Source organism: Cupriavidus sp. BIS7 (assembly GCF_000292345.1).
GTDB lineage: Bacteria > Pseudomonadota > Gammaproteobacteria > Burkholderiales > Burkholderiaceae > Cupriavidus.
Genome location: NZ_ALOU01000035.1, coordinates 1 through 84,376, shown reverse-complemented (window position 1 = coordinate 84,376; position 84,376 = coordinate 1). Strand labels below are relative to the sequence as shown.

At 64.8% G+C, this 84,376-nt stretch carries 81 protein-coding genes; 50 read left to right on the top strand and 31 right to left on the bottom strand.

All coding sequences use genetic code 11. From position 1 onward, the window contains the following. Positions 1-147: SDR family oxidoreductase (locus B552_RS27480; protein ID WP_035879793.1), on the top strand; the 147-nt coding region annotated here is incomplete at its 5' end. Between the two features lie 9 nt (positions 148-156). Here B552_RS27480 and B552_RS0113030 read toward each other — a convergent pair. The 5 genes from B552_RS0113030 to B552_RS0113010 form a co-directional block, all read right to left on the bottom strand. Continuing rightward, positions 157-1,527: a Fic family protein gene (locus B552_RS0113030; RefSeq protein WP_026035612.1), complete on the bottom strand. Its 1,371-nt coding sequence runs from the start codon at positions 1,525-1,527 to the stop codon at positions 157-159. Positions 1,528-1,868: 341 nt separating this feature from the next. After that, positions 1,869-2,306, bottom strand: a complete 438-nt coding sequence (locus tag B552_RS0113025) for a universal stress protein (protein WP_019449465.1) — start codon at positions 2,304-2,306, stop codon at positions 1,869-1,871. A gap of 39 nt (positions 2,307-2,345) precedes the next feature. Then, positions 2,346-2,537 (bottom strand): hypothetical protein, encoded by a 192-nt coding sequence (locus B552_RS29185; RefSeq protein WP_019449464.1) that lies wholly within the window; start codon positions 2,535-2,537, stop codon positions 2,346-2,348. 59 nt (positions 2,538-2,596) lie between these two features. Then, positions 2,597-3,499 carry an NAD-dependent epimerase/dehydratase family protein gene (locus B552_RS0113015; protein WP_019449463.1) on the bottom strand — a complete coding sequence of 301 codons (903 nt, stop codon included), beginning with the start codon at positions 3,497-3,499 and terminating at the stop codon, positions 2,597-2,599. 39 nt (positions 3,500-3,538) lie between these two features. Next, a complete protein-coding gene (locus B552_RS0113010) occupies positions 3,539-4,369 on the bottom strand; it encodes an SDR family NAD(P)-dependent oxidoreductase (protein WP_019449462.1) in 831 nt (276 codons plus the stop codon). Positions 4,370-4,629: 260 nt separating this feature from the next. Between B552_RS0113010 and B552_RS0113005 the strand changes: the two genes are divergently transcribed. From B552_RS0113005 to B552_RS0112875, 27 genes are all read left to right on the top strand, one after another. Further along, positions 4,630-5,817 (top strand): helix-turn-helix transcriptional regulator, encoded by a 1,188-nt coding sequence (locus B552_RS0113005; RefSeq protein WP_019449461.1) that lies wholly within the window; start codon positions 4,630-4,632, stop codon positions 5,815-5,817. 206 nt (positions 5,818-6,023) lie between these two features. Further along, positions 6,024-7,229: a DUF6402 family protein gene (locus B552_RS0113000; protein ID WP_237718203.1), complete on the top strand. Its 1,206-nt coding sequence runs from the start codon at positions 6,024-6,026 to the stop codon at positions 7,227-7,229. Positions 7,230-7,549: 320 nt separating this feature from the next. After that, on the top strand, positions 7,550-8,041 hold the full coding sequence (locus B552_RS0112995; protein ID WP_157160246.1) for a hypothetical protein: 492 nt from the start codon (positions 7,550-7,552) through the stop codon (positions 8,039-8,041). 171 nt (positions 8,042-8,212) lie between these two features. Continuing rightward, positions 8,213-8,929 (top strand): EthD domain-containing protein, encoded by a 717-nt coding sequence (locus tag B552_RS0112990; protein ID WP_019449459.1) that lies wholly within the window; start codon positions 8,213-8,215, stop codon positions 8,927-8,929. 183 nt (positions 8,930-9,112) lie between these two features. After that, positions 9,113-10,009, top strand: a complete 897-nt coding sequence (locus B552_RS0112985; protein WP_019449458.1) for a VOC family protein — start codon at positions 9,113-9,115, stop codon at positions 10,007-10,009. A 3-nt stretch (positions 10,010-10,012) separates the two neighbouring features. Next, entirely contained in the window at positions 10,013-10,903 is an 891-nt protein-coding gene (locus B552_RS0112980; protein WP_019449457.1) for a CoA-transferase, read from the top strand. A gap of 23 nt (positions 10,904-10,926) precedes the next feature. Continuing rightward, positions 10,927-11,727 (top strand): acyl CoA--acetate/3-ketoacid CoA transferase subunit beta, encoded by an 801-nt coding sequence (locus B552_RS0112975; RefSeq protein ID WP_019449456.1) that lies wholly within the window; start codon positions 10,927-10,929, stop codon positions 11,725-11,727. A gap of 7 nt (positions 11,728-11,734) precedes the next feature. Next, on the top strand, positions 11,735-12,637 hold the full coding sequence (locus B552_RS0112970) for an enoyl-CoA hydratase (protein WP_019449455.1): 903 nt from the start codon (positions 11,735-11,737) through the stop codon (positions 12,635-12,637). Next, positions 12,634-13,740 carry a nitronate monooxygenase gene (locus tag B552_RS0112965; RefSeq protein WP_019449454.1) on the top strand — a complete coding sequence of 369 codons (1,107 nt, stop codon included), beginning with the start codon at positions 12,634-12,636 and terminating at the stop codon, positions 13,738-13,740. The genes B552_RS0112970 and B552_RS0112965 overlap by 4 nt, the downstream gene beginning before the upstream one ends. A gap of 49 nt (positions 13,741-13,789) precedes the next feature. After that, on the top strand, positions 13,790-14,554 hold the full coding sequence (locus B552_RS0112960; RefSeq protein WP_019449453.1) for an enoyl-CoA hydratase family protein: 765 nt from the start codon (positions 13,790-13,792) through the stop codon (positions 14,552-14,554). 14 nt (positions 14,555-14,568) lie between these two features. After that, entirely contained in the window at positions 14,569-15,735 is a 1,167-nt protein-coding gene (locus tag B552_RS0112955) for an acyl-CoA dehydrogenase family protein (RefSeq protein WP_019449452.1), read from the top strand. A gap of 19 nt (positions 15,736-15,754) precedes the next feature. Then, positions 15,755-16,828, top strand: coding sequence for an acyl-CoA dehydrogenase family protein (locus B552_RS0112950; RefSeq protein ID WP_019449451.1), 1,074 nt, complete (start codon positions 15,755-15,757; stop codon positions 16,826-16,828). A gap of 20 nt (positions 16,829-16,848) precedes the next feature. Then, positions 16,849-18,000 carry an acetyl-CoA C-acetyltransferase gene (locus B552_RS0112945; RefSeq protein WP_019449450.1) on the top strand — a complete coding sequence of 384 codons (1,152 nt, stop codon included), beginning with the start codon at positions 16,849-16,851 and terminating at the stop codon, positions 17,998-18,000. A 10-nt stretch (positions 18,001-18,010) separates the two neighbouring features. After that, positions 18,011-18,886, top strand: a complete 876-nt coding sequence (locus B552_RS0112940; RefSeq protein ID WP_019449449.1) for an SDR family oxidoreductase — start codon at positions 18,011-18,013, stop codon at positions 18,884-18,886. 17 nt (positions 18,887-18,903) lie between these two features. Then, positions 18,904-20,085, top strand: coding sequence for an acyl-CoA dehydrogenase family protein (locus B552_RS0112935; protein ID WP_019449448.1), 1,182 nt, complete (start codon positions 18,904-18,906; stop codon positions 20,083-20,085). After that, complete coding sequence (locus B552_RS0112930; protein ID WP_019449447.1) at positions 20,072-21,274, top strand: acyl-CoA dehydrogenase family protein; 1,203 nt, start codon at positions 20,072-20,074, stop codon at positions 21,272-21,274. The genes B552_RS0112935 and B552_RS0112930 overlap by 14 nt, the downstream gene beginning before the upstream one ends. Further along, positions 21,271-22,083, top strand: a complete 813-nt coding sequence (locus tag B552_RS0112925) for an SDR family oxidoreductase (RefSeq protein WP_019449446.1) — start codon at positions 21,271-21,273, stop codon at positions 22,081-22,083. Before B552_RS0112930 ends, B552_RS0112925 begins: the two co-directional genes overlap by 4 nt. Positions 22,084-22,137: 54 nt before the next feature. Beyond that, positions 22,138-22,593 carry a MaoC family dehydratase gene (locus B552_RS0112920; RefSeq protein ID WP_019449445.1) on the top strand — a complete coding sequence of 152 codons (456 nt, stop codon included), beginning with the start codon at positions 22,138-22,140 and terminating at the stop codon, positions 22,591-22,593. Between the two features lie 13 nt (positions 22,594-22,606). Next, positions 22,607-23,809, top strand: a complete 1,203-nt coding sequence (locus B552_RS0112915; protein ID WP_019449444.1) for an acetyl-CoA C-acyltransferase — start codon at positions 22,607-22,609, stop codon at positions 23,807-23,809. 72 nt (positions 23,810-23,881) lie between these two features. Then, positions 23,882-24,844, top strand: a complete 963-nt coding sequence (locus B552_RS0112910) for a YCF48-related protein (protein WP_019449443.1) — start codon at positions 23,882-23,884, stop codon at positions 24,842-24,844. A gap of 38 nt (positions 24,845-24,882) precedes the next feature. Then, positions 24,883-27,351, top strand: a complete 2,469-nt coding sequence (locus B552_RS0112905) for an efflux RND transporter permease subunit (protein ID WP_026035609.1) — start codon at positions 24,883-24,885, stop codon at positions 27,349-27,351. A gap of 7 nt (positions 27,352-27,358) precedes the next feature. Further along, complete coding sequence (locus tag B552_RS0112900) at positions 27,359-28,594, top strand: NADH:flavin oxidoreductase (protein ID WP_026035608.1); 1,236 nt, start codon at positions 27,359-27,361, stop codon at positions 28,592-28,594. A gap of 90 nt (positions 28,595-28,684) precedes the next feature. After that, positions 28,685-29,761 carry a Rieske 2Fe-2S domain-containing protein gene (locus B552_RS0112895; protein ID WP_019449440.1) on the top strand — a complete coding sequence of 359 codons (1,077 nt, stop codon included), beginning with the start codon at positions 28,685-28,687 and terminating at the stop codon, positions 29,759-29,761. A gap of 332 nt (positions 29,762-30,093) precedes the next feature. After that, on the top strand, positions 30,094-31,392 hold the full coding sequence (locus tag B552_RS0112890; protein WP_019449439.1) for a TAXI family TRAP transporter solute-binding subunit: 1,299 nt from the start codon (positions 30,094-30,096) through the stop codon (positions 31,390-31,392). Positions 31,393-31,531: 139 nt separating this feature from the next. After that, positions 31,532-32,842 carry an MFS transporter gene (locus B552_RS0112885; RefSeq protein WP_019449438.1) on the top strand — a complete coding sequence of 437 codons (1,311 nt, stop codon included), beginning with the start codon at positions 31,532-31,534 and terminating at the stop codon, positions 32,840-32,842. A 109-nt stretch (positions 32,843-32,951) separates the two neighbouring features. After that, positions 32,952-33,356 (top strand): SRPBCC family protein, encoded by a 405-nt coding sequence (locus B552_RS0112880; RefSeq protein ID WP_019449437.1) that lies wholly within the window; start codon positions 32,952-32,954, stop codon positions 33,354-33,356. A 233-nt stretch (positions 33,357-33,589) separates the two neighbouring features. Beyond that, positions 33,590-35,326, top strand: coding sequence for a SulP family inorganic anion transporter (locus tag B552_RS0112875; protein WP_157160245.1), 1,737 nt, complete (start codon positions 33,590-33,592; stop codon positions 35,324-35,326). A gap of 22 nt (positions 35,327-35,348) precedes the next feature. On the opposite strand, the gene B552_RS0112870 is transcribed toward B552_RS0112875, so the two are convergent. Further along, positions 35,349-35,963, bottom strand: a complete 615-nt coding sequence (locus B552_RS0112870; protein ID WP_085958777.1) for a LysE family transporter — start codon at positions 35,961-35,963, stop codon at positions 35,349-35,351. Between the two features lie 300 nt (positions 35,964-36,263). Between B552_RS0112870 and B552_RS0112865 the strand changes: the two genes are divergently transcribed. From B552_RS0112865 to B552_RS28435, 3 genes are all read left to right on the top strand, one after another. Beyond that, positions 36,264-37,718, top strand: coding sequence for a DUF2252 domain-containing protein (locus B552_RS0112865; RefSeq protein ID WP_019449434.1), 1,455 nt, complete (start codon positions 36,264-36,266; stop codon positions 37,716-37,718). Positions 37,719-37,794: 76 nt separating this feature from the next. Then, the gene (locus B552_RS0112860; RefSeq protein WP_019449433.1) at positions 37,795-38,100 is read left to right on the top strand and encodes a hypothetical protein; all 306 of its coding nucleotides are present in this window, start codon (positions 37,795-37,797) and stop codon (positions 38,098-38,100) included. A 113-nt stretch (positions 38,101-38,213) separates the two neighbouring features. After that, the gene (locus B552_RS28435; protein ID WP_026035607.1) at positions 38,214-38,645 is read left to right on the top strand and encodes a hypothetical protein; all 432 of its coding nucleotides are present in this window, start codon (positions 38,214-38,216) and stop codon (positions 38,643-38,645) included. A gap of 43 nt (positions 38,646-38,688) precedes the next feature. On the opposite strand, the gene B552_RS0112850 is transcribed toward B552_RS28435, so the two are convergent. Then, on the bottom strand, positions 38,689-38,958 hold the full coding sequence (locus B552_RS0112850; RefSeq protein WP_019449431.1) for a hypothetical protein: 270 nt from the start codon (positions 38,956-38,958) through the stop codon (positions 38,689-38,691). A 257-nt stretch (positions 38,959-39,215) separates the two neighbouring features. On the opposite strand from B552_RS0112850, the gene B552_RS0112845 reads away from it, so the two are divergent. Continuing rightward, positions 39,216-40,319 carry an alpha/beta fold hydrolase gene (locus B552_RS0112845; RefSeq protein WP_019449430.1) on the top strand — a complete coding sequence of 368 codons (1,104 nt, stop codon included), beginning with the start codon at positions 39,216-39,218 and terminating at the stop codon, positions 40,317-40,319. Positions 40,320-40,347: 28 nt separating this feature from the next. On the opposite strand, the gene B552_RS0112840 is transcribed toward B552_RS0112845, so the two are convergent. The 3 genes from B552_RS0112840 to B552_RS27475 all read right to left on the bottom strand — a co-directional run bounded on the left by B552_RS0112840 (position 40,348) and on the right by B552_RS27475 (position 42,012). Beyond that, on the bottom strand, positions 40,348-40,587 hold the full coding sequence (locus B552_RS0112840) for a DUF2789 domain-containing protein (RefSeq protein WP_019449429.1): 240 nt from the start codon (positions 40,585-40,587) through the stop codon (positions 40,348-40,350). Between the two features lie 101 nt (positions 40,588-40,688). Next, the gene (locus B552_RS0112835; RefSeq protein ID WP_019449428.1) at positions 40,689-41,165 is read right to left on the bottom strand and encodes a cupin domain-containing protein; all 477 of its coding nucleotides are present in this window, start codon (positions 41,163-41,165) and stop codon (positions 40,689-40,691) included. Positions 41,166-41,334: 169 nt separating this feature from the next. Next, a complete protein-coding gene (locus tag B552_RS27475) occupies positions 41,335-42,012 on the bottom strand; it encodes a TetR/AcrR family transcriptional regulator (RefSeq protein ID WP_019449427.1) in 678 nt (225 codons plus the stop codon). A gap of 271 nt (positions 42,013-42,283) precedes the next feature. Between B552_RS27475 and B552_RS0112825 the strand changes: the two genes are divergently transcribed. The 4 genes from B552_RS0112825 to B552_RS0112810 all read left to right on the top strand — a co-directional run bounded on the left by B552_RS0112825 (position 42,284) and on the right by B552_RS0112810 (position 46,573). Next, entirely contained in the window at positions 42,284-44,581 is a 2,298-nt protein-coding gene (locus tag B552_RS0112825; protein WP_019449426.1) for a xanthine dehydrogenase family protein molybdopterin-binding subunit, read from the top strand. Positions 44,582-44,606: 25 nt separating this feature from the next. Beyond that, the gene (locus B552_RS0112820) at positions 44,607-45,059 is read left to right on the top strand and encodes a (2Fe-2S)-binding protein (RefSeq protein WP_019449425.1); all 453 of its coding nucleotides are present in this window, start codon (positions 44,607-44,609) and stop codon (positions 45,057-45,059) included. A gap of 205 nt (positions 45,060-45,264) precedes the next feature. Next, complete coding sequence (locus tag B552_RS0112815) at positions 45,265-45,654, top strand: hypothetical protein (RefSeq protein ID WP_026035606.1); 390 nt, start codon at positions 45,265-45,267, stop codon at positions 45,652-45,654. A gap of 28 nt (positions 45,655-45,682) precedes the next feature. Next, positions 45,683-46,573 carry a phosphorylase gene (locus B552_RS0112810; protein ID WP_019449423.1) on the top strand — a complete coding sequence of 297 codons (891 nt, stop codon included), beginning with the start codon at positions 45,683-45,685 and terminating at the stop codon, positions 46,571-46,573. 187 nt (positions 46,574-46,760) lie between these two features. Here B552_RS0112810 and B552_RS0112805 read toward each other — a convergent pair whose 3' ends face one another. Further along, a complete protein-coding gene (locus B552_RS0112805) occupies positions 46,761-47,012 on the bottom strand; it encodes a hypothetical protein (RefSeq protein WP_019449422.1) in 252 nt (83 codons plus the stop codon). Between the two features lie 372 nt (positions 47,013-47,384). On the opposite strand from B552_RS0112805, the gene B552_RS0112800 reads away from it, so the two are divergent. The 5 genes from B552_RS0112800 (at position 47,385) to B552_RS0112780 (ending at position 52,162) form a co-directional block, all read left to right on the top strand. Next, the gene (locus B552_RS0112800; RefSeq protein ID WP_026035605.1) at positions 47,385-49,055 is read left to right on the top strand and encodes an MASE1 domain-containing protein; all 1,671 of its coding nucleotides are present in this window, start codon (positions 47,385-47,387) and stop codon (positions 49,053-49,055) included. Further along, positions 49,036-49,701 (top strand): response regulator transcription factor, encoded by a 666-nt coding sequence (locus B552_RS0112795; protein ID WP_019449420.1) that lies wholly within the window; start codon positions 49,036-49,038, stop codon positions 49,699-49,701. The genes B552_RS0112800 and B552_RS0112795 overlap by 20 nt, the downstream gene beginning before the upstream one ends. A 205-nt stretch (positions 49,702-49,906) precedes the next feature. Continuing rightward, the gene (locus tag B552_RS0112790) at positions 49,907-50,950 is read left to right on the top strand and encodes a hypothetical protein (RefSeq protein WP_019449419.1); all 1,044 of its coding nucleotides are present in this window, start codon (positions 49,907-49,909) and stop codon (positions 50,948-50,950) included. Continuing rightward, positions 50,940-51,479, top strand: coding sequence for a TlpA disulfide reductase family protein (locus B552_RS0112785; protein WP_026035604.1), 540 nt, complete (start codon positions 50,940-50,942; stop codon positions 51,477-51,479). The genes B552_RS0112790 and B552_RS0112785 overlap by 11 nt, the downstream gene beginning before the upstream one ends. Positions 51,480-51,667: 188 nt before the next feature. Further along, positions 51,668-52,162 (top strand): VOC family protein, encoded by a 495-nt coding sequence (locus B552_RS0112780; protein WP_019449417.1) that lies wholly within the window; start codon positions 51,668-51,670, stop codon positions 52,160-52,162. Between the two features lie 2 nt (positions 52,163-52,164). On the opposite strand, the gene B552_RS0112775 is transcribed toward B552_RS0112780, so the two are convergent. Next, complete coding sequence (locus tag B552_RS0112775) at positions 52,165-52,608, bottom strand: thioesterase family protein (protein ID WP_019449416.1); 444 nt, start codon at positions 52,606-52,608, stop codon at positions 52,165-52,167. 94 nt (positions 52,609-52,702) lie between these two features. Then, positions 52,703-52,855, bottom strand: coding sequence for a hypothetical protein (locus B552_RS29070; protein WP_193352184.1), 153 nt, complete (start codon positions 52,853-52,855; stop codon positions 52,703-52,705). Between the two features lie 181 nt (positions 52,856-53,036). Here B552_RS29070 and B552_RS0112770 point away from each other — a divergent pair, with 181 nt between their 5' ends. Further along, complete coding sequence (locus B552_RS0112770) at positions 53,037-53,507, top strand: carboxymuconolactone decarboxylase family protein (RefSeq protein ID WP_019449415.1); 471 nt, start codon at positions 53,037-53,039, stop codon at positions 53,505-53,507. Continuing rightward, entirely contained in the window at positions 53,507-54,364 is an 858-nt protein-coding gene (locus B552_RS0112765) for a sigma-70 family RNA polymerase sigma factor (protein WP_019449414.1), read from the top strand. Before B552_RS0112770 ends, B552_RS0112765 begins: the two co-directional genes overlap by 1 nt. A 109-nt stretch (positions 54,365-54,473) precedes the next feature. Here the strand turns inward: B552_RS0112765 and B552_RS0112760 are convergent, their stop codons facing one another. After that, positions 54,474-56,672 (bottom strand): c-type cytochrome, encoded by a 2,199-nt coding sequence (locus B552_RS0112760; RefSeq protein WP_035879789.1) that lies wholly within the window; start codon positions 56,670-56,672, stop codon positions 54,474-54,476. A 307-nt stretch (positions 56,673-56,979) separates the two neighbouring features. Here B552_RS0112760 and B552_RS0112755 point away from each other — a divergent pair, with 307 nt between their 5' ends. Continuing rightward, on the top strand, positions 56,980-58,491 hold the full coding sequence (locus tag B552_RS0112755; RefSeq protein ID WP_019449412.1) for an MFS transporter: 1,512 nt from the start codon (positions 56,980-56,982) through the stop codon (positions 58,489-58,491). Positions 58,492-58,761: 270 nt separating this feature from the next. Further along, entirely contained in the window at positions 58,762-59,943 is a 1,182-nt protein-coding gene (locus B552_RS0112750; RefSeq protein ID WP_026035601.1) for a porin, read from the top strand. Here the strand turns inward: B552_RS0112750 and rrtA are convergent. Together rrtA and B552_RS0112740 are read right to left on the bottom strand one after the other, a co-directional pair. Then, entirely contained in the window at positions 59,902-60,585 is a 684-nt protein-coding gene (gene rrtA, locus B552_RS0112745; protein WP_019449410.1) for a rhombosortase, read from the bottom strand. The genes B552_RS0112750 and rrtA overlap by 42 nt on opposite strands. Beyond that, entirely contained in the window at positions 60,582-63,095 is a 2,514-nt protein-coding gene (locus tag B552_RS0112740; protein WP_019449409.1) for an ExeM/NucH family extracellular endonuclease, read from the bottom strand. Before B552_RS0112740 ends, rrtA begins: the two co-directional genes overlap by 4 nt. A 416-nt stretch (positions 63,096-63,511) precedes the next feature. Between B552_RS0112740 and B552_RS0112735 the strand changes: the two genes are divergently transcribed. After that, entirely contained in the window at positions 63,512-64,825 is a 1,314-nt protein-coding gene (locus B552_RS0112735; protein ID WP_019449408.1) for a cation:proton antiporter, read from the top strand. A 13-nt stretch (positions 64,826-64,838) separates the two neighbouring features. Here the strand turns inward: B552_RS0112735 and B552_RS0112730 are convergent, their stop codons facing one another. Beyond that, the gene (locus B552_RS0112730; RefSeq protein ID WP_019449407.1) at positions 64,839-65,744 is read right to left on the bottom strand and encodes a DMT family transporter; all 906 of its coding nucleotides are present in this window, start codon (positions 65,742-65,744) and stop codon (positions 64,839-64,841) included. A 121-nt stretch (positions 65,745-65,865) separates the two neighbouring features. Here B552_RS0112730 and B552_RS0112725 point away from each other — a divergent pair, with 121 nt between their 5' ends. Continuing rightward, on the top strand, positions 65,866-66,303 hold the full coding sequence (locus B552_RS0112725) for an Lrp/AsnC family transcriptional regulator (RefSeq protein WP_019449406.1): 438 nt from the start codon (positions 65,866-65,868) through the stop codon (positions 66,301-66,303). A gap of 174 nt (positions 66,304-66,477) precedes the next feature. Here B552_RS0112725 and fetB read toward each other — a convergent pair whose 3' ends face one another. From fetB to B552_RS0112685, 8 genes are all read right to left on the bottom strand, one after another. Continuing rightward, positions 66,478-67,275: an iron export ABC transporter permease subunit FetB gene (gene fetB / locus B552_RS0112720; RefSeq protein WP_019449405.1), complete on the bottom strand. Its 798-nt coding sequence runs from the start codon at positions 67,273-67,275 to the stop codon at positions 66,478-66,480. Next, positions 67,272-67,949 carry an ABC transporter ATP-binding protein gene (locus B552_RS0112715; RefSeq protein WP_019449404.1) on the bottom strand — a complete coding sequence of 226 codons (678 nt, stop codon included), beginning with the start codon at positions 67,947-67,949 and terminating at the stop codon, positions 67,272-67,274. The genes fetB and B552_RS0112715 overlap by 4 nt, the downstream gene beginning before the upstream one ends. A 5-nt stretch (positions 67,950-67,954) precedes the next feature. Then, a complete protein-coding gene (locus B552_RS0112710; protein WP_019449403.1) occupies positions 67,955-68,707 on the bottom strand; it encodes an SDR family NAD(P)-dependent oxidoreductase in 753 nt (250 codons plus the stop codon). A 122-nt stretch (positions 68,708-68,829) separates the two neighbouring features. Then, entirely contained in the window at positions 68,830-70,281 is a 1,452-nt protein-coding gene (locus B552_RS0112705) for an FAD-binding oxidoreductase (protein ID WP_019449402.1), read from the bottom strand. 8 nt (positions 70,282-70,289) lie between these two features. Further along, on the bottom strand, positions 70,290-71,093 hold the full coding sequence (gene hpaI, locus B552_RS0112700; RefSeq protein WP_019449401.1) for a 4-hydroxy-2-oxoheptanedioate aldolase: 804 nt from the start codon (positions 71,091-71,093) through the stop codon (positions 70,290-70,292). Positions 71,094-71,165: 72 nt separating this feature from the next. Then, positions 71,166-72,635 (bottom strand): NAD-dependent succinate-semialdehyde dehydrogenase, encoded by a 1,470-nt coding sequence (locus tag B552_RS0112695; RefSeq protein ID WP_019449400.1) that lies wholly within the window; start codon positions 72,633-72,635, stop codon positions 71,166-71,168. Positions 72,636-72,818: 183 nt separating this feature from the next. Continuing rightward, entirely contained in the window at positions 72,819-74,345 is a 1,527-nt protein-coding gene (locus B552_RS0112690) for an altronate dehydratase family protein (protein WP_019449399.1), read from the bottom strand. A gap of 15 nt (positions 74,346-74,360) precedes the next feature. After that, positions 74,361-75,386: a tripartite tricarboxylate transporter substrate binding protein gene (locus B552_RS0112685; protein ID WP_019449398.1), complete on the bottom strand. Its 1,026-nt coding sequence runs from the start codon at positions 75,384-75,386 to the stop codon at positions 74,361-74,363. A 137-nt stretch (positions 75,387-75,523) separates the two neighbouring features. Between B552_RS0112685 and B552_RS0112680 the strand changes: the two genes are divergently transcribed. The 3 genes from B552_RS0112680 (at position 75,524) to B552_RS0112670 (ending at position 78,438) form a co-directional block, all read left to right on the top strand. Then, the gene (locus B552_RS0112680; protein ID WP_019449397.1) at positions 75,524-76,537 is read left to right on the top strand and encodes a LysR substrate-binding domain-containing protein; all 1,014 of its coding nucleotides are present in this window, start codon (positions 75,524-75,526) and stop codon (positions 76,535-76,537) included. Beyond that, positions 76,537-77,808 (top strand): FAD-dependent oxidoreductase, encoded by a 1,272-nt coding sequence (locus B552_RS0112675; RefSeq protein ID WP_035879788.1) that lies wholly within the window; start codon positions 76,537-76,539, stop codon positions 77,806-77,808. The genes B552_RS0112680 and B552_RS0112675 overlap by 1 nt, the downstream gene beginning before the upstream one ends. Before the next feature lie 279 nt (positions 77,809-78,087). Next, positions 78,088-78,438 (top strand): hypothetical protein, encoded by a 351-nt coding sequence (locus B552_RS0112670; RefSeq protein ID WP_157160247.1) that lies wholly within the window; start codon positions 78,088-78,090, stop codon positions 78,436-78,438. Between the two features lie 44 nt (positions 78,439-78,482). Here B552_RS0112670 and B552_RS0112665 read toward each other — a convergent pair whose 3' ends face one another. The 6 genes from B552_RS0112665 to B552_RS0112640 all read right to left on the bottom strand — a co-directional run bounded on the left by B552_RS0112665 (position 78,483) and on the right by B552_RS0112640 (position 84,035). Beyond that, positions 78,483-79,625 carry a 3-deoxy-7-phosphoheptulonate synthase gene (locus B552_RS0112665; RefSeq protein WP_019449394.1) on the bottom strand — a complete coding sequence of 381 codons (1,143 nt, stop codon included), beginning with the start codon at positions 79,623-79,625 and terminating at the stop codon, positions 78,483-78,485. Beyond that, positions 79,618-80,379, bottom strand: coding sequence for a hypothetical protein (locus tag B552_RS27470; protein ID WP_019449393.1), 762 nt, complete (start codon positions 80,377-80,379; stop codon positions 79,618-79,620). Before B552_RS27470 ends, B552_RS0112665 begins: the two co-directional genes overlap by 8 nt. 75 nt (positions 80,380-80,454) lie before the next feature. Beyond that, positions 80,455-80,733 (bottom strand): high-potential iron-sulfur protein, encoded by a 279-nt coding sequence (locus B552_RS0112655; protein WP_237718204.1) that lies wholly within the window; start codon positions 80,731-80,733, stop codon positions 80,455-80,457. A 264-nt stretch (positions 80,734-80,997) separates the two neighbouring features. Further along, positions 80,998-81,858 carry a citryl-CoA lyase gene (locus B552_RS0112650; RefSeq protein WP_019449391.1) on the bottom strand — a complete coding sequence of 287 codons (861 nt, stop codon included), beginning with the start codon at positions 81,856-81,858 and terminating at the stop codon, positions 80,998-81,000. Next, positions 81,855-83,054, bottom strand: a complete 1,200-nt coding sequence (locus B552_RS0112645) for a CaiB/BaiF CoA-transferase family protein (protein ID WP_019449390.1) — start codon at positions 83,052-83,054, stop codon at positions 81,855-81,857. The genes B552_RS0112650 and B552_RS0112645 overlap by 4 nt, the downstream gene beginning before the upstream one ends. A gap of 18 nt (positions 83,055-83,072) precedes the next feature. Beyond that, on the bottom strand, positions 83,073-84,035 hold the full coding sequence (locus B552_RS0112640; RefSeq protein WP_051003559.1) for a tripartite tricarboxylate transporter substrate binding protein: 963 nt from the start codon (positions 84,033-84,035) through the stop codon (positions 83,073-83,075). Positions 84,036-84,376: the final 341 nt, after the last annotated feature.

Below are 84,376 nucleotides of genomic sequence, written 5' to 3'. Positions count from 1 at the left end.
CTTGGCATCGGTTCCGACCCGATGGCACGCATGTGTGATCCCGAGGACGTGGCCAACCTTGTACTGTTCCTGGCGTCCGACGAGTCGCGCTTCATCAACGGGGCGGAGCTGCGCATCGATAACGCGCAGCTTGTTTCGGCCCTGTAAGAAAAGCGATCAGTTGGCTGGCCCCGCCACTTGGGATACCTTCCAGGCTGTGAGTTCCGAGGGGCGCAAGCCGTATCGGGCCAGTACGCCCTCGTGCAGGCGCCGGAGCTCTTCTACGATCAGCCCTTGCACGTTGTCACGATCCGCTTCTTGTACTTTTGCCATGACGGCATGCCGAATCACGGATAGCGCATCCTGATCCGGTTGCAGCACGACGTCACGGATCGTTTGTTTGATCACATCACGCCAGGCAAGGCGTAGCGGATCGGGTTCTGCCAGATCCTGCTTGATGGCCAGGTACTCCTGCGTTGAGCGCTCGTAGGCCCAAACGTAGAGATCGCGCAGCAATTCGACGCGGGTCATCTCATACGTGCCAAGGATGGCGCGACTATAAGCTTGCTCCGGTACATCCAGGAACGTGAGCGGACAAAGGTTTGTACGGAACAGTGGCAAATTGGCCACCAGGCGCGAGGTGCGTTTGTTGACGTCCGCGAATGGCTGCAGGTATGGCAGGTGTACCAGCACGAAGAATGACTGTTCGAAGGGATCGGCAATCTGATTCACTTTCTCGATCAGGACATCTAGTGCCTCCTCAATTTGCTGTGGTGCTGGCAGGGGGCGGTAGACGCTCTTGCCAATGTCCACGGCGTGCTGACGAATCCGGCCTTCATCGGCAGGGTTGGGCAACAGGTTCTCCGACAAGGCGCTATGCAGGTTCATCAAGGTATAGCGGTCGAAACCCACCGTCCCGATGTTCTCCACCAGCAGTTCGATGGCAGTCTTGTGGTTGAGGATCATCTGTGTTTCGATGGCCGCCTTGCCCTGTGCCGCCTTCCCGTGCTCGATCAGTTCACGGGTGTCCAGGCGGGAATAGGTGTTGCCCTCCAAATGACTCGATGCCCATGACAGGTCGATCAGCAGCCGGTTCAGAATTGCCCGGCTATAGGTTCCAGCAGGGGCATCAGCCTGCGCGGTCTTGCCCATCTTGTGTAGCTGACGCCGAAGCGATTCCGACAGATATCGTGTGACATTGGGTCGATAGGCATCAAGGAAGTCGCGTTGGTACCCCACGGGCTTGCGCGCCTCTGGGGGCTGATCGATGTACGCCACGATGTCGCGGCTGTCGGCGGAAAGCGGAATGTAACCCGGGAACTGATCTTGCTCTGGGGGGATCGCCACAACCTCTGTCGCGTTCACCACGAAATAACGACGGGCGCGCCCTTCGCCGATCGCCGTGATCTGTCCGTCATCGATCCATTGGCTGATCCAGCGTTGTGCTGTTCGCCGCGCAACTTCGGGATGCTGTGCCAGCAACTCGGCGAGCATCAATCCCCTGGAGGCTTTCCGAATGCTTTCCAGCAGGGCGTGGGCAGTGGACATGTGGGTCGTGGCGCAGTTTGCTTGAGAGGTGGCGCAATTGTGGCGCAGTTTTTCAAACTGCGCCAAAAATCGAAGCAAATTTGGCGCAGTATGAGAATTATCGCGCCATAAGTGATGCATGATTTGCTTGACGGCCCGTTGCATGCCGCGAAGGCTCATGAGCAGGCGCGAATCCTGCCTGCGATGGCAAGGACGTCAACCTCGACCATTTCCTACATGTGTTGGACGGACCGAGTTTGACGACGTTGGTCGTTCGTTGGTCGTTCTCAGGACGCATGTATCTTGGCTCGAACAGGCTGCGGCCCATCCGACCTAAGACGTGAGTTGGCAGTGGAAATCCACTAGTGGTAGACCAGCACCGGAATCCTGGTGTGCGTCAGCACCCTCTGCGTCTCGCTGCCGATCAGCAGCGCCTGCAACCCGCGCCGCCCGTGCGATGCCATCACGATCAAATCGCATTGCCTCGCCTCGGCCTCGTCCAGGATGGCCTGGAAGATATGGTCGCCGGTGACACAAGCGGTATCGCAGGTGACGCCTGCCGCGGCGGCGGCCTTCTCGATTGTCGCCAGGTACTCCTCGGCCTGCCGGTACGCTTCCTGCATGTAGCGCTCCCGGGTTTCCTGCAGCATGGCGGTCTGCAGGCGCATCACGTCATAGTGCGCGACGACCTGCATGGCTGTGATGCTGGCCAGCAGCGGCCGGGCCAGTTCGATGGCGTTGCAATAGGCCCTATCGGACAAGCTTGAGCCGTCTACGGCCACGAGCATATGCTTGAACATGATGGTCTCCTTGCGGCGGAGCCCGAGCGCTTCCGCGTGTCAGGCCTCGAGAAACAGCGGGCCGACTTCAGGGGCATTCCGTTCGACTAGCATGATGGTCTTGCCGTCCTCTTGCTGCAACTGGCGCAGTACGTGCACGTACTGGTCCAGGCCAAACGCCCACCAGAACCGCGGCAGACCCGGCGTCAATTTGGCACGTCGGCCGACGCGCACCTTCCAGTGGTCGGACATGTTCAAAGCAAAACGCGGCAGCGGCCCGGGGGCAGCTGCCGCGCCTGCGTCATTTCCCGTTAGCCGCCGTATTGCGCGACGATCTCGCGGACGGTGCGCGCGATGTCCTGGCGGCGATAGCCAAGCAGCGCGGTCTCGGCCGCATCGGGTTCGTAGTACAGCGTATTGCCACGGCCAAAGCAGATGGCGGCGTCTGGCATCAGCGGGTGTTCCTGGTCGATGGCGGGAGGCACCGGGCGTCCGGCCTCGCGGAAGAACGCGCCGAAGTAGTCCTGGAACGTCAGGTTCTCGTCACCCACGAGGTAGGCCTTGCCATTTTCGCCGCGCAGCAGCGCGCCCTCGATGGCCTCCGACAGCGATGCGGCGGAAATGAAGTTGACTCCGCCCGGCGGCGCAAAGTCGGGCAGCGGCCCAAGGTGGCCTTTCGCATAGGCGGTGTAGGCCTTGAACATCGGCACCTCCAGGCCCGGCACGGTGCCAACCACAAACGGTGCATTGACGCTCACCACGTGGAAGTCCGGGCCGGCAAGCGCGCGTACGCCTTCGTCGGCCAGCTTGCGCGAGCGGATATACGCGTTCTGTTCAACCAGTCCCGGCATGGCCTGCGGATAGAAGCTGCCGACATGCACGGCGTGGCGGATGCCCGCATCGCGCGCCGCGCGGAAGAAGCGCGGCACCCCCTGGATGTTTGCGCGTTCCCAGTGCGCCGCTTCGTCGCCACCGGACGGCAGGTGGCGCACGTCGTTGCCGGCGGCAAAGACCAGTGCATCGAACTGGCCAAGCTGGTCGGCGGGCAAGTCGTTGGCGATGTAGTCGCAGCGCAGGTAGTCCAGTTCACCCAGCGGTGTGCCCGCTGCGGGGCGGTTGCGTCCGGCGATGGTGACTGCGTGCCCCAGGCTGCGCAGGTGCAGGGCGGCGTGTCCGCCAATCATGCCGGCGCCGCCGACGATCAGTATTTTCATGCGTGTCTCCTTGGTCAGGTGGATGGCTGCGTGCAGCCGTCAGAGGTTCATGCCATTGCCGGACATCACCGGCATGTTGGTCCAGGTGCCCTTCGGGTCGCGGTACCAGCCGGACGCAGCCAGTGCGCCGCCGTTCACGTGCAGCGCTGTGCCCGTGATCCATGCGGCGCGCGGGCTTGCCAGAAACACGATGCCGTCGGCGATATCGCGCGGTGTGCCGAAGCGGCCCAGCGGAATCCAGTGCGGCATCTGGTGCCGGTGTTCCTCGGCCACGACCAGCGACACTGGCACCTGCGATGTCTCGGTGGTCTCCGGGGCGATCAGGTTGACGCGGATGCCCGCAGGCCCCAGTTCCAGCGACAGACTCTGGGTGAAGCCGGTCAGGGCCGCCTTGAACGCGCTATAGACGCTGCAATTCGGGATGCCGCGAAAGCCTTCGATCGACGACACGTTGACGATGCTGGCCGCCTGGCCACGGCGCAGCAGCGGCAGCATCGCGCGCGTAACCGTGAAAACCTGGCCCAGGTTGACGGCGTAGAGGCTGTCGATGTCGGCATCGTTGTACTGCTCGAACGGCTTGGCGATGCGCAGGAAGTCGCCAACGTTGTTGACCAGTACGTCCAGCGAGCCAAAGCGTTCGCCGATCTGCGCGGCGAGTGCGTTCACGGTGGCGGCATAGGTGACATCGCCTTGCACTACCAGCGCATCCTTGCCGCCGGCGCCAAGCAGCGTGGCGGCCTCGTCGGCGCGCCGCCCGTCGATCTCGATCACGGCCACGCGGGCGCCCTGTTCCTGGAATGCCTGCGCGGCGGCCAGGCCAATACCGGCGCCGCCGCCGGTGACCAATACGGTCCTGCCTTGGAAATCCATCTGTCTGAAGCTCCTTTGGGGTGGCGAAAGGGGAGTAACGGCGGCGACTGGATGTGCGCGCAGCGGGCGGGGACAGTGGCGCGGCCGTCACGGGACTCTGGCCCCATGCGGCGTCGGGAACATCGTCCGATTGCATGGCAGGGAAAACACCGACGTATCGGGGCGGGGCGCGGGCGCGCTGCGTTCTTATAATCGCCGCTGGCCCAGGTGCCGGCAGAGCGCCGGGCAATACACACCGCACAGGTGGAGGAGACAAAAGCATGTTGATGGCTACGGAGACAGCGCCGGAAGTGGCGTCGTCCCTGATCGACCAGTCCGGGCTTGACCTGGTGCGTTTTGGCGAGTTGCTGGCCGCCATCTACGAGGGCCCGATGGAAATGGTGCCGTGGGGCCACGCGCTTGAAATGCTGCGAAAGCTGGTGGACGCCAGCTACGTGAGCCTGATCCTGCGCTCGCCGGCCAGTGACCGCAGCGGCCTGGCCGTGCATGCGTCGGAGCACGGCACCTCGCTGGAGGCCGAAGCGTCATACAACAGCTACTACTACGCGATCGATCCGTTCATCAAGCTGCCGACCGATCGCGCCGTCACGGTGGATGAGGCAACCGGCACCTCCAACTGGTGCCGCAGCGAGATCTACCGCCAGTTTCTGCAGCCGCTCGATATCCGCTACCTGCTGGGGGCCGATATCCGCACCGATGACGGCGTGGAGTGCCGGCTGCGCATCTGCCGCCCGCATGCGGCGAAGGACTTCAGCGCCACGGACAAGGCAGCGTGCGCCATGCTGCTGCCGCACCTGAAGCGCGCGGTGCGCCTGCATTCGCGGCTTGACGTGGTGGAGTCCGAGCGCACGCTCTACGCCGGCACCATCGACCGCATGCTGGTTGGCATGGTGATACTGGACGAGTCCGGCGCCATCCTGAAGAAGAACCCGGCGGCCGACGAGATCCTTGCCGAGAACGACGGCATCCGCCTGAACGGCGGCAGCTTCGAGATTGCCTACGCGCAGGAAAGCCGCAAGTTCCAGTACCTGCTGCGGCGCGCGCATCTTGGCCACCATGGCGGCGGCCCGGCCATTGCGGAAGCCATGTCGATCACGCGCCCGTCTGGGCGCGGCAAGCTTGGCGTGCTGGTCCGCACCGTGCCGCTCAGCGAGTGGGCGGAAGACAACCGGCACCGGCCGGCCTGTGCGGTCTTTATCCGCGACCCCGAGCGCAAGTCCCGTGCATCGCATGACGTGGTGCGCAAGCTGTTCGACTTCACGCCAGCGGAAACCGCGCTAGCCCAGGTGCTTGCAGACGGCCTCACGCTGGACGAGGCCGCCACCGAACTGGGCATCAGCAAGAACACGGCGCGCGCGCACCTGCGCTCGATCTTCTCCAAGACCGGCGTCACGCGCCAGGCCACGCTGGTGCGCATGCTGTTGAGCAGCGTCGTGGCGCTGGGCTAGAGATTTGCCACTGGCACGGTTAGCTGCCACCTTCCGCTTCCCTCGGACGCCCATTCACCTCGCGAGGGCTGCGGCGTTCTTTGCGCGATGCAGATCTGTTTGCAAAAACTTTCATTCGCAAAAGGCAAAGAATAAGATTTCTACGATGTTTTTCTTCAAACGCTCCCGCTAAACAGGAAGGCTTGTTAACGTGGGGTTGAGTCTTGATGGAAAACGCAGATCAGTTTCCGTATCTGAGGAAAAGCCTTCTTGGGCCGTGGTGGAAAGAGGCAGACAACAAGTGCACGATCGAGAGCGCAGATGAATTCGAACTCTCGATGAACAAACCGGCGCCGCCGCTCCGGGATCAACCTCCTCCGCCTCTTCCACCGAAAGCGCCACCGAAGCCGAAAGATCCGCCGACCTCAGTGATTGAGGGGCTGGTGGATGCCGTCATCAAAGTACGTGAGTGGGCAAACAGTCCACCCGCGCCGAAGCCTGCGCCTGCTGCTGCGCCAGCGATTCATAAACCGCGTGTTAAGCCCTTTGATCTGCAGGATATACCGGGTGCGATGAGAAAAATTGGTTGGCTAAAGTCGGCGGAAGTCATGGGCAAATGGTTTGCGGGGCCGCTGAACTACGCGAACACGGATGAAGGTGCAGTAAGAGGTATCAATCATGAAGGAAAGCCATTCCCGCCGGCTGCTGTTGATACTAAGACGTTCGATTTGAAGTGGATTCTTCAGTTCCCGCGCGCAAAGAAAAAATTCGATGAGCTAGTCAATTTGAAGTTGTTCAATCCCGCCGCCAATGCGGCGCTGCGTCTGAAGTTTTCCAGGCGCCAGCCGTCGCCGTATTACGTTGATACGTGGAATATTCTCGAGAATGATATTCAGCGATGGCATCGTGATTTTCAGTATCAGAGAGTTGATGTCGATGATGATGAACTGACAAAATTGGAAATGTTCGCGAGGGGGCTTTTCAGGCCGAATGGGCTATGGATGGATGATTTGTACGGATCCCTTGGCGCTTTTTCGTTTTACGCTGCTGTTAGTGGGTTTTCATATCGTCGCGTGGCGCATACTAGAACCAGTTTAAGAATTCATGAGGTGTGCATCTACATGCGTGATGTGTTCACATTTCATGATCGGTCGAACCAGCGCGGTACGCAATACCTTGGGCACTGGAATAAGACGGGATTTATTGTTGTACCAATCTCAACGATTTTTGGTGAGCTTACGAAGGCCGATTGGCCAAACTATCCTGTTGCGCGAAACGGTGTTATTTCGGAGAATAGTGTCTATTATCCGGTGCGTAACATGGACTATAGGAGGTGGCAATTAAGGTATGGGCAGGGTAGTGACCTCGTCCTGTATTCAAATGTGCACAGAGTCCCATTTTATCCTCCGAAGATTATTGAGTTCGATTTGTAGGAGGCTGATATGAAATGGAAGGGGTTGGTATTCGCAATATTGTCGTTCATTGTCATTGGAGTTCCGTATCTGGATGGGGTTGATAAACGTAATGGGGCGCACGACTGCAGGCGCCAGAATGAGGGTGGTTTGTATATTGGAGAGATTTGTTTTCTCCCTTATGCAAATGGAACATTATTTCGGTTATACGATTCGGAAACCGGGGAATTACTGGCAGAAAGAACATACAGCGATCTTGATCCGAGCGTAGTGTTTGGCGAGGATCGCGTCTATTACAATATGGGAGCCACATCAGAGGGGTACGTGATGCTGCCACCGACATGGCTGGACCGGTTCCGAGCGAAGCTACCTTAGGTTTTGGTGCGGTCACTAAACAATATGAAAATAATAGCAATAATGAATGCAATGCTTGTGCATCGACGTATGGATCGGTCCATCGAGTTAAATCTATGAGACGCCGATATCTTGTTTGGGCGTTGCTGATTGCGGTTGTTGTCGGATTCCCGTACGCCTACGGTGCATGGGAGCGATCGAAGGTAGGCGAATGCACGCGTCAGATTCAACCGGCCTTTGCACGGCCGGCCAATAGCTCCCCCGCGTATGTCGGCGAAATTTGCTTCCTTGGCAGCAGCGAATTCGGCCTGCTGTTTCGGCTTTACGATGCGCGTGGTGGAGAATTGATTGCGGAGCGGTTGTATTACGACACCGATGTAGACATGGTATGGGGTAGCAATAAAGTCTGGTACTCACCCCATGAGCACGTGAGCCTGCCGCCAACCATGTGGGATCGGTTCCGGGCGAAGCTACCTTAGCTCGAGCGCCATTTCTCCCAATTTGATGGCTTCCCCTTAGTCCAATTGAGGGATGAACGCTCCCGGTCCCACTCCTAGCATCCTCGCGACACCCTGAATGCCGGCTGTATCGGCGTTCTCAACAGACCGTCCGGCACGTGGCCGGCGGTCGCATCGCTAGGAGTCGGGAATATGGAAAAAGTCGTCTACGTGGTCTGGCGCGATGCGCGCACGGAGCCGGAGGCATTCGCGCGCCGTTTGCGCACGGAACTGGCGCAGGAGCTGCTCGCGCTCGGTGCACGCGGCGTGCAGGTCAATGTGGTGGATGCGGCGGTAGCGCCCGCAGCGGGGCTGCGCCAGGCAAACACGCTGCCGCACATGGACGGGCTGGTTTCGGTCTGGGTGGACAGTGCGATTGCCAGCCTGCGCCGTCCGTTCGACGACGTCGTGCAGGCCGCCACTGGCCGCATGGCCGGCTACCTTGTCACCGAATCGCGGCCGATCCCCAATACGCGCCATCCGGCCCGCCTTGGCGAGCGCACGACAGGCTTTTCGCAACTGGCCTTCCTGCGGCGGCCACCGCGCCTGACGCACGAGGCCTGGCTTGATACCTGGCACAACCACCACACGCAGGTGGCGATCGATACCCAGGACACGTTCCTCTATGTGCAGAACGTGGTGGTGCGCGCGCTGACGTATTCGGCGCCGCCGTTCGACGCGATTGTCGAGGAGGGCTTCCCGGAGGCGGCGATGACCGATCCGCAGGCGTTCTTCGATGCCCGGGGCGACGAGGCGAAGTTCCAGCGCAACCTCGCTGCCATGATGGAAAGCTGCAACCGCTTTATCGACTTCGACAAGATCGACGTGGTGCCGAGCAGCGAGTACGTCATCCTGGCGCCGGCCGCCTGACGGCGCCTTATTGGCGTTTATCGGCGCCAGACGGCGCCAGCAGGCCTGACCCGGCTAGTCCACGAGGACGATGTGCCGGGCGGCCGCAAGCGAAAGAATGGTCTCCATCGGCGGGTTGCCACGGCAGCCCGCCTCGATACCGGACAAGACACCGGGAACGATATCGAACCAGAGGAGACCGGCATGTTGGACATTCGTGCGCTTGGCTACATCGTGGTCGAGTCCACCGACCTGGGGCAATGGCGCCACTACGCCGAGCAGGTGCTTGGCATGGCCTGTGCGGGCGCACCGGGCGGCGCGCTGTACGTGAAGATGGACCAGCGTGATTACCGCTACCTGATCGTGCCGGGTACGCGGGACCGCTACCTGGCTTCCGGCTGGGAACTGGCCGACGAGCAGGCGTGGCACCACGCACTCGACACGCTGCGCCGCGCGGGCGTTGAAATCGTGCAGGCATCGGCCGCCGAACTCGCGCAACGCCGCGTGCAGGCCATGGCCTGGTTTACCGATCCGTCCGGCAACCGCCACGAGATCACGTGGGGCATGCGTTCGGATTTCCTGCGCTTTGTCTCGCCGGTGGGCGTGCCGCGCTTCATTACCGATCCGATGGGCGCGGGCCACGCCGTGCTGCCGGCCCCGGCCTTTGACGAAACCTACGCTTTCCTGCGCGATGTGATGGGCTTTGGCCTGTCGGACATCTACCGCGTGCGCTTTACCAGCGATCCGGCCGAACCGGAGAAGCGCATCCACTTCATGCATTGCGCCAACGCGCGCCACCACAGCCTGGCGATTTTCGAGATGCCTTCCGATGCGGGCTGCATCCACGTGATGGCCGAAGTGCCGGACATGGCCGAGGTTGGCCGCGCGCTGGATCGCGTGCAGCAGCACGGCGTGAAGATGTCCGCCACGCTCGGCCAGCACTGCAACGACCACATGACCTCGTTCTACATGAAGACGCCGGGCGGCTTCGACCTGGAATACGGCCACGGCGGGCTGGAGGTGGACTGGAGCCGCCACGCCGCCTACGAAGCCACGCGCGTCAGCCTGTGGGGACACGACTTCAGCATTGGATACCGCTAAGCCATGACCAAGACAATCGACAAGACCCTCTCGGCGGCCGACGTGGTCGGCCAGCTCGCTGACGGCATGACCATCGGCATCGGCGGCTGGGGCCCGCGCCGCAAGCCGATGGCGCTGGTGCGCGAGATCCTGCGCTCGCCGCTGAAGGACCTGACCGTGGTGGCCTACGGCGGCCCCGAGGTGGGCATGCTGTGCGCGGCCGGCAAGGTGCGCAGACTCGTGTTCGGCTTTGTGTCGCTCGACGTGATTCCGCTCGAGCCCTACTTCCGGCAGGCGCGCGAGCGCGGCCAGCTTGAAGTGACGGAACTGGACGAAGGCATGCTGCAGCTTGGCCTGCGTGCGGCGGCGGCGCGCCTGCCGTTTCTGCCGACGCGCGTGGCGCTGGGTACCGACGTGCTGGACCGCAACCCGCACCTGAAGACCGTGCGCTCGCCCTACGCGGACGGCGAGGTCCTTGTGGCGATGCCCGCGATCGAACTCGATGCGGCGCTGCTGCATGTGAACGAGAGCGATGTGCTTGGCAACACGCGCATCGACGGCCCCGATCCGTTCTTCGACGAATGGTTCGCACGCGCCGCACGGCGCTGCTACGTGAGCTGCGAAACGCTGCACGCGCGCATCGAGGACGAAGACCTGGCACGCGCACGCAGCAACGCGTTCGAGCGTGCGCTGGTGACAGGCGTGGTGCACGCACCGGGCGGTGCGCACCCCACGTCCTGCGGCCCCGACTACGGCTGGGACCTGCCCGCGCTGAAGGCGTACTGCGCCAGCGCGGAGGCCAGCGACGGCTTTGCCGCGTACCGCAACGACGTAATCGCGGCGAGCGAATCGGCGTACCTCGATCGCATCGGCGGCCTCGGCCATGTGCGCGACCTGCCGCTGCCGGTACTTTGAACCTGCCAACCCAAGGAGCGACTGTGAGCGCCTCTCATGAATTCACCCGTGCCGAGCTGATGATCGCCGCCGCCGCCCGCGAGTGGGCGCAGGACGGCGAGGTGCTGGCCACCGGCATTGGCACCGGGCCGCGCATTGCCGCCGGGCTTGCGCGCCTGGCCCACAACCCGGGCCTGATGCTGACCGACGGCGAGGCCTACCTCGTGGAAACGCCGGTGCCGCTGGGCCCGCGCGAGGCGGGCTACAAGGTGCGCGCCAGCGGCTGGATGGGCTATTCACGCGTGTTCGACTGCCTGTGGGGCGGACGCCGCCACGCGCTGGTCATGCCCACGCAGATCGACCGCTTTGGCCAGGCCAATATCTCGTGCCTGGGGGGCACGCACGCGCAGCCCAAGACCCAACTGCTTGGTGCGCGCGGCTTCCCCGGCAACAGCACCCACCATGCAAACTCGTTCTTCGTGCCGACTCATAACACGCGCGCCTTCGTGGCGGGCGAGGTCGACATGGTTTGCAGCGTTGGCTACAACCCCGCGCGCCGCATCGAAGGCATGCGCAGCTTCGTGGACCTGCGCGTGATCGTGACGGACCTGTGCGTGATGGACTTCGGCGGCCCGGACCATGCCATCCGCGTGCGTTCGCTGCACCCCGGCGTGAGCCTGGAACAGGTGCAGGCCGCCACCGGCTTCGTGCTGGCCAATACACCGGGCGAGGCGTTGCCAGAGACCGCCGCGCCCACGCCGGAAGAACTGCGTCTGATGGCCGTGCTGGACCCGCACAACCTGCGCGCGACCGTCGTGCGCGGCAATCCCCCCGGACGCGCGTGAGGCCATCATGACGACACCTGCCATCGAGCCCATCACCCTGGGGCCCACCGCCGAGGTGCTTTACGAGGTCGCGGACGGCATTGCCACCGTGACGATGAACCGGCCGGAATTCCACAACGCGCAGAACTCGAAGATGACGTATGCGCTGGACGAGGCCTACCGGCGCGCCACCGACGACGACGCGGTCAAGGTCATCGTGCTGCGCGGCGCCGGCAAGCATTTCTCGGCCGGCCACGATATCGGCACGCCCGGACGCGACATCAATGAATCGTTCGATCGCACCTCGCTCTGGTACGACCACGTCAACAAGCCCGGTGGCGAATTCCTCTATGCGCGCGAGCAGGAGGTCTACCTCGGCATGTGCCGGCGCTGGCGCGAACTGCCCAAGCCGACCATTGCCATGGTGCACGGCGCGTGCATTGCCGGCGGTCTGATGCTGGCCTGGGTGTGCGACCTGATCGTGGCGTCCGACGATGCGTTCTTTGCCGATCCGGTCGTGCGCATGGGAATTCCGGGCGTGGAGTACTTTGCTCATCCGTACGAACTGCATCCGCGCATCGCCAAGGAATTCCTGTTCCTGGGCGAGCGCATGGGCGCCGAGCGCGCCGAGCGCATGGGCATGGTCAACCGCGTGGTGCCGCGTGACGCGCTGGAGGACACCGTCTACGGCATGGCCGCGAAGATCGCGCAGATGCCGCGTCTGGGCCTGACGCTGACCAAGCAGGCTGTCAACCATGTGGAGGAGTTGCAGGGCAAGCGCACGGCGATGGATGCCGCGTTTGCGTGGCACCACTTCGCCCACGCGCACAACGAACTGGTCAGCGGTGACAAGCTCGGCGGCTACGATGCGCGTGCTATGGCTGCATCCCAGCGCACCGGGCAGGGCCAGAGCACGGAGGGCAAGGCATGAGCGCCCCCAGTCAGAACAGCCTGCACACCGCGCTGTGCGACCTGCTCGGCTGCCGCTATCCGATCGTCCAGACCGCGATGGGGTGGGTGGCCGACGCGAAGCTAGTCGCGGCCACCGGCAATGCCGGCGCGTTCGGCTTCCTGGCCGGCGCGACGATTCCGCCTGGCGAGGTCGAGCGCGAGATCCTGCGCGTCAAGGCGGCGAGCGACCGGCCATTCGGCATCAACTTCCATATGTTCCAGCCGAACGCGGACGAGGTGATCGATATGGCGATCCGCCACCGGCTGCGCGGGGTCAGCTACGGGCGCGGGCCGGATGCCGCGATGATCGGCCGACTGAAGGCGGCCGGCGTGGTCTGCATGCCCACCGTCGGCGCGGCCAAGCATGCCGCCAAGGCCGTGGAGCTTGGCGCTGACGTGGTCACCGTGCAGGGCGGTGAGGGCGGCGGGCATACCGGCGGTACGCCAACCACGCTGCTGCTGCCGCAGGTGCTGGACAGCGTGCGCGTTCCCGTGGTGGCGGCCGGCGGCTTCTTCGACGGGCGCGGCCTTGCGGCGGCACTGGCGTATGGCGCAGCTGGCGTGGCCATGGGCACGCGCTTCCTGATGTCCAGCGAATCGCCGGTGCCAGCGCAGACGCTGGAGCGGTACGTCAAGGTGCGTGACCCGGCCAGCATCCGTGTGTCGCTGGCGATAGACGGGCTGCCGCAGCGGATGATCGACAACGCGCTGCTGCTGGAACTGGAACAGGCCGGACCGTGGCGACGCGCATGGCTGGCGCTGAATGCCGCCCGCAAATGGCAGGCGCGCACCGGCATGCGTACCGCACAGATGCTCGGCACTGCGTGGCGCGCGGTACGCGAGCAGGACTACAGCGCCGCCCAGACGCTGATGGCCGCCAACGCGCCGGTGCTGATCCAGCGCGCGATGGTGGAGGGGCATCCCGACGAAGGCGTACTGCCGAGCGGACAGGCCGCAGCGGCAATCGGCGCAATCGTCCCGTGCGAGCAGATCGTGTCGGACATCGTGGCCCAGGCGCGCACGCGGCTTGAAGCGCTGACGGCGGGCACTCCACAAGCGGTGCGCGAGCACAGTCACGCGTGAGGCGGCTCACGGCTCCATACCCAAGGACAACTAGACAGGCAGATCTCCCATGAACACAACGGCCAAACCATTCCACATCGAGATCACCGAAGGCGTCGCTGAACTGGTGATTGACCACCCGCCGGTCAACGCGCTGGACAGCGCCGGCTGGCACGCGCTGGCTGCTGCCATCGACGATCTCGGCACCAATCCCGCCGTGCGCGTAATCCTGCTGCGCGGCGAAGGGCGTGGCTTCTGCGCGGGCGTCGATATCAAGGAACTGGCCGCGCACCCGCAGCGCATCGTCGATGTCAATGCCGGCAACTACGCCACGTTCCGCGCGGTGCACCGCAATCCCAAGCCGGTGATTGTGGCCGTGCACGGCTTTGTGCTTGGCGGCGGCATCGGCATCTGTGGTGCGGCCGACATCATCGTGGCGTCCGAATGCGCACGCTTCGGCGTACCGGAGATTGACCGTGGCGCCATGGGCGGCGGCGCGCACCTGCAGCGCATGTTCGGTGTGCAGAAGGTGCGGGCGATGTACTTCACCGGCGAGATGATCGATGCGGCCGAGGCCTACCGGCTTGGCGCGGTCGAGCGCGTGGTGCCGCGAGACGCGCTGCGCGAAAGCGCGCTGGCACTGGCCCGCAGTATCGCCACGAAGAGCCCGGCCATGCTGCAACTGGCCAAGGAGGCGCTCAACGGCGTGGAAGACGGCAACCTGGAGGACAAGTACCGCTGGGAGCAGGGCTTCACGCTGCAGGCCTATATGAGCGCCGATTCCGGCGAGGCGCGCGCCGCGTTCGTCGAGCGCCGCGAAGCCCGCTTCGCCTGATTCGGGAATCCATCATGCATATCGAATACACCGACGCCCAGCGCGCGTTCCGCGCCGAGGTCCGCGCCTGGATGGCCGACCACGTGCCGCGCACGCCGTTGGCAAGCTTCGATACCGAGGCCGGCTTTGCCCAGCACCGCGCGTGGGAGGCCGCGCTCAACCAGGGCCGCTGGAGCATGGTCACGTGGCCTGCCGAACTGGGCGGGCGCGGCTGCGACCTGATCGAGTGGCTGATCTTTGAAGAGGAATACTGGCGCGCGGGCGCGCCGATGCGCGTCAACCAGAACGGCATCTTCCTGCTGGGGCCCACGCTGATGGAGTTCGGCACCGACGCGCAGAAGGCGCGCTTCCTGCCGCGCATGGCCTCGGGCGAACATGTCTGGGCGCAGGGCTGGTCAGAGCCGAACGCTGGCTCCGACATGGCCGCCATCCGCTGCAGCGCCATCCGGCAAGGCGACGACTACGTGATCAACGGCCAGAAGATCTGGTCCACGCGTGCGGTATGGGCGGACTGGCTGTTTGGCCTGTTCCGTACCGATCCGGCATCGTCGCGCCACCATGGGCTGACGTTCATCCTGGTGCCGCTGGACACGCCGGGCATCACCGTGCGGCCAATCCGCCAGCTCAATGGCGAGACCGGTTTTGCGGAGATCTTCTTTGACGACGTGCGCGTGCCGGTTGAAAACCGGCTGGCGGCGGAGGGTGCGGGCTGGCAGGTGGCGATGGCCACGGCCGGATTCGAGCGTGGCCTGATGCTGCGTTCGCCGGCACGCTTCCAGCAGACGGCGCGTGCGCTTGTGCAGCTGTATCAGCAGCATCGGGAAGCGGCCGACCGCGACCCGTCGCTGCGCGAAGCCGTGCTGCGCGCGTGGATGGATGCGGAGGCGTACACGCTGTCCACCTACGCCACGGCCAGCCGACTGGTGCACGGCGGCCATATCGGCGCGGAGTCCAGCACCAACAAGGTGTTCTGGTCCGAACTGGACATCCATATGCACGACACCGCGCTGGCCATCCTTGGGCAGGCCGCCGAGGTGGCACCGGCCGGTGCGCAGGCGGGGTCGCTCGGCCACTGGCTGGATGGCTTCCTGTTCTCGCAGGCCGGGCCGATCTACGCCGGCACCAACGAGATCCAGCGCAACATCGTCGCCGAGCGCCTGCTTGGCATGCCACGCGCGTGAAGGTACCGGGAAACTGATCATGGATTTCACTTTCACCAAAGAGCAGGAACAGTTCGCCGACGCAATCCGGCGCTTCCTGATGACCGAGATGACGCCCGAGCTGACGCGCGAGCTATGGACGACCGAATCGGGCCGTTCCGACGCGCTGTGGCAGCAACTGGCCGACCAGGGCCTGACCGCCATGATGGTGCCGCCCGAGCAGGGCGGGCTGGGGCTGGGCGAGGTCGAATGGGCGCCGCTGGCGCAGGCGTGCGGCTACTTCGCGCTGCCTGAGCCGCTGCTGGACACCGCGCTGGTGGCGGCGGGCCTGCTGCGCGATGCGCTGGCGGCGGCGCCGGACGCGTCGGTGCAGGACCGCTGCGCGACATTGCTGGACCGCATCGCCACCGGCGAGGCCCGCGTGGCGGTGGCGCATCCGCAAATGCGGCTGGTGGCCGACGCGCATGTGGCCGACGCCATCCTCTGCGCGCATGACGGCGCTATCCACCTGCTGCGGCGCGACCAGTGCACGCTGACGCCGCGCACCGCGCTGGACCCGTCGCGCCGCCTGTTCGAGTTGGACTGGACACCCGGCACGGATACCGAACTGGTGCCCGCGCATGCGGCTGCGGGCCTGTGGGATGGCGCGCTGAACCGTGGCGCGCTGGGCGTGGCCGCGCAGCAACTGGGGCTCACGCAGCGCATGCTGGACCTCGCAATCGACTACAGCACGCAGCGCAAGCAGTTCGGCAAGGCTATCGGCACGTATCAGGCGGTCAAGCACCTGCTGGCCGACGTGGCGATCCAGCTTGAATTTGCCAAGCCGGTGCTGTTCCGTGCGGCAGCGGCGCTTGCGCACGGTTCGGCCCATGCCGGGCTTCATGTCTCGCACGCCCGTGTTGCCGCGGCGCGCTGCGCGTGGACCGCGGCACGCCAGGCCATCCAGGTGCATGGCGCAATGGGCTACACGTGGGAACTGGACCTGCAGATCTTTGCCAAGCGTGCCTGGGCCCTGGCCGATAGCTGGGGCGACCGGGCCTTTCACAAGGCGCGCCTCGGCGCGCAAATCCTCGACGGCGCGCACGAGATCGGCGCCGGTGCGACCTTCGCCTGAATTCAAGGAACGAGATGACCATGAGAGACGCCTATATCGTTGACGCCCTGCGCACGCCCACGGGCCGCCGCAAGGGTGGACTGTCACACATGCACGGCGCGGACCTGGGCGGCTTCGTGCTGGCCGAACTGGTGCGCCGCAATGGCATTCCTGCCGAGGACTATGACGACGTGGTGTTCGGCTGCGTCGACACGATCGGCCCGCTGGCCGGCAATATCGCCCGCAGCGCATGGCTGGCCGCTGGCCTGCCGCTGACGGTGCCCGGTGTCACCGTTGACCGCCAGTGCGGGTCGTCGCAGCAGGCCGTGCACTTTGCCGCGCAGGCGGTCATGAGCGGCACGCAGGACGTGGTGATCGCGGGCGGCGTACAGACCATGACGCAGATCCCGATCTCGTCGGCCATGCTGGCGGGACAGGCGCTGGGCTTTGCCGATCCGTTCTCGGGCAGCAAGGGTTGGCAGGCGCGCTTTGGCGATGCACCGGTGTCGCAGTTCCACGCCGCGCAGCGTATTGCCGACCACTGGAAGCTGTCGCGCGATGCGATGGAAGCGTATGCGCTGGAAAGCCACCGTCGCGCGGTGGCCGCAATCGAGGCAGGCCATTACGCACGCGAGATCGTGCCGTGCGAAGGCGTGAAGCATGACGAGACACCGCGCCCCGACACCACGCTGGCAAAAATGGCCACGCTGGAACCGCTGATGCCCGGCAGCACGCTGACTGCCGCAGTATCGAGCCAGACCGCCGACGCTGCCGCCGCGCTGCTGATCGTCTCCGGGGAGGCGGTCAAGCGCTACGGGCTCAAGCCGCGTGCGCGCATTGCCCATATGAGCGTGATGGGCGATGACCCGCTGTGGATGCTGACCGCGCCGATTCCGGCCACCAAGCGCGCGCTGGAGCGCAGCGGGTTGAGCATCTCCGATATCGACGTGGTGGAAATCAACGAGGCGTTTGCCTCGGTGGCGATGGCCTGGCTGGCCGAAACCGGCTATGCGCCCGAGCGCACCAACCCCAACGGCGGCGCCATCGCGCTGGGCCATCCGCTGGGCGCCACCGGCGCGCGCCTGATGACATCGCTGCTGCACGAACTGGAACGCACGGGCGGGCGCTATGGCCTGCAGACGATGTGCGAAGGCGGTGGCCTTGCCAACGTCACCATCATTGAACGGTTGTAAGGAGTACGCCATGGGACTTTGCGACGCACGCACCGTCATCATTACCGGCGCCGGCGGCGGACTGGGCCGGGCCTATGCGCTGGCCTGCGGGGCCGAGGGCGCCAATGTGGTGGTCAACGATATCCGGCGCGAGGCCGCCGAAGCGGTTTGCGCGGAGATCCGCGCAGCCGGCGGCACGGCGCTGGCCAGCGATGACGACATCACGCAGCTTGCCACGGCCCAGCGCATCGTCGATGCCGCCGTAGCGGCGTTCGGCGAAGTGCATGCACTGGTCAATAACGCCGGCATCTGCCGCGACCGCATGTTCGTCAGCCTGACCGAAGCGGACTGGGACGACGTCATGCGCGTACATCTGCGCGGCCACTTCTGCCTGGCCAACCTGCTGGCCCGGCGCTGGCGCGATGCGGCCAAGGCTGGCCAGAAGATCGACGCACGCATCATCAACACCAGCTCCGGCGCGGGGCTGCAGGGATCGGTTGGCCAGTCGAACTATGCGGCGGCCAAGGCCGGCATTGCTGCGCTGACGCTCGTGCAGGCCGCGGAACTGGGGCGCTACGGCATCACGGCCAATGCGCTGGCGCCCGCCGCACGCACCGGCATGACCGAGCAGGTGTTTGCCGACATGATGAAGGCGCCGAGCGACGGCTTTGACTACTACGACCCGGCCAATGTCGCGCCGCTGGTGGTCTGGCTGGCCAGTGCCGAGTCCGCGCACGTCAACGGGCGCATGTTCGAGGCGGCTGGCGGCATGATCTCCATGGCCGACGGCTGGCGCACCGGACCAAAGTCCGACAAGGGCGCGCGCTGGCAGCCGGCCGAACTGGGCGCGGCGGTGGGTGACCTGCTGGCGCGGGCCACCGCTCCGCAAGCGGTCTACGGCGCGTGATCGATCGAGCGACAGCCATGGATCTCTCCATTTCCGTCGAACAGCAAATGATCCGCGACAGCGCGCGCGACTACCTGGCCGCGCAAAGCGACTCGGCGGCCGTGCGGCGTGCGACCGAAGCGGGTCCCGCTCATGACGAAGCGCTCTGGCACGCGATCTCCACAGAACTGGGCTGGTGCGGCATTGCGCTGCCCGAGGCTGTGGGCGGCGCGGGCCTCGGCGCGCCGGAACTGGTGCTGCTGCAGGAACAGCTTGGCCAGCGGCTCGCGTGCGTGCCGTTCTGGTCCGCGGTTTGCGTGGCGGCACCGGCACTGCAGGCCAGCCTCGATACACACGGCAGTGCGCCATGGCTGGAACGCCTTGCCTGCGGCGAAACGCGTGCCGCCGTGGCGCTGCCGGACGATGGCGGCTGCCAGTTTGACAGCGTCTCCATCACCGCACAGGCCGATGCGCAGGGCTTCGTGCTGCGCGGCAGCGTCGCGCAGGTTGCCGATGCCGCTGGCGCCGACTGGCTGCTGGTGCCGGCCCGGCTTGACGATGGCGCACCCGCGCTGTTCGTGCTGGAACCGACCTTGCTGGTCGGGGAGTCGCGCTTCGCATTGCAATCGCTCGACTCGCTCGATCGTACGCGCCCCCTCGCTGCGCTGCGCCTGGATGGGTTGCACGTCAGCGCCGACGCATGCCTGGTGCGCGGTGACGCTGCGGCAGCAGGGCTGGCCCACGCATGGTGGCATGGCAAGTTGATGCTGGCGGCCGAGCAGCTTGGCGCCGCTCAGCAGTGCCTGGACCTGACGGTGGCCTATGTGTCCGAGCGCGTTCAGTTCGGGCGTGCCATCGCGTCGTTCCAGGCGGTCAAGCATCGCTGTGCCCGAATGATGGTGCTGGTGGAGGCGGCACGCTCCGCCGTGTACGGGGCGGCCCAGGCATGGCATGGCGCCGACGCCGGTGCCGCCCGCCTCGATGTCGCCGCCGCATGCGTGGCGGCCGATGACGCGCTGCGCTTCTGCGCGCAGGAAGCGATCCAGCTGCACGGCGGGGTCGGCTTCACGTGGGAGTACGACCCGCAGCTCTATTTCAAGCGCGCGCAGGCCGCCAGCGGCTGGCTCGGTGGCGCTGGCGCGGCGCTCGCGTACATCGCCGCCCACGCACATGGGCCGGCGGACGGACATGCACATGGAGTACAGCATGACAGCGAATGAAGAGTTGGCATTCCGCGCCGAGGTGGCTGCGTGGATGGCGGCCAACCTGGCCGGCGAGTTCGCCTGCCTGAAGCACCGTGGCGGCCCCGGCGACGAGGAAGCGTTTCCAGAACTGCGCAAGGCGTGGGAACGGCGTCTGGCCGAAGGCGGCTGGACAGCGCTGGGCTGGCCGCAGGCGCTTGGCGGGCGCGATCTGCCGCTGATGCAGCAGGTGATCTTTCACGAGGAATACGCGCGCGCGGGCGGCCCGGGCCGCATGGGCCATATCGGCGAAGGGCTGATCGGCCCAACGCTGATCGCCTTCGGCACGGACGACCAGAAGGCGCGCCTGCTGCCGGGCATCCGCGCGGGCACCACGTTCTGGTGCCAGGGCTACTCGGAGCCGGGCGCCGGATCGGATCTTGCCAATGTGCGCACGCGCGCCGTGCGCGATGCGGCCAGCGGTGACTGGCTGGTCAGCGGACAGAAGGTGTGGACGTCGCTCGCGCATGATTCGGACTGGACCTTCGTGCTGGCGCGCAGCGAGCCGGGATCGCACGGCAACAAGGGCCTGATCTTCCTGATGCTGCCGCTGGACCAGCCCGGCGTCGAAATCCGCCCGATCCGGCAGATGGGCGGCGGCGCCGAATTCAACGAGGTGTTCTTCGATGGTGCGCGTGCGGCAGCCGCCGATGTGATCGGCGAGCCCGGCGACGGCTGGCGCATTGCGATGGCGCTGCTCGGCTTCGAGCGCGGCATTTCCACGCTGGGCCAGCAGATGCAGTTCACGCATGAGCTTGAGTGGGTGGCCGAGACGGCGCGCGCCAACGGCGCCAGCCGCGATGCGGTGGTGCGTCATCGCATTGCACGCGCCTGGGCCGGTCTGCGCGTGATGCGCGCCAACGCGCTGCGCATGCTGGCCTGCTCGGCGCAGGCAGACCATGACGGTGGCACGGCACTGCAGCGCGAGGCGCTGATCTACAAGTACTACTGGTCCAACTGGCATCGCGACCTCGGACAGCTTGCGCTGGACGTGCTGGGGCCGCTTGCCAACGTGCTCGACGGCGGCGATACGCGCCGCACACGCCTGCAGCAGATGGCGCTGTTCTCCCGCGCCGACACGATCTACGCCGGCACCAACGAAATCCAGCTCAACATCATCGCCGAGCGTGGGCTCGGCATGCCCCGCGAGGCAAGAGGACAGTCATGACCCTGCAAACCGAAAGCTTCCAAACGATCCACCCGCCGGCCTACGTGCCCGGCCATCAACTGCTGGCCGGCAAGAGCGTGCTGATCACGGCGGCCGCTGGCGCGGGCATCGGCTTTGCGGCTGCGCGCCGCTGCGCGGAGGAGGGCTGCCGCGCGCTGATGATTTCCGACATCCACCAGAAGCGGCTGGAAGAAGCGGTGGCGCGCCTGCGCGACGAGACCGGGCTGCAGGCGATCCACGGGCAGGTCTGCGATGTCTCGAAGGAAGAGCAGGTGCGCGCACTTGTGGCGGCGGCAGAGGAAGCGCTGGACGGCACGGACGTACTGATCAACAACGCCGGCCTTGGCGGCTCCCGGCGCCTAGTCGAGATGGACGATGCCGAGTGGTCGCGCGTGATCGATATTTCCCTCACTGGCACTTTCCGCATGACGCGGGCCATGCTCCCGCACATGCAGGCACGCGGGCGCGGGGCCATCGTCAACAACGCGTCCGTGCTTGGCTGGCGCGCGCAGAAGGAGCAGTCCCATTACGCGGCCGCCAAGGCTGGCGTGATGGCGCTGACGCGCTGCAGCGCGATGGAGGCCGCCGAGTTCGGCGTGCGCATCAACGCTGTGGCGCCAAGCATCGCGCTGCACGACTTCCTGAAGAAGTCGGCACCGGCCGACCTGCTGCGGCAGTTGAGCGAGCGCGAGGCGTTCGGGCGTGCCGCGGAGGTGTGGGAAGTGGCCAACGTGATGGTGTTTCTGGCGAGCGACTACGCGTCGTACATGACGGGCGAAGTGCTGCCGGTAAGCAGTCAGAGGGCCTGAGCGCGCAAGGCAGGTGACGCGCGGCAGGTATGCAGGACAACTTTGGAGGTGCAGATGCCGCGAATTTTCCGTTCGGCCGATGAGATCCACAACGCCGTCGGCCAACGCCTTGGCGAGAGCGCCTGGACGCGGATCACGCAGGTCCAGATCAACCAGTTTGCCGATGCCACTGGCGACCATCAGTGGCTGCACGTCGATCCGGAACGCGCCGCCAACGGCCCGTTTGGCGCGTGCATCGCCCATGGCTACCTGACGCTGGCGCTGGTCAACCAGTTCCTGCCGGAGCTGGTGACGGTGGAGGGCATGAAGTGGGGGGTCAACTACGGGTGCGACAAGGTTCGCTTTCCGGCACCGGTGCGCGTGGGCGCGCGTGTGCGTGGCGTGGGCGAACTGGTGCGGGCCGAGACGTTGCCGGGGGGCGTGCAGTCGGTGGTGCGCATGACGGTGGAAATCGAGGGCGAGGACAAACCGGCCTGCGTGGTTGAAACCATCAGCCGCTACTACTTCTAAGAGGGAATCGAGCATGAAAGACGCAGTCATCGTTGCCGTCGCGCGTACGCCGATCGGCAAGGCCTTCCGCGGAGCGTTCAACGATACAGAGGCGCCAGTGCTGGGCGGCCACGTGGTGCGCGCAGTGGTGGAGCGCGCGGGCGTGGACCCTGCCGCCGTGGAGGACGTGCTGATTGGCGCGGCCGCGCAGCAGGGCACCCAGGGCTACAACCTTGGCCGCCTGTGCGCGGTGGCGGCCGGTCTGCCGGACAGTGTGCCCGGCATGACCATGGACCGCATGTGCGGCTCCGGCCTGATGACCATTGCCGCAGGTGCCCGCGCGATCCAGTGCGGCGAGGCCGACATCATCGTGGCCGGCGGCGTGGAATCCATTTCCCTCACGCAGAACAAGCACAAGAACAGCTATCGCGCGCAGTCCGAAGCGGTGCTGGCCCGGCAGCCGGCGGCCTACATGGCGATGATCGAGACCGCCGAGGTGGTGGCGCGCCGCTACGGCATCAGCCGCGCGGAACAGGACGCCTATGCGTGGCGCAGCCAGCAGCGTACGGCGGACGCCCAGCGTCGCGGCGCGTTCGACGACGAGATCGTGCCGCTGGAAACGCGGCGCGCGCTGTTCGACAAGGCTGGCGTGCTGACCGGCCACGAGACCGTCCGGCTTGATCGAGACGAATGCAACCGGCCCGACACCACCGGAGAAAGCCTGGCGTCACTGAAGCCGGTCTGGAGCGGCGGGCAGGTGATTTCCCAGGGCGAGCACATCACCGCTGGCAATGCCTCCCAGCTTTCGGACGGCGCGGCGGCCGTGATGCTGATGAGCGGCGACGAGGCGCGCCAGCGCGGCCTGCGCCCGCTGGGCCGCTTCCGTGGCATGGCGGTAGCGGGCTGCGCGGCAGACGAGATGGGCATTGGTCCGGTATTCGCCGTGCCCAAGCTGCTGGCCCGCCATGGCTTGACCGTGGCCGACGTTGGCCTGTGGGAGCTGAACGAGGCGTTTGCGTGCCAGGTGCTGTATTGCCAGCAGCAGCTTGGCATTCCCGATGCGCGCCTGAACGTCAACGGCGGCGCGATCTCGGTCGGTCATCCGTTCGGCATGTCGGGCGCTCGCATGACCGCGCACGCGCTGATCGAAGGCCGGCGCCGCGGCGTGAAGCAGGCCGTGGTGACCATGTGCATCGGTGGCGGCATGGGTGCCGCCGCGCTGTTCGACATCCTGTAATCACAGGCCGGGGCAAGGAACGGCCCGTTACGAGGCCGCCTGCCGCCTGCCTCTCCATCCGGAGGAGACAACATGAAACGACTGATCGGCATCGCCATGTCACTGGCGGTACTTGGCACTGCGGTCTGGGCCTTTGCCCCGCGTCCGCTGCCGCCGTTCCCGGCCACGGCGCTGCGGCCCGACGGCCTGCAGATCAATGGTATTGCGCGTGCCGGCGATCGGCTGGTGGCCGTGGGCGAGCGCGGCAAGATCCTGCTGAGCGATGACCAGGGCCGCAACTGGCGCGGTGCCGTTGTGGAGCAGCCGCAAGGCGCCACACTGACGCAAGTTGCTTTTGCGGACAGCCAGCATGGCGTGGCGGTGGGGCACAGCGGCTGGATTCTGCGCACCGAGGACGGCGGCGGGCACTGGCAGCAGACGGCCTTCGACACGCAGTCATCGGACCCGCTGCTCGGTGCGTGGGCACTGCGCGAAGGACCGTGGTTCGCGGTCGGCAGCTTTGGCCGCTTCCTGGTTTCGCGCGACCAGGGCAAACATTGGCAGGACGCCGCCGACAAGGCCATGCAGGACCGCCATCTCAATGCCTTGTCTGGCGACACGCAAGGACGCCTGATGCTGGTTGGCGAGGGCGGGCTGGTGATGCGCTCGACCGATAACGGCGGCCACTGGGAAACCGTGAAGGTGCCGTACGAAGGCTCGCTGTATGGCGCGCTGCCGCTGCGCGACGGCGCGTGGCTGGCGTTCGGCATGCGTGGCAACGTACTGCGCAGCGAGGACTTCGGCACTAGCTGGCAGCCGGCCGAAACCGGCCTCAAGACATCCTTCTTTGGCGGTATCGAACTGCCCGACGGCCGCGTCGTGCTGGCCGGGCAGGGCGGCACGCTGGTGCTGTCCGCCGATGGCGGGCGCCACTTCGCCGCGTTGCCGGCCGGCAGCCCGCAGACCCTTGCCGCGCTGGCCCTGGCTACCAAGGACACGCTGGCGCTGGGCGGCGACGATGGCATTGCCGGCCTGACGCTGGCTGCCGCCCGCTGAATCCCCCCGCCTGAACGATTGCGATTGCGAGAACGATCATGAAACGCCCCCAATCCTCTGGCCCGATCGGGCAAAGTGGCCATAGCAGCCGTAGCGGCAACGCCGGCCGCCTTGTCGACACCTGCGCAAGCCTCTTGATGCGCTGGCGCCGCGTGCTGCTGGTGCTGTGCCTGGCTGTTACCGTGGCGCTCGGCTTTTCCGCCACGCGGCTGCGGCTCGATCCCGGCTTCAACAAGATGATTCCCCTGCAGCATCCGTACATGCAGGTGTTCACCAAGTACGCCACCACGTTCTCCGGCGCCAACACGGTGCTGGTCAGCCTGCGCTGGAAGGGCGACGGCGATATCTACAACGCAGCGTTCATGGACAAGCTGCGCCGTGCAACCGATGAAGTGTTCTTCATCCCCGGCGTGGACCGCTCGCGCGTGTTCTCGCTGTTCACGCCGAACGTGCGCTACACCGAGGTGACCGAGGCGGGCTTTCGCGGCGATGTGGTGGTGCCGGGACGCTTCTCGGGCCAGCCCGATGAACTGGACCGCGTGCGGCGCAACGTGGCGCGCTCCGGCCAGATCGGACGACTTGTCAGCAATGACCTGAAGTCCGCGCTGATCCGTGCCGAACTGCGCGATACGGACCCGGCCACCGGCAAGACCATCGACTATAGCTCTGTTGCGCGCCAGTTGGAGAAGCTGCGTGCCGAGTTCGGCGGCACCGACGTCGATGTCAATATCGTCGGCTTCGCCAAGCTGGTTGGCGACGTGGAGGAGGGCATTGCCGGCGTGATGGGCTTCTTTGCGCTGGCCTTTGTGGTGACGGCGCTGCTGCTGTGGCTCTATACGCGTTCGCTGCGCACCACGCTGCTGGCGCTGGTGGTGGCACTGCTGCCGGTGGGCTGGCTGCTGGGGCTGTTGCCGCTGCTGGGCTACGGCATCGACCCGATGTCGATCCTGGTGCCGTTCCTGATCTTCTCGATCGGTGTTTCGCACGCGGTGCAGATGACCAATGCCTGGAAGCAGGAACTGGTGCAGGGGCACAGCCCGCTCGCCAGCGCCAGTGCAGCGTTCCGCAAGCTGTTTATCCCCGGTACCGTGGCGCTGCTGACCAATGCGCTGGGCTTCATGGTGATCATGCGCATCGAGATCGACATTGTGCGCGAGCTTGGCATTACCGCCTGCCTGGGCGTGCTGCTGATGATCGTGACCAACAAGGTGTTCCTGCCGATCCTGCTGTCCTATACCAAGCTGGAGCCGTCCGCGCTGGCGGCGGCGCGTGCGCGTGGCGCGAAGGGCGGCGCGCAAGGCGCGTGGCGCAGGTTCGGCGCGCTGGCACGGCCGGCGCCGGCGCTGGGGGTGTTTGCTGTTGCGCTGGTGCTGCTGGGCATTGGTGCCGTCGAATCGCGCAACCTGAAGATTGGCGATGTGGGCAGCGGCGCCCCTGAACTGCGTGCCGATTCGCGCTACAACCGCGACAGCAGTGCCGTGGTCAACCAGTACAACATCGGCTCGGATGCACTGACCGTGGTGGTGGAGCCCACGGGCTTCGACGACGCCTGCCTGCATTACCCGGTCATGAGCGCCGTGGAACGCTTCGAGATGCATATGCGTGGCGTGTCCGGCGTGCAGTCGGTGGTGAGCGTGTCGTCGCTGGCCAAGGTGGTGATCGGCGCCTTCAACGAGGGCAATCCGCGCTGGGAGGCGCTGCCGCGCAGCAGCGATGGCCTGAGCCAGGGCGCCAAGGCCTTCGACCCGGACAACGGCATGAACACGCCGAACTGCCAGGCCATCCAGGTGCTGATCTACACGGCCAATCATGAAGGCGCATCCATCGCCCACATCATCCGCGAGATCCGCCGCTTTACTGCCGAGGACAAGACGCCCAACGTGGCATTCCGTCTGGCTGGCGGCAATATCGGCGTGATGGCGGCCACCAACGAGGCGGTGGAGCAGGCCGAGGTGGCCATGCTGCTGTCGATCTTCGGCGCGATCACGCTGCTGTGCCTGCTGACGTTCCGCTCGTGGCGCGCTGTGCTGTGCATCATCGTGCCGCTGACGCTGGTGTCCGTACTGTGCAATGCGCTGATGGCGCGGCTGGGCATCGGTCTGAAGGTGTCCACGCTGCCGGTCATCACGCTCGGCGTTGGCGTCGGGGTGGACTACGGCATCTACCTGTACGAACGCATCCAGCACCAGATCCGCGAAGAAGGCCAGAACCTGCCGCAGGCGTTTGCCGAGGCAATGCGCCAGCGCGGCTCGGCGGCACTGTTCACGGCGCTGACGATGTTCATCGGCGTGGGCACCTGGGCGTTTGCCGCGCTGAAGTTCCAGGCCGATATGGGCATTCTGCTGGCGTTCATGTTCCTGGTGAACCTGTTCGGCGCGGTGTCGCTGTTGCCGGCACTGGCAGCGTGGCTGGGCGTGGAGGCCGAGGAGCGTGCGCGGGTGCGGCGCGGCGGCCACGGCGCGTGGCAGCCGGAAGCAGGTATCGCCGGAGAGCGCGTTGAAGCCTGAGCCCATCATGACTCCATCCACGGCCGCCGTGGCCTTTGAGCCCGTCCGCATCGGCCCGCTGACGCTGCGCAACCGCTTTATCAAGGCCGGTGCAAACGAAGGGATGACACCGCATGGCCTGCCGACGCAGGCGCTGGTGAAGCACCACCGGGACTTGGCCGCAGGCGGCGTGGGCATGACCACCGTGGCGTATGCCGCAGTGGCCGACAACGGTCTGACGTTCGCACATCAGATCAGCATGCGGGCCGAGCAGGTGCCGCACCTGCGCGTGCTGACCGATGCCGTGCACCGCGAAGGCGCGGCGGCCTGCCTGCAGATCACCCATGCCGGGTCCTTCACCACCATGCGCCACGGCGGCAGCCGTGCGCCGGGCAGCGCGTCGTCAGGCATCAATGCGTTCGGCATGATGCATGGCGTGTATTTCCAGCGCGCGATGCGCGAGCCGGATATGGCGCGGGTGGCGGCCGATTTTGCGCTGGCGGCGCGGCTGGCGCGCGAGGCGGGCTTCGATGCCGTGGAAATCCATATGGGCCACGGCTACCTGCTCAATCAGTTTCTGTCCCCGCTCAGCAACCGGCGGCGCGATGCGTTTGGCGGCAGCGTCGAGAATCGCACGCGCTTTCCGGCAATAGTGCTGCAGCAGGTCAAGGATGCCGTCGGCGCAGGGATGGCGGTTGGCTGCAAGATCAGCGTCAGCGATGGCGTGCCCGGCGGCAACACGCCAGCGGATTCGGCGGCGATGGCGCGCATCCTGGAGGCGGAGGGCGCCGATCTGCTGACGCTGAGCGGCGGGCGCAACGTGGAAAGCCCATGGGCGTTGTTCGGCAGCCCGATGCCGACCGCGCAGATGCGGGCTGCCGCACCGAATGCGATGGCGCGGTTCGGCATCGACATGCTGGAAAAACGCACGCCGCGCAACCTGGTATTCCGCGAGATGTACTTTCTGGAGGCTTCACGCGTGGTGCGGCAGGCGGTGAAGATGCCATTGGCGTATGTCGGCGGCGTCAAGTCGCTGGACAACGTAGGCCGCCTGATGGGCGAGGGCTTCGATTGCATCGCCCTGGCCCGCGCACTGATCCACGACCCGGCGCTGGTCGCGCACTGGCGCGACGGCACCGTGACGCATTCTGCCTGCGATAGCTGCAATGGCTGCGTGGCCCGCATCTATGACCCCGCCGGCGTCAGCTGCGTGCATGGTCCGGGCAATGACCCGGCGCTGACTGGCGTGCTGGCCCGGGAGTAGCCGGCGGTAGTAGTCCATTGGGACGATGAGCCGCATGCGCGCGGCTCGTATCGTGAAACACCTGCACGGGACAACAAGGAGACACTCGTCATGATCGCCAACGGCTACAAGATTGAATCGCGCCCGCCCGAACCCCGCTATGCGCGCGGCTGGCATTGCCTGGGGCTGGCCAACGACTACCGCGACGGCAAGCCGCACACGCTGAATATCTTTGGCCGGCGCCTGGCGGCGTTTGCCGATTCCACCGGCGCCATCCGCGTGATTGACGGCTACTGCCCGCACATGGGCGCCGACCTCAGTACCGGCACCGTGCAGGGGGACCAGCTGGTGTGCCCGTTCCATGGCTGGAAATGGGGTGGCGACGGCGCCTGCAAGGAGATTCCGTACTGCAAGCGTGTACCGCCCAAGGCGCGCATTGGTGCGTGGGAAGTGAGCGAACAGAACCACCTGCTGTTTATCTGGCATGACCCGGAAGGCAACCCGGCGCCGTCCGAAGTGGCCATCCCGCGTATCGACGCGTGCTTTTCGCCGGACTGGTCGGCGTGGGCGCTCGACAAGATGGTAATTGGCACCAACTGCCGTGAACTGGTGGACAACTTGTCCGACATGGCGCACTTCGGCACCGTGCACGGCGCGCCCGTGGACTACTTCGGCAACCTGTTCGAAGCCCACAAGGGCACGCAGTTGATGATCGGGCGCAGCGCCAGGCTGTCCGGCGACGCACGGCTGACCGCGCACTCGACCTACTTCGGCCCCGCGTACCACATCACCGAGATGACCGGGCGCATGGGGGATCAGGACATTCATTCGATCCTGCTGAACTGCCATGTGCCGATCGACCTCAACAGCTTCGAGTTGCGCTACGGCGTGCTGGTGAAGAAGATCCCGGGCCTGTCCGACGCGCAGAACGACGAGATCGCGCAGGCCTACGTGGCGCAGGCGCGCGAGGCGTTCTACGAGGACGTGGCGATCTGGGACAGCAAGATCCGCATCGACAACCCGCTGCTGTGCGAAGGCGACGGGCCGGTCTACCAGATGCGCGAGTGGTACCAGCAGTTCTATACCGACGTGGAGCAGGTGCGGCCGAGCATGGTGGCACGGCGCGAGTCCGCGCTCAATCCGGGCGGCATCGCGCCGCCGCCGCTGACGCACGTGTTTGAAGGCTGAGGGCGGGGCTGGGTTCTAGCGGGCGCCCAGACCGGTTGGCCGGCCTGGGCGCCCGCTCGCCTTCAGTAGCCCGTTACCCACCCGCCAAAGGACAGCGCGGAGATTCAGTTGCCATCAGTGCCACCCTATTGCGCGGGGCCCCCGGGGCGGAAATCGGGGGATGCAAAACGACAATCTGGTATCGTAGAAATACGAAAAAAACCAGGGGTCGATCAACGATGGCGGATTTCAATGCGGTAGTCCTGATTTCCCCACGCTTGGGCAAAGCCTGACGAGGGGGAACGCCAATGCCCAGGCGCGATCCAGCTCTTCGCCGCAGCCAGAATCCCCCGATGACAGCAGGCAGGCGGCGGTTTTTCATCATTGCAGTCATCCTGCTGATTGCCGCGCTTGGCTGGTCGCTGGCGGCGGTTCTCAAGCCTGCCATCCAGCGCACGATTGTCATTACGACCGGGGCGGACAAGGGAATCTATCGCGGCTTTGCGGATCGCTACGCGCCCGTCCTGAAACGCGAAGGCATCACGCTTGATATCCGCAGTTCTTCCGGTTCGATCGAGAACTATGAGCGGCTGAAGAACCCGGATAGCGAATACGAGGTGGGATTTATCCAGTCAGGCACTGTCCCTCCGGACGAAACTGACGGGTTGGAGACCATCGCCGCCGTTTCCTATGAGCCGATCTGGGTGTTTTATCGTGGCGCCGCCACCCTGGACCGCCTGTCCCAACTGCAAGGAAAAAAGGTGTCCGTAGGCGTGCCCGGCAGCGGCCTGCTTCAGGTTGCCCGCGTATTGCTTGCGCATAGCGGCATTACCGCAGGGAATGCCACGCTGCTGCAGATGGATGCTGGCGCGGCATATCAGGGCCTCAAGAGCGGGCAGATCGACGCCGCCTTCTTTATTGGCAGGCCGGATGCGGAGATGCAGCAGACGCTGTTGAACAGCGATCTGAAGCTGATGAGCTTTGCGCAGGCCGATGCGCTGGTGCAGAAATTCCCGTCGCTCTCCAAGATTGTTTTCCCGCGCGCCTCAACCAGCATCGTCAACGATCTTCCGCAGCGTGATGTCACGCTGCTGGCCGCCAAGGCCCTGCTCGTATCCAAGGACACGCTGCACCCGGCTCTGGTCTACCTGCTGCTGGAAGCGGCCAAATCCGTCCACGGCGGCGAAGACTACTTCACGCCGCTCGGCACGTTTCCCAACCTGAACACCAACGAATTTCCCGTTTCCGAGGAAAGCACGCGCTTCTTCAAATCGGGCCGTCCGTTCCTGCAGAGGTATCTGCCATTCTGGCTTGCCAGCTTTGTCGAAAGACGCCTGCTGATCCTGGTCCCGTTCATGGCCCTGCTGCTGGGCTTTCTGCAGGCACTGCCGCGTCTGGCGGAATCGCGGATCAAGAGCCGGCTCGTGGTCTGGTATCGCGAAATCAAGGCGCTGGAGGACGAAATATGGAGAAGCGGGCAGCCCACGCGGCAGCAGATTGCGCAGTGGCGCGATGAAATCGAGCAGATCGACGCGCACGCCAGCCAGATACAGATGCCGCAGCGCTATTTTCAGGATGTCTACGCCCTCAAGCAGGCCATCGCCGTCGTGCGGAACCGGATCCTGCAAGCGGCCGAGAAGGTGAAGGAGTAGGGGAGCCGGTCCCGGCGCCAGCGCATTTTTTGCCTACACTTACTGCGAGCAGTTGCCATATGCCGATGTGGCGCTGCGAGCCGTTCCGATTGGAAGTCCGGAACAGGTCGAGACCGCAGTCTTGCGTTTGGGTGCAACAATGCTGGCCGCCTCTGATCGTGATGGCTCCGAAGGCCGCGACCGAACCTTGCTGTACTTCGGCTGGCTGACGCTGTTTGTCTACCTGGCAACGCCGGCCGGCGCCCTTGTCGATATCCAGACGTCGTACCTGCTCAAGAACCAGTTGCACGCCACGGCGACGCAGATTTCCACATTCCGGCTCGTGACGGGCATCCCCGTGTACGTCGCGTTCGTCTTCGGTCTCGTGCGCGACCAGTGGAGCCCGCTGGGATTGCGCGATCGCGGCTACTTCCTGATCTTCGCGCCGGTTACTGCGGTGGCGTGCATCTGGATGGTGCACCTGCGGTTCTCGTACGCGGGATTGCTGACCGGGACGCTGGTGGCCATGCTGTCGTTCCGGTTCGTCGCGGCCGCGTACCAGGGGTTGATCGCGCTGGTGGGCCAGGAGAAGCTCATGTCCGGCCGCCTGAGCGCGCTATGGAACGTGGTGGGTTCCGTGCCGGTCGTGGCGGGAGCGTTCGCGTCCGGCTATGTGTCGGATCATCTTCCGCCGCAGGAGGCCTTCTTCCTGGTGGCGATGATCAATCTGCTGATTGCCGCGCTGGCGATCTGGAAGCCAGCCTCGGTATTCCGCCGGGTCTACGAAGCGCCGCAAGCGCGGGCTACCGATTTCGTCGGGAATGTCAGGCGGCTGCTCAGGCACAGGGCTGTCTATCCCGCGGTGCTGATCTGCTTTCTATGGAACTTCGCCCCCGGAGCGGCTACGCCGCTGCAGTTCTATCTGGCCAACGAGCTGCATGCATCGGACTCGATCTACTCGTACTACAACGGGATCTTTGCCGCTGCGTTTGTGCCGACGTTCCTGCTATATGGCTACCTGTGCAAAAGGGTGGCGCTGAACAAGCTGCTGTGGTGGGGGACGATCGTCGCCGTGCCGCAGATGATTCCGCTGGCATTCATTCGCTCCGCAGATCTGGCCCTGGTACTTGCGGCGCCGATCGGGCTGATGGGCGGCATCGCCACGGCGGCGTACCTGGACCTTGCCATGCGGTCGTGTCCGCCTGGCCTGCAAGGCACGTTGATGATGCTGGTGGATGGCGTGCTGGCGCTGTCCGGGCGTGCGGGCGATCTGCTGGGGTCATGGATCTACAACAGCGACGCCGCACACGGATTTGCCTACTGCGTCATCGCGACCACCGCCGTGTACGCCCTGATCCTGGCCGTGATTCCGCTGACGCCGAAAGCATTGATTGCCACCAGGGATGGCGAGCAGGCTGCAGGCGCCGAAGCCGGGCTGCCGAACGAGAGCCGGGAAGCCAAGCCTACATAGACGCGATTGCACGGATCAATCTGGTGAACTATAGTCGGCCCGCATTGCCGAGGTTATCGAACGACTTCATCAAGAGCGCCAGGCGCACCAACAAGGACGATAAGGGACCATGAAGATCACCGTTGAAACCACCGTTGCAGCCCCGATTGAAAACGTATGGCGTGCCTACACGACGCCGGAAGACATCAAGCAGTGGAACGCCGCGTCTGCCGACTGGCACACGACGGCCGCCACGGTCGATTTGCGCGAGGGTGGCGCCTTTTCCTCGCGGATGGAGGCAAAGGACGGCAGCATGGGGTTCGATTTCGCCGGGACCTATACGAAGATCGTTGAAAACAAACGGATCGAGTACGCCTTTGGGGACCGGAATGCCCAGGTCGAGTTTCTCGATGCGCCATCGGGTGTGACGGTGCGTGTGAGCTTCGACGCCGAAACGGTGTACCCGGTCGAGCAGCAACAACAAGGGTGGCAGGCCATCCTGAACAATTTCAAGCGGTACGTCGAATCGCACTGACGAGGCACTGCCTGCGGGCTTTGTCTGCCCGCCCCTGGCTTCTGATTGCTGCATGGCAGCATGTCTTCCCTATGGCCTCGCGCGATCGTGACACTATGATGTAGCGAAGCGGGAATGTGCCTGATTCCTCAACTTTTTGATCGGCACGGCGCGTCCTGCGCGGTAGCCGGTCGGGCGGGTTGCAGTCGCGTGCACCGGAGAACACATCTCCCTCCTTCGAGGAGCACAAGAAAATGGCGACCACCCCGACCGATGCTCCCATACGTCGCATGCCTTTCCTGAAAGGGCTGTTGCCAATCAACCGGGCGCAATTGCCGCACGACGTCGTCGCCGGCATTACGCTGGCGGCGCTCGGGATTCCGGAGGTGATGGGGTACACCAAGATCTCGGGCACACCGACCGTCACGGGTCTCTACACGATATTGCTGCCCCTTGTGGCATTTGCACTGCTGGGGGCGTCGCGACACCTGGTTGTTGCGGCCGATTCGGCTACTGCCGCCATCCTTGCCAGTTCCCTGGTAGCGGTGGCCGCGCTGGGCAGCCCGGAGTATGTCGGTCTTACCAGTGAGGTGGCGCTGGCCGTTGCCGTCCTGCTTGTGCTCGCGCGGGTGCTTCGCCTTGGCTTTCTTGCGGATTTCCTGTCGCGCAGCGCGCTGATCGGCTTCCTCACGGGCGTCGGCATACAGGTCGCCGTTGGGGAGCTTTCCGGGCTGTTCGGGCTGGCCAAACAAGGACACGGGCCGCTCCTTCAACTTGCATCGGTATTTCAGCGGCTTGGCGAGTTAAGCCTGGTCACGACCGTGCTCTCGTTCTCGGTGCTGGCGGTGATCCTTGGCTGCAAGCGCTTCGTGCCACGCGCTCCGGGCGCGCTGATTGCCGTGATTGGCTCGATAGTCGGCAGTGTGGTATTCAATTTCTCGCAGCATGGCATCGAGGTCATCGGCAAGGTGCCCAGCGGATTGCCGTCGCTGTCATTGCCGCCGTTGCATCCTGCACATATGGAGCAGGTACTGGTGACCGCCGCCTCCTGTTTCATCGTCATCATCGCGCAGAGTGCGGCAACTGCCCGGGCCTATGCCAACCGCTACAACGAGCGTGGCGACGACAACCTCGACATCGTCGGCCTTGCCGGTGCAAATGCGGTGGCTGCGCTAACCGGGACATTCGTCGTCAACGGCAGCCCGACCAAGACGGAGATGGTTGATGATGCTGGCGGGAGAACTCAGTTCGCCCACCTGACCACGGCCGTCATCGTGCTGCTGGTGCTGCTGTTCCTGACCGGGCCGCTGAGCTTCCTGCCGGCTGCGGTGCTGTCCGCAATCGTCTTCATGATCGGCGTGAAGCTGATCGACGTGAAAGGCATGACCGAGCTGTTTCGCGTGCAGAAGGATGAGTTTCTCATCGCGCTGATCACTGCCGGTGTGGTGGTGTTTGTCGACGTCATGCATGGCATCCTGGCCGCGGTGCTGCTGTCGCTGCTTGACCATACGCGCTACAGCTACCGGCTGCGCACCCGTGTGCTGACGCCGCATCCGAGCGGCCACTGGGATGCACACCAGGTGGCGCCGGACCTGTTTGCGGCCCCGGGCATCGTTGCGTATCGCTTCGAGGCGGATGTCTTCTATGCAAACTCGGGCCGCTTCATGGAGGAAGTCCTGAAACTCGTCGAGCAGACGAATGCACCGGTGAAGTGGGTGGTCATCGATGCTTCCGAGATCTTCAATATCGACTATACCGCTGGCAAGACACTGCAGCAGCTTCGCGAGGAGCTGGAGCGGCGTGGCGTAGGTATCGCCACGGTTGCCGTACCTGAAGGCGTACTGGAAGAACTGGAGACTTATCGCGCGCTTGCCGGGGAACCCGGACATCACCGGATGTTCTTGACCGTGGAGGAGGCGGTGGTGGTCCTCCGTGACGTGCAGCCGCCGAGCCCCGCGCCCACACCTGCACCCCCCGCCAAGCCGGCGTGAGATGCTCGATAAGCGCTCCCTCTCAGCGCCCCGCGAACATGCGGACGCCAAGTCCAATCAGCAGTGTCCCCACTACGGTATCCAGCGCGGCCTTGCGCCGCAGCAGGAACCGGTGAACGGTGGGGTGCGACGCGAGCAGCGCCACCCCGCAGTACCAGGCGCATGACACGCCGGCCGAGATCGCAATGACCGCGATGTTGAACCACACCGGCGCATGTGCGGGAACCATCAGGGCGAAGATGCTTCCGTAGAACGCGACGGCCTTGGGGTTCGTCATGCTGACGACATACCCCTTCTTCGCGGCAGCCCAACCGGAGGAGACCGCGCGTGCGGGTGCGTTCAGCGGCTTGCGCGCCGCGCAGATCATCTTCGTACCAAGCCAGACCAGATAGGCCGCGCCGGCAATCCGCAGCACCGTGCCGATCCAGGTGACATGCGTGACGATCAGGCTCAGGCCTGCTATCGCGATCAGTGCCCAGGTGCCTGATGCCGCGGCGAGTCCGAGGCCCGTCACCACGCCGGCCCGCCGGGACGCGATTGCCGTCGATGTGACGATCACGAAGTTCGGACCCGGGCTGGCGACGCTCAGCAGCATGACACCAGTGAGTGCGAGCAGGGTGTTGACGTGGTCCATGATGTGTTCTCAGCTGTACGCAGCGAGGTGGAACCCGAGGTGGAACCCGAGGTGGAGCCCGAGGTGGAGCCGATCGGCGCGACGATTGCTGCCTCTTGCCGCAATCGTACAGGCAACTTGCACGCTGCAGCGCTTGCGGCAGTGCAGCATACTCCCTTACTGCCTTACGCAATGGCGACACTATGATGTAACCAGGGCGGAGTCACGCTGGCCGCACGCGACGCGCCGACAACGCCCGCGCCGGTCGGCAAGACGGCCTGAGAAGCACGTTTAACGTGTCTGTTCATCGAAGAAGAGCCCGCCATGCCAAAGACCGTCGAGACTCCGCATCGCGAAGCGTCACAACAACACGTCGAGCCGCATGCCGGTACCGTGCCCGAGGACGTTGCCGGGCTGTTTGGCGGCCGCGGCTCACGGGCATCGCGCCGTGCCGCCGGAAAGGCCGAACGCCAGCGCGTACCGCGCGCGCAGTTCGCAACGTGTACCGTGGAGGATCGGGACCCTGTCGCCCTGATCGAGGCTTCGAATAGCGGCCGCGTGCCGAACCTGATTCCGATCCGCTATGGCCGCATGGTGGCGAATCCGTTTGCGTTCTATCGCGGGGCCGCGCCGCTGATGGCATTCGACCTGTCCAGGCTGCCGTGTACCAACATCATCGTGCAGTTGGGCGGCGATGCCCACCTGGCAAACTTCGGCCTGTTTGCCAGCCCCGAGCGCCGCATCCTGTTCGGGCCCAACGACTTCGACGAAACGCTGCCGGGGCCATTCGACTGGGATGTGCGCAGGCTGGCCGCATCGTTTGCCATTGCCGCGCGCGAACGCGGTCTTGGCGCGCGCGAGCAGCGCGCAATCGTTCAGCGGTTGTGCGCGACATTCCGCCAATGCATGGCCGAGTTCAGCGCCATGGACACGCTCGATGTCTGGTACTACCAGTTCGGGGCCGAAAACATTCTGGCCATTGCCGACACGGTTCTCGAGCGCAAGAAGGAACAGGCGGTGATCAGCAAGGCCAGGCAGCAATCGTCGCGGCTCGTCCTGGCCCATGGTACGGAAATGGTCAACGGCCGGCTGCGCATCAAGGAGGTGCCGCCGCTGGTCTGCCACTTCCCCATGGGAAATCGCAAGGAGGCGAAGCAGTTCAACGACATGGTCAGGCGCTTCTTTGCCGAGTATCGGCTGTCGCTGCTCGGATCGCAGCGCTCGCTGTTCGATCGCTACGAGATGGTCGACATGGCGGTGCGCGTGGTCGGCGTGGGGTCGGTTGGCACGCGCTGCTATGAGGCGCTATTCATGGCCGATGGGAAGAGCCCGCTCTTTCTGCAGGTCAAGGAAGCGCGTGCGTCGGTACTGGAAGGTTACTTGCCGGCGAGCAAGTTTTCCAACCACGGCGAGCGCGTGGTCAATGGGCAGCGCCTGCTGCAGTCGGCCAGCGACATTTTCCTTGGCTGGTCCAGGACACGCGCGGACGGCAACGATTTTTATGTGCGTCAGTTGCGCGACATGAAAGGCGCGTTCGACTTCAGCACGTTTGATGCCGAGGACTTCAGCGAGTACGCAGTGTCCTGCGGCCACGCACTCGCCCATTCGATGGCGAAAGCGGGCGACCCGGCGTTGATTTGCGGATATCTCGGAAAGTCAGACGCATTCGACGAGGCAATTCAACAGTTCGCGCTTGCGTACGCCGATCGCAACGAGGCCGACTGGGAGGCCTTGAAGGCGGCAGTGAAGGCGGGCCGGGTACAAGCGCAGAAGGAATGAGCATGAGCGGGATGGCGCGGGCGGAGGATTTCGATCGGGGTCTTGCCAGGCATCCATCCCTTATCAGGAGACAAACATGATTACGCTTGCATTGTTCGCCCGACTGGAGGCCAAGCCAGGCAAGGAGCAGGCCGTGGCCGAATTTCTTCAGGCAGGGCTCGCCATGGCAAACAACGAGGCCACCACACCGATCTGGTTCGCGCTGCAGTTGGGGCCATCAACGTTCGGCATATTTGATGCGTTCACTGATGAGGCCGGCAGGCAGGCGCATCTGAATGGCCCGATTGCCCAGGCTCTGATGGCGAAAGCGGCCGATTTGCTGGCCATTCCGCCGTCGATTGAACCGATTACGGTGCTCGGCATGAAAAACGCGCGCACGTAAGTGCGCACCGGGTGCGGGGTCGCCGCCGGCAGTCACCACGCGGCCAAAGGGGCGGAGCGTGGTGCGTGTAACGGTCTATACTGATTTTTCGTTTCAGTTCGCCAGGATCTGCAATGAACTCGCCAGTCATCAAGCCTGCCACGGAGCGTGTGTTCTATTTCCCTACCAGTGCGGATGCCGTTGACAAGACGAAGCCCGCCGACCGGAAGGGTGACAGGAAAGAAGCGAAAACCAAGTCCGGAGCCGCCAAGGCCGCGAGGGGAAAGCCTGAGAAGGCACGAGCAGAGTCGCGAGCGAAACCGCCGAAAAAGGCGTCTGCGCCAAAACCGGAAAAGGTGGTGCGGGACAGGTTCACGATGCCGAAGTCGGACTATCGGAAGCTTGCCGAACTGAAGGAACGCTGCCTGGCAGCAGGTGTGCATATCAAGAAGAGCGAAATCCTGCGGGCAGGGCTGTTGGTCTTGACCAGGAAGGGGCCGAAGCAACTGGTTGCCGCGGTCACGAAGGTCGAAGCTGTCAAGGCCGGGCGCCCGCCCAAGACATAGCTCGTCGCTCGACCGATTTTCAGACCGATTTTCAGACCGATTCTCAGATCGATTGTTCGTCGGATCCCATCTGTAAGGGTGCCTGCCTGGCGATGGTGGCCAGATGCTCCAGCTTTGCCATGGCCAGTGAAAGGGCTTCCGAACTGTCGGAGCATGGCTTGCCGGCACGGAAAACCGCTTGCACCATACCGACCAGCGTGTGATGACGGGCCAGAACGAAACCTTGGCTCAGGCCGCCGCTGGTCAACTGCGTGTAGGCCCGAAAGTCGTAATAGCCGACCCTCCTGAAGAGGTCTTGCTCCGGTTCGATCACGGTGTCGCGGGCTGGAAGTGGGTTACGTGGCACACGTGCGTGCCTGTCACGCTTGCGTTTGCCCCAACTGAGCCAGCGTGTCTTGTCAGATTACACACCGTGCGCCGCTGAGACAACAGACAACCGCTTGAACCGGCCAATCAAACTGCAGCTGACGCATTCGACGCAGACCAACACCCTCGATAGCGATTAGTATTGGCGTCTTGCCCGATACACCGATACGCCAATACGCCGGGCAGCGCCAACAGGGAGACACCATGTGCCATATGCGTCGAACCGGTCTGGGCATCATGCTGGCCGCCATGATTGTGAGCGGCTCTGCGAGCCATGCCGAGGGGCCAGCCACCGGCATGGCCGGTGCCGACGGAAGGCCGCAGTGGCAGCGTGTGCATCTGGGTAGCGGTGCGGGATACGACTTCCCTGTCTATGCCAACCATCCATTGGGCGGCAACATGAACGGCATTCGCGAGGTCGTGTTCGTGCAGCACGGCCTGCAGCGCAACGGCGACGACTACTATGCGGCCGGTGCCGAGCTATTGAAGGCGAGCGGGCGCAATCCGGACGAGGTATTGCTGATCGCGCCGAATTTCCCCGGCACACCGGACGGCGCCAAGCACTTCGACAACATGCCCGTATGGACCGTACAGGGCTGGATCGGCGGCGAGGATGCAGTCGCGGGGCCCGGTGCCGGCGTCAGTTCGCTGCAGGTACTTGACGATCTGGTGGCCTACGTCACGGACAAGTCCCGCTTTCCCGCCATTACGAAGGTGACAGTGGCCGGTCATTCCGGCGGAGCCCAGATCGTGCATCGGTACGCTGTGCTCAACAACGTCGACGAAAAGGTGCGCGCGCGCGGCATCGACTTGCGCTACGTGGTGGCCAATCCTTCGTCCTATCTGTATTTCACGCCGGAACGTCCCATTGCGCCGGACTACTCGCGCTTCGGCGCGTACAGCACGGCCGTCTGTCCCGATTACGACAAGTATCGCTACGGCATGCAGGACATGGTGCCGTACGCAAGGGGCGCCGCCCCCATGGCGCTGTATCGCCGCTATATGCAGCGCCAGGTGACCTACATGGTTGGCAGTGAAGACAACGATCCGAATCACCGCGTGCTGGACAAGGCGTGCGGCGCGGAGGCGGAGGGGCCGACGCGGTTGCAGCGCGCACGCGGTTACTGGCGCTATGAGCGCCATCTGGCCACACCGGGGTTGGCCAGCAGCCATCGCGCGTTCGAGGTGGTCGGGGTGGGGCACGACCAGGCGCGCATGTTTGGCTCCCAATGCGGGGCGCAGGCGGTATTCGGCACGGACCCGGCGGCCAATGCAAAGGGCGCGGCATGTCGCGCGCCGCAGGTGTAAGGCGCAGGTGTAAGGCGGTCGCGCCTGCTCAGGCAGGTGCGCGTAGCGCGAGGTTCAGTTGGTCCACGGCCTCCGCCCAGTCTGCATCCTCGACAAACTCGTCGCGCAGCAGGGCCGCCTGTGCCGGTGTCCAGAACGTTGCGTCCCAAAGCTCAACGTCTTGCGGAAGCGGCGAATGCTTCGCAATGAACGCGCGAATGTCTGTTTCGCCGGAAGGCAGGCCGAGCTGCGCAAACAGGTCGGCAAAGCAATGAAATGGGGTATCCATGTGAAAGCTCCAGGTGAGCCGCGTGGCAGCGAAACAGGAAAGCCCGCCGCAGGGCCGGGCTATTACAAGATAGCAGCGCGCGCGGTTACCGGAGCAATCGATTAGGGCAGCATGTGGGTATCGCCGGCAGCCTGCGGTGGCAGCTTGATTACCAGCGACTTGAATTCGCCGCTGGTAGCGACCGAACCCGCGTGCGCAGCGCCCTTCGGAATGATGATCAGATCGCCGGGGCCGACCTCGCGCTGTTCATTGCCGAGCCAGAACGTGCCCTTGCCGGCAATGACGTACTGGATTTCATCGGCGCTGGTGTGGTAGTGCTTCGGAACGTTGCCCACCTGTACCCCGACGGTCCCCTGCGGCGTTGCCACAAGCCCTTTCGTACGCAACGTGCCCATGTTGGGAACCTGCGGCCCGATGTCCTCATCGGACATGGCCACCAGGTTGATGATCTGCGGCGCCAGCGCAGCGGGAGGGGTTTGCGCGTGGGCTGGCGGCAGCCCGATGTTGGCGGCAAGGTAGCCGCAGGCAAAAGCAACCGGGACGGCGACAACGGCGGCACGAGCGGCAAAGCGATGCATTTTTTTCTCCCTTTGGCTGGTCTGCGGCGTGTAATACGGCTGGATTGTCTCACCGGGAACCGCGCCCAGAATCGAGGGGAAACCCGCGAGCACTGCATCGGTTGCGGGTGGGTTGCGGGTGGGTTGGGCCATTCGGGGGTAATGCATCGAAGCCCCCGGTAAAGACCGTTCAACCCTTCGTCGTTCGCCGTGCCGGGATGGGCGCTGGCTGCTGGGCCTGCAGGCCCGCCAGAAAGATGTCGCAAGCGCGCCGGGCCAGCACGATATGGTCGATCGGCTCGTCCACGCCCGGTTCGAACTCAAGGCGCCGGTCCAGCACCAGCAGCGCAAGTCCGTGCGCCAGGCCCCAGGCCGACATGACCTCCGCCGTGGCCGGGGGTTCGATGCCCAGTGCGGCTACCATGCGCCGCACCACGTCCAGCGCCTGATAACCGGCGTGCGCCATCTCGGGGTGGTCCGCCTTGCGCAACTCCGGCCCGAACATCAGGCGGTAGACGGCTGGCTCCTCCACCGCGAACGCCAGGTATGCTTCTATCAATGCGCCAAAGCGGCGCGCCGGCGCGGAACGGCTTGGCAGAGCATCGAAACGGGCATGCAGGCGCTCGAATCCGCGCGTGGCAAGGTCCACCAGCAGGGCTTCCCGGTTCGCGTAGTGCCGGTACAGCGCGGCGTGCGAAACCCCGACGCCGCGCGCCACTTCGCGCAGGCTCACCTCCGCCACGCCGCGCGTCTTGAGAATGCGCTCGGCCTCGACCCGGGCGGCAGCCTGCAAGTCGCCGTGGTGATAGCGCGTCGCCTTGGCGCGCGTTTCTCCTACCTTTTCTCCTGCCTTTTCTCCTGCTGTCATTGCGTTCCCGTCTTGACGCGTTTGCGCCGGCAGGCGCCATTTTCGCCCTGCGCGCCGCCTTGGCTTGATGTTTCCGATGCTGCCCCAGCCGGTATTTGGCGGGTAGTTGTTCGCCCGATTGACAGCAATTCAGGCTGTTGCTATTTTCCATGTTTCCACTGGAAACATCTGTGGTGGCGGGTACGACACCTGCCTGACTTCCGAACAACCCTACCTGAATGGATTCGCCGTCCCGCACCGGACCAGGGCGATTCTACTGCGCGAGGCATACATGGTGACGCGAAGAACATTCCTGCTTGGTGGCGCGGGCGCGCTGGGCGTGCTGGCCATCGGCTGGTCGGTGATGCCGCCGCGGCAGCGGCTGGTTACCGATGCCCCGTTGCCGGTGCCAGGCGCACAAGGTGCACAAGGCACACAAGGCGCGCAGGTGCCGCTCAATGGCTGGGTCAGGATTGCCCCCGACAACACCGTCACGGTGATGATGAGCAAGTCCGAGATGGGGCAGGGTGTGTACACCGGGCTGGCCATGCTGCTGGCCGAGGAGCTTGACGCCGACTGGTCCCAGGTGAGGGTTGCGCAGTCTCCCATCGACAAGATCTACAACAACCTGGCCGCCATGGTGGATGGCCTGCCGTTCCACCCCGACGACCACGGCGCCCTCAAGCGCGCTGCGGGCTGGATGACCGGCAAGCTGATGAGAGAGGTCGGCACGATGATGACGGGCGGCTCGTCCAGCATCAAGGACCTGTGGCTGCCGATGCGCGAAGCCGGTGCCGCCGCGCGCTACATGCTGATTGGCGCCGCTGCCGCCCAGTGGCAGGTGCCCGCAACGGAATGCCGCGCCGAAGCCGGGAAGGTGCTGCACAGCTCCGGCAAATCCGCCAGCTTCGGCGAACTTGCCGCGCTGGCCGCCCAACAGAAACAGCCCGCACAGGTAACGCTCAAGGCACCCTCCGCATTCAAGCTGATCGGCCAGCCGCTGCGCCGTATCGAAGCCGCCGCCAAGCTGGATGGGTCGGCGCGTTTTGGCATCGATGCGCTGCCGGAGGGGCTGCTCTACGCCAGCGTCACCATGTGCCCGACGCTCGGAGGCACGGTGGCGCACTTCGACGGCACCGCTGCAGCCAAGCTGCCCGGCGTGGTCAAGGTGATATCCGTGGACCCGCACAACGGCGGCAGCGGCGGCGTGGCGGTGATCGCCAATACGCCGTTTCATGCGATGCGTGCGCTCAAGCAGGTCGTTGTCGAGTGGAATCACGGCCCCGCTGCCGGTGTATCGAGCGAAGGCATCCGCAAGCAACTGGCGCAGACGCTGGACAAGGCCGAGGGCCACGCCTACTACACCCACGGCGACGTCGACGCCGCCATGTCCAAGGCGGCCCGGACCATTACCGCCGAGTATCACGCGCCGTACCTCGCCCACGCGGCGCTGGAACCGGCCAACTGCACGGTGCTGCTCAAGGATGGCAGGGCCACCGTGTGGGCGTCGACGCAGGTGCCGCGCATCGCGCGGGACCAGGCGGCAAAGGTCCTTGGCCTGCCTGCAGACAAGGTCGATCTCGAGGTGCAGTTGCTCGGCGGCGGCTTTGGCCGGCGCCTGGAGGCCGACTACGTCTCGCAGGCCGCCGCCATTGCGCGCGAAGCCGAAGGCCGGCCCGTGCAGACCATCTGGTCGCGCGAAGAGGATATTCGGCACGACTTCTATCGTCCGGCCTGTGTCTCGCGGTTCCAGGCGGGGCTGGATGCCGACGGAAAGCTGACGGCATGGCGCAACACTTCGGCCGGTCAGGCCATCATGCCGAACGTGCTGAAGCGCGCGTTCGGGCTGCCCGGCGCGGGTCCGGACAAGACCACCATCGAAGGCGCGTTCGACCAGCCTTACGAATGGCCGAACGCGCGAATTGCGCATGAGATTGTCGATCTGCCGGTGCCGGTGGGCTTCTGGCGCTCGGTAGGCCATTCGCACCAGGCGTTTTTCAAGGAAAGCTTCGTGGACGAAGTGGCCGCCGCTGCGAAGCAGGATCCGGTGGCCTTTCGCGCCAGCCTGCTGGCAAGCCACCCGCGCCACCTGGCCGTGCTGCGGCGTGCTGCCGAACTGGCCGGCTGGGGCAAACCGCTGGCACCCGCCGCCGACGGCGCGGCGCGCGCGCGCGGCATCGCCCTGCATCAGTCGTTTGGTTCGATCGTGGCCCAGGTGGCCGAGGTTTCGCTCGACGCGCAGAAGCAGATTCGCGTGCACCGGGTGGTATGCGTGAATGATTGCGGCATGGCGCTCAATCCCAACCTGATTCGCCAGCAGATGGAAAGCGCGATCATCTTTGGCCTGTCGGCGGCGCTGTATGGCGATATTTCGATCGTCGACGGCAAGGTCCAGCAGAGCAACTTCCATGACTACCAGGTTCTGCGCATGGACGCCTGTCCGGTGATCGAGACTGACATCATCGCCAGCCAGGAATCGCCCGAAGGCGTCGGCGAGCCGGGCACCCCGCCAATCGCGCCTGCCGTGTCCAACGCCCTGTTCGCCCTGACCGGCCAGCGCCTGCGCGCGCTGCCCTTGAAGCTGGCCTGAGCGCCACCCTATACCGGAGTTAGATATGTCCGCATTGAACATCAATGGCAAGGCAGTAGAAGTGCGGGCCGAGCCCGACACCCCGCTGCTGTGGGTAATCCGCGGGGAACTCGGGCTGACCGGCACGAAATTCGGTTGCGGCATGGCGCTGTGCGGCGCGTGTACCGTGCACCTCGATGGTGAGCCGGTACGCTCGTGCGTGACGCCGATCGCCGCCGTCGGCACGCGCGCGGTTACCACCATCGAAGGCCTGCAGGGCGCTGAAGCACAGGCGCTGCGCGCGGCGTGGACGGAGCAGGACGTGGTGCAGTGTGGCTACTGCCAGAGCGGCCAGATCATGTCCGCGTGCGCGCTGCTCAAGCGCACGCCGCACCCGAGCGATGCGGATATCAACGCCGCGATGTCCGGCAATATCTGCCGCTGCGGCACCTATCCGCGCATCCAGGCAGCAATCCGGCAAGCCGCTGGCTCGAAGTAACGCCGCGCCGGTCCCCGCCCGGCAGGCGCCAGGGCGGGGCATTTTGCCGACAGGCCTGTTTGAAGGCCGGAATGCCCGCAATACCGTTCCCGCCACAACGTTCTATGCTTGATAGGCGGGTGTACCGGGCGCATTACCCAGCCGGGCTCGTACCACCGCGATTCTCACCTTTCCAGTCACGGCACAGGAAGCAGGCGGTGACGACATGAACCGGGTTCTCGCAATGGTCGCGTTGTGCAGCGTGATGGCTGCCTGCGTGTCGACGGGTGTCGACGTCCAGCCGGAGCAGCTTGCGAACTTCATTCCCGGTTTTTCCACCATCGATGATGTGACGGGCCAGCTTGGAGCGCCCACATCAACGGCGACGCTGAGCAATGGGTCGACAATACTGGTCTATTCGTTTGCGGCGTCCAAGCCGCATCCCGAAAGCTTTGTTCCGTTCATTGGCCCGCTATTCGCCGGCGGTGAGATCCGGTCGTCGACCGCGCTGTTCGAGTTCGACCGGGACGGCATTCTCAGAAGCGAGCGCAGGACGAGTTCTACCGGTGCGTCGGGTTTGAGCGTATTGCCTTCGAGCAACGGGCATCAGGATTGATAGGCGATTCGGCGGAGGCCACCGGACCATGCGCAATCCACACCTTAGGCCCGGCACGTTGTGGCCGCTCATCGAGCAACGGACGACGCATGCGCTGCGTACCGGGGCGTTGTGCCCGATCGAGACGGTCGAGTCGTCGATCGATGATGGCGGTGTGCGCTTCCTGGTTCGCCAGGTGTCGAGCCTGGCTCGCAAGGAAAAAGCACGCGGGGCGGGCAACGACGGCGGCAATCCATTCCTGCCCTACGACCCGGACCTGTTTGTTGCGGACATCTCCGATAGCCATGTGGCCTTGCTCAACAAGTTCAACGTCATCGCGCATCATCTGCTCATCGTGACCCGTCGCTTCGAGGCGCAGGAATCGCTACTGAACGTGGCGGACTTTGCGGCGCTGCTGGCCTGCATGGGGGACTTTCAGAGCCTGGGCTTCTACAACGGCGGGAAGGCTGCCGGAGCGAGCCAGTCGCACAAGCATCTGCAGATCGTGCCGCTGCCGTTCGCCGAGGCCGGCCCGGCCTTGCCGATTGGGCCGTTGCTGGAATCCGCACGGATTGCGGGCGACATTGGCACTGTCCCGGGGCTGGCATTTGCGCATGTGTTTGCGCCACTGGATATATTTGCGGCGCCCGTGCACGATGCGGCGAGCACCGCGTGCGAGCGCTACCGTGCATTGCTCGATGCCGCTGGTGTGCATGTGGTAGATGCAGATGACGGGCCGCGCCAATCCGCACCGTACAACCTGCTGGTTACGTCCGCAGGGCTGCTGCTGGTGCCAAGATCGACGGAGTTCGTGGAAGGCATCTCCATCAATGCACTGGGGTTTGCCGGCTCATTGTTTGTCCGCGATGCGGCACAGATGCGTGTTATCGAGAGGCTGGGGCCCATGAACCTGCTAAGGCAGGCTTCGGCGGCGGGGTAGGGCTTTACTTGCTGGGTGGGCAAATCTACTCGCCGCAGCCTGGGCCGCACGAATCAGCACGCCACAAACAAAATCCCCCGGACGATGCCGGGGGATCTGCTGGGCGGAAGAGCTGAGGATTACCTGTGTCGCTCATGCATCCATTCGCGGATGCTTCTGTAGTCGCTTACATGTTGCCGCCGTCGGCTCACGCGCCGTCGGTGAACGCGTCGCGCTTATCCACCACACTCGCGCCATCGGTGTAGACGTCGCGCTTATCCACCACGCGTGCGCCGTCCGAATAGACGTCAAATTTCATGCCCCCGTCCGTATATGGGTCTCGCGGCCCCATGGTGCTGGCGCCGTCCGTGTAGACATCCCGTGGCCCGATCCCGGCATATGCCGTACCAACGCCAATCGCCGCGCTCGCCCCAACGAGCAGTAAGAGTGTCTTGATCATTTCTTCACCTCCTGTCCACGTGGTTGCAGGGTCCGCGAACGAATTTTTTTCGCTCCGGCTTTGAATGCGTACGTTCGCACCACTGCACTGTACGTGTTGACGGTGTGTGGATGAATAAGGCACTGATCTGAAAAGCGGATAGGGGATTGCCCTATCTGAAAGGGCGGGAGGCGCTGGCCGATTTCGTTTGGCAGACCTTTCCGCACCGCAGCGTTCTGGCATAGATTCAGAGCAGACATTGCTGCCGCACGCAGCGCAGGTGAACGCTTGATTTGCCATAAATTAACTGGACTTTGGCTTTTGTAGCAGTATTGTCGTTTTATGAAGCGAGAAGAATGACTTGACGGTCTGTCCCGAGAATTTGAGGCAAACATGGTCAGCAATCCGCACAAGTCGAGGCTAGGCCTCCTCATTCAAACCGGAGTTGTCGCGTTGGCGTACTTCGCGGGTGCGAAGCTGGGACTCATGTATGCCGTAGTGGGCGGTGCGGTGTCCCTGGTGTGGCCTTCCAGTGGAATTGCTCTCGTTGCGCTGCTAACGATGGGACTGAGCATCGCCCCCGGCATTGCAATCGGTTCCATGCTGGCCAACATGTCGGTGGGGGTGCCGGCGATAGTCGCGGCGGCGATCGGCATTGGCGCAACGACTGGCGCGCTGACGGCCACATTGTTGTTGAAGCGAGTGGCCAGGTTCCAGATCACCCTCGATCGCATCCGGGACGTGCTCGCCTTCATCATCATTGGCGCAACAATCAGCACTGCAGTGAGCGCACTGATTGGTGCAACCGCCCTGCTGGCCGGGGGCGTGGTGTCGGCAAGCGAGTACCGCACCGCCATTCTGAAATGGTGGCTCGGTGACATGATGGGGGTTCTCGTGGTGGCCCCCCCATTGCTGAGCCTGTTCGCGTACCGGAGCCCCTTTCGCTCCGCGCCGCAGGTCGTGGAAGCGTGCGGACTGGCAATAGCGATGCTGTGGGCGAGCTACCTGATCTTCGGCGCTCCGCAGCTTGCCGGGCATGGCTACTATCCCGCGGCGCTGGCGGTGTTCCCGTTTGTTGTCTGGGCCGCGCTCCGCTTCGACCACCTTGGCACGAGCCTCGCAACCTTGATGGTCTCGATCATTGCCATCTGGGGTACTGCGCAGGGCACCGGCCCGTTTGCCGCGGATCTTCCCGTGGACAGCCTCGTACGATGGTGTGCATTCGCGAATGTCGTGGCGGTGACCGGACTGCTGCTCGTGGCGGCGCATGCGCAGGAAAGACGTGCCCGTAGCCTGCTGGTGGAATCGCATATCGAACTGGAACGGCGCGTGCAGGAGCGTACCTGGGACCTGGAGCAGGCAAACATCGCACTGAAGCTGCAGATGGCACGGCGTCGCCGGCTGGAAGCGGAGTTGATCCGGATCGGCGATCATCAACAGCGGCTTATCGGCCGGGAGATCCACGATGGGCTTGGGCAACACCTTACCAGCCTGGGTTTCTATTGCACCACGCTGAGCCAGCAACTGCAGAAGCAGGGACACCCGGCCGCAGCGGAGGCGGCCAAGATCGTCGAACTGGTCAGTCAGGCGTCGCTGATGGCGCGCAAGATTGCCCATGGCCTCGATCCGGTTGCGATGGAATCCGGTGGGCTTTCCGCTGCGCTGCAAGGGCTGGCACAGACGACTGGCGCACTGAACGGCATTGACTGCAAGCTCCGCATTGCCCAGGACGTGGGGCCGCTGGATTCGCCAATGCAGATCAACCTGTATCGGGCGGCACAGGAGGCCGTCAACAACGCGCTGAAGTACAGCCACGGCCAGCGCATCTGGATCGATCTGGAACGCGAAGGCGGCATGCAGAGGCTTTCCATCAGCGACGACGGTGTGGGGATTGAAGCGGGCCAGGTGGAGTCGGCATCGGGACTGGGGCTTCATAACCTGCGTCATCGCGCGAGCCTGCTCGGCGGCTCGTGCGCGGTCACCCGCAATGCCTTCGGTGGTACCACGGTTGCAATCAGTTATCCGATTCCGGGGAGCCCGGGCCATGCAAGCCAAGCCATGTAGCCAGTGCCACGCTGCCAAGGTCCTTATCGTGGATGACCATCCCATCATCCGCGAGGGGTTGGCCAACTTGCTGAATCTGCACGAGGATCTGCATGTCTGCTGTACGGCCGGCAGCGCCGACGAAGCGCTGGAGCAGATGGCCTGCGAGCCTGACATGGCCATTGTGGACCTGAGCCTGCACACGGACTCCGGTCTGGATCTTGTCAGGACACTTCGGCAACATCACCCGTGCCTGGCGATTCTCGTCCTCAGCATGCATGATGAAACGCTGTTTGCCGAACGCGCGCTGCGCGCCGGGGCAAACGGGTATCTGATGAAGCTGGAGGCCACGGAACATATCATGCGCGCCATCCATGAGGTGCTGGCAGGCAACATCTACCTGAGTGCGGCAATGCACGGCAAGCTGGCGCGGGCGCTGACCGTTCCAAGGAAATGCGCGGATGGCGCCGTGCAGAGCCTTTCGGAACGCGAGTTCGAGGTTCTGCACCTGATCGGACTTGGCTTCAGCACACGCGAGATCGCTGGGAAGCTCAACCGGAGCATCAAGACCGTCGAGACGCATCAGGCCAACATCAAGGAAAAGCTGGATATCCCCAATGGCAAGGAATTGATGCGCTTTGCCATCCAGTGGATCGAGAACCAGTAAGCACCAGGCAGGCATGCGCCGATGCGTGATTGCAACGTGCGACCACGCGTCGCAGGCTGCCTTCCTCGGTGCGCAAGGCGCACAGTGGGATAATCCGTGCCGCAAATATGGCGCTCCCTGCCAGTTGCAGTGGCGCCCACTCAACTTTTGCCGGAATTTTCGGGGCAAGGCTGTTGCGGGGCCGAGCTTTCTCATTGGCATCAGCATGGCATCCAGCCGGTTTTCACTTCTCCTAGCCGTTTCCACCGCCGCGCTGCCCATGGCCGCGCAGGCATGCGCCACCTGTGGCTGCTCGCTCAGCGCCGATGCCGCGATGGGCTACTCATCGATGCCGGGATGGCGCATCAGCCTTGACTACAGCTTTATCAACCAGAACCAGTTGCGCCACGGTACGGAAGCCGTTCCGGCCTCGCAGGCCGCCGCGATCAACGACGCCGGCGGCAGCCAGGAGGTGGAGAAGCAGACCATCAACCGCTACTACAACCTTGGCCTGAGCTATAGCCCGAACAGCAGCTGGAACTTCAGCACGATCGTGCCGATTATCGACCGCAGCCATACCACGTATGGCAACGCCACCTCCGACCAGCTCACGCCGGATAACGTGAGCGGCGTCACGGCCAGCGGGCTTGGCGATATCAGGCTGATCGGCACGTATCAGGGCTTTCTGCCTACGCGAAACCTCGGTGTGCAACTGGGCGTGAAACTGCCGACTGGCGCGTACGGCGGCCAGAATGTGGTTACCGGTGCCACCGTGGGGCGCCCGGTGTTTTTCTCGTCAGGCCCGAATGCCGCTGCGGGCCAGGCGCTTGACGCAAGCCTGCAACCGGGTACGGGCAGCACCGACCTGATTCTTGGCGCGTACTACTACCAGCCAGTCAGCCAGAATTTCGACGCGTTCGTGAACGGCCAATTCCAGGCGGCGGTGATGCAGCGGCTGCATGACGTGAATGCCGACTACCGTCCCGGCAATCTGCTGACCGTCAGTTCCGGCGTGCGCTATGTCATCAACCCGAAGGTGGTGCCGCAGCTGCAGTTCAATTTCACCAACAAGCGGACGGACCAGGGCGCACTTGCCGATACGATCAGTACGGGAGGCAGCGTGCTCTACGTGAGCCCTGGCGTCACCGTTGCCGTAGGCGAGCACGTGACCATGTACGCCTTCGTCCAGAAGGCGATCTACAGCAATCTGAAGGGGTATCAACTGTTCCCCCGCTGGACCGGTAACGCGGGGGTGTCTTATGCATTCTGACCTGACTTCCCGCCGCAACTGGTTGCGCCGTGCCTCCGCGCTCGCGTGCGCGCCTGCGCTTGGTGGATGGCATGCGCTTGCCCATGCGGACAGCCTGGCGGTTGGCCGGCCCGCACCGCCGCTGGCACTGCGCACGCTGGACGGACGCACCATCGATACGCGAGACCTGCATGGCCAGGTGGTGATTCTGACGTTCTGGGCAACCTGGTGCGGCCCGTGCCATACGGAACTGCCTGTCTTGTCGGCATACGCCGCGGCCCACGCCAGGGAGGGGCTGACCGTGCTCGGCTTCAGCCTGGACACCCCGGATTCACTCGCCGACGTGCGCAAGATGGCTTCCAGCCTTGCGTTTCCGGTGGGGCTGCTCGGTGGAGCCTATGCGGGCGGCTACGGCCGGGTCTGGCGCCTGCCCGTGAACTTCACGATCGACCGCGCGGGGATGCTTGCCGATAACGGCTGGGACGACGACAGTCCCGCGTGGACAGCCGAGCGGCTTGAGCACATCGTGACGCCTCTGCTCAGACGGTGATAAGGGGGCGGTGAGCCCTGCGTCCCGACGTATCGATGTGCCGCCGGCGCTACCAGCCGCCGGGATTCGTGGCCGAGAAACAATTTTTCGGGACAGGCGTCCTACCCTTTGAGGGGCGCCGGCCGCGAAGACGTGCGGCTTCGGGGGCACCGGCGCGCCAATGTTCCGCGATTCTCAGGAGACTCGAGATGGGTAGCAAAAAGAACACGATTTGCCTGTGGTACGACCGCGACGCCCTGGACGCCGCAAACTTCTATGCTCAAACGTTCCCCGACAGCGCAGTTGGCGCGGTCCATCGCGCGCCGGGAGACTACCCCAATGGCAAGGAGGGCGATGTGCTGACAGTCGAGTTCACCGTTGTCGGCATCCCCTGTCTGGGGCTCAATGGCGGTCCCCATTGCAAGCACAACGAGGCCTTTTCCTTCCAGATTGCGACGGACGACCAGGCCGAAACCGACCGCTTGTGGAATGCAATCGTCGGCAATGGCGGCCAGGAAAATGCCTGTGGCTGGTGCAGGGACCGCTGGGGCTTGTCATGGCAGATCACCCCGCGCGCGCTGACCGATGCGGTAACCAGCCCCGACCGCGCGGCGGCAAGACGCGCATTCGAGGCGATGATGACGATGAGGAAGATCGACATCGCCGCGATAGAGGCGGCACGGCTGGGCCGCAGCCAGCCCTGAACTCAATCGATCCAGTTCACCTTGGGGAAGCGCGCCGCGAAGCCTTCCGGCATTGGCACCACGCGCGTGGTTGCGTAGTCGAAGAAGACAAAGCCGGACTTGGCCATGGCGATCAGGGCGCCGTCCTGCGGCCGGGTAATGCGGAAAATGATGTCGCCGCCGTACCTGTTGAAGTCCATCACGCCCACTTCGAACAGCAGTTGGTCTCGGGCGTGGGCTTCCTTGCGGTACATCGTCGCCAGGTCCGTGACGATGATGCCGGCGCCGTCCACACGGTCGCCTTCGCTGCCGTATTCATAGAGAAATCGTGCGCGCGCTTCCGAGATCATCGAGATCATCGAATCGTTGGCCAGATGGTTGGCTGCGTTGATGTCGGTGACGCGTACGGTCAGGTGGGTGGAATAGCAGAACTGGTCGGCGGGCAGGTCAAGCTTGAGGCGGGCCATGGTCAGACGTGGGACAGTGGATCGAAAAAGGCATTCATCTTAGACGATTCACACTGTCCACCGGGTCCACCGGGACAGTCGATGCGGCGCGGGCCTACCTGTCCCGTGTGGTGCTGACACCGGCATCGACCGTGCCGTACACGGTGACGCTGGATTGCCGGTCACCAGACCCGCCTGCCGTTGCGCATCCCTGAATTGCGGCCAGTAGAAGTGCAAGACCGATTGCGCCGAAGATTGTCTTATGCATGCCGCTTTCCAATGTCGTTCAAAGCAGTGTTCGACGGCGACACGTCACGGAAGGTTCCGCTGGCGCAGCGGTTGTAGGACAACCGGCTTCGCCCCCCCGAAAAATTTTTCGCCCCGATGTCACACACAAGGGGGGCTCGCTCGTCATGTCATCGGAACCTCACACAACAGGAGATGGAACCATGACTGCAAAATTCGACCCGTTCGCCGCCGCTCCCGCCCAAATGAAGTCCTGGATGGGCATGTCGCTTGCCGTTGCGTCAAGCCTTGAGCCGGGCCTGGTGTCGCTCGTCGAAGTCCGCGCATCGCAGATCAATGGCTGCGCAAACTGCATTAACATGCACACGGCTGATGCGCGCCAGCGAGGCGAGACCGAGCAACGGCTGTACCTGCTGTCCGCCTGGCGCGAGGCGCCGTGCTACACGGATCGCGAACGCGCGGCGCTTGGCTGGACCGAAGCATTGACCCGGCTTTCCGAAGGTCATGCAATCGACGGTGCGCGTACGGCGCTCAACGCCCACTTTACGGAGGAAGAGCAGGTGAAGCTCACGCTCATGATCAACGTGATCAATGGCTGGAACCGCCTTGCGGTTGGCTTCGGCCTTTGGGTCGATCCGGCGGTAGCCAAGGCCGCCGCCAAGGCGTTTGCCTGATGCCGGACGCCAAACTCGCCGACGCCGCGGCTAGTTTCGAGCCACTGCGGCACAAGCTGATCCGCGTCGCATACCGGATGCTCGGGTCGGTCGCGGAGGCCGAGGACGTGGTGCAGGACGCGTTCATCCGCTGGATGAACGCCGAGCGCGCCGAGGTGCGCGTGCCCGAAGCGTTCCTGCGCCGCATGGTGACGCGGATGTGCCTGGACGAACTGAAGTCCGCGCGGCTTCAGCGCGAGACCTACATCGGCCCGTGGCTGCCGGACCCTGTCGTCGAGGAGGACGAGCAGGAGGACGTCACGCTGCCGCTGATGCTTGCGCTGGAACGGCTGTCGCCGCTCGAGCGCGCGGCATTCCTGCTCCATGACGTATTTGGGCTGGAGTTCGACGAGGTTGCGGTGACAATCGAGCGCGATCCGGCCGCTTGCCGCCAGCTGGCAGCGCGGGCGCGCGCCCATGTGAGGGAATCGCGCCCGCGCTTTCACGTGGAGAAGCAGCGCGGCATCGAGCTTGCAAAGGCGTTTTTCGATGCGTCGCGCAGCGGGGACATGAGCGCGCTCGGTGCGATGCTGGCCGCGGACGTCAGCCTGCATGCGGATGGCGGCGGCAAGCGGCCGGCCATTGGCCACCCGGTGCTCGGCTTCGATGAAGTCCTGAAGGTGCATACGCAGCTGTCGAAGTTCTTCCAGAAGAACGGCTCGACCTTCGTGCGCGCGTGCTTTATCAACGGGCTGCCCGGCTTTGTCACGCGTGAGGCCGATGGCGAACTGCAGACCACCGCGCTCGATATCGAGAACGGCATGATCGCGGCGATCTACGTCATGCGCAATCCGGACAAGCTGCGGCACCTGCACTAGACAGACAGCACAGTGCTGCCGCATCCCAAAGGAAATGGCCACCGCCCGAGATAACCGGGCGGTGGCCATTGTCATTCACACACGTTCATGCACGTTCACGCTACGCGCTTCAATAGCGTGCGTCGGCCGGCTTCTTGTCCTTCGGCCAGTCCTTGACCTTCCCGGCGAAATCGGGGCGAGGCATGTGCGTGAAATACTCGGCTACGTCGACGGCTTCCTGATCGCTCAGGCCCCCTTGCCCCAGCGGGAATCCCGCATGGAACGCGATTGGCATGTTGCGCTTCACAAATGCCGCAGCCGTATAGGTACGGGCCATCCCCGCGCCGATATTGAACGACTCGTCGCCCCACAGCGGCGGGTAGACCCATTTGCCGCCGGCATTCCTGATGCCTTCCCCGTCATTGCCGTGGCACAGCGCGCACTGCGCGGCGTAGATCTTCTTGCCGTTCTCGACGTTGGGCACGATGCTCTGGTCGAGCTTGCCCACGCCGCGTCCTTCCACCTTGTCCTCGGGCCTGGTCTCGCGCTTCATCCAGTCGAAGTACGCAACCATGGCTTTCATCTCCGTGGAGTCCAGCGGCAGCGGCTTGCCATTCATCGAGCGCAGGAAGCAACCGTTGATGCGGTCTTCCAGCGTGATGACACGCCCCGCGCGTGCCGCGTAGCTCGGGAAGAACGCCGATATGCCGACGTAGGGAGACCCATTCGCAACCGTGCCCGCATTCAGGTGGCAACTTGCGCAGTTCAGCGCGTTGCCAACGTTCCGGGGCAGCATCTCATGCGTGCTGATATTCAGCCGGGCTCCCAGCACCAGTTGCTCGGCGTTGGATTCCTTCAGCATGTCGGCCAGCCGTGGCGTCTCGAACTTGCTGTTGTCGAGCTTCCTGACGTCGAGCTGCTTGCGCATATCGCGCACGGCGGATGCCGAGATCGGCCTGGCCGTTGCGTTACCCCAGCTTTTGCGCGTGAAGTTCAGGATGTCGGCAATCTCCTGGTCGCTCAGGCGCGCGAATGCGGGCATGGTCAGCACGCGCGCGTTGCTGACGGTCTGTGCGGAGCGCCAGCCGGTCAGCGTGATATGCAGCAGCGTCGAGGGGTCCTCGGAACGCAGGACCGGATTGCCGGCCAGCGGTGGGAACACGTTCGTCACGCCGGCGCCGTCCGAGCGGTGGCAATCGGTACAGAACTGCAGATAGCCAAGGCCTCCGCGAGACGTATAGATATCGGCGGGAACTCTTGATTCGGCCGCAGCAGCGGGGGCGGGGGCGAACCCGGCCCCCGCGTGGGCGCCCGGCGGAACGACAACAGACGCCGGCCCCTTTGCCACCTGCATCGGTTTGTCGTACTTCGTTGCCGGCAGCGACTTCAGGTAGACGCCAATGGCCTGGAGATCGTCGTCCGCCATGTACTGGGTACTGTGCTGCACCACATCGACCATGTTGCCCGACACCGTGCCGTGGCTGTTGCGCCCGGTCTTGAGCATCTGCGCGGTATCGTCGGGCGTCCACAAGTTGCGCAGGCTCAGCGCCCGCCAGCCCTCAACGGTTTCGCCCGCCAGGAAATACTTGCCCGCACTACCGGCATCGGACATTGCCTTTTCCTGGAAGCCAACGCCACGGGGTGTATGGCAGGCACCGCAGTGCCCAAGTCCCTGCACGATGTACGCGCCCCGGTTCCACTGCGCGCTTTGCGTTGCATTGGTCTGGAACGGCTTGCTGTCGAGGAACATCCAGTTCCAGACCGACAGGCCCCAGCGCTGGTTGAACGGGAAGGACATCCCCAGCGGCCGGTTGGCCTGTTCCACAGGCTTTACCCCGTGCATCAGGTATGCGAAGAGCGCGCGCATGTCGTCGGGCGCGATCCTGGCATAGGACGGGTAGGGCATCGCCGGATAAAGGTTGTGGCCATCGGCCGCCACGCCCTTGCGCATCGCCCGGTCAAATTGCTCGAAGCTGTATCGGCCAATGCCAGTCTTTGGGTCGGGCGTGATGTTCGTCGAATGCAGCGTGCCGAACGGCGTCTCCAGCGGCAGGCCGCCCGCCAGCGGTTTGGATTTGTCGTTGCCCGTATGGCAGGCAACGCAATCACCCAATCGGGCTACGTAGCGGCCGCGCTCCACCATTGCCTTGGTCGCGGCATCGAGGTCGGCGCCATAGTTGGCCGGCAGATCGTCGATCACTTGCGGTGCCGTGGCGTTCTTTGAGAGGGGCGGTGCCACCTGCGCGGCGGCATGCAGCGAGCCAATCGTCAGCAATGCGGCAAGTCCATATTTCAAGCGCGGCAGAACCTGGGAGACGGGATGTTTCATGAGGTAGTTATCGACGGCGAAATTCGAAGCTCGACGCTCGGGTCTCTGAATCGCCTGCACGTTCGCCGTTCTGTTTTTCAAGTTTTTACGATTCATTGTCGTCGGGCGATGTCGATGCGAGCATTGATTGCCGTCAAGACGGCCAATAACGCGGTACGGTGCGAAAGAGGGGTACCGAAGCCGTGGTCGTTGGCGCGTAAGCGGACCTGCCCTGCTATGCTGGTATCGTCGCCTCACGGCCGGATTGCCGGCTGTGTCCAGCGCGTGTCCAGCGCGTGTCCAACGGCTCGAACGGTGGTCAGTCCCCATGCCAAGCAAGCCTTTGCTGAGCCAGCATCCGGAGTTGTCCGCGGTGCACGTCTACCTGATCGGCCTGGCACTTGGCTGCGCTACCGGGGTCGACTTCTGGGCATCGGCGATGATGGGCGTGGCCGGCACCCATATTCGCGGCGGCGTGCACGCTTCCCCCGAGGACTTCCTTTGGGCGTTGACGTCGTATGCGGCGGCAGCGGTGGTGGCCAACCTCATGCTGCGCCGTCTGGCGCATGACATCAGCTATCGCGGATTCACGCTGGCGGGGCTGGTCATCGCGGCCGCCGGTGCGGCCCTCTGCGCATTGAGCCGCAATCCGCTCGAACTCGCGCTGGCTCGCGCGGTCCAGGGCTTCGGCGCCGGTGGATTGTTCGCGGCGTCGCGCATCATCATCCAGCTGGCCGCCGCACGCGAGGAACGTCGTCCTCTCTTTATCGGATTCAACATCGGCAGCATGGGGCTGCCTGCGGCGGCGCCGTGGGTGACGGCGCAACTGGTGGAAAGCGCTGACTGGCAGATGGTGTTTGTGCTGCAGGCGGCGATTGCCCTGGTGACGCTGATCTTTGTGCTGGCCACCTACCCGCCAAGGCTGACACGCACGCTGGCGCCGTGGGATGTCGATTACCACGCGATGGACTGGGTGACGGTGGTCCTGTTCGGCATCGGCTCGCTCGTGCTCCTGCATGGTCTGGGAGACCTTCGGTTCTATGAGTTTGCAAGCTCGCCATCGGTGGCGATTACTCCGGTGGCCGGCGTGGCGTTCTTCGTCGTGGGCATCGCCCATCTGCGCCGCCACCCGGACCCGTGGCTCAATCCCAGGCTGCTGCTGGGCCGCCGCTTCCTGATCGGACTCTCGTTCTATGCGATCTACTACCTGCTGAGCGGGCTGTGGACGTATGTCATCTCCACGATGCTGCAGAACGGCCTGGGGTTCACGTTCCAGACCACGGGAACGGTCCTGAGCACCACTTCGGTGCTGGGCTTCACCGCAGCCGCCGCATTCACGCTCTGGGGCACCGGCTTGCCCGGAGCGCGGCGCTATATCGCGCTCGGCTACCTGATCTTCGCGGCTGCCGCATGGCTGCTGTCCCAGCGAATGATGCCGGGCGCATCGATCGCGGTCATCCTGCCGGTGCTGGTGATGCAGAGCCTGACGCTGCCGTTCGTACTGATGCTGGTTGCCGGACTGACGTGGGCGGAATTCAGCGTGGACGACTTTGCCCACGGCTACCAGTTCAAGAACATCGTGCGGCAGATTGCGTCGGCAGCCGGCACGGGGCTGGCGAGCCTCTGGCTGCAATACGACGAAGCCATAGCGCGTACGCAACTGGTTGCGTCGGTGACGGTGTTTGACTTCCCGCAGGTCGAGCCGGCCGAGCTTGAACGCCTGTCGCGGCTGATCGATCAACAGGCCACGCTGATCGGGACCAGCAATCTGCTGGTGCTGCTGGCCTTTGCCTGCGGTGTCATCGCGATTGTCGCTGTAACGCAACGAAGCCTGAAGTAGCTACCCCCATCCACGTGGCGTAAGGCGCGCTTGCAGAGGCAAACGTGCCTCTGCGTACGCTTGCCGGGTTTACGTTTCTGGAAGTTTCCGGCGCGAGATCACATCATGGATTGATGGAACCATCGGCGTGCCGCCTGGCCATTTTCAAACGGGTGCGACAAAAGGAAATCATCAGGCACACCGCGTCTGCGCCGGATGCTCGGCAAATGCATTTCAGGCATGTCCACATGTCTGCCATTCAATGCACAAGAAGAAGCAGAGGAGATCCAGATGAAGCCGAAGTGCCTTGCATTTGCTGTGCTTTGTGCGGTTTCCGGCCTTGGCCACGCGCAGTCTGCCGTGACGCTCTACGGTGTTGTCGACGCGAACCTTGAGTTCGCCAACCATGTTGGCCAGGTTCCGGTGGCCGCGAACGGATTCAACCCCGGTCCAGGACGCGACGTCTTCCGCATGGACTCCGGCGGTGTATCCGGTTCGCGCTGGGGCCTGCGTGGCATGGAGGATCTTGGCACCGGCCTCAAGGCGATCTTCGTACTGGAAAGCGGTTTCAATCTTGATTCCGGCACCTCGCAGCAGAGCGGGCGCCTGTTCGGCCGTCAGGCGTTCGTAGGTTTGCAGAGCACATATGGCCAGCTTTCGCTGGGTCGCCAGTACGCGTCACTGTTTGAAGCGCTGGCGAACTTCGCTCCGGCTGCCTATGCCACGCAGTACGAGCCTGTCGTGGTCATGGCCGGCGCCAACTTCCGTGAAGACAACACGATCAAGTACACAGGCAACTTCGGACCCGTCACGGCCATCGCGCATTGGTCGTTCGGTACGGGCCTGGCGTTGCCGCCCACGGTTGGTGCGCCCATCATCCTCGGCGGCAATGGCGAAGTGCCGGGGCAGTTCCGGCGCGATACCGCCTATGGCGCGGCACTGGTCTACAGCACCGGGCCGATCGGCGTCGTCGTTGCCTATGACCAGTTCAACCCCACCATCGCGCCAGTGGCGCAGCCCACCAATGCCGGTACTGGCACATTCAAGAAGGCGACGATCGGTGCCAGCTACGCGTTCGGCGCGGCCAAGATCATGGGCGGCTATCGCTGGGGGCAGAACAAGAACCAGGTGGGCAGCGAATTCCTGCGTGACGACTTCTACTGGATTGGCGGGACGTATCAGATCACGTCGGCCGTCGGGTTCACGCTGGAATACAACTACGACAACGTCAAGAACCAGTTCGGCGATACGCACCAGGCCAACCCCTGGCAGATTTCCGCCATCTCCAACTACTCGTTCTCCAAACGGACGGATGTCTACCTGACGGCGGCCTATACGAAGAATGCGGGGCTTGCCATGGAGTCCGCCGCGATCTTCTATGCCAACAGCCTGTCACTGGGCAACAGCTACGCGCTGGGCAACGGGCAGAGTTCAATGTTCGGCATCGCGGTCGGCCTGCGTCACAAGTTCTGAGCCTCCGGCCCGGTAGCGATTGCGCGGGCTTCTGGTCGCGCTGGCTTCGCCTGGCATTGCCGGGCGAAGCCGCATCATCGCGCCGCCGGCCAGCCCGGCAAGATGGGCCGCGGCAAGCGGCGGGGCGCCCAGCCATGCTGCATCGGCCGCGCTGCCGCCATCTAACCATTGCCAGACAGCGCGGACGACTAGCGCAGCCAGCACGAGCGCTGCGACAGCCTCGCCCCGCGCGCGCGGCAGCAGCGCCAGTGCGGCCAGGCCGTAGTTGATGCCCGAGAAACCGGCATAGTGCTTCAGGCCGGGCAGCATGGCGAACAGGACCAGGCCGATGAACATGCCGAGCAGCACGCTGCAGCGCCACGCGCGCAGCGGTGCGGGCAGGATCATGGCCAGCGCCGCCACGCCACCCACATTGAGCAGACAGTGCGTCCAGCCGAGATGCACGAAGTGGCCGGACACCAGCCGCCATAGCTCGCCGCCCGCGATGGCCGTGCGTTCATAGCGCAGCGCATCGGCCACCCCGGCACCGCCCGCCTGCAGGGCAAGCATCAGCACGGCAACGGCCAGGAAACCCGGATGCATCGGGCAGCGCGCTCGCCAGCCGGGCCAGCGGCGCGCCCATGCACTCAGGGTTGCCTTCAAGCGTGCTTTCCGGCCTGCTTTCCAGCGTTCCATGGGCGGCGTCGTGCCAGTACGGCCACACTTGCTGCCAGCATCAGTCCCATCAACGGATCGAGCGAACCGGCACCCGAGTCGTTCGAATCATTGCCTGCGTTGCCTGCCGATGTGCCTCCGTTCGTGCCTCCGTTCGTGCCACCCGAAGTTCCGGCGCCCGTGCCACCATCGCCCGCCGCATCCGTGCGCAGCGCAAAGTCCACCAGCACCGGATCGTGGTCCGAGGAGCGGTACGGGTCCGGCGCATAGTAGGTCTGCTGCTGCTCGGCGCTCTTGTAGGCGAACGAGTATTCCAGCGCGATCGGCTCGTCGGCATTGATGTGCCACTCGTGCACGGCGCGTACACGCTCAGCCAGGCCGGCGGTCGCAAGCGCATGGTCGATATAGCCCGACTCGCCGCCGAACACGTAGCTGTAGGCGTCCTTGCCGACGAACTTCGCCACCATGTCGGCGTAGCCCTTGTCGGCGAACAGCAGCACCGGGTCTTCCTTGGCGTAGCTGTTGAGATCGCCGATCAGCAGCTTGCCCACGTCGGCCACGCCGGTTGGCGAGGTGGCCAGCCAGTTGGCGATCAGGCCGGCCGCGCGCAGGCGGGTCGGGTTCCAGCAGCTTTGGCCGTCGCCCTGGTCGGCATCGGTGCCGGTGGCGCCCGTGCAGCCCTTGGACTTCAGGTGGTTGACCACCACGGTGAAGTTCTGCGTGCCGCCGATGCGGCGGAACGTGCGTGCCAGCGGCTGACGGTTCTTGTCGTCGATGGCAAGCGTAGCCGCCACGCCCACCGGTTCCACGGTGCGGCTGTTGTAGATGATGGCCACCGTGATGGCGTCCCCGCCGAGCTTCGGCACGCCCGGATCGACATAGCGCCAGTCGGCGCCAAGCTGGCTGGTCAGGCGGCGAATGGCGCTCAGGTCGCCGTAGCCGTCGTTCTCGATTTCCATCAGCCCGACCACGTCGGCGTTGATGGCGCGGATTGCCGCAACGATCTTGGCTTCCTGACGCTCGAACTCGGCCTGCGTCTTGGCGCCGCGATTGTTCGGGTCGTCGAAGCCGGCGCCCTTGCCGTCGCCATTGAAGTAGTTCAGCACGTTGAACGAGGCCACGCGCACGTCCGCCTGTGCGTGGCGCGTGGGGGCGCCGGTGCGCGGATTGGTAGCGGCATTGAATACCGGGGCGGCGGCACCGGGCACCGGCTGCAGACGCCACGCGTTGTAGCGGATTTCCAGTACGCCTTGCGCGCCGCTGACCGTGTACCCGGCACGCACCGGGTTGGCTGCGGACAGGCCCGGGGCCGGGTAGGGCACCGCACCGGGGTTCTGCTGATTGGAACCGTCGTCAAGCACCAGGCGGTTCAGCGCGTTGGCGGCGGCCTGATCGGCTGCGCCGCTCTTCGCCGGGGCCACGTTGGTAGGCAGTGGCAGGCGCCCGTTGCTGAGCAGCACGCTGCCATAGCGCCCGAGTTCATAGGTTTCGCTGACGGTCAGCGTCTGCGGCAGGCGTACCAGCATGCCTTCGTAGGCCGCCAGCGCCGTGGTGCTGGCCAGCGGCAGCGTGACATCGACCGGCGTCACACTGTGACCGCCGGAGCAGCTTGCGAAGCCGCCCGTGGCCAGCGTCAGTTGCGTCTGCCCGTACTTCTCCTCGACCTTGCCAACCAGGTGGACCAGGTCGCCTGCGCGGGCCGTTACGCTGGGCGCATAGACGAACAGGCCCTCTGACACACCGGGCAGCCTGCGGCGCTGCGCGTCGGGCTGCTGCACGAAGAAGCCGCTGAAGCCGCCGGCACCACTGTAGTCGGCCGTGACCACGGCTTCGATCTCGACGTTCTGGCCGGCCATTGGCGAAGGCGTCACCGCGCCCTGTACGTCCGCGATATGCGTCGCAGCGGCGCCACACACCGCCAGCACTGGGGGCGGCGCAACGCTGCCCTGGCCGTTGTACAGGCCAAGGTCCGAGAAATCATCAACGTTGAACGAGTCCCACTGCACGGCCGGGTCGAAGACCGCGGTGGTGTCGGTATCGCCCTGCTTCACCGCGCCCTTGCGGCGCAGCGTATGGTCCATGGTGCCGGCGGTAGCCGTGCCCCAGTAACCGGACGGCGGGCGGTAGCCGACCTGGCCGATATGGTCTACCACGGTGCCGGAGCGCGTCAGCGTAATCGCGTCGTCGCCATTGAACGTGAACGTCACAGTCTGGTTGACCTTCGACCCAAGCACGCTGGCCAGCGTGCCGTGGGCCATCACATGGACCGATCCCGGTGCCAGCTTGCCGGCAAGCTGGAAGGACGTGGTGGGCGCGGTGGCGCCGTTGTTGTACTGCTCGATCTTGTACAGCGACAGGTCGGCTTCGGTGGCATCGGGGTTGTAGATCTCGATGGCCTTGTTGTTCGACGTGCCTTCTACGTATTCGCTGATGATCAGCTCGGCATGGGCAGGCAGCGCCATGAGGAGCGCGGCTGGAACGATGTAATGCAGACGCATGGGTTTGGCTCGGGGGGAAGGGTTTGACAGCGCACGGATTGTTCTACTGACAGCAAAGCGCGGAATGCTAGGCGGCTTCGATGACGCGACAATGACTGCCTGGCATACATTTGCCCCGACCCGCGCCGGGCCTTCCTCCCGGTGCCCGGGCGTGTTTTACCCACGCTGCGTGACAAGGCTGTGGCTTGTTGTGCTCTCTGGTTTGATTGCCAGAGTCCTTGTTGTGAGGTGGTGGTCCCGGCACCTGCGATGACGCCAACCCCCGATCACGCAATAACGAATTGTGCAGACCGGTGGAATCTTCCCGGTTGCCTGCTGCTCTAACCGGACTATTCAATGCTCACCCTGGCAAGAGTGCCGGATGAGCCGCCAGCGCCCTCAGTTAACTCCCCGAAGTCCGCATCTGGAGCACACCCTTGGACGTTGCCATTGAACTGACCACCCGGGTCGGCGTACTGCTTTTTTTCATCTCGGTATGCCATGTGATCGCACAACGGCTGCGGCTGCCCGACCCCATCATCCTGACCGGCGCCGGTGTCTCCATCGGCTTCGGCTACATCGCGCTGCAGCACTTTGCGCCGGCATTCGCCGCCAACACGATTGCGCCGTTCCTGTCGCCGTCCATGCCACCGGAGGCGTATCTGTGGATCTTCCTGCCTCCGATCCTGTTCCAGGCGGCGATGGAGGTTGATACCAAAGGTTTCTTCGCCGACCTGGCGCCGATCCTTCTGCTGGCCGTGGGCGCTGTGCTTGCGGCCACGCTCGGTGTCGGTGCGATGGCCTACCTGACCAGCGGCCAGGGCATCATCGTCTGCCTGCTGCTCGGGGCGATCGTCAGCACCACGGACCCCGCCACCGTCATCTCGCTGTTCCAGAGCAGCGGTGCGCCCGCGCGGCTGATCCGCCTGGTAGAGGGCGAAGCCCTGTTCAATGACGCGGCCGCCATCGCCATCACGACGCTGCTGACGGGCGCCATCGCGGTGCTGCCTGCTTCAAGGGCCGAAAGCTATCCCGTGGCGCAGTTCGTGCTCACGCTGCTTGGCGGCTGTGCGGTTGGCGCGATCATCGGTGTGCTGTTCGTGTTCGTTTCAGGCGCGATGCGCAGCCTGCCGTTTGCCGAGTACTCGCTGTCGCTGGCGCTGCCAAACCTGATCTATCCGTTTGCCGAGCGCGTGCTGCATGTGTCGGGCGTGGCAGCTGTGGTGTGCGCGGGGCTGGTGGTCGGGCGCATGATGCTTGCCAGGCGCCCTCCATCGCACGTCAAGCTGTTCCGCGATCTCTGGCGGTATCAGGCATTGATTGCCAGCGCGGCGGTGCTGCTGCTGGCAACCGCTCACGTGCCGACGATGATCGACGACCTGCGCATGATCGATATCGTCGTGCTGTTCCTCGTGCTGGCCGCGGCGGTGGCCAGCCGGCTTGGCATTCTCACCGTGTGCATGCCGATGATGAGCCGCATCGGCATCTGCAAGCCATTGCCGATGTCGCACCAGTTGCTGATTGCCTGGGGCGGTGTGCGCGGTCCGGTGACGCTGACACTGGCCATCTGCCTGGCCCGCAACCAGTCCCTTGATCCCGACACGCGCCACTTCGCGGCAGCGATGGCCGCTGGCTTCGTGCTGCTCAACCTGTTCTTCAACGGCCTGACACTGAGGTACTTCGCACGGAAGCTTGGGGTTGCGATGCCCGAGAACCGGCCGCGCGCAGCGAGTGAAGGCGTGGTGAACTAGCTGGCCGCTCCGGTCAGGCCGACGGCTTTCTCGCGCTCCACGGCAGGGCCTTGCGCCACGACCATCCCATCGTCATGCCGGCCGCGGCCAGCAGGATCAACGTGGCCCCCGCGATCTGCGACGGATACAGGTGGTGGCCAAAGGCCAGCCGGTCTACCAGAATGGCCACGATCGGATAGATGAAGGACAGCGCCCCGGTCAGATGGGTCGGCAGTTTCTGGATGGCGCCATAGAGCAGGATGTACATCAGGCCCGTGTGAACAACGCCGAGCGTGGCCAGCGTTGCCCACGGTGCGGTGCCGCTGGGCCATTGCGCATCGATGTTCATCGGCAGCAGCAGCACGGTGCCGACCACGACGTGGATCAGCGCAATCAGATGCGGTGGGGTGTCCTTGAGCTTCTTTGCGATCAGCGCGGCCAGTGCGTAGCAGAAGGCCGCCCCCAGTGCCAGCAGGATGCCCACCAGGTAGCTGCCGCCCATTGCACCGGATTCGGGGCCGGCACGCACGATCAGCAGCATGCCACCGAAGGCCAGCGCGAGCCATGCGAGCTTGGGCAGCGTCAGGCGTTCGCCCAGGAACAGCGCGCCCAGCCCAACCAGCATGAACGGCTGGGTGTTGTACACGGCCGTGGCTATCGAAATGGATGCCCCCGAGTAGGCCGAGAACAGCAGCAGCCAGTTGGCGACGATGGCGATGCCGCCGGCCACGGCCAGCAGGATCTGGCGGCGGCCGATGCGGCCGGGCCGGAGGTAGCCCCGGGCGGCGCAGACCGGCAGCAGCACGAGCGCGCCGAACGCGCAGCGCCAGAAGACCACCTGCGTGACGGGCCGCCCGGACACCACCACCAGCCAGCCAATGGTGCCCGAGATCACCATCGCCGCAACCATCTCCAGCATGCCTCGCGTCTTGTTGTCCACCGCTATCCTCCTGCAATCCAGGGCTTGAATTCTAGGGGGTAAGTTAGCCAGACGGCATACGGAAATGCAGGCGGGCAGCTACTATTCCTGTGTTTAGTAAGGTGAAAGCGGAAAAATACTTATGTCCCTCGACGATATCGACCGTCGCATCCTGACGTTGCTCCAGCAGGATGGACGCATGCCGGTCAAGGTACTGGCGGAGCAGATCGGGCTGTCGTCGCCTGGCGCGTCCGAACGCCTTCGGCGGCTGGAGGACCGGGGCGTCATCCGTGGCTTCACCGTGGATGTCGAGCCGCGTACGCTGGGCTTTGCGATGCAGGCCATCGTCCGTATCAAGCCGTTGCCGGGCAAGTTGCAGGCCGTGCAGAAGCTGATCGAGGCCATCCCGGAGTTCGCCGAGTGCGACAAGGTGACCGGCGACGACTGCTTTATCGGCCGGCTCTATCTGCGATCCATCGAACATCTCGATCACATCCTCGAGCGAATCACCGACCTGGCCGAGACCAGTTCGGCCATCGTCAAGTCACAGCCTGTCAAGCGGCGCCTGCCGCCGCTATAGGACGCTACAGCGATTGGGCGCAACAATGGGCCCCTGCCGCGCCCCTTCGTCTTATCCACAGAAATTGTGGATAACCCTAGGAGCAACGTGCCAATTGGCGTGAAATCAGGCGACCCGGGCTGGGCTGCTCAAGAAATAGGCAGTTGTGCCCCGGTCATTGCAGCGGGTGCCAGGTCAGCGCATGCCAAGGCGGTCCAGCCGCAGGCGGTGCCGCTCGTCGGTCAGCCTCCAGACCGATAGCCACGCGGCCAGGAACGCTGCCAGCAGGCTGCCGCCCGCCAGCAGGAACATCAGCAGGATCTGGTAGCGCGCGGCGTCGATAGGGTCCATGCCGGCCAGTATCTGGCCGGTCATGATGCCTGGCAGCGTGATGATGCCTGCCGCACCCATCGTGTTCATCGTCGGCATCAGCCCGCTGCGCACGGCCTGGCGCAGGATTGGCCGCAGTGCAGTGTGGCGGTCGTCGCCGAGTGCAAGCCGTGCGTCAATCGCGCTGCGCTGGAGCCATGCCGCGTTGAACGCCGCATGCAGCGTCAGGCTGGCCGCATTCATCGCATTGCCAAGGATGATGCCGGCCAGAGGGATGGCGTGGCGCGCGTCATACCACGGCGTGGGGCGCAGCGCGGTGACCAGCGCCAGCACGGTGATCACCATCGTCGGCACGCTGACCGTGGCAAGGCCGATGAGCCGCTGCGCGGGCCCCTGCAGGCGCCGTTCCTGACGGCTGCCTACCTCGTGCGCGGCTGCGGCGATCATCGCCAGCACGACCAGCAGCGTGACCCACGGCGAGGACAGTGCAAACACGGCACGCAGCGCCAGCCCGACCAGCATCAACTGCACGACCATGCGGATGGCGGTCCACAGCAGCGTGCGGTGGATGTTCAGCGACATGGTCACGGACATCGCCGCGCCCGCGACGATCAGCAGGCTGGCCAGAACCAGGTCGCCGGTGGTCAGGATGATCGGATTCACGCCGCAACGGCCTCCAGTCCAGCGGGGCTCAGGGCAAACTGCACATCGCGCAGGCGTGCCGCCTGCTCGGTATTGTGTGAGACCACCAGCAGGCCGATGCCTTCGGCCATCGCCTCGCGCAGCACGGCTTCCACGGCCAGCGTGGTGTCGCGGTCCAGTGCGGAGGTTGGCTCGTCCAGCAGCAGGAAGCGCGGGCGCCGCACCAGCGCGCGGATCAGCGCCAGGCGCTGGCGTTCGCCGGTGGAAAGGTGGCTGACCTGTGCCGACAGGATGTCCGCGCGCAGCCCGAGCGCCTGCGCCAGCCAGTCGAGCCGGTGGCGGTCGTTTTCGAAATTGTCGAAATGGGCGCGCACGTCGTCGGCCCACCAGCCGGCGTCCGCAGCCACGTAGATGACCTCGCTCCGCCAGGCCGGGCCGCTCATCGCTTCGCGCGCGGTGGCGCCAAGGCGGACGTTGCCGGTATTGGGATCGAGGTCGGCAATCATGCGAAGCAGCAGGCTCTTGCCGCTGCCCGACGTGCCGGAAAGCACCGTGCACTTTCCGGCGGCCACGACCAGCGAGTACGGGCCCCGGCCGTGACCACGCAGGTCTTCGATTTCCAGGTTCCCGTCCATCGGCACGCCACCGCCGGAGCGATGTGCGCCGCCAACCAGGGCGGCGCCGGATGCGGGCATCGCGCTCAGCCTTCGCGATGAATCGTCAGCGGGCCGAACGACTGCGTCACCGGCATCAGTTCCACAAAGTTGATGTTGACGCGTTCCGGCAGCGTGGCGGCCCAGAACACGGTCTCCGCGATGTCCTCCGGCGTCAGTGCGTCGGCGCCTTCATAGACCTTCTGGACGCGGCCCTCGTCTCCGCCAAAGCGGACCGTCGAGAACTCGGTGCCGCCCACCAGACCGGGCGCCACGTCGGTCACGCGCACGCGTGTGCCTTGCAGGTCCGCACGCAGGTTCAGCGAGAACTGATGCACAAAGGCCTTGGTCGCGCCGTAGACATTGCCGCCCGGATACGGATAGGCACCGGCGACGGAGCCCATATTGACCACGTGTCCGCGATTGCGGGCCACCATGCCGGGCAGCACCGCACGCGTGACATAGGTCAGGCCCTTGATATTGGTGTCGACCATGTTGTCCCAGTTGTCGAGATCTGCGGCCTGCGCGGGTTCCAGGCCCAGCGCCAGGCCTGCGTTGTTCACCAGCAGGTCGATCTCGGCGTAATCGGCGGGCAGCCCGGCGATGGCCTTGGCTACGGCATCACGGTCGCGCACGTCCAGGATCAGCGGCAGGACCTTGTCCGCGCCGATGTCGTTGGCCAGCGCCTGCAGCCGGTCCGCGCGGCGGCCGGCTGCGATGATGCGGTGGCCCGCAGCGGCAAAACGCTTTGCAATGGCTGCGCCGAACCCGGCGCTTGCACCGGTGACAAGTACGTTCATGATGGGTCTCCAACGGATAGATGCGAATCTGGCAACGGATACTACACCGTAGCCTGTTGCAGCGCTTCTACCGGGCGCCCGACGCACATGCGGGCGCCGTCACAGGTCGGACCGGACTGGACTCAGTCAGCGCGCCCGGCGATCGGCGGCAGCACGCGCCCCGGATTCAGCAGGTTCTTCGGATCCAGCGCGCGCTTGACCTGCCACATCAGTTCCAGTTCCACCGGCGACTTGTAGCGCGCCAGGTCGTCACGCTTGGCCACGCCGATGCCGTGCTCGGCCGAGATCGACCCGTTCTCCGCATGGGCCAGCCCGTCGACCAGATCGGACACCGGCTTGTACCACTGCGAAAGAAAGTCCTTCGCCGCGCGGTCCTTCGGCCGCAGTGGGTTGAAGTGCACGTTGCCGTCGCCCATATGGCCGTAGATCACCATGCGCGTGGCGGGCTCCAGCGCCAGCACCTCGGCCGAGGCCTTTTCGATGAACTGGGCGATGCGCGAGACGGGGACCGAGATATCGCACTTGATGCTGCCGCCCGTGCGCGTCTGCGCGTCCGAGATCTCCTCGCGGATGCGCCAGAACTTCTGCGCATCGGACAGGCTGGACGCCACGGCCGCATCCACCACCCAGCCGTTGCCAAGGCCGGCTTCCAGGATCTCCATCAGCGTCGCGTTCAGGCTTTCCTCGTCGGCGCCGGAGGTCAGCTCGATCAGCAACATCCAGTCGTGCCGGCCCTCCAGTGGCGACGGCTCGTTGCCGAGGTATTCGAGCACAAGGTCAAGTGCCGGTGCCGAGATCAGTTCGAACGCGGTAACGGCCTGGCCGGACAGCGCGCGCGCTTCGCCAAGCAGCTTCACGGCGGCTTCGGGGCTTTGCACGGCCACGAATGCCACCGCCGTGGACCGCGGCTGCGGCATCAGCTTGAGCACGGCGCCGGTGATGATGCCGAGCGTGCCTTCCGCGCCGACAAACAGGTGCTTGAGGTCGTAGCCGGTGTTGTCCTTGCGCAGGCCGCGCAGCGATGAAAAGATGCGGCCGTCCGGCAGCACCACCTCGATGCCGAGCACGAGGTCGCGCATATTGCCGTAACGCAGCACGGCGGTGCCGCCCGCGTTGGTAGACAGGTTGCCGCCGATCTGGCACGAGCCTTCGGAGCCGATGCGCAGCGGAAACAGCCGTTTGCTGTCATCGGCTGCCGCGCGCGCGGCGGACAGCGTGACGCCGGCTTCCACGGTCATCGTGTCGTTGACCATGTCGATGGCCAGCACGCGGTTCATCCGGCGCAGGCTGATGACCACGGCCGTGCCGCTGTCGTCAGGCACCGCACCGCCCATCAGAGACGTATTGCCGCCCTGCGGCACCACGGGCACGTCATGCCGGTAACACCAGGCCATGACCTGGCTGACCTGTTCGGTGGTCGACGGCATCACCACGAGGGGCGATTTGCCGACGTAGATGCGGCGGTAATCGGTGACGAACGGTTCGGTATCGGCGTCGGCGCTCAGGCAGCCTTGCGGGCCAACAATGGCCTGCATGGCCTGGATCAACGCGTCTTGGGAGGGCAGGGCGGTCATCGTGTCAATCAGTAAGCGGCGCCCGGTGCGCTGATCTGGCCGGCGCGGTCGGGCAGGAATTCGGCGGCCAGCTTGCGGGCCGCGTTGGCGTACATCAGCACGTCCACGCCGGTGGCGACGAACGTGCAGCCGAGATCGAGATAACGGCGCGCAAGGGCCGGGTCTGAAGTCAGCGTGCCGGCGGCCTTGCCGCTTGCGACGATCGTGCGTATCGCGCTTTCGATCTGTGCCTGCACTTCCGGGTGGCCGGGCTTGCCGCGATAGCCCATCGACGCGGCCAGGTCGGCGGGGCCGATAAACACGCCATCGACACCATCGACGGCGCAGATCGCTTCGAGGTTCTGCATGGCAGTCACGGTTTCGGTCTGCACCAGCAGGCAGACTTCGTCATCGGCCACGTCGAGGTAGTCGGTGCGCGCGCTCCATTGCGACACGCGCGCCACGGCGCTGCCCACGCCGCGCACGCCAAACGGCGGGTAGCGCGTGGCGCGCACCAGCGCGGCGGCCTGCTCGGCGGTATCGACCATCGGCACCAGCAGCGTGCGCGCGCCGATATCGAGCAGTTGCTTGATCAGCGCGGTCTCGCCAGCCAGTGCACGCACCACGGGCTGCGAGCGATACGGCGCCAGCGCCTGCAGCGTCTGCAGGATCGTGCGCAAGTCATTGGGCGCGTGTTCGCCGTCGATGAGCAGCCAGTCGAAGCCGGCCGTGGCGCTGGCTTCGGCAAGGTAGGGTGTGGCAGTGGACAGCCAGAGTCCGATTTGCGCCTGGCGCGCGGCCAGTGCGGCTTTGAACGGATTGTGTGCGGGCATGATGTTTCCTGTCAGGCCTCGGTTGTCGAATCGGTTGTCGGGGTGGGCGTCAGCTTGGTTGTCAGCTCGTTTTCAGCTCAACTGGCCCTGGCACAGATACTTCGTATGCATGTAGTCGTCAAGCCCGTGGCGTGAACCCTCGCGCCCGTAGCCAGACTCCTTGACGCCGCCGAACGGTGCCGCCTCGGACGCCAGCGCCCCTTCGTTGATGCCGACGATGCCGGTTTCCAGCGCCTGCGCCACACGCCAGATGCGGCGCACGTCGTTCGAATAGAAGTACGCGGCCAAGCCGAACGGCGTGTCGTTGGCGTGATGCACGACCTCGTCCTCATGCGTGAAGCGGAAGACCGCGGCCACCGGGCCGAACGTTTCTTCGTGCGCCAGCGCCATGTCCGGCGTGGCATTCACGAGCACGGTCGGCGCGTAGTAGTGCGGCCCATCGGCGGTGCGCACGCGTTCGCCGCCCGTCAGCACGCGTGCGCCCTTGTCGACGGCATCCTGCACGTGGCGATCGATTTTCTCGACCGCACGTGCGTTGATCATCGGGCCAATCTGCGCGGCGGCCTCCGTGGCGGGGCCCACGTGCAGCGCGGCCACGCGTGCCGCGAGGCGCTCGGCGAATGCGTCGTGCACGGCATCCTGAACGTAGACGCGGTTCGGGCACACGCAGGTCTGCCCGCCGTTGCGGAACTTGGATGCCATCAGGCCGTCGACGGCTGCGTCGAGATCGGCATCGTCGAACACGATGAACGGCGCGTTGCCGCCAAGCTCCAGCGACAGCTTCTTCAGCGTACCGGCAGATTCGCGTGCCAGATGCTTGCCCACCGGGGTTGACCCCGTGAACGTGATCTTGCGCACGCGCGGATCGGCCAGCCACGCATCGACAACAGCCGGTGTATTGGCGCGCGAGGCCGTGACGATATTGAGCACGCCCGGCGGCAGCCCGGCCTGCTGCGCCAGCCAGACCAGCGCCAGCGCGGTAAGCGGCGTGTCCTCCGCCGGCTTGGCCACGACGGTGCAGCCTGCGGCCAGGGCCGGCGCGATCTTGCGCGCAATCATCGCCAGCGGGAAGTTCCACGGCGTGATGGCGGCCACCACGCCCACCGGCTCCTTGAGCACCAGCATCTTGCGGCCCGGCACCGCTTCTGCCACCACATCGCCGCAGATGCGCGTGGCTTCCTCGGCGAACCATTCGACGTAGGACGCGCCGTAACGCACTTCGCCCGCGCTCTCGTGCATCGGCTTGCCCTGCTCGGCGGAGATGATGCGCGCCAGATCCTGCTCGTTGGACAGGATCAGCGCATGCCAGCGCTTGATCAGTTGCGCGCGATCACGCGCGGTGCGGCGGCTCCACGCGGGGAACGCGGCTGCCGCGGCATCGGTGGCACGCTGGGCATCGGCGGCGTTGCTATCGGGGACTTGCGCGATGACGTTGCCAGTGGCGGGGTCGGTGACGGGGAAGCGGACGCTGGCGTCGCACCAGTGCTCGTCGATGAGGTTCTGCGTGCGCAGGAGGTCGGGATTGGATAGGGTGGTCAGCATGGGGTGGTGGGGACGGGTGGCGTGATTGGATGGTGAAGGGCTGGCCCTCTCCCCCAACCCCTCTCCCGCTGTGCGGGAGAGGGGAGCAAACCGGGGGCAAATCAAGTTCCGTGGGTGTTCTCCCCTCTCCCGCCTGCGGGAGAGGGGCGGGGGAGAGGGCCAGCGCATGAAGCGCCAAAGGGGTTAGCTCACGATCCCCACATGCCAGGGCACGAATTCGTGATCCCCTAGGCCAAGCAATTCGCTCTTCGTGCGTTCGCCCGATGCCGCACGCAGGATGTGTTCGAAGATCCGTTCGCCCATCTGCGCCACGCTTAGTTCGCCATCGAGCACCAGGCCGCAGTTGATGTCCATGTCTTCCTCAAGCCGCTGGTACATCGGCGAATTCGATGCCAGCTTGATCGTCGGCGCGGGTTTGGAGCCGAACATCGAGCCGCGCCCGGTGGTGAAGCAGATCAGGTTGGCGCCGCTGGCGATCTGGCCCGTGACGGCCACGGGGTCGTAGCCCGGCGAATCCATGAACACGAAACCTGCCTTGTCGATCGGCTCCGCGTACTCGTAGACGGCCTGCAGCGGCGTGGTGCCGCCCTTCATGGCCGAGCCGAGCGATTTCTCGAAGATATTGGCCAGGCCGCCCTGCTGGTTGCCGTGTCCGACCACGCCATTGAACTGCGCGTTCTGTCCGGCCGTATAGCGTTCCCACCAGGCCAGCCGGTCCAGCAGCTTCTGGCCGACCTCCGGTGTCACTGCGCGGCGCGTGAGCATGTATTCCACGCCGTGGATCTCCGGTGTTTCCGAAAGGATCGCCGTACCACCGTGGCGCACCAGTATGTCCATCGCCGCGCCAAGCGCCGGGTTGGCCGTGATGCCGGAAAACCCGTCGGAGCCGCCGCATTCCAGGCCGATCTTGATGTGGCTGGCGCTGACCCGCTGGCGCGTGTACGCATTGGCGGCGGGCAGCATCTGTTCGACGGCGCGGATGCCTGCGGCAATCGTCGCGCGTGTGCCGCCGGTGTCCTGCATCACCATCGTGTGCAGGTTCTCGCCCGGAATGAGCCCTTGCGATTCCACCAGCGAAGCCACCTGGTTGCGCTCGCAGCCCAGTCCGACAATCAGCACGCCGGCAAGGTTGGGGTGACGGGCATAGCCGGCCAGCGTGCGGCGCAGCAGATCGAAGTGCTCGCTCGGCGACGACATGCCGCAGCCGCTGCCCTGCGCGAACGCCACCACGCCATCGACATTGGGATACGCCGCCAGACGCTCGGCCGTGAAGTGCTCGGCGATGTGCTTGATCACCGTGGCTGAGCAGTTCACCGACGACAGGATGCCGATGAAATTGCGTGTGCCAACGCGGCCGTCCGGGCGCACGTAGCCCATGAACGTGGCGCGATCGGCGTCAGGCACGTAGTCCACCGGGCGGACATCCGAGCAGAATGCGGGGTCGCGATAGTAATCGACGAGCCTGAGGTTGTGGCTGTGCACGTGCTCGCCGGGGGCGATGTCTCGATCGGCCACGCCGATCACGGTGTCGTACTTGCGAACCTGTTCGCCGCGCGCAATCGCGCGTGCGGCAATCTTGTGTCCGGCTGGCACCTGCGCGCGCACGCGCAGGCCCAGGTCTGCCAGTTGCTGGCCCAACGTCAGGTCGCCCCGGGCGATCAGGACGTTGTCGTTGGCATGCAGGCGAATGACGGGTGTGGGGGCGGTCACGGTGCTTTGTCCTGGTTAGCCCTGCTGCAGCATTTCCTTGAGCTTCAGGCGCTGGATCAGCTGGGTTTCCTGGTCGTAGACGGCGGCCACGTACTTCTTGTACTCGGGGCCGTCCAGGTACATCACGGGCGCATCGATGCGCGCGGCCACGGACTTGAATTCGGGGCTTGCCACGGCGGCGCGGAACGCTTCGCGCAGTTTCATTTCGATCGCATGCGGCAGCCCCTTGGGTGCGCCGATGCCGTTGGGCGCTTCCACCACGACGTTGTAGCCGAGCTCCTTGAGCGTTGGCGTGTCCTTGAAGCGCGGCGTGCGCGCCTCTCCCCAGGTGGCCAGCAGGCGCAGCTTGCCGGCTTCCACATGCGGCGCCCACGAGCTTGAATCGGCCAGCAGGTCCACCTGACCGGCCAAGACATCCTGCAGCGCCGAGGCGCCGCCCTTGTACGCGATAGCGTTGAACCTGACACCGGCGGCCAAGGCGAACTGCTCCATGCCGACGTGAGTGGCGCCGCCGATACCGGCATGGGCGTAGGTGATGCGACCCGGATTGGCCTTGGCAGCCGCGACCACGTCAGCGAGCGTCTTGAAACGCGAGTTGGTCGGCACCGCGATGCCAAAGGTCTGGCCCGACGTACGCGCCAGATAGGTCAGCTCATTGCGGGGATCGAGCTGCAGAATGCCTAGCTGCGAGAAGCGCGTGACCGAGATCGGGATCTGCCCGATCGTGTAGCCGTCCGGCGTGGCGCGCGCCAGTGCCTTCGTGCCGATCATGCCCGAAGCGCCCGCGCGGTTCTCCAAGACGATTGATTGCCTGAGGATGCCTGACGCCACCTGGCACAAAGCGCGCATCGACTGATCGGCCGTGCCGCCCACGGGCCACGGGCAGATAAATGTGATCGGGCGGTCCGGATATTCGGCTGCGGCACGTGCCGTACGCGGCACGATCAGGCCGGCCGTGCTGGTGGCGGCAGCGGCGGTGGCGGCAGCGCTGCCCAGCAGCAGGCGGCGGCGCATCGGGCTGGTGGGGTTGCCTTGCGTCATGGTGTCTCCGATGTTGTACGGTGCGAAACTGGTGCTCTGCCAGTCGCGTTGCCAGCGATTGTGGGCATCGGGACCATAACAATCCAATCAAAAATTGGCATTGCTTCATAACCATATGGTTGGGTAGACTCGGCGCCATGGCCCATATCGATCGCGCGCTTCGCTCTAACATCAAGTTGCGTCACCTGCAGATGCTGGTGGCGCTGGACGAGTTTCGCCACCTGGGCCGGACCGCCGAATTCCTGGCTGTCAGCCAGCCGGCGGTGTCCAAGGTGCTGGTAGAGGTCGAGAAGATGATGGGCATGGCACTGTTCACGCGTTCCACGCGCGGCACCGAGCCGACGCCTGCCGGCGAAGCGCTGGTGCGCTTTGCGCGCTCGGTGCTGGCCCAGTATGAAGTCACGCGCGACGAGATCGAGGCGGTGGCCAGTGGCGCATCGGGGCGTGTACGCGTGGGTTCGATGGGCGCGACGCTTCCGGTGCTGCTGGCCGGGGCGGTTGGGCGGCTCAAACAGCAGTCACCGCGTGCCACGGTGCTGATCGAGGAAGGCGACCTGACTCACCTGCTGCCGCGACTGCGCCTGTCCGAACTCGACCTGATCGTCGGACGGCTGGAGCCGGCATATGCGGCGCCGGACCTGGTGACAGAGCCTCTATATGACGAGCCGATGGTCGCCATCGTCGCGGCCGGACATCCACTCGCAGGCAAGGCTCGCCCCGGTTGGGCTGATCTCGCGCGGAATCCACTGGTGCTGCCGCCGCCGTGGGCGTCGCTGCGCGTCAAGATCGAGCAGGCGTTCTTCCGGCACGGGTTCGAACCTCCAGTCGACCTGATGGAGTCCTCGTCCTATCTGGCCGTGACTACTTTCGTGGCGCAGCGGCAGGCCGTGGGTTTCGTGGCACGCACCGTGGGCCGGCAACTTGAAGCGGAAGGGCGCTTTCGCGTGCTGGCGATGCCGGTGGAAGTGGACCTGCCCCCGGTGGGCCTGATTACCCTGCGCGACCGCCGGCTGGCGCCAGGCGCGACGCAACTGATGGCGTGCCTGCGCGCCGAGGCTGGTGAGATCGACGGCGGCCAGCCTGACGTAGGACGCAACGCAGGACGCAACGCAAAACGCGACGCCAAACCTCACACAGCAGCGAAGACGTAATGACTGATGCTTCCAGAACCTCCCGCAAATCCGAAGTGATCGTGCTTGGCGCCGGCATCGTCGGCGTATCGACGGCGCTCGCGCTGCAGCAGCGCGGCCATGCGGTGTGCCTGATCGACAGAAAGGCGCCGGGGCGTGAGACTTCGTACGGCAACGCCGGCATCATCCAGCGCGAGGCCGTGCGGCCCTATGCGTTCCCGCGTGCATGGCAGGCCATCCTGCGCGTGGCAGCGCGCCGCGGCAACGATGTCCACTACCACGTGCGCGCGCTGCCATCGCTCGTTCCCGCGCTGGCGCGCTACTGGCGTGCGTCTGCGCCGCAGCGCTATGAAAGCACGGTGCAAGCCTATAGCGCGCTGATCCGGCATTGCATCGACGAACATGCGCCGCTGATTGAACGCGCCGGTGCGCAGGACCTGATTCGCAAGACGGGCTGGATCGAGGCCTATCGCACGGCGTCAGCGTTTGACGAAGCCGCGCGCGACGCGAAGACCGTGGCGGCCGCGCACGAACTCGGCTATGCGTTGCTCGACGGCGCGGCGCTGGCCGACGCGGAGCCGGCCCTTCAAACGGCGCTGGCCGGAGCAATCCACTGGCTGGACCCGTGGACCGTGACCGATCCGGGCGAACTGGTGATGCGCTACGCGGCGCTGTTCGAACGCGAGGGCGGGGTGATCCTGCGAGGAGATGCCGATACGCTGCGCGCATCAGGCAGCGGCTGGACCGTGCGGACGTCGGCGGGTGATATCGATGCCGAGCAGGCCGTGATCGCGCTGGGGCCGTGGGCGGCGGGACTGACGCGGCGGCTCGGCTATCGGCTGCCGTTGTTCGTCAAGCGCGGGTATCACCGTCACTATGCGGTGGATGCGGAGGCCATGCCGACGAAGCCGCTGCTCGACGCCGAGAACGGCATCCTGCTGGCGCCGATGCGGCAGGGTCTGCGCCTGACCACGGGCGCCGAGTTCGCGCATCACGACGCACCGCCCACGCCGGTGCAGTCCGCGCGCGCCGAAATGCTTGCGGGCGATCTCGTCAGGCTCGGCGCTGCGGTGGAGCCGCAGCCGTGGATGGGCGCCCGGCCGTGCATCGCCGATATGCGCCCGGTAATTGGCCGCGCACCTCATCATGCCAACCTGTGGTTCCATTTCGGCCATGGTCACCAGGGGCTGACGCTGGGCCCTGCCACCGCGCGGCTGCTGGCGGAACTGTTCGACCGCGATCAGACCTATGTCGACCCTGCGCCTTATGACCCCCGAAGGTTTGGAGCGTAGCGGCGTGCGCCCTTGCTGACGCTGTATCGCGCAACATTCATGGCGTCCGCGTATGCGTCGCTTGTCGCTTGCTTGTCGCGTATGCGTTGCCCGCGCACGGCTTCATGCGCAGCGAGCGATGCGGTCTGACACACTCGTGCGGATAGTCATCGATATCTGATCCTGCTGAGTCAATATCTGAGCGTATTGGACGCGCGCGGTTTCATCCGTGCGCCTTCACATTCCTCACGCATCTTGTACCCTGAAATGGCTGCGCTCCTGCAGCAGGAGGTACGTGTGATGAAGAAGAATCGAATGCTTGCGATGGCATGCGGCACATTCGTTGTGGCGATCAGTGCCGCGCACGCACAGATGCAGGCCCCGAATCCAAATCCGACTCCCGGGGCGAATCCGTCTTACTCAGATAGCCCGGGCAAATACGATCCATATTCGCAGGGCATGAATCAAGGTAGTACCAAGTCCAACCTTAATCCTTCGACGACACCGGCCAGCCCGATGGACCCGGGAGCGCCGCCGCAAGGCATGAGCCCGCAGACGACCTATCCCGGTGGGATGACGCAGGATCCGCAAAATTTCAACACGGGCGGCCATGTCTATGACATTCGCAACCCGTACTTCCAGGGCGGCTAGGAAGCCGTTTCAGAGTGATTTGTGCTGGCGTGCTGGTGTGCTGGCTAGGGCTTCGATTTGAGCCCACGGCGTACATTGACGGCCTCGCCAAGCATGTCCAGCACCGCCACCGAGTCATCCCACCCGATGCAGGCATCCGTGATGCTTTGTCCGTATGTCAATGCGGGCAGGCTGTGCACGCCAGGGGTGAACTTCTGTGCGCCGGGAACCAGGTGGCTCTCGACCATGACCCCGAAAATGGCTTCGCTGCCGCTGCTCACCTGTTGCGCCACGTCGCGCGCGACATCGATCTGCCGCTGGTGCTCCTTGTTGCTGTTGGCGTGGCTGCAATCCACCATCAGCGAACTGCCCAGCCGCGCAGCTTCCAGTTCCCGGCAAGCGGCTGCCACGGACTCGGCATCGTAATTCGGAGTCTTGCCGCCGCGAAGGATCACGTGGCAGTCCGGGTTGCCCTTGGTATGTACCGTGGCCACCTGGCCGTTCTTGTGCACGCCCAGGAAGTGATGTGGACGCGAGGCGGCCTGGATGGCGTCGATGGCAATCCTGATGTTCCCGTTAGTACCATTCTTGAAGCCAATCGGCGCGGAAATGCCGGAAGCGAGTTCCCGGTGCACCTGGCTCTCGGTTGTACGCGCACCAATCGCGCCCCAGCAGATCAGGTCACCAATGTACTGGGGCGAGATCACGTCCAGGAATTCGCCGGCCGCTGGCAATCCAAGTCGATTGATATCCACCAGCAGGCTGCGTGCAATGCGCAGGCCCTCGTCAATGCGATAGCTTTCGTCCAGATAGGGGTCGTTGATAAGCCCTTTCCAGCCCACCGTGGTGCGGGGTTTCTCGAAGTACACACGCATCACGATCTCCAGCGAATCCTGGTAGCGCTCGCGCTGCACCGCCAGGCGCCGCGCATATTCGAGCGCGGCCTGCGGGTCGTGGATCGAGCACGGCCCCATGATCACAAGCAGACGGTCATCCTTGCCGTGCAGGATGCGCGAGATGCGCTGGCGCGTGTGCGTGACCAGGGCTTCGACGGGCGTGCCGCGGATCGGGAAGAAACGGATCAGGTGCTCGGGCGGAGGCAGAGGGATGATGTCTTCCACGCGGGCGTCGTCGGGCACGCTGGTTCGATCGGGTGGCGCCTGCCAACCTTCGGCGATGGTCGACGGGGACCGCTGTGAATCATTCATGGCTAACTCCTGGGGTATTGAAAGAATGGAAGGCACCTGATTCGTGGCACACGCTGACCCGTTCACCATTCAGCCGCACGTGCTCGTCATTCACCAGCAACGCGGTCGAACGGTCATTGTCGAACGCGACGTTTAGCGCTCGCGTGACGCTGGGTTCCTCGATGGGAAGCTCCCAGGTCAGGAATAGCTGTGTGCAATCCTGATCTGCCGGGAAGTCTGTCGCATCAAAACGGACGCTGCCGCGCCGCACTACGCCATGCGGCTGGCAGGTATCGAAAATCAGCACCGTGCCCCGGCTCAGGGGGATTCGAAGATCGAGCAACGGAAAGTACACGTCCTGCCCCTTGTCCTCGCTCAGGAAGAGATTGCAGAAGGCCGCCCCACCGTACTGCTCGCCGTCATGGTGGTACCGGGCGCCGCGGCAAGCCATCAGAGCGACGTCGCATGAGGCAAGCAGGCCTTGCAGTCCAAGCGTGTTCGTCCAATCGGACACCGCCTGCACGCACTGCGAGTACTCCGGCCAGCGAACACGCGCCCGCGCAAGCGGCATCACCTCGACATCGCCAGCTTCCAGGGCCATGCGGGTCGATATCTCCCTTGCCCAGTCGGCGAGCAGTCGCACGGGCGGCATGGGTATGTCGACGCTGCCTGACAGCACAATGTCACTGACACGCCGACTGCGGATGGCATCGCCACTCCAGAAATAGGACGTGAGCAGGTTCCGGGCCTGAGGTTGTTGGGGATTCTGGCTCATTTGCAGCAGTGTAATGCGGCTGCCCCGGTCTTCTTGCCGGCGGGCACGCCGCCCGCATCCATGCGCCGCACAGTATCAGCCTTGCTCCCAGGCACTGCACCATCCCTTCGCCGCGACACTCTTGTCGCCAAACAGCACGCAGCCACCGGCAGCGCTGGCCGCATCACCCTGATAGAGCTGGCAGTTGGCGCAAGTCTGGGATGGCTTGTGGTTCGGGTATTTCTGCTGGTCGACCCTGGAGGAATCGGCTTTGTAGCCGAGCTTGAGTGCCTGCGGCTCCTGCTCGTCCAGCACTGTGGCGGCGAGCGCTTGTCGACCGCAGAGGACCGCTGTACTCAAAACGCCGGTAGTCAGCGCAAGCGGAAGGTAGCCAAGGAACTGTCGTCTGCGCGGCACGGAAGGGCTCCTTTGTGGGGGCGGCAGGCATGTGCGTGCCACAAGGGGGAAGGTTACAGGCTTCTCGGTGTGCTGAGTAGGCTGGTCGCCAGAAGGCGGGACAGGGCCTTCGCCGTGCGATGCGATCGCCAGAATTCCTGGTGTGCTGTGGGGCGCTCATTTTGCATGCCGACCTCCTCGTGAATTGGCTACGGTAAGGCCGGCCCCAGCGTGCGCAGGGTGCTATGGCCTTTCAGAGTCCCCATCGACCGGCACGTCCCGCTGCGGCTGCCCGTCATAGGTCCAGATGAACTGCCGCGGAATCGGTCCCTTGTTGCGGCCACCCTGTTGGGTTTGCTCCCATGCATGGGACAGGATGCCGACCGAGCGTGACAGGCAGAACAGCCCGCGCGCGAGCGGTGCCGGGAAGCCCAGTTCCGCGTAGATGACTGCTGTCGCGCCGTCGATGTTCATGGGAATCGGCTTGTCGCGGCCCGCGCCAAGCGCCCGCTCCACGGCGCGTGCAATGGCCGCGTATCGTCCCGATACCACGCCGTCGTTGGCTGCCTGATCCACCAGCGCCAGCAGTCGTGGCGCACGTGGGTCCAGCGGGTGGAAGCGGTGGCCGAAGCCCGAGACGAACTTGCCGTGCAGATCGCGATAGTGCGCAAGGCCGGCGGCTACGGCATCGTCAAACGGCGTGCCCGCGTCGAAGCGCCGTGCGATGTCCTGATAAAGCTCGACAGCCTGCTCGCCCGCACCACCGTGCACATCGCCAAGCACGTTGACCGCCGATGCCATCGCATTGTTGAGCCCCACGCCGCAGGTGGCGGCCATGCGCGCAATCGCGATGCTCGGCGCCTGCGGGCCGTGGTCGACGGCGGCCATCAGCGCCGCGTCCAGCAGTTCGCCTTCGCGCTTGCCCGGCAGATCGCCACGCAGCATCAGCCAGATCATCTGCGCGAACGACACGTTGCCAATCAACTGCTCGATCGGGTAGCCGCGATAGCGGATCTCGCCCGGCTTCATGTCGATGATTTCCGTGCGCCACCAGTCCTGCGAGGCCTGCTGGCCGGCGTCGATCGATTCGCTTGTGGCGCTCATAGTGCGCGCTCCTGTTTCAGGGTTTCGATATCGGCGGCGTCATAGCCAAGCTCGCCGAGGATGTCGTCGGTATGCTGGCCAAGCTGCGGCGGCGGGGTATCCACCGACGGTGCCTGGCCGTTGACCTTGAAGCCGGTGCGCACCAGCCGGATATCGCGGCCGACGCCGGGCACATTGGCAAACGCGCCGATCATGCCGCGGTCGCGCACCTGCGGGAGTGCAAGGGTGTCCGGCACGTTCAGCACCGGGCCGGCCGGCACGCCCGCTTCATTGAGCAACTGCCACCAGTCGGTGGCGGACTTCTTCGCCAGTTCGGTTTCCAGCTCGGCCGTCAGCGCCGCGCGATTCGCCAGCCGTGCCTGACGTTCCGCAAAGCGCGGATCGACGGCCAGTTCGGGGCGGCCCACCACGCGGCACACGGCCTCGAACTGTTCCTGCTTGTTGGCGGCGATATTGAGTGGGCCATCACCGGTGCGGAATGTGCCGGAGGGGCTTGCGGTCATGTTCTCGTTGCCCATCGGCGACGGCGCCTTGCCCGCGATCAGGTGGTTCGAAACCACCCAGCCCATCGTGGCCAGCGTGGCTTCGAGCATCGACACGTCGAGGAAATACCCCTCGGTGCGTTCGGTATCGGCCAATGACGCGGCGATGGAGAAGGCCGCAGTCATGCCGCCAATTGTGTCGGAGACCGGATAGCCCACGCGGTACGGCGCGGTCTGCGCATCGCCGGTGATGCTCATCACGCCCGCCATGCCCTGGATGATCTGGTCGTAGGCGGGGAGGTCGGACAGCGGGCCGTCCTGCCCGAAGCCTGAGATCGCGCAGTAGATCAGGCGCGGGTTGACCTGCCGGAGTTCTTCGTAGCCCAGGCCCAGGCGCGTCATCACGCCGGGGCGAAAATTCTCGACCACGACGTCGGCGCTCTGCACGAGCTTGCGGAATACTTCCTTGCCGCGCGCATGCTTGAGATTGATCGTGATCGAACGCTTTCCCGGGTTCTGTGCGAGGAACGACACGCCCATCAGCTTGCGGTTCAGTTCGGCATCGGCGCCAAGCTGGCGCGCAAGATCGCCGGTGCCGGGCGTTTCCACCTTGATGACCTCGGCCCCCATATGGGCGAGCTGGTGGCAGCAGAAGGGCCCGGCCAGCACGTTGGTGAGGTCGAGCACGCGGACATTGCGAAGCGGCTTTTGCATGTGAGTCTTGCCTGGAATTTAGTCTACGTGGGCGCCGGAATCGCGCACGATCGTGCCCCAGCGCGTGTGCTCGCTCTTGATGAAGGTGCCCAGGTCCGCCGCCGAGCCGCCGCGCGGTTCGCTGCCTTCTTCACGCAGTCTGGCGACCGTATCCGCATCCTTGAGCGCCTTGTTGACTTCCGCATTCAGGCGCGCGATCACGTCCGCCGGCGTGCCGGCCGGCGCCACCAGCGCCTTCCAGTCTTCCGCCTGGAAGCCCGCGTAACCCTGTTCGGCGACAGTCGGCACATTCGGCAGCAGCGCCACGCGCTTGACGGACGTCACGCCCAGCGCGCGCAGCTTGCCGGCCTTGAGCATCGGCATGGCAATCGGCGGCGTGGCGAAATAGAAGTCGGTCTGGCCGCCCATCAGGTCTGTCAGCGCAGGCGACGCACCCTTGTAAGGCACGTGCAACGCCTTGAAACCCGCGCGCCGCTGGAACATCTCGCCAGTCAGGTGGCCCACGGTGCCGGTACCTGCCGACGCCATCGACAACTGCTTGCTCTTGCCCGCCGCCACAAGGTCAGCCAGCGTCTTGTACGGGGAATCCTGGCGCACGATCAGCACCACCGGCTGCGCTGCCACCAGCACCACCGGCGCGAAATCCTTGACCGCGTCATACGGCATCTTCGGATAGAGCGTCGGGTTGATGGCCAGGTTGGCGGTCTGGCCCATGCCGATCGTGTACCCGTCAGGACGCGACTTGGCCACGGCGTCCAGCCCGATATTGCCGCCCGCACCGGCACGGTTCTCCACCACCACGGTCCAGTGCGTGGAGGTGCCGATCTTGTTGAAGACCAGGCGCGACAGCACGTCGGTGCCGCCAGCCGGCGGGAACGGCACGACCAGCCGAACTGGCTGTGCCGGGTAGGCATCGGCGGCGATTGCCGTGGCGCTTGGCAGCGCAGCAGCCGTGGCCACGACGATCAGGCCGCACAGCATCGCGCGACGGGCGGAGGAGGTCTGGCGGGTCACGGTCATGAGGGTCTCCGATTTTTAGGTTCTATACAACAGAACAATGATCTTAAAGAAGGAATGCATCGGAGAATAGGAGCGTGGCGCCGGGATGTCAAGTTGGAGGCAGCGTGGTTGGCTATCGGAACGATCGGGGGTGTAGCTGTCTCTTGAGACGGCAGATGCGCGAATGCCTACCCGCTCATCACCGCCCCGTAAATCGCAAAAAATTCAAATGAAGATCAGTAGGATCGACGCAACTCACATTAATACGAAATATTAAATTCGTGCTCTCATCGGCACTAAAACGGAGTAGCGTGCGGCGCTGG

Coding starts and splice junctions, on each gene's coding strand:
- B552_RS0113030 (WP_026035612.1), bottom strand. CDS start 1,527: ATGTCCACTGCCCACGCCCTGCTGGAAAGCATTCGGAAAGCCTCCAGG.
- B552_RS0113025 (WP_019449465.1), bottom strand. CDS start 2,306: ATGTTCAAGCATATGCTCGTGGCCGTAGACGGCTCAAGCTTGTCCGAT.
- B552_RS29185 (WP_019449464.1), bottom strand. CDS start 2,537: ATGTCCGACCACTGGAAGGTGCGCGTCGGCCGACGTGCCAAATTGACG.
- B552_RS0113015 (WP_019449463.1), bottom strand. CDS start 3,499: ATGAAAATACTGATCGTCGGCGGCGCCGGCATGATTGGCGGACACGCC.
- B552_RS0113010 (WP_019449462.1), bottom strand. CDS start 4,369: ATGGATTTCCAAGGCAGGACCGTATTGGTCACCGGCGGCGGCGCCGGT.
- B552_RS0113005 (WP_019449461.1), top strand. CDS start 4,630: ATGTTGATGGCTACGGAGACAGCGCCGGAAGTGGCGTCGTCCCTGATC.
- B552_RS0113000 (WP_237718203.1), top strand. CDS start 6,024: ATGGAAAACGCAGATCAGTTTCCGTATCTGAGGAAAAGCCTTCTTGGG.
- B552_RS0112995 (WP_157160246.1), top strand. CDS start 7,550: ATGGCTGGACCGGTTCCGAGCGAAGCTACCTTAGGTTTTGGTGCGGTC.
- B552_RS0112990 (WP_019449459.1), top strand. CDS start 8,213: ATGGAAAAAGTCGTCTACGTGGTCTGGCGCGATGCGCGCACGGAGCCG.
- B552_RS0112985 (WP_019449458.1), top strand. CDS start 9,113: ATGTTGGACATTCGTGCGCTTGGCTACATCGTGGTCGAGTCCACCGAC.
- B552_RS0112980 (WP_019449457.1), top strand. CDS start 10,013: ATGACCAAGACAATCGACAAGACCCTCTCGGCGGCCGACGTGGTCGGC.
- B552_RS0112970 (WP_019449455.1), top strand. CDS start 11,735: ATGACGACACCTGCCATCGAGCCCATCACCCTGGGGCCCACCGCCGAG.
- B552_RS0112965 (WP_019449454.1), top strand. CDS start 12,634: ATGAGCGCCCCCAGTCAGAACAGCCTGCACACCGCGCTGTGCGACCTG.
- B552_RS0112960 (WP_019449453.1), top strand. CDS start 13,790: ATGAACACAACGGCCAAACCATTCCACATCGAGATCACCGAAGGCGTC.
- B552_RS0112955 (WP_019449452.1), top strand. CDS start 14,569: ATGCATATCGAATACACCGACGCCCAGCGCGCGTTCCGCGCCGAGGTC.
- B552_RS0112950 (WP_019449451.1), top strand. CDS start 15,755: ATGGATTTCACTTTCACCAAAGAGCAGGAACAGTTCGCCGACGCAATC.
- B552_RS0112945 (WP_019449450.1), top strand. CDS start 16,849: ATGAGAGACGCCTATATCGTTGACGCCCTGCGCACGCCCACGGGCCGC.
- B552_RS0112940 (WP_019449449.1), top strand. CDS start 18,011: ATGGGACTTTGCGACGCACGCACCGTCATCATTACCGGCGCCGGCGGC.
- B552_RS0112935 (WP_019449448.1), top strand. CDS start 18,904: ATGGATCTCTCCATTTCCGTCGAACAGCAAATGATCCGCGACAGCGCG.
- B552_RS0112930 (WP_019449447.1), top strand. CDS start 20,072: ATGACAGCGAATGAAGAGTTGGCATTCCGCGCCGAGGTGGCTGCGTGG.
- B552_RS0112925 (WP_019449446.1), top strand. CDS start 21,271: ATGACCCTGCAAACCGAAAGCTTCCAAACGATCCACCCGCCGGCCTAC.
- B552_RS0112920 (WP_019449445.1), top strand. CDS start 22,138: ATGCCGCGAATTTTCCGTTCGGCCGATGAGATCCACAACGCCGTCGGC.
- B552_RS0112915 (WP_019449444.1), top strand. CDS start 22,607: ATGAAAGACGCAGTCATCGTTGCCGTCGCGCGTACGCCGATCGGCAAG.
- B552_RS0112910 (WP_019449443.1), top strand. CDS start 23,882: ATGAAACGACTGATCGGCATCGCCATGTCACTGGCGGTACTTGGCACT.
- B552_RS0112905 (WP_026035609.1), top strand. CDS start 24,883: ATGAAACGCCCCCAATCCTCTGGCCCGATCGGGCAAAGTGGCCATAGC.
- B552_RS0112900 (WP_026035608.1), top strand. CDS start 27,359: ATGACTCCATCCACGGCCGCCGTGGCCTTTGAGCCCGTCCGCATCGGC.
- B552_RS0112895 (WP_019449440.1), top strand. CDS start 28,685: ATGATCGCCAACGGCTACAAGATTGAATCGCGCCCGCCCGAACCCCGC.
- B552_RS0112890 (WP_019449439.1), top strand. CDS start 30,094: ATGACAGCAGGCAGGCGGCGGTTTTTCATCATTGCAGTCATCCTGCTG.
- B552_RS0112885 (WP_019449438.1), top strand. CDS start 31,532: ATGCTGGCCGCCTCTGATCGTGATGGCTCCGAAGGCCGCGACCGAACC.
- B552_RS0112880 (WP_019449437.1), top strand. CDS start 32,952: ATGAAGATCACCGTTGAAACCACCGTTGCAGCCCCGATTGAAAACGTA.
- B552_RS0112875 (WP_157160245.1), top strand. CDS start 33,590: ATGGCGACCACCCCGACCGATGCTCCCATACGTCGCATGCCTTTCCTG.
- B552_RS0112865 (WP_019449434.1), top strand. CDS start 36,264: ATGCCAAAGACCGTCGAGACTCCGCATCGCGAAGCGTCACAACAACAC.
- B552_RS0112860 (WP_019449433.1), top strand. CDS start 37,795: ATGATTACGCTTGCATTGTTCGCCCGACTGGAGGCCAAGCCAGGCAAG.
- B552_RS28435 (WP_026035607.1), top strand. CDS start 38,214: ATGAACTCGCCAGTCATCAAGCCTGCCACGGAGCGTGTGTTCTATTTC.
- B552_RS0112845 (WP_019449430.1), top strand. CDS start 39,216: ATGTGCCATATGCGTCGAACCGGTCTGGGCATCATGCTGGCCGCCATG.
- B552_RS0112840 (WP_019449429.1), bottom strand. CDS start 40,587: ATGGATACCCCATTTCATTGCTTTGCCGACCTGTTTGCGCAGCTCGGC.
- B552_RS0112835 (WP_019449428.1), bottom strand. CDS start 41,165: ATGCATCGCTTTGCCGCTCGTGCCGCCGTTGTCGCCGTCCCGGTTGCT.
- B552_RS27475 (WP_019449427.1), bottom strand. CDS start 42,012: ATGACAGCAGGAGAAAAGGCAGGAGAAAAGGTAGGAGAAACGCGCGCC.
- B552_RS0112825 (WP_019449426.1), top strand. CDS start 42,284: ATGGTGACGCGAAGAACATTCCTGCTTGGTGGCGCGGGCGCGCTGGGC.
- B552_RS0112820 (WP_019449425.1), top strand. CDS start 44,607: ATGTCCGCATTGAACATCAATGGCAAGGCAGTAGAAGTGCGGGCCGAG.
- B552_RS0112815 (WP_026035606.1), top strand. CDS start 45,265: ATGAACCGGGTTCTCGCAATGGTCGCGTTGTGCAGCGTGATGGCTGCC.
- B552_RS0112810 (WP_019449423.1), top strand. CDS start 45,683: ATGCGCAATCCACACCTTAGGCCCGGCACGTTGTGGCCGCTCATCGAG.
- B552_RS0112805 (WP_019449422.1), bottom strand. CDS start 47,012: ATGATCAAGACACTCTTACTGCTCGTTGGGGCGAGCGCGGCGATTGGC.
- B552_RS0112800 (WP_026035605.1), top strand. CDS start 47,385: ATGGTCAGCAATCCGCACAAGTCGAGGCTAGGCCTCCTCATTCAAACC.
- B552_RS0112795 (WP_019449420.1), top strand. CDS start 49,036: ATGCAAGCCAAGCCATGTAGCCAGTGCCACGCTGCCAAGGTCCTTATC.
- B552_RS0112790 (WP_019449419.1), top strand. CDS start 49,907: ATGGCATCCAGCCGGTTTTCACTTCTCCTAGCCGTTTCCACCGCCGCG.
- B552_RS0112785 (WP_026035604.1), top strand. CDS start 50,940: ATGCATTCTGACCTGACTTCCCGCCGCAACTGGTTGCGCCGTGCCTCC.
- B552_RS0112780 (WP_019449417.1), top strand. CDS start 51,668: ATGGGTAGCAAAAAGAACACGATTTGCCTGTGGTACGACCGCGACGCC.
- B552_RS0112775 (WP_019449416.1), bottom strand. CDS start 52,608: ATGGCCCGCCTCAAGCTTGACCTGCCCGCCGACCAGTTCTGCTATTCC.
- B552_RS29070 (WP_193352184.1), bottom strand. CDS start 52,855: ATGCATAAGACAATCTTCGGCGCAATCGGTCTTGCACTTCTACTGGCC.
- B552_RS0112770 (WP_019449415.1), top strand. CDS start 53,037: ATGACTGCAAAATTCGACCCGTTCGCCGCCGCTCCCGCCCAAATGAAG.
- B552_RS0112765 (WP_019449414.1), top strand. CDS start 53,507: ATGCCGGACGCCAAACTCGCCGACGCCGCGGCTAGTTTCGAGCCACTG.
- B552_RS0112760 (WP_035879789.1), bottom strand. CDS start 56,672: ATGAAACATCCCGTCTCCCAGGTTCTGCCGCGCTTGAAATATGGACTT.
- B552_RS0112755 (WP_019449412.1), top strand. CDS start 56,980: ATGCCAAGCAAGCCTTTGCTGAGCCAGCATCCGGAGTTGTCCGCGGTG.
- B552_RS0112750 (WP_026035601.1), top strand. CDS start 58,762: ATGAAGCCGAAGTGCCTTGCATTTGCTGTGCTTTGTGCGGTTTCCGGC.
- B552_RS0112740 (WP_019449409.1), bottom strand. CDS start 63,095: ATGCGTCTGCATTACATCGTTCCAGCCGCGCTCCTCATGGCGCTGCCT.
- B552_RS0112725 (WP_019449406.1), top strand. CDS start 65,866: ATGTCCCTCGACGATATCGACCGTCGCATCCTGACGTTGCTCCAGCAG.
- B552_RS0112715 (WP_019449404.1), bottom strand. CDS start 67,949: ATGCCCGCATCCGGCGCCGCCCTGGTTGGCGGCGCACATCGCTCCGGC.
- B552_RS0112710 (WP_019449403.1), bottom strand. CDS start 68,707: ATGAACGTACTTGTCACCGGTGCAAGCGCCGGGTTCGGCGCAGCCATT.
- B552_RS0112705 (WP_019449402.1), bottom strand. CDS start 70,281: ATGACCGCCCTGCCCTCCCAAGACGCGTTGATCCAGGCCATGCAGGCC.
- hpaI (WP_019449401.1), bottom strand. CDS start 71,093: ATGCCCGCACACAATCCGTTCAAAGCCGCACTGGCCGCGCGCCAGGCG.
- B552_RS0112695 (WP_019449400.1), bottom strand. CDS start 72,635: ATGCTGACCACCCTATCCAATCCCGACCTCCTGCGCACGCAGAACCTC.
- B552_RS0112685 (WP_019449398.1), bottom strand. CDS start 75,386: ATGACGCAAGGCAACCCCACCAGCCCGATGCGCCGCCGCCTGCTGCTG.
- B552_RS0112680 (WP_019449397.1), top strand. CDS start 75,524: ATGGCCCATATCGATCGCGCGCTTCGCTCTAACATCAAGTTGCGTCAC.
- B552_RS0112675 (WP_035879788.1), top strand. CDS start 76,537: ATGACTGATGCTTCCAGAACCTCCCGCAAATCCGAAGTGATCGTGCTT.
- B552_RS0112670 (WP_157160247.1), top strand. CDS start 78,088: ATGAAGAAGAATCGAATGCTTGCGATGGCATGCGGCACATTCGTTGTG.
- B552_RS0112665 (WP_019449394.1), bottom strand. CDS start 79,625: ATGAATGATTCACAGCGGTCCCCGTCGACCATCGCCGAAGGTTGGCAG.
- B552_RS27470 (WP_019449393.1), bottom strand. CDS start 80,379: ATGAGCCAGAATCCCCAACAACCTCAGGCCCGGAACCTGCTCACGTCC.
- B552_RS0112650 (WP_019449391.1), bottom strand. CDS start 81,858: ATGAGCGCCACAAGCGAATCGATCGACGCCGGCCAGCAGGCCTCGCAG.
- B552_RS0112645 (WP_019449390.1), bottom strand. CDS start 83,054: ATGCAAAAGCCGCTTCGCAATGTCCGCGTGCTCGACCTCACCAACGTG.
- B552_RS0112640 (WP_051003559.1), bottom strand. CDS start 84,035: ATGCTGTGCGGCCTGATCGTCGTGGCCACGGCTGCTGCGCTGCCAAGC.